Genomic DNA, 115,343 nt, shown 5'->3' on the forward strand with positions numbered 1-115,343 from the left:
GCAGGGCATGAGCCTGGTTATATTTATCGAGCTGAAACAGAACAATTTGAAGAGATTGACGTTCGTGGGCGTGTACTTGGAGTAAGTCAGAAGACTCGATATAATCAACAAGAGATACCTATTTATCTCGAAGATTTAATAATTATCTTTACTGATGGTGTAACTGAGGCACGAAATAGAGAAGGTGAATTTATCGATAAAGATAAATTGTTAAATTTAATACAAAAATATAAACATATGCATCCACAAGATATAGTTCAAATTATTTATGAAGGAATTTTAAAAGTTCAAAATCCTAGTAGAAAAGACGATATGACAATTTTAATTATAAAAAGAGTAAATTAATTTAAATAATTTAGATTAAAGTTTCAAGTCGTAGGGTATACATATTTTTGAACACAAATGTAGAAATGAAGCAGATTTGATAAAGACTAGGAGTGTATCGAATGAATCTTAATATAGAAACTGTAACTCATGACGATTATTATGAAGTTAAAGTTGGCGGAGAATTAGATGTATATACAGTGCCTGAATTAGAAGAGGTACTTGTACCAATGCGACAAGAAGGGACTCATGACATTCATGTTAATTTAGCTAACGTAAGTTACATGGACTCTACAGGATTAGGTTTATTTGTAGGAACGTTAAAAGCATTAAACCAAAATGATAAAGATTTATATATATTAGGTGTTTCTGATCGAATCAGTAGATTATTTGATATTACCGGTTTGAAAGATTTAATGCATGTTAATGAAGGAACGGAGGTTGAATAACATGCAATCAAGACAAGATTACATTGAAATGCGGTTACCAGCCTCTGCGGAATACGTAAGTTTAATACGTTTAACATTATCTGGTGTATTCTCAAGAGCTGGAGCATCTTATGACGATATTGAAGATTCTAAAATTGCTGTAAGTGAGGCAGTGACTAACGCTGTAAAACATGCTTATAAACAAAATACTGAAACCGGTATGATTAATTTATGTTTTGAGATATTTGATGATAAAATAAAAATAGTTATTTCAGATCAAGGTGAAAGTTTTGATTATGAAACAACTAAATCAAAATTAGGTCCTTACGACGATAACGAAAACATTGATTTTCTTCGCGAAGGCGGCTTAGGATTATTCCTTATTGAATCATTAATGGACGAAGTGAAGGTCTATAAAGAATCTGGTGTTACAATCAGTATGATTAAGTATATTAAAAAAGAGCAGGTGCGAAATAATGGCGAAAGAGTCGAAATCAGCTAATGATGTATCACCTGAACAAATTAACCAATGGATTAAAGAGCACCAAGAAAATGAAAATAGCCAAGCTCAAGATAAATTAGTTACGCATTACCGCAAACTAATAGAATCTTTAGCATATAAATATTCAAAAGGGCAATCACATCATGAAGATTTAGTTCAAGTTGGTATGGTTGGTTTAATAGGGGCCATCAATAGATTTGATTTGTCATTTGATCGAAAATTTGAAGCATTCCTAGTTCCAACCGTAATTGGTGAAATAAAAAGGTATTTAAGAGATAAAACATGGAGTGTTCATGTACCAAGACGTATTAAAGAAATTGGTCCAAGAATTAAAAAGATAAGTGACGAACTTACAAATGAGCTAGAGCGTTCACCATCCATCAGTGAAATTGCTCAACGACTTGAAGTTTCGGATGAAGAAGTCTTGGAAGCGATGGAGATGGGTCAAAGTTATAATGCGCTCAGTGTTGATCATTCTATTGAAGCAGATAAAGACGGATCAACTGTCACTCTATTAGATATTATGGGTCAACAAGATGATAATTATGATTTAACTGAAAAGAGAATGATTCTAGAACGTATTTTACCTATATTATCTGATAGAGAAAGACAAATTATTCAATGTACATTTATAGAAGGTTTAAGCCAAAAGGAAACAGGCGAACGTATTGGCTTAAGTCAAATGCATGTCTCTCGCTTGCAACGTACTGCAATCAAAAAGTTGCAAGAAGCAGCTAAACAATAAATATAAAAAGAAGTTCATTGACTGAGTTAATGAACTTCTTTTTATATGTTAGAATTTTTAACTTTAAAAAAGATTAAAGCATTCTAAATTATATCTAGGAAGAATCTAGTTAAAAAATTATGTTAAACTAGTGAAGAAATTTTTAAAGAAAAGCGTGGTAGAATAATGGACAAAAATTTAATTCAAACAATCGTTGAAAAGTATTCTTTTTCAGAGAAACAAATTAAATCAGTTCTTGAACTCTTAGAAGATAACAACACTGTGCCATTTATTGCAAGATATCGTAAAGAGGCAACTGGTGGTCTAGATGAAGTTGAAATTAAGCAAATTGATGATGAATATAGATATATGGAAAATCTTCAAAAAAGAAAAGATGAAGTGATACATAGTATTGAACAACAAGGCATGCTAACTGAAGACTTAAAAAAAGATATTATTAAACAGACAAAACTACAAAGAGTTGAAGATTTATACCGTCCTTATAAACAGAAAAAGAAAACACGTGCTACTGAAGCTAAAAGAAAAGGGTTGGAGCCTTTAGCAAAATGGTTACTTCAGAAGAATTTAGATAAGAATGTTGATGAAAAAGCACAAGAATTCATAAATGAAGAAGTTTCTACAGTAGAAGATGCTATTAAAGGGGCACAGGATATTATTGCTGAACAAGTTTCAGATGACCCTAAATATCGTTCAAGACTTTTAAAAGATATATATCATCAAGGTCAAATTGTGTCTGCTAAGAAGAAAAAAGCAGAAGATGAAAAAGAAATCTTCTCAATGTATTATGATTATTCTGAACCAGTAAAGCGTGTTGCAAATCATAGAATTTTAGCTATGAATCGTGGGGAGAAAGAAAAAGTATTAAACGTTAAAATAGAATTTGACACATCAAGAATTAAAAAAGACATTGAACGACAATTAATTCAAGTAAATAATGAAGCAAGTCCTTATATTGCAGAGGCTATTGAAGATAGTCTTAAACGATTAATTATGCCTTCGATTGAAAGAGAAGTTCGAGGAGATTTAACTCAGAAAGCAGAAACACATGCCATCGATGTTTTTAGTGAGAACTTAAGAAACTTACTTTTACAACCACCTATGAAAGGAAAACAAATTCTCGGTGTGGACCCGGCATTTAGAACGGGATGTAAGTTAGCAGTTATTAATCCTTTTGGAACGTTTATTGCTAAAAGCGTCATTTATCCTCATCCTCCAAAATCTAAAATCGAAGCTTCTGAAAAAGAACTGGTCAACATGATTAAAGATTATCAAATTGAATTACTAGCGATTGGAAATGGAACAGCTAGCCGTGAAACTGAACAATTTGTAGCAAATGTAATTAAAAAATATAAATTAGATGCTCAATTCATCATTGTCAATGAAGCGGGAGCCTCTGTGTATTCTGCTTCAGAAATTGCCAGACAAGAGTTTCCAGATTTTCAAGTTGAAGAACGAAGCGCTGTATCTATAGGTAGAAGAGTTCAAGATCCATTAAGCGAATTAGTTAAAATAGATCCAAAATCTATTGGGGTAGGTCAATATCAACATGATGTAAATCAAAAAGAATTAAGCAATGCGCTTACTTTCGTAGTTGAAACTGCAGTTAACCAAGTAGGCGTAGATGTAAATACAGCTTCAAAATCTTTACTTCAATATGTTTCAGGACTATCTTCAACTATTGCGCAAAATATTATTGATTATAGAGAAGAAAATGGACCTATTAAACATAATAAAGAAATTAGTAAAATTAAACGGTTGGGTTCTAAAACTTTTGAACAAAGTATAGGCTTTTTACGTATCGTTGATGGCTCAGAACCATTAGATAATACTGCGATTCACCCTGAGAGTTATGAAGTGACTTATGAAATATTAGAGCAACTAGGTTTAGGCGCTAATGATATAGGTACGGATCAATTAAAATCAACATTAAGTGATGTGAATATTGAAGGGCTTGCGAAACAATTGAATATTGGTGAACCCACTCTAGAAGATATTATCAAATCACTTATTGCGCCTAATAGAGATCCAAGAGATGAATTTGAGACACCAATCCTTAAATCTGATGTATTATCCATTGAAGATTTAAATGAAGGCATGAAATTAAATGGTACTGTTAGAAATGTAGTAGATTTTGGTGCATTTATTGATATAGGTGTTAAACAAGATGGATTAGTCCATGTTTCTAAACTTTCTAAGAAATTTGTAAAGAATCCTATGGATATTGTAAGTGTGGGAGATATCGTGGATGTTTGGATTCTGGATATCGATGAAAATAAAGGTAAAGTATCTTTAACGATGATTGATCCAAATGAATAATATTGAACTTCAAAGATTAACTGAAAACTTGGCCATCAAATACTTTGGAGTACCTTTCAAACATAAGGCTTATTTTAATCAACGATTACGTACTACAGGTGGAAGATATTTGTTAAAAAGCCACAATATAGAAATAAACCCTAAACAATTAAAGCATTTTGGAGAAGATGCAATAGCTCAAATAGTTAAACATGAACTTTGTCATTATTTTCTTCATCTTGCTGGTAAAGGGTATCAACACAGAGATACAGATTTCAAAGCTTTAAGCGCTAAAGTAGGCGCACCAAGGTTTTGCAATCCGACTGAAACATATGAAAGTCGAGCTAATTACAAATATCAATGTGTTAGTTGTAAAGCTAATTATTTACGTATTAAAAGAGTGAACACTCAAATAATGAGATGCGGGCATTGCGGTGGCAAACTTAAATTAGTTAAAGTTTTTGAAAAATAAAAAAATATAAATATATATTTAGTAAAAGGGTTGTTAAAAGCAGATGTTGTTTTCTAACAACCTTTTTTATAATTGATATAAATTTTGTTGTGAAAAACATTGACAATAATTATTACATGATATATTATAGGTATAGTTGTCTTAAAAAGGAAAGCAAAACAAACCTTTATTAACAATATTAATTTTAAGTTAATTTTGTGTTGACAAAATGTAACCGACAATTTACAATGGTTATTGTCTCGATAATTAAAAGTTTAATTATGCGTTTTGCCAGCGGTCGTGGCGGAATGGCAGACGCGCTAGGTTGAGGGCCTAGTGGGAGTTAATCCCGTGGAGGTTCAAGTCCTCTCGGCCGCACCAAATCATATATTTAATACTACATGCGGGTGTAGTTTAATGGCAAAACCTCAGCCTTCCAAGCTGATGTTGTGGGTTCGATTCCCATCACCCGCTCCATTTAATATTTATGAACATTGAAAACTGAATGACAATATGTCAACGTTAATTCCAATAAACGTAACGAAACGTTACAAACTATTTAGTATTTATGAGCTAATCAAACATCATAATTTTTTATGGAGAGTTTGATCCTGGCTCAGGATGAACGCTGGCGGCGTGCCTAATACATGCAAGTCGAGCGAACAGACGAGGAGCTTGCTCCTCTGACGTTAGCGGTGGACGGGTGAGTAACACGTGGATAACCTACCTATAAGACTGGGATAACTTCGGGAAACCGGAGCTAATACCGGATAACATGTTGAACCGCATGGTTCAACAGTGAAAGACGGTCTTGCTGTCACTTATAGATGGATCCGCGCCGCATTAGCTAGTTGGTAAGGTAACGGCTTACCAAGGCAACGATGCGTAGCCGACCTGAGAGGGTGATCGGCCACACTGGAACTGAGACACGGTCCAGACTCCTACGGGAGGCAGCAGTAGGGAATCTTCCGCAATGGGCGAAAGCCTGACGGAGCAACGCCGCGTGAGTGAAGAAGGTCTTCGGATCGTAAAACTCTGTTATTAGGGAAGAACAAATGTGTAAGTAACTATGCACGTCTTGACGGTACCTAATCAGAAAGCCACGGCTAACTACGTGCCAGCAGCCGCGGTAATACGTAGGTGGCAAGCGTTATCCGGAATTATTGGGCGTAAAGCGCGCGTAGGCGGTTTTTTAAGTCTGATGTGAAAGCCCACGGCTCAACCGTGGAGGGTCATTGGAAACTGGAAAACTTGAGTGCAGAAGAGGAAAGTGGAATTCCATGTGTAGCGGTGAAATGCGCAGAGATATGGAGGAACACCAGTGGCGAAGGCGACTTTCTGGTCTGTAACTGACGCTGATGTGCGAAAGCGTGGGGATCAAACAGGATTAGATACCCTGGTAGTCCACGCCGTAAACGATGAGTGCTAAGTGTTAGGGGGTTTCCGCCCCTTAGTGCTGCAGCTAACGCATTAAGCACTCCGCCTGGGGAGTACGACCGCAAGGTTGAAACTCAAAGGAATTGACGGGGACCCGCACAAGCGGTGGAGCATGTGGTTTAATTCGAAGCAACGCGAAGAACCTTACCAAATCTTGACATCCTCTGACCCCTCTAGAGATAGAGTTTTCCCCTTCGGGGGACAGAGTGACAGGTGGTGCATGGTTGTCGTCAGCTCGTGTCGTGAGATGTTGGGTTAAGTCCCGCAACGAGCGCAACCCTTAAGCTTAGTTGCCATCATTAAGTTGGGCACTCTAAGTTGACTGCCGGTGACAAACCGGAGGAAGGTGGGGATGACGTCAAATCATCATGCCCCTTATGATTTGGGCTACACACGTGCTACAATGGACAATACAAAGGGTAGCGAAACCGCGAGGTCAAGCAAATCCCATAAAGTTGTTCTCAGTTCGGATTGTAGTCTGCAACTCGACTACATGAAGCTGGAATCGCTAGTAATCGTAGATCAGCATGCTACGGTGAATACGTTCCCGGGTCTTGTACACACCGCCCGTCACACCACGAGAGTTTGTAACACCCGAAGCCGGTGGAGTAACCTTTTGGAGCTAGCCGTCGAAGGTGGGACAAATGATTGGGGTGAAGTCGTAACAAGGTAGCCGTATCGGAAGGTGCGGCTGGATCACCTCCTTTCTAAGGATATATTCGGAACATCTTCTTCGAAGATGAAAGGGATAACGTGACATATTGTATTCAGTTTTGAATGTTTATTAACATTCAAATTTGTACATTGAAAACTAGATAAGTAAGTAAATAGATTTTACCAAGCAAAACCGAGTGAATAGAGTTTTAAATAAGCTTGAATTCATAAAAATAATCGCTAGTGTTCGAAAGAACACTCACAAGATTAATAACGCGTTTCCTGGTGGAAACATAGATTAAGTTATTAAGGGCGCACGGTGGATGCCTTGGCACTAGAAGCCGAAGAAGGACGTTACTAACGACGATATGCTTTGGGTAGCTGTAAGTAAGCGTTGATCCAGAGATTTCCGAATGGGGGAACCCAACATGAGTTATGTCATGTTATCGACATGTGAATTCATAGCATGTCAGAAGGCAGACCCGGAGAACTGAAACATCTTAGTACCCGGAGGAAGAGAAAGAAAAATCGATTCCCTGAGTAGCGGCGAGCGAAACGGGAAGAGCCCAAACCAACAAGCTTGCTTGTTGGGGTTGTAGGACACTCTATACGGAGTTACAAAAGAACATGTTAGACGAATCATCTGGAAAGATGAATCAAAGAAGGTAATAATCCTGTAGTCGAAAACATATTCTCTCTTGAGTGGATCCTGAGTACGACGGAGCACGTGAAATTCCGTCGGAATCTAGGAGGACCATCTCCTAAGGCTAAATACTCTCTAGTGACCGATAGTGAACCAGTACCGTGAGGGAAAGGTGAAAAGTACCCCGGAAGGGGAGTGAAAGAGAACTTGAAACCGTGTGCTTACAAGTAGTCAGAGCCCGTTTATGGGTGATGGCGTGCCTTTTGTAGAATGAACCGGCGAGTTACGATCTGATGCAAGGTTAAGCAGCGAATGTGGAGCCGTAGCGAAAGCGAGTCTGAATAGGGCGTTGAGTATTTGGTCGTAGACCCGAAACCAGGTGATCTACCCTTGGTCAGGTTGAAGTTCAGGTAACACTGAATGGAGGACCGAACCGACTTACGTTGAAAAGTGAGCGGATGAACTGAGGGTAGCGGAGAAATTCCAATCGAACTTGGAGATAGCTGGTTCTCTCCGAAATAGCTTTAGGGCTAGCCTCAAGTGATGATTATTGGAGGTAGAGCACTGTTTGGACGAGGGGCCCCTCTCGGGTTACCGAATTCAGACAAACTCCGAATGCCAATCAATTTAACTTGGGAGTCAGAACATGGGTGATAAGGTCCGTGTTCGAAAGGGAAACAGCCCAGACCACCAGCTAAGGTCCCAAAATATATGTTAAGTGGAAAAGGATGTGGCGTTGCCCAGACAACTAGGATGTTGGCTTAGAAGCAGCCATCATTTAAAGAGTGCGTAATAGCTCACTAGTCGAGTGACACTGCGCCGAAAATGTACCGGGGCTAAACATATTACCGAAGCTGTGGATTGTCCTTCGGACAATGGTAGGAGAGCGTTCTAAGGGCGTTGAAGCATGATCGCAAGGACATGTGGAGCGCTTAGAAGTGAGAATGCCGGTGTGAGTAGCGAAAGACGGGTGAGAATCCCGTCCACCGATTGACTAAGGTTTCCAGAGGAAGGCTCGTCCGCTCTGGGTTAGTCGGGTCCTAAGCTGAGGCCGACAGGCGTAGGCGATGGATAACAGGTTGATATTCCTGTACCACCTAGTATCGTTTTAATCGATGGGGGGGGACGCAGTAGGATAGGCGAAGCGTGCTGTTGGAGTGCACGTCCAAGCAGTAAGGCTGAGTGTTAGGCAAATCCGGCACTCGTTAGGCTGAGCTGTGATGGGGAGAGGAAATTGTTTCCTCGAGTCGTTGATTTCACACTGCCGAGAAAAGCCTCTAGATAGATAACAGGTGCCCGTACCGCAAACCGACACAGGTAGTCAAGATGAGAATTCTAAGGTGAGCGAGCGAACTCTCGTTAAGGAACTCGGCAAAATGACCCCGTAACTTCGGGAGAAGGGGTGCTCTTTAGGGTTCACGCCCAGAAGAGCCGCAGTGAATAGGCCCAAGCGACTGTTTATCAAAAACACAGGTCTCTGCTAAACCGTAAGGTGATGTATAGGGGCTGACGCCTGCCCGGTGCTGGAAGGTTAAGAGGAGTGGTTAGCTTCTGCGAAGCCACGAATCGAAGCCCCAGTAAACGGCGGCCGTAACTATAACGGTCCTAAGGTAGCGAAATTCCTTGTCGGGTAAGTTCCGACCCGCACGAAAGGCGTAACGATTTGGGCACTGTCTCAACGAGAGACTCGGTGAAATCATAGTACCTGTGAAGATGCAGGTTACCCGCGACAGGACGGAAAGACCCCGTGGAGCTTTACTGTAGCCTGATATTGAAATTCGGCACAGCTTGTACAGGATAGGTAGGAGCCATTGAAACGTGAGCGCTAGCTTACGTGGAGGCGTTGGTGGGATACTACCCTAGCTGTGTTGGCTTTCTAACCCGCACCACTTATCGTGGTGGGAGACAGTGTCAGGCGGGCAGTTTGACTGGGGCGGTCGCCTCCTAAAAGGTAACGGAGGCGCTCAAAGGTTCCCTCAGAATGGTTGGAAATCATTCACAGAGTGTAAAGGCATAAGGGAGCTTGACTGCGAGACTTACAAGTCGAGCAGGGTCGAAAGACGGACTTAGTGATCCGGTGGTTCCGCATGGAAGGGCCATCGCTCAACGGATAAAAGCTACCCCGGGGATAACAGGCTTATCTCCCCCAAGAGTTCACATCGACGGGGAGGTTTGGCACCTCGATGTCGGCTCATCGCATCCTGGGGCTGTAGTCGGTCCCAAGGGTTGGGCTGTTCGCCCATTAAAGCGGTACGCGAGCTGGGTTCAGAACGTCGTGAGACAGTTCGGTCCCTATCCGTCGTGGGCGTAGGAAATTTGAGAGGAGCTGTCCTTAGTACGAGAGGACCGGGATGGACATACCTCTGGTGTACCAGTTGTCGTGCCAACGGCATAGCTGGGTAGCTATGTATGGACGGGATAAGTGCTGAAAGCATCTAAGCATGAAGCCCCCCTCAAGATGAGATTTCCCAACTTCGGTTATAAGATCCCTCGAAGATGACGAGGTTAATAGGTTCGAGGTGGAAGCGTGGTGACACGTGGAGCTGACGAATACTAATCGATCGAAGACTTAATCAATATTAAAATGTTTTGCGACGCAAAATCATTACTTACTATCTAGTTTTGAATGTATAACACATTCATTTGTCTGGTGACAATGGCAAGGAGGTCACACCTGTTCCCATGCCGAACACAGAAGTTAAGCTCCTTAGCGCCGATGGTAGTCGGACTTACGTTCCGCTAGAGTAGGACGTTGCCAGGCAAAACGAGAGACCGTAAGGTCTCTTTTTTTTATGCGAAAAATAAAGATATAGAAAATTATCAAGAGCCATAGCTATAGAAGAGAACTATACTCTGCGAAGAGAAAGCGTTTGAAGCTGATGAATTAAGGAAAGAACGCCACGAGTTTAGTCGAGCTAAACGAGTCAGAGAGAGACGAAAATGAAGAAAGATGCGAGCGCTTGTCTCGAAGCAGAGGAAGCACCTTAGCGCCGAAGGTAGCCGACTTACGTTCTAAAGTAAAATAAGTATTTTTAATACTTAATTTTACTTACTTAATGGTCAAAGCCATTAAGAACCAAAGAACCAATTGCCAGATAGTAATATACCGCAAGCTCTTTTTTATTTAAAAACTAATAGAAAACAGATGAAATTGGGTCATACGAAAAAGCTTGAAAATAATACTTACAATAGTAGGATTATTTTCAAGCTTTCATTGTAGCTTTTAAATTAATAAAGAATATAACATTTTATTTTCATTAATATAGATATTTGATGGATCAAATTGATTTACACGCTCTTTTAATTGAATGAGATCATTGTGATGTTTAAGTTGAATACCAATGATAACAGTACCTGTTGTTTGAGAGGACTTTTTAAGATATTCGAATTTAGTAATATCATCTTGAGGACCTAGTACATCATTAACAAACTCTCTTAAAGCCCCTGGTCTTTGAGGAAAATTAAGGATGAAGTAATGTTTCATCTCTTCAAATAATAATGAACGCTCTTCAATTTCTTTCATTCTATTAATATCATTATTACCACCGCTTACAACACATACAACAGTTTTACCTTTAATTTTTACTCTATAGTTTTCAAGAGCAGCTACACTTAAAGCGCCTGCGGGTTCAGCTACTATAGCTTGTTTAGAGTACATATCTAGTATAGTAGAACATACTGCTCCTTCATCTACTTGTACATAATCATCTACATTATGCTTGGCTATATCAAATGTAATATCTCCAACTCTGGCTACTGAAGCACCATCAACAAATTTATCAATGTGATCTAAAGTGATGACCCGTTTGTTTACGACTACAGATTCATACATACTGCAGGCGCCTGCAGGTTCAATACCAATAATTTGTGTGTTTGGGGAATAAGCCTTGAAATATGTGCTAATACCAGATATTAAACCTCCACCGCCTATAGCAGAAAATAAATAATCAAATTTTACTCCATCTGCTTCGGATTGTTCAATAATTTCTTTGGCAAGTGTTCCTTGCCCTGAAATTGTAAATACATTATTAAATGGATCAATAAAATTCATTTCATTTTCTTTAGTATAAGCTAAAGCTTCTTCTAAGCAATGATCAAATGTATCACCAGTTAGCACGACTTCAACATTATCGCTACCAAAAAATTGTACTTGGTTTATTTTCTGAAGAGGTGTAGTAACTGGCATAAAAATTACAGCTCTAAGATTTAATTTCTTAGCAGTGTATGCCACGCCTTGAGCATGGTTACCAGCACTAGCACAAGTGATACCTCGATTTTTAGCTTCTTCAGATAATACTGAAATAGCATTATATGCGCCTCTTAATTTGAAAGAACGAACCCACTGTAAGTCTTCTCTTTTTAAATATACTTTACAATCATATTTTTGAGAAAGATAGTGGTCAAGCTGTAATGGCGTTTCTTTCACGATATCTTTGAGGCGTAAAAAAGCTTCATCTATATCTTGTGTCGAAACGATTGTTTTAACTGTCATAATATTCCACACCCTTAAAATGTTTTTTCATATTTTTCTATTAGATCTTCATATTGTAAAGTAATGGCAATATCATCAAGTCCATTTACTAATTTATTCTTCCATGTTTCATCTATTTTAAATTCAAAAGTGTGTTCTGAAGATGATACGGTTTGCGAAGGTAGATCTATCGTAATTTCTTCAAATTGAGCCAGATGTTCTCGTGCTTCCTTATCAAGTGTAATAGGGAGCATTGCATTCTTCGTACAATTCATATAGAAGATATCACTAAAACTACCTGCGATAATAATATTAAAACCATAGTCTTTTAAAGGCCAAGCAGCATGTTCACGACTTGAACCACACCCAAAGTTGTCTCCCGTTATTAAAATAGAAGCATCTTTATATTCTGGCTTATTAGGGTTAAATTCTGGATTATCAGAACCATCAGGTAAATAACGCCATTCATCAAAGGCGAAGGGACCAAAGCCGGTTTTTGAAATACGTTTGAGATGAACTTTGGGTATAATTTGATCTGTATCTATATTGTCGTATAAAAGGGGAACAACTTTACCTGTGTAGGTTGTAATAGGTTGAATTTCCATCTATACGACCACCTTTATTACGTCTACAAATTTACCGTTAATAGCAGCAGCTACTGCCATAGCAGGAGATACAAGATGGGTTCGTGCACCTTTACCTTGACGTCCTTCGAAATTACGATTACTTGTGGAAGCACAGTGCACACCTTCAGGAACTTGATCGGGATTCATACCTAAACACATTGAACAACCTGGTTCTCTCCATTCAAAACCTGCTTCTTTAAAAATGACATCTAGACCTAGTGCTTCAGCTTCCTTCTTAACTGTTCTGGAGCCAGGCACTACAATAGCTGTGATATTAGGATGAACTTTATTACCTTTAACAATATGACTTGCTTCTACTAAATCAGAGAGTCTTGCATTCGTACATGAACCTAAGAATACATAGCCTAATTCAATATCTTCGGCTTTTTGACCTGGTTTGAGTCCCATGTAGTTATAGGCACGTTCATCATTAGAATCTTTAATTTCTGGCAAAGGAGAGCTAAAATTAACTCCCATTTCTGGATTTGTTCCCCATGTCACCTGAGGTTCTAAGTTTGAAACATCTAATTCAATAACTTTATCGAAGTACGCATCCTCATCGGAATATAAAGTTTGCCACCAATCAATAGATTGATCAAAATTAGTAGCGTAAGGACGACCTTTAACATATTCAAAAGTCGTCTTATCAGGTTGCATCATACCGTATTTTGCGCCTGCTTCAATTGCCATATTACAAATTGTCATTCGAGCTTCCATAGACAAACTCTTAATCGTTTCTCCTGTAAATTCAAGGGCATATCCTGTATCAAAATCAACGCCATATTGGTTAATTAAATAGAGTATTATATCCTTGGCATAAACGCCGGTAGGTAATTTACCATTTATATCGATTTTTAAATTCTTAGGTTTAGTTTGCCAAAGTGTTTGAGTAGCAAAGACATGTTCAACTTCACTTGTACCAATTCCAAATGCGATTGCACCAAAAGCACCATGTGTCGCGGTGTGAGAATCGCCACAAACAATTGTCTTTCCTGGTTGAGTTAAACCTGTTTCAGGTCCTACCATATGAACGATACCTTGTTCATCAGATCCCATATCAAAAATATGGACGCCAAAGTCTTTGGCATTCTTTTGTAGGGTAGTAATCTGTTTATTTGCTATTTCATCTTTTATGTTAAAAATGTCGATAGTCGGTACATTATGGTCTAAAGTAGCAAACGTGAGATCAGGTCTTCTTAATGAACGATTCTGAATTCTGAGTCCCTCAAAAGCTTGAGGAGGAGTAACTTCATGTATGAGATGTAGGTCTATATATAATAGTTGTGGTTCACCTTCATTCCCATGTAGAACATGTTTATTCCATACTTTATCGAATAGTGTTCGTCCCATAATACTTCTCCTCCCTTTCATAAATAATTATTCTTTAGTAGTTTAAATATTTCAGAAGTTTTGTGACTTCCACCTAAATCTGCTGTAGTATGGCCAGACTTAATGAGTTTAAATACATGTTTTTCAAGATCTATTGCAGCTTGTTCTTGATTTAGACTTTCTTTTAAACAAAGTGCCAAAGATAACACCATACCAAATGGATTAGCTTTATCTTGGTTAGCGATATCAGGTGCCGAGCCATGAATAGGCTCATATAATCGTGTCCCTTGTTCCCCAAAACTTGCGGAAGGGGATAAACCAAGTGAGCCTGGTATTACTGATGCTTCATCACTCAAAATGTCTCCAAATAAATTTTCGGTAACAATAACATCAAATTGAGTAGGGTGTGTGATTAAATGCATGCTACAGGCATCTACTAACAAGTGGTTGACTTCAACATCTGGATAATCCGCTTTAACTTCATTCACCACTTGACGCCAAAGTTTACTTGAAGATAATACATTTTCTTTATCAACGGATGTTAGTTTTTTTCTTCTATTTTGAGCTAAATTAAATGCAACTCTAACGATTCTCTCTATTTCTTCACGAGTATAAGTAAGTGAATCTAGAGCTGAATGATTATCATAGTGACTTGGTTCACCAAAATAAATACCGCTAGTTAGTTCTCTGACAATCACTAAATCAGTACCTTCAACTCGCTCTTGTTTTAATGGAGATAAATGACTGGTACCCTCACTTACAATGGTTGGACGTATATTTGCATATAAATTTAAAGCTTTTCTAAGTTTTAATAGCCCATGTTCTGGACGATTTTTAGGATTTGACCATTTGGGACCACCAATTGCACCAAGTAAAATGGCATCTGAAGATTTACATGCTTCTAATGTTTCATCAGTAAGAGGTGTACCATAGTTATCGATTGCCGCACCTCCAAAATGATGATGTTCTATTTGATACTGGAAGTCATATTTATGACTGATTAGTTCGAGAAGCTCTAATGTACCATTTATAATTTCTGGTCCTATACCATCGCCAGGTAAAGCTACGATTTTGTAAATCATGAATGAATACCTTCTTTCTTTTGTGTTTCAGAAATATATTTCGCATGAGCTTCTATATAGGCTTTACAAGAAGCCTGTAAAATATCATGATCAATTCCTATACCGTTGACTGGTGTACCTTCGATGATTAAACTAACGTGAACTTCTGCTTGCGCATCTGCACCTTCAGTGATTGAGTCAATCCTATAATCGATAAGTTCTGTCTTTCTTTGGAAAATACGATCAACAGCATTATATATAGATACGATTGAACCTGTTCCAATACTTGAATCTTGATAAGTTTTTCCATTTTTATCTTTAATCACGACCACAGCACTTTGTAGCCCTTTAGATACATATTGCAGTTGTAAATTTTCTAATTGATAAATCGCTCGTTGCTCATGCTCAGATCCTTGAATGATTGCATGGATGTCGCGATCAGAAACTGATTTTTTCTTATCAGCAACTTCTTTAAATTGTTTAAATAAGTTGATTTGATCCTCAGTGCTAATGTCATAGCCTAATGATTTTAGTTTCTCAGCAAAAGCATGCTTTCCAGACAATTTACCAAGAGGTAATTCAGTTGTACTTACTCCGACTAATTGAGGCGTCATAATTTCATATGTTTCACGATGTTTGAGTACACTATCTTGATGTATCCCCGATTCATGACTAAACGCATTTTGACCGACGATTGCTTTGTTTCTTGGAACTCGAATTCCTGCGTATCGTGATATGAGGTCTGATGTTTTCTTAGTTTCATCAAGTTTAATTTGGGATTCAATACCATAATGATCACGTCGAACATAAAGTGCTAATGCAACTTCTTCAAGCGCAGCATTACCCGCACGTTCACCAATTCCATTCACAGTACCTTCGATGCGTCGTGCACCACCTTCAATGGCTGCCAGACTATTAGATACAGCCATACCCAGGTCATCATGACAATGGGCACTGAAAACGATTGGTTGTTCAGAATGGATGGATTTGGTTAATGTTTTGAAAATTTGTTCATATTCTGTAGGATAACTGAATCCTACAGTATCTGGGATGTTAATAATGGTAGCGCCAGCATCAATAGCAGTTTGCACACAATCAATTAAGAACGGAATTTCGGTTCTAGTCGCATCTTCAGGGGAAAATTGTACTACTTCAAAAAATTGTTTAGCGTATGATACATGTTCTTTGATAGATGCTAATACTTCCTCTTGAGACATTTTTAATTTATGCTCTAAATGAATAGGGGATGTTGCAATAAACACATGTACTTGCGGTTTAGCAGCTAACTTTGTTGATTCATATACAGCGTCTATATCTGACTTTTTACATCTAGCTAAGCCACAAACTGCTGTAGTAGTTAATGCCTTTGCAATTGATTCAACTGATTTAAAACTTCCAGAGCTTGAAGCGGGGAATCCAGCTTCTATGACATCGACTCCCCATTTTTCTAATTGCTTAGCAATTTTCAATCTTTCGTCAAAGGTAAAGTTGACTCCCGGTGTTTGTTCTCCGTCTCTTAGTGTTGTATCAAAAATTTGAATATGGCTTTCCATTTTTAACATCTCCTTATTATTTTTGAATACTTTTAGCTTTAATAAATGGCATCATTTTTCTTAATTCACGACCAACTGCTTCGATTTCATGACCATGTTGTTGTTCACGTAATTGGTAAAATTCTTTAAAGCCATTTTCATTGTCTTTAACAAAACGATTAGCAAAGTTACCGTTTTGAATATCTTCTAATACAGTTTTCATGTTGTTTTTAACTTCTGGAGTGATAACACGTGGTCCAGATACATAATCACCAAATTCAGCTGTATTTGAAATAGAGTAGCGAACGGTTTCCATACTGCCTTCGTACATTAAATCAACGATTAATTTTATTTCATGTAATACTTCGAAGTATGCTAATTCTTTTTGATATCCAGCTTCTACTAAAGTTTCAAAACCACTTTGAATTAATTTATGGATACCCCCGCAAAGTACAGCTTGTTCACCGAATAAATCAGTTTCAGTTTCTTCTTTGAATGTAGTTTCAATAACACCAGCACGTGTTGCACCAATACCTTTGGCATAACTTAGTGCGATATCACGTGCATGACCTGAAGCATCTTGTTGTACACCGAATAATGCTGGTACAGCAGTACCTTCTACAAAGGTACGTCTTACTAAATGACTAGGACCTTTAGGTGCTACTAAGAATACATCTACATCAGCAGGGGGTTGAATAACTCCAAAGTGAATGTTAAATCCGTGCGCAAAAGCTAATGCATTGCCTGCTTCTAAGTTAGGTTCAATTTCATTTTTATATACATTACCTTGGATTTCATCTGGTAATAAAATCATTACTACATCTGCTTGTTTAGTAGCCTCATTCACTGGATAAACATCAAATCCATCTTCTTTAGCTCTATCGAAAGAATGACCAGGTCGAATACCAACGACTACATCATAACCATTGTCTTTTAAATTTTGAGCGTGTGCATGTCCTTGTGAACCGTAACCAATTACTGCAATTTTTTTACCTTGTAAAGCATCTTTTTCAACTGATTGATCATAATAAACTTTTGTCATAGTGAATTCCTCCAATTACTTCCTAAAAATTCTTAATTTTCAAAATATTTATGTTATAAAAATATGTAAGATGATAGTTATGTCTCAATCATCAATTTTTTTACATCGCTAGCGCATCAAACAATTTTTTAAACACTCGTAACACTTAATACATTGATTTGTTGTTCTAACTTTTTTAATACAATATTGAAAGCAGCTTAGTCTTCAATATGTACTTTCAGTTCTAGATTAGAAATACCTTTATTATCTGACCTCTTAACATGCAGCTCATCAATGTTACATTGTAATCGAACAAATGCACTTGTAATACGATGTAATGTACTCACTTGGTCGGCGACCACAAATTGAATTGTACGTTTCATTATAATCCCTCCATCTCGTGATTAGATTTACCACTAGGTACCATAGGATTGACAGGTTCTACAGGAGAGATGCGAACTTCAATTAACGCTGGACCATTATGATTGAAAGCTGCATCGATTTGTGATTCAAGTTTGTCCGATGAATCAATTAGATATCCATTGATACCATATGCTTCAGCCATTTTAATAAAATCAGGTTGATCATTAAATACTGAATGAGAGAAGCGCTGGTTAAAGAATTTGTCTTGCCATTGTTTAACCATACCTAACGTACCATTATTGATTAACACTATTTTCACGTTCAGGTTGTATTCAGGCAATAGCGCCATTTCTTGATTAGTCATTTGGAAACCACCATCTCCGACGAAGCATACGACAGTTTTATCAGGAGAAGCGAGTTGTGCACCAATCGCAGAAGGAATACCAAATCCCATCGTACCTAATCCGCCACTAGTTACCCATTGACCATGGTCTTTGAAAGGGTAGAACTGAGCAGCCCACATTTGATGTTGGCCTACATCAGTAGTGACGATTGCATCGCCATTTGTAATTTTTCCGATGTATTCAATTGACTTTTGAGGTTTACTAAATGTATCATCTTCATTTTTATCGTATTTGAATGGATGTTTTTGCTTATTCTGTTTACAATAATGAATCCATTCTTCATGATGAGCTGTTGTGACATTCTCAGAAGATAAAGCTTCTAAAACGAGTTTACAATCGGCAACAATACCTAAATCTGTTTGAATGACTTTATTGATTTCTGAAGGATCGATGTCTACGTGAACTATCTTAGCGTTTGGTGCAAATGCATCAGGTTTGCTAGCTAGTCGGTCATCAAAACGACTACCTAAATTAATGAGTAAATCACATTCAGTGAGTGCCATATTACTTGCATATGAACCATGCATGCCTCCCATTCCTAAGAACAGGGGATGTTCGTAAGGTATTGCACCAAGACCTAATAGTGTGGTTACGGTAGGGATTTGATATTTAGTGACAAATTCTGTTAATAATTGATTTGATTTAGAATGATTGATACCTGAACCTGCGAGAATAATAGGCTTTTTAGATTTACTAATATATGAAACTAATGTCTTAATGTCTATATCTTCTGGTTCACTTTTAACTTGATAATGAGGCAAATTGATTTCATTTGATAAACCAACGTTTGTTGATAAAATTCCCATGTCTTTCGGGAAATCAATGACGACAGGACCTTTTCTTCCTGAATTAGCTACATGAAATGCTTCATGAACTATTTTAGGAATATCTTCAACATTTTTAATTTGATAATTTTGTTTAGTAATTGGTGTTGTCATTGAAAGTAAATCTGCTTCTTGGAAGGCATCTTTTCCAATTCCTGGTGTTGCTACTTGACCTGTAAAAACGACTAAGGGTAATGAATCACTATGAGCATCTGTGATTCCAGTAATTGCATTTGTAGCTCCTGGGCCACTAGTGACAACAACTACACCAGTTTTACCTGAGACACGTGCATATCCTTCTGCGGCATGGGTTGCACCTTGTTCATGTCTTGCTAAGATATGCTTGATTTGTCCATCATAAAATGTGTCATAAAGTGGCAATACAGCACCGCCTGGGTAACCAAAAATAAAATCAACGTCCTCATGTTGTAAAGCTTCGAATAAAAGTTGAGAACCACTACGCATTTGATTAACAGTTTGTTGTTGAAGGTATTCTGGTTCTTGTGATTCAGAAACATTTAATGTATCAGTATTTTCTTTACTAATCGCGGTTACCGTTGTAAAAGAGGGGCTTTCTTTTTGATTAGACATCGTAATCATCTCCTAATTAAATAAGGTTTTCTGGAACTTGCATAATACCACCTGTATTAGCACTTGTGACTAAAGAGGTGTATCTAGCCAGATATCCTGTTTTTACTTTTGCTTTAAATGGTTGTAGCTCTTCACGTCTGCGATAAAGTTCTTCTTGTGGCTGGTCAACATCTAACTTTCTATTTGTTAAATCAATTGTAATTTCATCTCCATCTCTAATTAATCCGATAGGGCCACCAGATGCTGCTTCTGGGGAAATGTGTCCCACTGCAATACCTCTTGTAGCACCTGAAAATCTACCGTCAGTAATTAAAGCCACATCTTTTCCTAATCCTCGGCCAACAATAGAGGAAGTAGGAGCTAACATTTCAGGCATTCCTGGACCGCCTTTAGGACCTTCATAGCGAATAACTACAACATGACCTTCACGTACAGTATGATTGTCAATTGCTTCAACAGCTTCATCATGAGAGTTAAAACAAATAGCTTTCCCTTTAAAGACTTTAATAGAGGGATCTACACCACCTACTTTAATCACTGCACCTTTGGGAGCTATATTACCGAAAAGTACTGAAAGCCCACCTTCGTGATCATAGGGACTATCGAGAGGATGTATAACATCAAAGTTTGAAATTTCCTTTCCTTTATTATTTTCTTTTAATGTTTTACCAGTAACTGTAATCCTTTCTGGGTGTAACGTACCATCTTTTTTCATTAACTCATTGATAATAGCGGGAACACCACCAGCTTCATGTACATCGTGCATAGAGTAAGAAGAGCTAGGTGCGATTTTTGAAAGATAGGGTGTTCTTTTCGCAATTTCATTAATACGTTCTAAGTCATAATCAATGCCTGCTTCGTTTGCGATTGCTAATGTATGCAACACAGTATTAGTTGAGCCGCCCATTGCCATGTCTAATGCAAAAGCATCATCAATTGCCTCTCGTGTAACGATGTCTCTTGGTTTTATATCATTTTTAATATTATCTACTAATCGAAAAGCAGCTTGACGAATCATTTCACGACGTTGGTCACTAACTGCTAAAGCTGTTCCATTGTAAGGTAAGGCGAGTCCTAAAACCTCCATCAAACAGTTCATAGAATTTGCTGTGAACATACCAGCACATGAACCACAAGTAGGGCAGGCATTTTGCTCCATATCTAAAAATTCTTCTTTAGAAATAGACCCCTCTTTAAAAGCGCCGACTGCTTCAAACATTGAAGATAAAGTAAGTGCTTTACCGTGAGCAGATAGACCAGCTTTCATTGGGCCACCTGAACAAAAAATTGCAGGGACATTTGTACGTACCGCAGCGAGTATCATGCCCGGAGTGATTTTATCGCAGTTAGGAATATAAAACACACCATCGAACCAATGTGCATTAATTACTGTTTCAGCTGCATCTGCAATAATTTCTCTCGAAGGTAATGAATATCTCATTCCAATGTGTCCCATTGCGATGCCATCATCTACACCAATCGTATTAAATTCGAAAGGGATTGCACCCGCTTCACGAATAGCTTCTTTCGCGATATCAGCAAGTTCTCTTAAGTGAACATGTCCTGGTACGATATCGATATAAGAATTACAAATTGCCACAAAAGGCTTATTCATATCTGTAGGTTTTTGAAGAGCGCCCGTAGCATGTAAAAGACTTCTCGCTGGAGCTTGTTGATCTCCTTTTTTGATCATGTCGCTTCGCATATTTGATTCCCCCGTATAAGTATTAAGAACAATAAAAAACGTCCCAATATTTATTGGGACGTTTGAAAGTCCCATTCAACTAGAAATAGGACTTAAACATTTAGTAGTAATACTTACTAAAGTTCGAGTCCTTACGAGTATAATAAAATGATAATAACGTTTTGAGTTGTGGGTAGATAATGTGATGTATTATAAGTCATTTTATTATACTCCTTTCGTTGAATGGTAAAGTATTCTTAATAATTTGAATTGTCTTAAAATTTGATAAACTTAATTTACTACAAGTAAAATAGCGTGTCAATAAAAATATAGAATTTTCTAACAATTAATTTTAAATGTGTTTCTAGAATTTTCACAAAGAAATTTACACTAAAATTTGTTACAATAAATGAGTTAATAATGGACGAAACAATAACGTATCTTCGTAAATAGGAGAATGAATGTTGATTACTATACACAATTTAGATGAGATGAAACAATTTGCTAATGTTTTAGTGAAAAATCTAAAGCCAGGAGATTTAATTTTATTGAACGGCGATTTAGGTGCTGGTAAAACGACTTTAACACAGTTTATAGGAAAAGCTTTAGGTGTGAAACGAACTATTAATTCACCAACATTTAATATTATTAAATCTTATAAAGGGAATGAACTCAAACTTCATCATATGGATTGCTATCGTTTGGAAGACCATGAAGAAGATTTAGGATTTGAGGAATATTTCGAAGACCATGCTGTTACAGTCATTGAATGGAGTCAGTTTATTTCTGATTTATTACCTTATCAACATTTGACAATCAACATTAATGTTATAAATGAAAATGAACGTACAATAATGATTGAAGCACAAGGTGCACATTACGAAATGTTAAGGGAGGTTGTTATCAATGAATTATCTGCTCATTGATACATCTAATCAGCCGTTATCAGTTGCACTCATGCAGGATGAAAAAGTGTTAATTGAACAAACTACAAATATTAAACAAAATCATTCAGTTCAATTGATGCCTGAGACTCAAAAGTTATTTGAACAGTCTCAAGTTGATAAACAAGAAATCACAGACATAGTTGTTGCAGAAGGACCGGGTTCATACACAGGTTTAAGAATCGGTGTGACTGTGGCTAAAACGTTAGCTTACGCTTTACAAACTCGATTATATGGTGTGTCATCACTTAAAGCTCTTGCTGCAACTATTAAAGATGAGCATAGATTATTAGTACCTATCTTTGACGCAAGAAGAGAAGCGGTTTATACAGGTGTTTATCAATACGTTAATGGTGAATTAACTACAATCATTGAGGATGGATATTTATCAATTAATGATTTAAAAGATAAACTTCATGCGCTAAATCAAGAATATGTTTTTATTGGGTTTAATTTAGAAAATATAAAGCATTTATTAGATAGCGAAGTGATTGAAAGTTTACCTAAAGCTTCAGTTATGAAATCCTTAATTCAACAACCTGAAAATATCCATTCATTTACACCGAAGTATCATAAATTATCAGAGGCGGAAAGAAATTGGTTAGACCAACAGAAGAACAATTAAATATTAGGAAAATGAGTGTTGAAGATGTTCCTCAAGTCTTTGATATAGAGCGCGAAAGCTTCAATTATAGTTCATGGACGATTGATGCCTTTTATCATGAAATAGAACAGAATCAATTTGCAACATATTTTGTAATTGAATATGATGATAAAATTATTGGATATTTAGGTATGTGGATTGTTATAGATCAAGCTCAAATTACAACAGTCGCCATTAAAAAACAGTATAGAGGGTACGGACTAGGTCAATTATTACTTAAATATGTTAAAAATTACGCAAGTCATACCTGTGAAGTAATGAGTTTAGAAGTTCGTTTAGATAATGTAGTGGCGCAACATGTATATCAGAATTTAGGATTTGAATATGGTGGAAAAAGAAAAAATTATTATGGTGAAGGTGAGGATGCACTAGTGATGTGGGTGAATTTGAAATGACACAACAAACTTTAATTCTAGGGATGGAAACCAGTTGTGATGAAACAAGTGTAAGTGTGATTAGAAATGGTCAAGAAATACTTTCTAATACAGTATTAAGTCAAATTGATAGTCATAAACGATTTGGTGGAGTTGTTCCTGAAGTCGCAAGTAGACATCATGTTGAAGGTGTAACAGCTACGATTGAAGAGGCACTTGACTCAGCAAACGTCACTATGCACGAGATTGATGCTATTGCAGTAACACAAGGTCCAGGATTAATAGGTGCATTATTAATAGGAATTAATGCAGCAAAGGCACTCGCTTTTGCTTACGATAAACCTATCATTCCGGTTCACCATATTGCTGGGCATATTTACGCAAATCATCTAGAACAACCACTTACATTTCCACTAATTGCTTTAATCGTTTCAGGCGGACATACAGAGTTAGTTTATATGAAAGATCACCTTAACTTTGAAATTATTGGTGAGACCAGAGATGATGCAGTTGGTGAAGCTTACGATAAAGTGGCTCGTACGATAAACTTACCATATCCTGGCGGTCCTCAAATAGACCAGCTAGCCGTTAAAGGTCACGATGTTTATGATTTTCCAAGGGTTTGGCTTGAAAAGGATAGCTATGATTTTAGCTTCAGTGGATTAAAAAGTGCGGTTATTAATAAATTGCATAATTTAAGACAGAAAAATGAAGAAATTGTTGAAGAGAATGTTGCTACAAGTTTTCAAAATAGTGTCGTTGAAGTATTAACATATAAGGCTATCCATGCTTGTACATCTTATGGTGTTAAACGACTTATTGTGGCAGGTGGTGTAGCAAGTAATAAAGGATTGAGAGCAGCGCTCAAAGATGCTTGTAATAAAGAAAACATTACTTTAACTATACCAAGTCCATCCTTATGTACAGATAATGCTGCAATGATTGGTGCAGCTGGTCATTACTTATATCAAGCTGGATTACGTGGTGATTTAGCTATGAATGGTGAAAATAATATAGACATTGAAGATTTTACGATGACTAAATAAACAAAAGAGCACTATATAACGTATCAACTTAGCTAAGGATATGACGTTATATAGTGCTTTTTTATTGTATGAGGCTAGCAATTATTATCAAAAATTAACTTATTCATCTACTTGCCTTTGAGCACGTTGATAAATATCGTCTGGGAAATGAGTAATTCTAAGTAATTCAATCGCATTTCGAGTATTGGCTTTACCTGGTTTAATTTTGTAGTCAAAATAGATTTCATTCTTCTGAATAGACTCATTAAAATGATAATTATAGTAATCCTTTTCTAATAGGGTGGACAATTCAATATCATGTGTAGCAGCAACTACTTGATAGTTTGGCAATCCATTCAAATAGCTGAGTACTGATTCAGACGCTGCAATACGTTCTGTTGTATTCGTACCTTTAAAAATTTCATCAATGAAACAATAAATTTTAGTTTGTGTATCAATATTGAAAAGTCGTCTTATTGACTTTAATTCTGCCATAAAATAGCTATCTCCTGAGAGAACATCATCAGCATTAGCCATTGATGTAGACACATAACCCGGTTGATAGTTGAATGACTTAGCAGTAGCAGTATGAAGTGATTGCGCCATAATCACATTCAATGCGACAGCCTTCATAAATGTTGATTTACCAGATGCGTTAGAACCTGTTAGTAGAAGATTACTATCCAAGTTTAAATCATTAGGAACGGCCACTTCCTCATCTAATAATGGATGAATTAAACTTTGAAAATGCACACCCTCCATGTTTTCGTCAGCATGAGGTATACAATAATTAGTTAATGTGCGTCTATACATTGCTATAGCGTAATGATTATCAAGTGTACTAATATAGTCATAACATTCTTTGACTTCACTTTGATATTTAAAATAACTATGTTGAATGAGATGGAATAAAACATAATCTACCATAAACATCAATTTGATAAGCATAATCGTACTACCTACCACATCATTGGATTCTAATTGAGCAAGCAAGCCACTATAACGACTAGAATTCTTGAAATGATTGAAATTAATATTGATGTCAGGTGTTCCTTCTATTTTAGACAAAGCTTTACATTGTTTAATTACATTAGCAGTATAAAAGATTGATTTTAAATCCTGTTCGTAAGACTTCTTCAAATTCAATGAAAGTACGATATTTAAGAAAAAGCTTCCAATAAATAAAAAGACACCTACACCTGGAGAAATAAATATAGTTGAAAATGCAATTATTGGTAATAAAGGACAAAACATTAAAAGCGTATTCCTAGGAATTGGTGTTAACTGATCAGGGAATAATGGGTAAACTGTTTTGCCTATTTTAGAAAGTATATAAGATACATTTAATCGAAAAGCTTGATCCTCGCTATAACGTTTGATTAGTGATTGATTATCAATCGAGAACATTCCTCTTAATGAAGCGTATAATTTCATTTCTCCAATAGCGGTAAAATTAAAGTTTATCTTGTGAAATAGAGCTTCAATATTTAAATCAGACCAAGTTTTATCGTCTATAAGAGGATGTTTATCGATGTAATTATCCTTATATTCTTGATATTGAGCATCAAATCTTGAATTAGGTCTTATAAATGTTTCTAACTTAGCTTTTCTATCCCATAGCGTATTGATTTTAGCAATTGTTTTTCTTCTTTCAATAAATGAAACGGTAATATTTACAATCGCTATTAAAATAATAAATATAAGAACGATGAGTCCGAACGTTTGATTGTTAGTCATAAATGTCTCCTCAGTATAGTTATATTTAAATTATTTCATAAATAAATTTTAGACTCAAATCTTCATATTAAAAATGAGATGTCAATAGGGAACGTGCGTACTTATCAACAAAATGTGTGTAAACTGTGGATAAATACTGTTGAAAAGTGTGGATATTACCGTGTATAACTCGAATAATTTTTAGGAATAGTGTTAATTTACTTGTGGATAACTAGGATAACTGTGTGGATAGCTTTCAAATTAGCGATATAGAGTGTGAATAAAATTTGTGTAATAACATACTAAAAGACACTAAAAAGTAAGAAATTCTACCTTTTAGTGTCTCAATGATAAATGGATATTTATAATTTTTCTTGTAATTCTTCCCATTCTAACATAACTTGTTCTAATTTTTGTTCGGTATTATTTTTTTTCTCAGCTAATTCTGCAGCTTTAATAGGATCATTAAATACTTCTGGTTGAGTTAATTGTGTCTCAATATATGAAATATGAGTTTCAAATTCTTCTATCTTAGCTTCACATTGTTCGATTTGACGTTCGATTTTTCGTTGTTGACTCTTTTGTTGTTTTTGAGTTGAATATGATGAGGATGAAATAGTGGTATCATTATTATCTTTAGTTTTTGGAGAAGAATTGTTCAATTCTTCTTGAGCTTTTATTGCAGCAGCTTCTTCAGTTTTTTCAATATAGTATTGATAATCTCCGAGATACATTTGTCCACCCTCATGATTTAAATCAAATACTTTATTTGCAAGCTGATTAATAAAGTATCTATCGTGAGAAACAAATATAATGGTACCTTCAAAATGTTTTAAAGCTTGTTCTAACATTTCTTTAGAATCTATATCTAAGTGGTTAGTAGGTTCATCTAGTATCAGCACATTGTCTTTTTGTAACATTAATAAAGCTAATTGCAATCGGGCTTTTTCACCACCAGATAAATCATTTATGATCTTTTTAACATCTTCTTGTACAAATAAAAAACGACCTAGAACAGCACGCACATCTTTTTCATTCATATGAGAATACTGATCCCAAACGTAATCTAAAATTGTTTTATTTGATTTGAACTCAGCTTGTTTTTGATCATAATAACCAATTTGAAGATTAGCCCCAAAAGTAATTTCTCCAGCTAGTTTGTCTTGCTTATTGGCGATTGTTTTGATTAGAGTGGTTTTTCCCACTCCATTTGGTCCGATTACAGCAATATGGTCACCCTTAAACACTTCAATATTAATTGGTTGAGTAATGGGGGAATCATATCCAATTTTAAGATCACGAATATGCATGACATCATTACCTGTATTTCTTTCAAAGCCGAATTGTATATTGGCACTTCTCGCGTCAATCATCGGCTTGTCTATACGTTCCATTTTCTCTAAAGTTTTACGTCGACTTTTAGCCATGCCACTTGTTGAAGCTCTTGTAATATTCTTTTCTACGAAGTTTTCTAATTTTTGAATTTCTTCTTGTTGTTTTTCATACTCTTGCATACGTTTTTCATAATATTGGTCACGTTGTTCAATAAATTGTTCATAATTACCTACATAGCGTTTAACGTCTCCGAGAGCTACATCATAGATTTGAGTAACTATTTTATCTAAGAAGTATCTATCATGACTAATAATAACGATGGCGCCTTTAAAATATTTAAGATAATCTTCTAACCATTTTGTCGTTTCAAGATCTAAGTGGTTTGTTGGTTCATCTAGCAAGAGTAAATCAGGTTCATTTAATAACATTTGAGCGAGTGAAAGGCGTGTTTTTTGACCACCACTAAAATCATTAATAGGTTTATCAAAATCACTCTCAGTAAAATTAAGGCCATGAAGAACTGTTTTTATTTTACTTTCATATTGATAACCCTCGAGTTGTTCAAACCGGTTCGTTAATGACTCGTAACGTTCCATATGCTCTTGGTAAGTTTGTGTTTCGTATTCACTCGTATGTTGTGCCAACCAATCAGTTTCTTCTTTGATTAAGCTCTCCATATTTTTCAGATGTTCAAATGGTTTAGACATCTCTTCGAAGACTGTAGCCGTTGAGTTAAGTGTCATTTGTTGAGTAAGATAGCCCATTTTTAAATTTTTTATTTTTGATATATGACCGCTATCGTAACCTTCTACGCCGGCTATAATTTTCATTAATGTAGATTTACCTGCGCCGTTTCGACCAACGACACCTATTCTTTCACCCGTTTTAACTTCAAAGTCTACATTAGTAAAAATATCTTCACCATCGAACGATTTCGAGATGTCATTAAGTTGTAAAAGTATCATTCGATTCTCACCTTTCTAATTCTATTAAATAGTTATAGACTATATGTAATCAATAAGATTTAAAAAATTTTAATTTTATGTGAATTTTAAATAGTTAAGCATTATTTTTTAATAATAGGGTACATCTACCTCATAAGGTATGACGATTAAGCTATATGTTGACTCAATTATCTTTATTTTACAGCATTCGCGCATCACATGAAACTGAGATATTTATTTTTAAAATTCAATAATGTATAATATTTAAGTATTCATTGTAGGCAATTATTTGATTATTTAAACGCCTTACAACTTGCACGATAAAACGTTTGAATACATAAATATAATTCATTCAAACTTCAAGGGGGACACATTGGATGCCAGAAAATAATAAAATTCCTCGTGCTACATTAAAGCGTTTACCTTTATATTATAGATTTGTGAGTACATTAAAATCTAAGGGTATTGACCGTGTGAATTCTAAAGCAATTAGTGAAGCTTTACAAATAGATTCGGCAACGATTCGTCGTGATTTTTCTTATTTCGGTGAATTAGGCAAAAAAGGCTATGGTTATAACATTGATAGTATGCTTGAATTTTTCAAGTCTGAACTGAGTGAAAGTGATGAAATTAAAATTGCAATAGTAGGTGTAGGTAATCTAGGTCGTGCGTTACTTACTTACAACTTCTCAATACACGATGAGATGACAATTACAGAAGCTTTTGATATTAGAGAAGAATTGATTGGAGAACAAGTCGGCAAAGTCATAGTTAAAAATAGTAATGAAATAAAATCTACACTAGCAGCAGAAGAAATAGACGTAGTGATATTAACTACTCCTGAAAATGTAGCACAACAAGTTGCTGATCAACTAGTTGAAGCGGGTGTGAAAGGTATACTAAACTTTACGCCAAGCAGAGTTAAAACACCTCAAGACGTACAAGTTCACCACATTGATTTAGGAATTGAACTACAATCACTATTGTTCTTTATGAAGAACTATAGTAATAATAATTAACAACTTTTAGCATCCTATTTAGGATGCTTCTTTTTTATGAAAAATGATATAGTATACATAATCAAAAAATAGGGGGGGCAAGCCATAGTGAAACTTGAAGTAAATTGTACATTTAAAGCACATATACCGCAGATGGTAAACGTTCCTGGGAAACTCGTATTAAATGATAATATTTTACTATTCAAAGCTTATGGTAAAGAATATACACCATTTGATATCGAATTAGATATTAATAAAGTTGTGAGATATAAGCGTTCAAAGGGGCTATTAGGAAGTAAATTATTCATTCTTTATAACAATCATGAGTGGTATAAATTTAGTCATTTTTCAAAAGAAGATTTAAAATCATTAAGCAAAGCATTGAAAATACAATAAACTTAAATAAATATAATTGTAATTATTTAAATTAGAAAATCTAAAATACATACTATATGCGCATGCTTTCCAAGGAAATCGTTTCAGCCTGTAGGCTTCGACTGGCCCTGTTTCCTCGGGAGTCAGCGCATATATTTTTAAGCTTGTTGAAAACAAAGTAATTTATTCTGTTTGAGCTTTAATTTTTAAAAAAGTCAAAATTTATTAAGTTTGCAAAATTTGATTATTTCCAGTATAATACCTTAGTATTTATATCGGAAATAGGTGATTAAATGACATGGATGATAATTAGTGGACTTATTGTTGGGGCATTATTAGGGTTTGTAATGCAACGTACAAGATTCTGTCTAGCGGGCGGTTTCAGAGATATGTATGTCCAAAAAAGTAATAAAATGTTTTACGCATTGCTTGTAGCTATAACGGTTCAGAGTTTAGGACTACTAATATTTACAAGTTTAGGTATAGTTAAAGTCCCTGCTCATACATTTCCAGTAGTAGGGACTATCGTAGGTTCATTCATATTTGGCATAGGTATTGTCTTAGCTGGTGGCTGTGCCACTGGTATGTGGTATCGCGCGGGAGAAGGTTTAATTGGCAGTTGGGTGGCATTAATTTTATATGCTATAACTTCTGCAATTACTAAAACAGGTGTACTTCTCCCAGTTATGAATGCAATTAATAAACCCTTAAACGTGAACGCGAGTGTGAGTCAATCAACTGGAGTTCCTAACTGGGTACTTGTTTTAATTTTAGCAATAATTACAGTTACGTTAGTTGTGAGAACTTTACGTAAACCAAAAGTAATGGTGCCTAAATTAAAACAAAAGTATACAGGTATTCGACACTATTTGTTTGAAAGAAGATACCATTCATTTATAGCAGGTATTGCTGTAGGACTTATTGCTTTACTGGCTTGGCCTATGAGTGAATCAACAGGTCGACCATACGGACTTGGTATTACGACCCCATCTGCTAATTTGATTAACTTTCTAATATCAGGTAATACTAAGTTTATTGATTGGGGCGTTTTATTAGTGCTTGGTATCTTTATTGGTTCATACGTAGCTGCTAGAGGTTCTAAAGAATTTAAATGGAGACTTCCAGATAAGAAAACTATTCGTAACAGTGCTATAGGTGGTATATTGATGGGATTTGGTGCTTCTGTAGCTGGTGGATGTTCAATTGGTAATGGGTTAGTCGAAACAGCTACGATGAGCTGGCAAGGATGGTTAGGCTTAGCATCTATGATAGCAGGTGTATGGTTTATGAGTTATTTTATTTTTATTAAACCTATGAAAAAGTTACAACAAACATCTAGTCAAACATCTAAAAGTAAACAAGTAAGTCAACAAACCCAGACAACTTAAGGAGGGAAAGACAATGGTACATGAATTAGGTACAGTTGGTATGGTGTGTCCATTTCCGCTTATTGAGGCACAAAAGAAAATGGAAGAGTTAAATCAAGGTGATGAATTAAAAATAGACTTTGATTGTACGCAAGCAACAGAAGCCTTACCAAATTGGGCGGCTGAAAATGGCTATCCAGTAACTAATTATGAACAATTAGATGATGCTTCTTGGACTATAACTATTCAAAAAGCTTAAATATAAGTGAGTAACAAGCTAGTGATATTATACGATGTCGCTAGCTTTATTAATGCTTAATATATACTAATGGTTGATTTGAGATGTCACTTAATCTTACTCATGGTGTAATATTATCTTACCGATTTTTGCACTTCCCTCAAACACTTATTATGATGTTGCTAAAGGAAGTGGTAAGAATGAATATGGATGATACAATTTTCTTATTTCTATGTACATTATTAGTTTGGTTAATGACTCCAGGATTAAGTTTATTCTATGGGGGACTTATCCAATCTAAGAATGCATTAAATACAGTAATGCAAAGTATGGCTGCAATAGTTATCGTTACTTTTGCATGGATGATTATTGGTTTTTCTATTAGTTTTGATCAAGGTAATGATTGGTTAGGTGGTTTAAAATTTCTAGGTTTAAACCATGTTGGTTTTGCAATTTCTAAAACAATTAGCCCTCATATCCCTCTCGCACTCTTTATGTTATTTCAAATGATGTTTTGTACAATCGCAGTTTCTATTTTATCAGGCTCTATTGCTGAGAAAATGAGATTTATCCCATATCTTATTTTTGTTGGATTATGGGTCGTGCTCATTTATAGTCCTGTAGCTCACTGGGTTTGGGGTGGAGGATGGATTAGTAAGCTTGGTGCTATTGATTATGCCGGAGGTACAGTAGTACATATTACCTCAGGGGTGTCCGGTCTTATATTAGGTATAATGATAGGTGTAGGTAAGAAACAAGAGAAACACACGCCACATAATTTACTTATAACTCTCATAGGAGGTATTTTAGTTTGGTTGGGCTGGTACGGCTTTAACGTAGGTAGCGCGTTTACTTTCGATCAAATTGCAATGATTTCATTCGTTAACACTGTTATTGCTGCAAGTGCTGGGGCACTAGGATGGTTAATCTTAGAGTATGCCTTGAAAAAGACGACAAGTCTTTTAGGATTATTATCTGGAGCGCTATCTGGTCTCGTTGCTATCACTCCAGCAGCAGGTTATGTTAATTATTTAAGTGCCATGATTATCGCTATTATTGGTGGTCTCGGTTGCTACATCGTTATTAATTTAATTAAAGTGAAGTTACAATATAATGATGCTTTAGATGCCTTTGGTATCCATGGTGTAGGAGGAGTTTTAGGCGCAGTATTAACAGGAGTGTTCCAGTCTCATAAAGTGAATGATGCTATTGAAAATGGACTCATATACACTGGTGACTTTAAAGTGATTCTCATACAATTAACAGCGGCACTAGCAACTGTAGTATTTAGCGCAATAGTTACTTACATCATAGCTAGAATAATTAAATCATTTACACCTTTAGCAACTACAGAAGAAGATAAAACAGGTCTCGATGAAATTGTTCACGGTGAAAAGGCCTACTTCTATGGCGAGTTGAACAAATTCAATCGTCGGATGAAATTTTAAAATCATTTTCAAAAAATAAATTTAACTCACCTTACATATCAAATAAACTTTAGTAAATAAAAATGTGATTGATTTAATTATTTAAAGCGATTACATATGTGATAGAATAAGCTTAAGTTATTGAATATATGATAGGTGAGTTTTCTTATGAAAAATATTTCTGATATCGCCAAGCTAGCTGGTGTATCAAAAAGTACAGTTTCAAGGTTTCTAAATAATGGTTCCGTTAGTAATAAAACAAAAGAAAAGCTGACAAAAATTATAAAAGAGTATGACTATCAACCTAATCAATTTGCGCAGAGTTTAAGAGCAAGACGTACAAATTTGATTGGCGCAATTATCCCACGTATGGATTCATTTGCAGTTGATGAAACGATTAAAGGCGTCATTAATCAATGTCATTTACATAACTATCAACTTTTATTAAATTACACTGGATTAGAACTAGAGGCAGAACTTGCAGCACTAGAGACATTATCGAGGAGTAAAGTAGATGGGATTGTATTAATGGCTACAAATATTACTGAACAACATATTCAAATTATAGAAAAAATTGATGTGCCGGTTATTATAGTTGGACAAGAACATTCAAAATTACATAGTATATATCATGACGATTACCAAGCTGGATTTGAAATAGGTATGAGGATAGGTCAAAAGGGTCGACATCAAGTTACACTATTTAGCGTAAGTGAACGTGATATAGCTGTAGGTATCAAACGTAAAAAAGGATTAATAGACGCTTTAAAACAATATGGTATTGAGCCAATTATTTATGAAACTTCATTTAAATACGAAGAAGCTATGGTGGATGTTGAAAAGTATTTGTCGGATATCACAGAACTTGATGTAATAGTAGGTGCTACGGATTCAATTGCTTTGGCTATTCACAAGTATTGTGCGGACCATAAAGAAAATTTATCTCCTCATACAATATTTGGATTTGGTGGGGATCCAATGACACAAGTAGTGTCTCCAGTAATTGAAACAATTTGCTTTAATTATCAAGAAGCAGGAGAGCAAGCACTTAAAGAAATTAATCAATTATTAAATCATCAATCTACAGAACTTAAGATAAAAATTCCTGTCATTTTGTAAAAGATGAGGGATTTTTATTTTATAACTATGTGGAACCGATACCAATATAGTAGTTAAATTTATTAGGCTATTAACACTAGATAATCTATATATCTGTTAGGTATAATGGTTATCATTTTCAAAAATAAGTGCTTTTTAATCAAAAAATCTACAACGGAGTATTAAGCTCATATGTTAAAATAGTAAAGTTAAGACAAAGATTAATCAGTCGAGATTAGGAGTGAAAACATGGCAGAATGGACACGTGAAGCACGTTATCAACGCATAGAGGATGTTGATACGGAGACATTCAAAAAGTTAAAACAACAAGTCGATGCTTCTCCATATAGACAGACATATCATATTCAGCCTGAAACAGGATTGCTCAATGATCCAAACGGTCTAATTTATTATGACGGTCATTATTACATATCGCATCAATGGTTCCCTCTAGGAGCCGTACATGGTTTAAAATATTGGTTTAATTATAAAAGCGATGATTTAGTACATTTCAAAGCGCAAGGTCCTATATTAGAGCCTGATACTAAATATGATAGTCATGGAGTTTATAGTGGTAGTGCATTTGAATTTAATGGTCATCTTTATTACATGTATACCGGTAACCATAGAGATAATCATTGGAATCGTCTCTCAAGTCAAATGATTGCTCGTGTTAAAGAAGACGGATCGGTTGAAAAGTTTCCTAAACCGGTCATTCATGGTCAACCTAATGGCTATACAAGCCATTTTAGAGATCCTAAAGTGTTTGAAAAAGATGATAAATTATATGCAATTTTAGGAGCTCAAAATAACAATGAACAAGGTCGGTTACTCCTATATCAAAGTGAAGACGTTGTGAACTGGACATTCTTAGGTGAAATTCAGACAAAATTAAAACATTTTGGTTACATGTGGGAATGTCCTGATTATTTCGAATTAGATGGACAAGGTATTATATTATTTTGTCCACAAGGGATTGAAGCGGATGGAAACAAATATCATAATATTTATCAATCTGGATACATGATAGGTCACTTAAATATTGAAAATATGACATTTGATCATCAAGAATTTCAAGAATTAGACAGAGGATTTGATTTTTATGCACCGCAAACATTTGTAGATAAAGATGGAAAACGCATATTAATTGGTTGGATGGGGTTACCAGAAAGTGAATATCCAACAGATAGTGAAGGTTGGGCACATTGTTTAACAATTCCACGAGAACTTACTCTCGAAAACGGTAAGTTAAAACAACGACCGATAAAAGCTCTAGAAACATTAAGAACAAACAAAGAAACAGCGTTAGGTTATGCCAATAAATTTAATCGTAAATTGCATCCTTATGAAGGTAAACAATATGAAATGATCATTGATATTCTAGAAAATGATGCAACTGAGATTTATTTCGAGCTTAGAAGTTCTAAAAATGAGTCCACATTAATTATCTATAATCAACGTGAGAATTCGCTTACGTTAGATCGTTCAGAGAGTGGTCTACTTCCTACTAATGTAGATGGTACAACTCGTACAACTATTTTAGATACACCTTTAAGCCAATTACATATTTTTGTAGATACGTCCAGTATAGAAATATTCTGTAATAATGGTGAACGTGTATTAACATCCCGTATTTTTCCAAATGAAGCCTCTACGGGTATCAAGGCATCTACTGAGTCAGGACAAGTATATTTACAATTTACGAAATATGAATTAAAGGGATGATATTAAATGAGACGGTTGTTTGCAATAGGTGAAGCACTTATCGATTTTATACCACATGTTACAAATTCAGAACTTAAAGATGTAGAACAATTTAGCCGCCAAGTGGGCGGAGCACCTTGTAACGTAGCTGCAACTGTGAGTAAATTAGGTGGTCAATCCGAAATGGTCACACAATTAGGACAAGATGCATTTGGTGACATCATTGTTGAAACCATTGAACGTATCGGAGTAGGTGTAGACTATATTCAACGTACCAACAAAGCAAATACAGCACTAGCTTTTGTAAGTTTAAAAGAAGATGGGCAACGAGATTTTTCTTTTTATCGTAAGCCATCAGCTGATATGCTATATGACCCCTCATATATAGAAGATATAGAAGTTACTAATGAAGATATTTTACATTTCTGTTCAGTGGATTTAGTCGAAAGTGCGATGAAACAAGCACATTCAAAAATGATTGAGAAATTTGAGAAGGTTAATGGAACAATAGTATTTGATCCGAATGTACGCTTACCTTTATGGGAAGACCCTGAAGCATGTCGACAAGCAATTCTTGAATTTATTCCTAAAGCAAATGTAGTAAAAGTATCAGATGAAGAACTAGAATTTATTACAGGAATTAAAGATGAAACGAAAGCTATTCAATCATTATTTAAAGGTAACGTAGTTGTGGTTATTTATACTAAAGGTCCGAAAGGGGCACAAGCGTTCACTAAGAACAAATTTACAATAGAACATCAAGGTTACAAAGTTAAAGCTATAGACACAACAGGTGCAGGTGATGCCTTTATAGGTGCTGTCATTAGTCGTATTTTGACTTCAGACATGATTGATGTAGCACAATTATTTGAAAATGAAGGCAAAAGCATTCTTAAGTTTGGAAATAAAGTGGCAGCTTTAACGACAACAAGATATGGCGCCATTGAGAGTTTACCGACAATTGAAGAAGTTAATAAAGAGTATTAAAGACTTAAAGAAACCCAGCTTATGCACTGTAGAGTGTTCAGTAAGCTGGGTCTTTTAAAGTGTGTTAGATTTTTTTAACATTACGCACAGACGCGAAACAATTTTCACCATTTTTGAAATAAACAATACGCTCTTTAGAATCTATAGATTCAATATTATGTCTATTCACCACAAAGCTGTTATGACATCTAAAGAAACGTTCATCAAGTTGAGCTAACTCTTTAAGATTGCCGTAAAATTCTATTTGACGGTTATCTAAGTGTGCGATTAATCTGTGAGACTTAGTTGAAGATTCGAAGAACATGATATCATCATATTGAACATATACAGAGTTACTGCCACGCTTTAATTCAATTGTTTCGACATTACTTTCTTTAGATAGCAACTTAAGACGTGTATGAGCTGTTTCAAGACAGTCAATAATTCTTGTTTTTAATTCTGAAGGATCATCTTTGAAAATGAAGTCCATAGCAGCTACTTTATAAACAAATGTTAAATATGTAAGTTCGCTGTGACTTGTAACAAAAATAATGTTGCCGACTGGATCATGTTTACGAATTTTACTACCAAGTTTAATACCGTTCATGTCAGCTTCTAATTGAATATCCAAGAAATAACAACCAATGTCATTCATTTCTTTTGATTGCTCAAGCACTTCATAAGGATCATCAGTTGCGAGAGCTAGTTCCATAGGTTTTTCTTCAATCATGATGTAATTCTTGATAATTGAAACCATATTTTCTCTTTGTCTAGGATCGTCTTCGCAAACGAATATCTTCATCTATATTTCACATCCTTATGCTTCTGTATTAATAATTTCTACTTTTTGAACGAAATATCCATTCTCGATAACAGTGTCTAATAAGACATTTTCATTTTGGTCAGTCAGTTCTTTAAGCGTAGATAAGCCTAGACCTCTGTTATCGCCTTTAGTTGAAAAGCCTTCTTCAAATAATTCATGTATTTTAGGGGTATCATCGCTACATTTATTCATCACAATGAATGTAACAGATTCTTCATTGTTAATAAAAGCAATTTGAATAAGTGCATCATCAAGAGCTTCTGAAGCTTCAATGGCATTATCCAAGATAATCCCTGAAATACGGCTAAACTCAATAGTATTCATTTCAATTTTATCTATTTCGTCGGGAACCTCTATACTAATCGGTATTGCTTTCTCTTGAGCTTGAAGAATTTTAGTAGTAATTAAACCTTTAATTTCTCTAACTTTAAGATTTTCAATTCCATTTAATTTAATAGATCGCGTTTTCATATTATCCTTCATAGGAACAATTTGTTCATTGAAATACTTTTTAAGACCTTGCATATCATCTTCCCGAATAAACTCTGAAAGCGTAGAAAGAATGTTGACATAATCATGACGGAACTTACGCATTTCATTATTAATACTCTCGATACGCAGCGTATATTCATAGTATGTTTCAATTTCTTCGAGATTACGTTTATATTTCATTTCGCGTAGAGTAAATGTTGACATTATCAGAATCACAACACTTAAAAATACGATAAGAGCTACTAACAAGATAGCATATAAACTAAGACTATCACTAGCACTCATATCTGTTTGTGAGATTATGTAAAAGAAAACGAATGATAATAATAAAACAATAGTTATTATAGTAATGTATTTTTTATTAAGCGATAAGTACGACTGAGTGAGCTTATTAAATAAGAATTTTAATAAATAAGCCAATATAAAAGCAATACAAACAAAAGCTACAAAATGTATTATTAGTGATATAGTATCATTATTTATGACTCTTCTAGTGTATAAAAATAACGTTACTGATAAATAGTTAGTAAAATACAAAACTAAATTACTCATTAAAACTGCCAAAAATGAATATAATTTAATTTTCTTATAGAAGAATAAAAATAGTATGATGACAATAACAGGTAAGATTTTATTACCAAAATAATTAAACATAATAACAGAAAGGATTATTATTCCAAAAGTGAATAAATAATCCTTAAAGTTAAATTTGATATCTAAAATAATTTTAATAATAAGAAATAATAATAATGTTTGCACACCAGCAAATGGAATATAGTTTAAAGCATCCATTACATACACACTTTCTAATCATTATTCATAAAGCTTAGATAATTCTTCTGGAACTTCAGGTTCGTCATAATAAAGTTGACAAGGGTTAGCACCAGCTACGAATCCGATAAATTCAAATATTACAGTGAAAAATTTAAAAATTAGATTAAACAAGCTATTCATAATCATATATCCTCCTTAGGGAAAAAAATAGGTAATAACGTAACTGATTCTAGAGTTATGCCGAATAAAATTAATTTATTTATAGGCTCTAGTGTTACCAAAGATATAACTGTAAAAATACTATAAAAAATAATAGAGAGTATTCTTTTTCGATTAATCAATCGTTTAGGTATAGGTTGTTTTCTTGTAGCTGCTGGAGCATATTTACATATAAACAAAAAACCAAATAATGCCAATAGTAATAAAAACCAATAGGGAATACTTGATTTTATTATTAAAACAGGGAAAATAATAAAAAATATTATATTTTGTATATGGCACATTAAAGATGATTTTGCATGTGCTCCATGTGCATTACTTCTTATTATAAAATAACTTAAATGACTTATTAGTGTGTATATAAGTGTATGGAATACTAGAGTTAAACCATAAACAACAATAGTCTTTTCAATATTTGAAGCGACTACTTGCATACCTAAACGAACTTTCAAAAATTGTATACGATTAAGGTTATTCCTACGTTGTAAATAGTTAGCAAATTCATCAATTTTTCTATCTATTATTTTCACTCGCCTACTACTCTCCTCATAATACATTATACAATTTTGCGCAACTCATTTTAAATATTATGCCTAAGTGTTAAATAATTATACCTAACTGTTATTTTTAATTCCTAAGTGATATTTTATCATAAAAAGGAATACACTTAAGTACAATTTTTGACGAGTTAAGGAATATTCGTACTATTATGTAAAAACCATGTTTTAATAGACTCATATCACAGAGATGTGATGGAAAGATAGTTGAAAAATTTGCTTAATCTTAATTGAATGATTCTTCCCAAATCATTCAAATCCATTATTTAGTTGGAAGGAGTGAAGTGTAATGGCTGCAGATATCGTATCTACAATCGGTGATTTCATTAAATGGATCATTGAAACAGTTAAAAAATTCAAAAAATAAGTTTTGAATTCTTTCATTGTAACTTTGTTTTCTTCGTATAGTATGACTAAGTAATGGGTTGTTAAGCCATCCCAACTTAATAACCCAAAGTTAATAGCAAGTGAGCAACATTTGCTATAAAGCTGTAGTTTCCTTGGACTCAGTGTTACGTATTATTCTTAGCTACCTTTAATTAGGTAATTATTTCTAGCATGTAAGCTATCGTAAACAACATTCAATTTATCATTAATAAAATAGATAAATTCACTAAAATTTTTTCATAATTAATAACATCCCCAAAAAATAGATTGAAAAAATAACTGTAAAAACATTCCCTTAATAATAAGTTATCAAAGCCGTGAGTCCCTCCCAAGCTCACGGCTTAATTTTTTATTTATATAGAGTAGGTTTTAAGTTTTTAAATACTGGAATAGACTCTCTTTGTTGATCAACTAATTTTAAATCTATATTAGTAGTAAGTACTCCTTCATCACTGCATAATTCTTGAACTATTTCTCCATTAGGATTTATTACGGTCGAATAGCCAGCATATTCTGTGTTTCCATCATTACCGCAACCATTTGTTGCAACGACATACATATCATTTTCAATAGCTCTTGCTTTAAGTAGTGATAACCAATGATTTAGCCTAGCGCTAGGCCATTGTGCAACGTAAAATGCGATTTTAGCACCGTTTTTAGCCGGATATCTTAACAATTCAGGAAATCGTAAATCATAGCAAATGATTTGTGTCGCTAGGGTGCCGTCTGATAACTGAAAAGGTTCAGGTACTTTATCTCCATCTTTTAGAAACTCTGGTTCTCTAAGCATCGGCACAAGGTGGACTTTATCGTACTCATTGATTAATTCGCCATCTTTATTCACTGAAAATGCTGTATTAAATACATTGTTGTCTTTAATATTTGATACAGAGCCTGCAACAATATCAACATTGTATTGCTTAGCAAGTTGAGTTATAAGTGAAAAACTTCTATTTAAATTAGTATCTGCTTTATCTTTTAATTCCTCTAAAGCGTATCCATTATTCCACATTTCAGGTAAAACAACGACATCAGTATCTTCATTTAAGTATTCTTTAAACCATTTTTGGATTTTGTATTCGTTCTTATTAGTGTTTCCATAAATTACATGAAATTGAAAAAGTTGAATTTTCATCTTCGTCACTCCCTATTACGAGTTATTTATAAGATACTAAAGTTATGTATTAAACGCAAAAAAGCGCCTGTGTAATACATACACAGACGCAGTTAAGTCATTCACTTTTTAATAATAAAGCGATCTTCTAAAGGTTTGATTTCTTTTTCATTAGCATTCTCACGTACATCACCGAAAGGCATTTGAGCGATTAATTTCCAAGTATTTGGAATATCAAATTGACTAGCAGTAGATTCATCTACAATAGGATTGTAATGTTGTAAAGATGCACCAATACCCTTAGTAGCTAATGCAGTCCAAATTGCGTATTGATGCATTGCGTTAGCTTGATTAGACCATATTTCAAAGTTTTCATAGAAATTAGGCATTTTTTCTTGTAATGCATTAATAACACTTTGATCTTCATAATAAAGAATTGTGCCATGTGAATGTTTAAAATTATCAATTTTTTGACGGGTAGGTTCAAAGTCTCTGTCAGGTCCCATAGTTTCTTTTAAAATAGATTTCGAATTTTCCCAGAATTGTTCATTTTTGTCATTTAAAAGTAAAACAATTCTTGTTGATTGAGAATTGAATGCAGAAGGTACGTGTTTGACAGCATGTGCGATTAATTCTTCTAGTTCTTCGTCACTAATTGATATTGTTTTTTCTAAATTATAAATAGTTCTTCTAGTTTCAATAGCTTCGTTAAATGATTGTTCATTTTCATTATTATTAAAAATACCCATATTTAAGTACTCCTTTGTTTTAGATTTCTACATACTATAATAATTATACTTTGGAGAGTGTACAAATAATTACTATGAAATTTCAATAAGATTAATATTCATTTTCAAAAGTCTTATTTAAATGCAAAAATCTAATATTTTATATATACTAAAGATGATAAAAGAACTAAAAGAGGAGGTGACTGACTTATGAATAATAATAAAATCAAGCATTCGTTTGTATTAACAGGTTTTGCATTTATGTTAAGTACATCTTTATTTGATAATCATGCGCATGCAGCAGATGATAATACAAAGCCCATTTCTTCGAGTGCTAATACGAATCAAATAGAATCTGAAAATCAGACTTCAAGTGATGATAATTCAATAAGTCAACAACCTCAATCCAATGAAAATGAAGTAAATCCACTCGCGACTTCTGAAAATGAGCAGTCTGATTCGAATTCAATAAATGATTTAAATTCTGATACTGATACTGACTCAGACAGCGATTCTGACGCAGACAGTGACTCGGACTCAGCTAGCGATTCTGACGTAGCTAGTGATTCTGACGCAGACAGTGATTCAGACAGCGATTCTGACGCAGATAGCGAGGCAGATTTAGATAGTGATTCAGACTCAGAGAGTGATTCAGACTCAGACAGCGACTCAGATTCAGGCAGTGATTTAGATTCAGACAGCGATTCTGACTCAGATAGTGACTCAGATTCAGACAGCGATTCTGGTTCAGACAGTGACTCAGATTCAGGCAGTGATTTAGATTCAGACAGCGATTCTGACTCAGATAGTGACTCAGATTCAGACAGCGATTCTGGTTCAGACAGTGACTCTGGTTCAGATAGCGATTCAGATTCGGACAGTGATTCAGATTCAGACAGTGATTCTGGTTCAGACAGCGACTCAGATTCAGACAGTGACTCTGGTTCAGACAGCGACTCAGATTCAGACAGTGACTCTGGTTCAGATAGCGATTCAGATTCGGACAGCGATTCTGACTCAGGCAGTGACTCAGGTTCCGGACATGATCACACATCTGATCACGGACACGATCATACGTCTGATGGTGGTAGTGATGGCCATTCACATTCGGGTAGTGGACATTCTGGCTCCCATAGTCATAACCACGGCAACTCAAATGGACACGGGTCTGGGGATAACTATCCTTCTGATGGAAATGATAATAGTAGTTCAAGTGGTCATAATAATGGCAACGAGAATGATCATTCACATCAAAGTGGTTCACATCACCCATCTAATTCAAATAATAACGGGCAACCTTCGAGTAACCATACGGAAGGTAGCTCATCAAATGCAAATCATCATGCTAGCGATGGCGATCATTCTTCGTCAATACATCCTCAGGATAGTAATGATGGAATTTTACTAAATCCTAATAGAGGTAGTCATGATAATGAAAATAGTAGCAATAGTGGGGCTCCATTAAAAAGAAATTCTAATGATGACAATGACTTGAATTACTCACAATCTAACCATCAAAAGCCTAACTATGATAGAAATCAATTTATTTGGAATAGATCGGGTTCAGTTGTAAATCATAATAATTCTCAAAACACCAGTAAAGGTGAGCAAAGTCAAGATTCTGAAAAAAATTCATTATTAGATAGATTTAGAAGTTTAGCTAGCGGTGCCTATAAATACAATCCATTTTTAATTAATCAAGTAAGAAATCTAGATACTGAAAATGGTGAAATTACTGATAGTGATATTTATAGTTTATTTAAAAAACAAAATTTTAGTGGAAATGAATATTTAGATTCTTTACAAAAAGGTTCAAATTATTTCAGATTTCAATATTTCAATCCATTAAACGCAAGTAAATATTATGAAAACTTAGATGAACAAGTATTGGCTTTAATTACTGGTGAAATTGGCTCCATGCCTGACTTGAAGAAACCTAACGATAAAGAGAAAGGTAGTCGTAGTGCTTTTAAAAATCATAGTGCAGATGAAATCACTACAAATGATAATGAACAATCTGAAGATTACAACAAAAATAAGAAATTAGATCGTGCGCTTATCACTTTAGGCAGTGCTATTGTTTCAATATTTGCAGGAGTCGTAGGTATGTTCATTTATAATAGAAGAAAAAATAAACAATAATAAAGAAAGCATCTAATCATGTATACTTCGCAACATTTTACATGATTAGATGCTATTTTAGTTTAATATAAGTTGTAGAATAAAGTTGGCATGTTCATTAGCTTTTTTTATAGCGTCTGCGCCAAAAAGTTGCATAAGTACGACTGTACCATTTTGTAACATGTGAATACCTATTGGTACAGCAATTCTTTTAGTATATACATAAGCAAGTGAAAAGATCATGCCCATACCAAAATACATAGGGATAAATTTTATATCATTGTGTGCAAGAGCAAAGACAAGTGAACTTACAATTGAAGCAATCAAAAAGCTAACGATGCGATTGCCTTTAATTGCATTATATAATTCACCAAAGAACACCTTTCTGAAGACAAATTCTTCTAAAATAGGACCTACTATAGATATTAAAATAATAAAAATAGGCATTTTTTTAGCGATTGCTATTATACGTTCAGTGTTTGGACTTGTCTGTTGACTACCCATGATTGTAAAGTAAATCAAACTAATAATAACTTGATAAACCATAACAAGACAAAAGCCTAATAGTGCCCAAGGAATGATGTATCTCTTGGGTTCCTTCTTACCAGCTTCCAGTGTAGTGGGATTTTTAACTTTTAAATTTATTAAAATTATTATAATTGCGGCTAATATAAAAAGAGAAACTTGCGTGAATATCATGAATTTAGCAGTTTCAATTTTAGACATATGACCAAGCAAATGACTTCTAAGTATAAAACCAGGTAGCATTTGAGCCAAGCCATAGGCGAGTACCGTTAATAAGGACACCCAAAGTCTTCTCATAACTTACCTCCATCTATTTCTGAGTATAGTTTATTTTATCGTAAATAATATAGATGTACAAAATTTATTCGCTAACCTTTTCACTTGAATTATTGACCAAATTTGATTAATATAAAAATAGCTTAGCACTCTATTAATTAAAGTGCTAAATCACATGTGAATGAAGGAGGAACAATCATGCTTAAACCATTAGGAAATCGTGTGATTATTGAAAAGAAAGAGCAAGAACAAACAACTAAAAGCGGTATTGTTTTAACGGATAGCGCTAAAGAAAAATCAAATGAAGGTGTAATCATCGCTGTAGGACCAGGACGCCTACTAGACAATGGTTCACGAGTTGCTCCTGAAGTAAGTGAAGGCGACACTATTGTTTTCCAACAATATGCTGGAACAGAAGTTAAACGTGGTGACGATACTTACTTAATTTTAAATGAAGAAGATATTTTAGCAGTAATTCATTAATTATAAAAAATATATTAAACAGATAGAACATCTATGTAAGAAATCTTAATAAATGGAGGTCATTCCAAGTATGGCAAAAGATTTAAAATTCTCAGAAGATGCACGTCAAGCAATGCTAAGAGGTGTAGATAAATTAGCAAATGCTGTAAAAGTAACAATTGGTCCAAAAGGACGTAATGTTGTCTTAGATAAAGAATATACAACACCATTAATTACAAATGATGGGGTTACAATTGCCAAAGAAATCGAGTTAGAAGACCTTTATGAAAACATGGGGGCAAAACTTGTTCAAGAAGTTGCAAACAAAACAAATGAAATTGCTGGTGACGGTACTACGACTGCAACAGTTTTAGCGCAATCAATGATTCAAGAAGGTCTTAAAAACGTAACAAGTGGCGCGAATCCAGTTGGTTTAAGACAAGGTATTGATAAAGCCGTTAAAATAGCTGTAGAAGCTTTACATGATATCTCTCAAAAAGTTGAAAATAAAAATGAAATTGCGCAAGTAGGTGCTATTTCAGCTGCTGACGAAGAAATTGGCCAATACATCTCTGAAGCAATGGATAAAGTCGGTAATGATGGGGTTATTACTATTGAAGAATCAAACGGTTTCAATACAGAACTTGAAGTCGTTGAAGGTATGCAGTTTGATCGTGGTTATCAATCACCTTATATGGTAACTGATTCAGATAAAATGATTGCTGAACTTGAACGCCCATATATTCTCGTTACAGATAAGAAAATTTCATCATTCCAAGATATTTTACCTTTATTAGAACAAGTAGTTCAATCTAGTCGACCAATTTTAATTGTGGCTGATGAGGTAGAAGGCGACGCTCTAACTAATATTGTTTTAAACCGTATGCGTGGTACATTTACAGCTGTTGCTGTTAAAGCTCCTGGTTTTGGTGATCGTCGTAAAGCAATGTTAGAAGACTTAGCTATCCTTACAGGTGCTCAAGTGATTACAGATGATTTAGGATTAGAATTAAAAGATGCATCAATCGATATGCTTGGTACAGCTAATAAAGTAGAAGTCACTAAAGATAATACAACTATTGTAGATGGTGACGGTGATGAAAATAATATCGACGCTCGTGTAAGTCAAATTAAAGCACAAATCGAAGAAACTGACTCTGATTTCGATAGAGAAAAATTACAAGAGCGATTAGCTAAATTAGCTGGCGGTGTAGCAGTCATCAAAGTAGGTGCTGCAAGCGAAACTGAATTAAAAGAACGTAAACTTCGAATAGAAGATGCTTTAAACTCTACACGTGCCGCAGTCGAAGAAGGTATTGTTGCCGGCGGTGGTACTGCCTTAGTTAATATTTATAAAAAGGTAAGCGAAATTGAAGCAGAAGGCGATGTTGAAACAGGAGTAAATATTGTGCTTAAGGCATTACAAGCTCCAGTACGTCAAATTGCAGAAAATGCTGGTTTAGAAGGTTCAATTATAGTTGAACGATTGAAAAATGCAGATGCAGGTGTTGGATTTAACGCAGCGACGAATGAATGGGTAAATATGCTTGAAGAAGGTATTGTAGACCCAACTAAAGTAACTCGTTCAGCACTTCAACACGCAGCAAGCGTAGCAGCAATGTTCTTAACAACTGAAGCAGTAGTAGCTACTATTCCTGAAAAAGAAAATAATGAACAACCAAGTATGGGCGGTATGCCGGGAATGATGTAAAAACGCCTATAAACGTTTATTCAAAGGCGTTCAACAATTTATCGTGACATAATAATGACATAAAAATCCAGAAAATAAAAAATGCCGTTTGATTCAGCTGAACTAAACGGACATTTAAAATAACTCTTTTGAGACGCTTTCCATGAGTTGACTAAACTTGTGGGAAGCGTCTTTTTTATATGAGTTGGTAATTTTTGCGTAGATGTTCATTGTGGTATTTATATCTTTGTGGCGTAATCGTTCTTGTATTTCTTTGATATGTACACCTGCTTCAATCAGTAACGCACAATGTGTATGACGGAACGAATGTGTACTGATTTGTTTATTGGTTATATTTGTCTTTTTCATAATTGCTTTAATCCATGTAGACAGTTTTTTAATCACAAGAGGATAGCCATTCACATCAGTAAACACAAAATTATTATCTACATATAATTCATTTTTCCAAGCGTCCTGGACATTTACCTTATAATCTTTGAGTAATTGAATCACGTGGGGATCTACTGATATTTTACCGATTGAGCTTTCAGTTTTAGGTGTAAGTATCTGATAATGCTTTTTATTATTATTTGGATTGTAATAAGTCTTAGTAATGCTAATCGTGTTGTTCTCAAAGTCTATATCAGACCATTTTAACGCTAACAACTCGCCTACACGCATGCCAGTATATGCCAATGTGGTAAATACTTCAAAGCTATTTTGTGGTGAATGGTGATACTTAGCAATCTTTAAAAATTGTAGTAATTCATCTTTTTCAAGAAACTTTTGTTTGATTTCGTTTCCTTCTAATTCCTCAACTGTGACTTGCTTTTTAGGTCGTTTAATACCCTCACTAGGTAATGTTTTTATTAATTTTATATCATGAGCATATTTAAAAATCATATTTGTAGAGGCGACAATACTATCAACATAATTTTTACTATACTGAGCGCTCATATCGTCTACAAAGCGTTGATAATCATGTTTCTTGATATTTTGTATTGGTTTAGTATCAAAGCGCTCTATGGCATGCTGTATGGCTTTCTCACGCGCTCTGACACTACTTACTTTTACATCATTAGCATACTGCTTAAGCCAGTCATCAGCTACTTGTTTGAATGTGCTAGAAGATGGGGCGATATAGTCACCATTTCTTAATTGACGCTCAATCATTTCAGCTTGATGTTTAGCATCTGATTTACGTTTAAAGCCAGTCTTAGATATGTATTCGTATTTGCCAGTGTCTACGTTTTTACCAAGTGAAATGCGATAACGCCAGTTATTTTTAGCGATTTGGTCATAGCTTGCCACATGAACACCTACTTATTCATTTTAAAGTTATTTACCTTTTTACTTTTGTCGTATTTTGTTTCAAAAATACTTTCGATTATTGTTTTAATCATCTTTTTATCATCTTCATTTAATTTGCTATAAGTTAATTCATCTATACTATCAGTATGGATTTTATTTTTGTCAGTAAAAAATTTATTTCCATAAAACACATGATAATCATTTTGTGATAATAACCACTCTAAATCAAAATATGGTTTGTCTAATTCCTTAATTTTCTCATCATGATTGACAGGATAAGCGATGCAATTATTATCTAAATTATCTAATTTTATACCGATTGAATTTTCATGTTTAATAATATTTTCTAGAAATTCTTCAACGTACTCCCTGTATTCTTTCTTCAAAAGTGAATAATCAAGTTTCTTCTGATTTGCAAAGACTTTAAGTATTTCATTTTCAGGTAATGGTGGATCTAGTTTTTGAAATTCATTTAAATAACAAATGTTTTGAAATAGTTTACTTTTCGAAGGTATTCTCTCATTTTTTTCTATTTGATTTAAATAACTTTTTGATAAACCAATGGTATAAGAAAATTCCTCAAGCGTCATTTTTAAGTCTTTTCTTAATTCTTTATAATAATCTCCAACTTTTTTCATGTTATCACCTCAATTTAATAATAGCATTTTGCGTATTTGCAAAACAATAATTTTTGCATTTTTTTTAAAAAACTATTGCAATATATTCAGAAAGGTGTTTATAATTAGTTGTGTAAATAATATTTACGCAAATACGCAAACTTTAAATGTATGCAAAAGGGAGGCTTTAAAATGTCTATATTGATTAATAATACGTCTTTTAAAAAAGCGATGTTTTTAAAGGGATATAATTTATCAGATTTATCTAAAGAATTAGGAATAGGAATATCTTATTTAAGTGCAATTGCAAATGGAAAAAAGATTCCTAGTCCAAAACTAGCAAAAAATATAGCTAATGTCTTAGACGTTGAAATTAAAGATTTATTTTACTTTGAAGAAAAGGAGGCACAATAAATGTTCGATATTAATATTGATGAACAAGAAGCACGTGAGTTGTTAGAGCAAGCAATTAATCAACGTGTCGATGAACTAGCTAGGGAAAAGTTCTTTATGACTTATAAGGAATTATCTGAGTACCTAAATTTAAGTAAACCAACGATTGAAGAATTGCTAATTAATAATGGTATGAAGTATTACATGGTAGGTAGCACATACCGATTTAAGAAATCAGATGTTGATGCGTTTATGAATCAACTCACATCACACATGGATATATACAACAATGATTTAAAACAAATTAATGTTAAGAAATTGATGGAGGTGCAAAATGGTTAAATTCACATTACAACTATTATTAATCAGTTTAACAACTTTATTAGCTAGTGCATTTATAGCATTTCATGTAGGTCTTGCTATTTATTTATTAGGTAGCGTAATTGCACTATTAAATTATGAAAAAGTGGAGGTTCAACCAGATGAACAATAAACAAAAATTAAACAAACAAATTAAATTCAGAGAGGAAAATGAAACAATGAATAAATTAAATAACAAAGATTATAAAAATATTGAAGACAAATTGAATTACGATCATATCGTAAATGGCAAAAAGCACATTAAAAAAATGAGCAAACTATTACAAAAACGTCGTAATAAAGATATTTCAATTATTAAAAAAATGTATCCTTATTTAAATAATAATGAGATTTTAGAAATCACTAATGATTATCAAGAATACAAAAATCTTGTTCAAGCTACTGAAACTTTTACAGATTTCCCTATCATTTACGAAGATTCTAATATTAGTAAGTTCTTAACTAAAGACGATATTGAAGAATTAAAATTAGCTGTTGAAGAAATGCTAGTTTTTGTTGAAAGATTGGAGGAGTAGTAAATGAAAAAATTAAAATATCAAATTCACGAAATCAAAGATGAAGTAGTAAGTGCAGATTTAACTTCTAAACTCAGCGCACTCAGAAACTTAGTAGCAGATGAAATGGAACGTGCTGAGAAATATAAGAAAATGCTAGTTGCGTCTAACGATCAAGTAGCAACATATACTGCAAATGAAAGCATTCAAAATCATTTTGTTTGTCTTGCAGTTATCAATTCAATCTTTACTGATGTGAGTTCAATGATTGGACAAGTGGAACATCATTACAACAATGCAATGGAAGAATTAAAAAGAGCGTCATCTGATATGAATAGTTTGGCGACTAAATCAGATAACGCATAACTAGTACATTTTGAAAACCAAATGCACAGGAATAATATAACATTTCTGTGCTAATTCTTAAAATACAAAAATGAAAGGCTGATTAAATGGACGAAGTTTCTTTATATAAAAAACATTATCAATTCCATTCTAAATTAGATAATGTTGATACACCTAATTTATCTCGTATAAAAGAAATTAGTAAAAGAATTTACTTTGCTGCAATTACAACAGAAAAACAAATTTTTAATAATAAAGGAAGTGTTTATCACTGTAAAAAAGATGATTTTGTAGGTGATTACATTAATAACCTTACTTTAGATTATACCATAAAACCTAGAGAAATAGGTGCAGTCTATGGAACTATCTCTGTTAAAACAACAGTAGAGAACGGTGAGGAGAATAAAGAGGCACATTTTAAGCCTAGTAAAACAAATAGCTATGCAAAGTTCATTATTGATCTAATTACTGAAAAAGTCATCTACTCAAAAGAGTTGGATAGCTTTATCAAATTAAATAGCAATCAATATGAAATTATAGATAATACTAATTTTTCATTAGAGTATCCAGTAGACAATAAGTATCATATTAATGATTTTCTTGATGTAATGCTAGAGGTTTACAAAGAATATTTCATTAATGATTATCAATATAATATCTATCCTTACGCTATTGCAGGTAATGATTGGATATACAATTGCAGAGAATTAGAATTTGTAGATAAGAAAATTAATAGTAACGATTACTATATCATTAAATATGATGTAGATAAGAAGAATATAAACACTAACCTAGCACAACAATTCTTTGACCTAGTAAGTGACAATGAACGCAGTAAGAATAATTTAATGTTGGTACATGCTTATACTATGTATCGAAAAATGAAACTTATTCAAGCTGAAAAATGGTTCTTAATCAAAGACTTCGGCAGATCTGGTAAAGGTTTATTTATGGAAACTTTTGAGAAACTTCTAAAAGTTAACAAAGTTAATTTTGAAAGTTTATTATCATCTGGCTTTGAGGCTGCAAATGAATGGCTTAACTTTTATGGTGCAGATATTGCTCATGCAAATGAAACAGGCGAAATTAATAAAAGTATGATGAGGATATTACGCAAAATAGCTACTGGTGAGAATATTTCAGGGCGTGGCATACAACGAAATAACGTTAAGTTTAAAAATAATGCAGTATTAATTTTAGATACTAATGAAAGTGTTGATACTGGTGAAATTACAGCTAATAGAACACGTACAGTTAAGATTGCATTTAAGGATAGACCGAAGAACGAAACTGATGAAGAACGTTATAAAGTATTTAAACCATTTTGGGACTTTGTTAAGCCTAACGGGGAAAACTCAGTCAATGCGTCAGTATCATTTTTAATATTAAGTCTTGAGTATCTTAAACAAATAGGCAGAGAATTTAAGTTTAATAGTGTAACGCTTAAAAACTATTACACCGAAGATGAATTAACCGATACTCAAATTCTTATGCTCAAAGTATTATCTAAACAAGATTTTATTTTTTCAGGTGATGAAATACTACAAAAAACTATCGAAGAAGATTATAAAAGTCTAAGATATAAAAAAGCTAAAGAAGATATGAAAAAAATAGGAGTAGCTATCAATAAGCAGGAATGGATAGAGGGACAAAATACTAAAGTTCATAAAGTGAAAAATCAAGAATTATTTAATATGGCTTTGGCTTTGATTGAAACTTAGGATAGTCTAACTCTTACTAACTCTTGTACTAACTCTTGAAACATTGAAATTTCAACTACTAACTCTTATAACTCTTATTTTACTTAGCGTATTTTGATTATATATAAATAAATGCAAGTGTAGAACAAAATTAAAGTTATAAGGGTTAGTGTTCTATTGGAGGTATTCTCATGAAAATGTACAATGCAGCAAAGTATCTACTTAATAAAGATGTGCAAGTTGTACCTTTAAACGATAATAAAAAGCCAACAGTATCATTTAAAAATGTAACTATTGATGATGATTTTATAGATAATCACTTTTTAGCATATGCAAAGACAAATGTATTAGGTGTTCTTACTCGTGGTTTATGGTGTATCGACATTGATATTAATCACGTAAATGGTGAAAGTGGCTTTGATAGTTTGAAAGACATTCCTTACTATGATGAGTTTGTTTCTAATGCACAAAATACGCTAGTGCAGACAACAGCAAGTGGGGGAAAGCATGTAATATTTAAAAAACGTGATGGCGTTGAATACGCTCAAAAAATAGGATATTTACCATCAGTAGACATTAAAGCACATGATAATAACTATTTTGTATTAGCTGGAAGTAAAACAGCTAAAGGACTATACACAAGTAATAAGAAAAAAGTAATCGCTTATGATGGTGAATTTGAAGATCGTATATTTTCAAAACGTGGAAATTACCTACAACAGACTATGGAAAAGTTCTCAGTAAAAAGTGTATTGCCTAATCACAATTTCAATTATTTACAACATACTGGTAAAGGTGGACTAGGTAAAGAGGCATACAATCGTGTAATCAATGGTGAAAGCGTAGAACGTAATAATGATGTATATAAGGCTATTAGTTATGCATTACAATGTAACGTGGATATAGAGCCTCTAAAAGTAATTATTGGTGATGTTAAAGCAAATGGTGATGAATTTACTTTAGAAGAGTGGGAGGCCTCATATAACAGTGCAAGAAACTCATTACGAATTTAATATAGATGACGAATTAAGAAAACTAGGTTTATTAGTTGGAATATCTGAAGAAATATATTATTGCTCAATTAGTCGCATATCAACATTGTATCTTGAAAACTTTGGGACTAAGTGGATAGCATGGCGTGAAACTTACGACTTTAAGAATGATAAAAGAGTATCATATAGAACAATAGCAGATGGTAGTTTTGAATTAGTAGCTGCAAGAACTAAAAACTATTTAAATTACATTAAAAGAAAGCAGGGAATAAAATGAACGTTGAAATTATAGCAAATGAATTTGAAACTAGAGCAGCAACATTATTAAGATATTTTACTGGTTTATGTGAAAGTAGTTATAAAGTACCTTTTGCATTTAGGATTTATAATGATCCTTTCAACACTGTGTATCTAGTAAGTAAAGGTAAAATGTATGCTCATGTACTGATAAAAAATTGTGAAGTGAGAAAATCTTTTGAGATAGCCTCAGAAAAGCATACTGAGAAACTAATAGAGAGCATTGAGGGGTATTATACTGGATATGAAATACCAGATGGCACACATGACACTATAAGCGATATGATGGCTAGTTTCATGTTTGATAATGATTATTTCATGTATGGCCTAGAAACATTTGCAGAAAGTAATAATAGCGACATGTTCGATTATATGAGTAGAGATTTCAATATAGATGAGCTTGAGGGTGTTCAGTCTAGTAATGCTGATGTTATAGGGAATATGGAAACGTTGTACCAGTTAGCTACTGGCATTAATGAGCCAGCACCAGAATTAGTTGAGGGACTGAAGTTAGTAACTGAATTTGTCCAAGATGAGAAAGCTACACAAGACGATTACAAAGCGTTAGAGCGTAAGTTGAATGAGCTGAAAGAATCATACTACAGTGTGAGTAAGTAATTAAATAAGGGGTCACATGTGTTGTGTGGCTCCTATATATAGCTAATAAATGTTAATTGTTGTAGAAATACACTAGGGTGTGCGAGTTTGCGAAAACGAACATTAGTTCTTTTTGTGGCATTTCTATATATAACTAAAAAAGTGTTTTTCAAGGCTTTTATTACAATGTTTTGACGTATGTTAATAGTAAGTTAAATAAATTCGAATAACGAACATTAGTTTGCGTTTTCGTGTAAATTTAGTATAATTAAGGTATAAAGTAATTGAATAAGTGAGGTGAAACAGATGCAAAAAATGATAGAAAAAGAAAAGACGTACAACTTACCCGATGAACACCGCCAAGTACTCAATGTGATAAGAAATACGTCTAAGAAATATATTACTAAAACCAATATTTTAAATCAATTAGGTATGACAGTTAATCGTACAAACGAAAGATGGTTGCGCTTAACTATCAATAGTTTAATACTGAACTATCATTACCCAATCGGATATAACTACAGTAAGACACACAGAGGCTATTACATGATTGAGAATGAGTTTGATAGACGTAATGCTATCAATAGTATTCAACGTCAAATAGAGGGTAGCCAAGCACGTATTGATGCTATAGAAGAAATGGAAATCTAAAAGGGTGTAGTAATTTGGAATTAGTACAAAGATTTGCAGTTAAGAACCTAAAGACAAAATATAATGCTACATACCTAAAGCAAGCATTTGATGAATGGGAACAACGAATAGAAGATATGTACGCACTGCACTATCCGAGAATGTTTATTGATCCATACACTATGCAGTTGTCCTATGAGTCGAATCACATAGAAGATTTAGCATTATCTATTATTGAAGAATGAGATAAGCTGCACAAATATAAACATCATTCAAAGAATGATTTAAAACAATTTCATAAATTATTATCTCAATATTCTGATGATGAACAACGACAAATTAAAAGGTATCAAAAAGATAGTATTTTGATTGATGATGAATTATTAAATCGAATTAGTAATGACATTTTGCAATTAGTGAATTCAACTAAAGATAACAAACGTCAATCCATGCAAGAAGAAATCAAATTGGAAAAAGAAAAGCGTAAGATAGACGGTAAAGCTCGTAAGCAACGTATTAAAGAACGTTTGAAACAAGAGAGGCAACAAAAACAAATGCAATTAGTATAAGGAGAAGTGAAAATGAAAACAGAAGCATATTTTGAAGAATACAACCAGTTTATTACTAATCAACGTAAAGCAATTAATGAATTAGAACAACAACGTAATGATTTACAAGCTAAAATTAAATCAGATAAAGAGGAATATAAGCAGTTAGTAGCGAATGGTGAAGACGATAAGGCAGATGAACTATATCAAACTACTGACGCCGATGAAAGGCAATTAAAAGCTATTAGCAAGCGTCTTGCTACTAAACAAGAAGTATTTGATGAAACTAGAAAAGAAAAAGCAATTGAATTGATTAAACATCAAGCAGATTTACCTCATTTGTACAAAAAGGACAAAGAACGTATATTAGCAAAATTTGAGCCAATCGTTGAGGAATATAACAAAATTGCAAATGAAATTTCAAAATTAAACGATGAATATGAAATAGAATTTGATAGATTTGTTCGAGTTTATGACAAAGAAAACTTTGAAAAGGATGAAGAAGTAAGAGCAGAAATTAGAAACTATTTCAGTCCTAATAGATATTCAAATTATGTAGGTGGAGATGTACTACCATTCATTAATATAAAAAATAAAATGCAATTAAGAGGTGATAAATAATGGCTAGAAAATATAATTTAGATAAGGTTAGCAATTATATTTTAACAGAAACAACGTTATCGGCAGACGAATGTCAAAAATTATTAGATGTAGTAGAACAACAAATTTCTCAAAATATTCAACAGCTAAGAAAAGATGAACTATCCAAAAAATCACAAAGAGAGAAAAGTCTTAAGAGAATGGCCGAAGAAAATCGCATAGTTAAATAAATATCTTGCCTATCCTTAGTGGTAGGCACTATTTATATTAAGGAGTGAGTATATGGACAAATTAACACCTAAGCAAGAGCGTTTTGTAAATGAATATATAAGAACATTAAATATTACTCAAAGCGCTATAAAAGCTGGCTATTCACCTAAAACTGCACACGTTACAGGGTGTCGCTTGTTAAAGAAGAAACATATTAATGATTATATCCAAGAGCAAAAGAAAAAAGTTATTGACGAAAGTGTATTAAGTGCTAATGAGCTATTGCATTTATTAACCAATTCAGCAGTCGGTGATGAAACTGAAACTAAGGAAGTTGTTGTCAAACGTGGTGAATATAAAGAGAATCCACAAAATGGCAAAGTACAGTTAGTTTATAATGAACATGTTGAACTGATAGAGGTGCCAATTAAGCCTAGTGACCGTTTACGTGCTAGAGATATGTTGGGTAAGTATCATAAGTTATTTACTGATAAGAAAGAGTTAGCTACGGACACACCAATTTTAATTAATATAGGTGAATGGCCGGAAGATGAGGAAGAAGAAAAACGAAAAGCACTAGATGAAATACATGAACAACACCCTAATAGAACAATGATTATTAATGATATTCCAGAAGAGGACTGATAACCGTGTGTTCTAAAGTAGAACAGATTGATGTAAACGATATGTTTAATAGAGCTATGAGCATTAGAGAAAATACTGTTATTACTTATACTAATCTAATGACAGATAAGGAAATAGAGATCTGGAACTCACTAAATGCAGCAGAGCGAGGAGGCATTATACTATCCTTTAATTTAATGTTAGTGAAGAATGGTGTAGATAGAAGAATAGTGCCATCTATAATGTTAAATGATGATAGGATATTTATTTATTCAAATGTATAGCGTCAGGCCTTAATAGGTTTGACGTTTTTATGTATATATATTAATACTAGGTACTAAAAGACGCTGAGAGAACTATTATATTGCATTGAAATTAAACAAAATGATATGTGTATATGTGATCGTCAAATTTAAATACTAAGGGCAAAAAAGGGCATAATTTTGATGGTAAGGGCAAATTAAATAGTTAGCACACGGACAAGTTAAATATCTCATTTTAAACGTCACTTACCAGTGGCGTTTTTTAACGCTGAGAAACGACCTGTGTTGCAGTGGGTAATTAATTTATGTGACTATGTATGTAAAGTACTTAAAAGAGGCTGAATTATATGATAAGAATAAAAAAGTGGTTTTTATTTATTTTAATAGCAATAATGTTATTAGTTTTTTACATTATTGTCGCTAAACTAAAGGGAATAGAATACAAAGATAAAATAACGCTATGTATTTCATTCACTGGTTTATTTGCTACATTTTTAGGGGCTTATTTAGGTGCTAAAATTTCTTCGGATAATGCAAGGAAAATGCAAAAAGAACAACTTGAAATTCAAAATTTAGAGAAAAATATTGGAAACAATTATGAATACTTAGTGGAATTTGAAAAATTAATTAGAGATTTTTCTACGTATAATTTTAAAGGTTTTGGAACATATCTTATATATTTTTTATTTGTCAAAAAATTTGAATTTTATAATAATTTAGTATATATGAATAGGCAACTAATTGCATATAACTCATTTAAATCAAATATTGTAAATAAAAATTTATATGGTACTAATATTTCTTTATTGGTAAATAGAGAAACTAGAAAGTTTTCAACTAATTTTGAGTTGTTATATTCTCTGTTTATGGATTGTAATAATTATGCATTAACATTAATAAAAAGAAACTATGATGATATTAAATTTGAGAATATTACGGATTTTTTCTTTTTATACTATAATGGAGATCGGTGTATTTTTAGAATGGAATTTAATAATGGTAAAAGTAAGGATATAGATATTATGAGCATTGATAAAAAGGGTTTTAAAATTTATTATTATATTTTCAAATTTTATAGTATACAAAGAAAAATGTATAAAGAAAATAAAAAGCTGAAGTATAGAACTCCTTACCAGCTTTTAAATTATATAAATAGTTTGTATCAGTAATATACAACTATATAAACTAAATATTGATATGAAGTGGATTATAGGACTTTAACGCTCATAAAAAGAGATAGAATACTACTCTAATATAAGGCAATACTTTATTATGCACTCTTTCAATTTATCTTATTAAAATTATTTATACATGTATACAATCATTCATAACTGATAAGTTAAATAGCTCATTCTAAAAATTATATTTGTGTATAGGCATTTTTAACGCTGAGAAACATCCTATGATGCATTGAGGTATTAATTTGTGCAACTATGTGTTTAAAGCTACTGATATACGTCTAATAATAATCATAATAAACATCAATTTATGCAACATTTTAGGAGTTTTAAAAAGTGTATGAAGTAAGGTGTATCAAGTGTTTGAAGTGGATTGATTAATTTCAAAATTTGCATTAAGAATATACTACATAACAATATCAAAACTAAATGTAGTAATTATGTAAATAAGATTGCAAGGCTCAATATTGAGCTTTGTAAATGATTATTATTGAAATATTAAATTTAAGGGCAGAAAAAGGGCGTAATTTTGAAATAAAGGGCAAGAGTATGAATGTGATTTTTAGTGTATATGCTTATAAATACTGATATAAAGAACTTTTGAAAGTTTGTGATGTTGTATAAAACAAACATTACGATTGATATGGAATAGTTGCTATAGAAGTGAGTTAGTCATTCGTCAGTTCATACTAATTAAAACATTTAGTATAATATTAAACGAGCATATGTGGGTTGTTGCTAATGAGTTATAGGCACCGTGTCACAGAATGGCAGTAGATTAATATTATACGAATACACATGTTTACTTTTTATTATTAAAATCGCGTTTTAAATCAATAACAGTTTATACTTTGATATTGCAGTTAAGTGACTATTAACTTTGTTAAAACTGTAAAAATATAGGATGAAAATTTATTGAAATTCAAGCTATCCTATAGACTTTTAAATTAGAAAGGTTAATAATTATTATATAAAGATGATTATTCTCCTCCGGAAAATCATCTTTATAAACCAATCATTTCACGTCTGTCATTCATGCATAGCTAAATGTTTAAAATGACCCTATCAAATCAAATTATTAGAGGTGAAAGCAATGAGCGACTTCGTACAATTCGCTGAAAAAGTAATTAATTTTTTACGTAGCATCTTAGTCAATGGTGAACCAAACAATTAATGAAAAATGACCACTCCTAAATTGGAGTGGTTTTTAAGTATAAAACATTTACTCTTAGATCATTTGACTTTCGCAACTATTTTAATAAATAGTGAACAATTTTAAAACACAGTACAAATCACTAGACAATTCTTGTATACAGATTAACAATTAGTTTGTAAGAGTTGTTCACCTCTTATTATATTTTTCACATAGGTTCTCCGAAACTTACTGACAAATTTTAAGATTTGTGCTACACCACAATTGGTTTAGCTTCTTGTTATTGCGATATATGTAGTATTTGATAAACTTGAACTTTTTTGTCAATATTTTTTGGAACTTCATTTACAAAAGAATATTTTACAGCTTTCCACTTATCAGGGTTATATATTATTGACTGTGCTAATATATTATCAAATGAATAGAATTTGTTTTCAATATCATGATTTTTTAATGAAGAGGAAGGACTTATATTAATATATTCCTCAAGAACGTACTTACTATTACATACATCATCTGTGATATTTACTAAATAAGTGACGCCAATATTAATTGAATGCCAACCAAAAGATGAAATAATATTATCAAAATATCCATCAAATATAAATTTTGTCATACCTTTAGAATTTCTCCATAAGTATAAAGGTGAGTAACTTTTAGTTATATTATCTTCATCGCTAATTAAATAAGCTTTAATAATTAAATCTTCAAAACCATCAGTTTTAAATCCGTTTTCGCGAACTCTTTTTTTTATAATTTCCATATCATAGTCACTAGGTAACTTAACTTCATATTGCATTGCATACATATTAAAAATACCTCCTTATTTATTTAATAATAAACTAACACGTAAAAATTATTAGTCATATTACTAAATTATGATATAGTTATCACAAAAACTGATAGGTGATTAGAGTGAATTTTAACGATTTAAAAATATTCAATGTCGTATATGAAGAACAGTCTATTAATAAAGCTTCTATAAGACTACGATATGCTCAATCTAATATATCTCAAAGAATTTCCCAAATTGAAAAAGATTTGGGGGCGAATTTATTAGTAAGAAGTAACAAAGGAGTTTTCCCTAATAAGGAAGGTGAGTATTTTTATAAATATAGCAAAAAAGTATTAATGGATACTGCTAAGATGAAAAAAGTGATTCAGTTGCATGCTAAAACTAAACTATATTCAGAGTTTATTTTTAATTATATGATCGAAACTAATGAATTATCAATGGAAAATGAAAATATTAAATTAGCTACAACTGGAAATCTAAAATATGAAATTGAATTTAATGATTTTGATAGTGTCATATCATTTAATAAAATTAACAAATTACAATATAAGTTGGAATATACCAAAGTGATTAAGTTAATGTTATTTGGTGCTAATGATAATAGTGATATGCCAATGTTTGTGAACAGTGACAAACAATGTCCAATTAGGCTCTTGTCATTAGATGTCAAAGAAAAATCACGTGAAATTATAGAGATTGATTCCTTAGCAGCTATTATTAATCTTATACAATCTGGCAAAGGAATTGCTTTATTGCCTATAGTAATTGGGAAAAATAGAGGGTTAACAAATCTATCATTAAAATCTTATGATTTGAAGTATTATAAATATATTAAGGCATAATAATGTTTACATAAAATTTCGTGTAAATTGTATTATAATTAACATTTAGTAATCCTATTAATAAATAAAGACGGTGGGAGAAGCATTTTGTAGCATTAAGTGGAATGGTCTTACAATACATCACTTTTTTGAAGTTGAAATAGTTCATATCTATTGAAGTGAGCCTCTATTTGTACTTATGCTGTTATTGTGTTAAGGGGAATATTTGTAGACTTATTTGCACTTAACAGTGTATTTGAATAATACAGACTAAAAATACTGGCTGCTAATATATAGTGTAATTGCTCTTATTATGGCTAGTGTAGCTATATATTTATTTTATTTCAAATAATCATATTAAAAAATTATTAATTCAACTATAGAGAGGGATCTAATTGTATAAATACAAAGTTTATAATAATCTAACTACATCACCATCAAAGATTGAAAATTGTAATAATAAAAGTATAGTTGGTTTTGTGAAGAAAAGTTATTCTAATCTTATTAAACGAGTTATTAATTTTATAGGTGATGGTAAATTCTACAATTGCTTTGAAGTATATGATGAATATAATAAACTTATTTTTCAATCTCAACAAATTAATCAACTTAAGCATAAAAACTATTACGTGAAATACCTGAGCAATACTAGTAAAACCTTTTCTATTAAACTAATTGATGAAAGCAAAATAACAATTTTTGAAAAAGCTACATTTTCATTTTTTAATAAGGAATTTGAAATTCAAAACATTGTAGGTGATTGGGCGTATATTATTGATAAGGATCAAGGGAAGAAAATAGCTAGATCTAAAAATCCTATAACAGAACCAGTTTCGGTTTATTTTGAACTATTAGATGAAAGTTATAAAGAAAATGAAATACTATTTTTAGGGATTTTACATACATACTTATATGGTGGTTAGTTATAAGTGGAAATATTTAAGGGCAAAAAAAGGGCATAATTTTGATGATAATGGCAAGTGCATGAACAGTAGTATAATCAGACTTATTCTTTGCCCCAAATTACTTTTGTTTTTCAATTTTAACATTTCATCGTTAGCTATATATCGTATTTTGATATACTATTCGAATGACATAATTATGACATAACAGAATAAAAAAGCTAAAAATAATAGGGTTATTCAAAGTTCTAAATGTTGATATTATAGTCTTTTCACTCTCTATTTATATCTATTTTATACGACACTTAATGCCGGGAATGATGTAATTACATCATTCTGGTTGTTAATTTTACTCCTTTTAGAGTTTTTTTACTCTGAAAGGAGTTTTTTGTATCTATTATTTTCGGTTATTATTGTAATTAGAGTATTTTAGTTTATAAAAATATATTATAATAAATTTAACTATAATATGAGGAGAATTGCTGTATTTAAGTATCGAAATTTAAGCTTTTAAACTTAAATACTCAATTAATGAATCATAAATGCTATTGTTAAAAATTTTGGGAGGATATGACAACTATGAAAAACAACAAACCTAGAGATTTAAAACAATTTCCATCTTTACCAAGTAAAAAATATTTTAGTTATGGAACAGCGAGCGCTTTGACTTTAGCTTTATATCTATTTGCGGGTAATGGTTCCGCACAAGCTGAAGATAATAATGCGACTAATAGCAATACATCACCTAAAACTATTCAAACTGAAAGCGATAAAACTAATACCACAACTGCTAATAATGTTACTCATAAATCAACTAAAAATTTGAATGATTATATTGATGGAACTCCAAACGAAGATCCTGACGAAGAGGAAGACAGTGGCACATATGAAGTTCCTATTTTATACGTTACAGTATGGTTGGATGATCAAGGCAATATCATTAAAGATGCAGTTGAAGATAATAAGACTCCTGCCTCTGAGAGAGTGCCAGTGAAAATTCCAGGATACCAACATTTTAGAACTTCAGTTTCTGATGGTATAACTAAATTTATTTATAGAAAAGTAAATTCATCGCAAACAGCAAACTCTGCTACAAGTAGTTCACCAAAAAAAGATGAAAGTAACTCATCAGAAGTAAATTCATCAAAACCAACAACTCAAAAAGATCCGGAACAACCAACACAAGCAGAACCGACAAAACCACCGACTCAGAAAGACCCAGAACAACCGAAAAAAGCAGAACCAACAAAGCCACCGACTCAGAAAGATCCAGCTATTACAAATGAAAAGCAGAAAGATGATCAAAATATAGTAAACGATAAACCAAGCTTAAACGTTACAGTATGGTTGGATGACAAAGGTAATATTATTAAAGATGCAGTAGAAGATGATAAAACATCTAAAAATCAAAGAGGTGTAATTCAAATAAGCGGTTATAAATATATTAAAACAGTAACCGAAGATGGTATCACTAAACATATCTATAAAAAAGTTGAACTTAAACAAGAAAAGAAAACATCAGAAGTTACTAAAGTCAAAAACAATATCACAAAACGTATGGAAGACAATAAAGAAAAAACATCTCAAAATCAAAAAAATTCTGAGAAAGAATTACCTGAAACAGGGGTGAAAGAACAGTCATTTAATCCAGCATTATTAATGTTATTAGCTGGTTTAGGATTAATAGGAATCTTTAGAAATAAAATTAAAGAATAAAATTAGAAAAAGAGTGTGGCGTAAAACCCGCACTCTTTATTTTATGCACAAATAGTAAATTTTTTAAAATAAACAATTGCGCAAAATATAGAATGGTGGTATATTTTAGAGAAATATATTTTATCATTAATAAAATAAGGATTATATATTATTAAGTCAATTTAAATTCATTATATTTAAGGAGAAAAAATGATGGAAAACAAAAGAATCAACAACTTAGATAAAAAAATCACACGTTTTTCTATTAGAAAGTATCAAGGTTTCGGAGCAGCTAGTGTAGCAATAATAGGTTTTATGATGATGTCCAACTTCAATGATGCAAAGGCAGATAGTATTGATCAAAATGATAAGACTATTAATCAAAAAGTTAATGATATTACTAGTCCTCAATTCAATATCGAAAATGAAAAATCTTTAAATGATGAACTAACTAATCACCAAGATGTTGGAAATAAAATTTCGAATAATGATACTAATTCTCAAAATGCAATCAATACTAGTCAGCTTGAAAAACTTTTCAATCAATACAAATCTATAGACTTAAGTAATAAAACAAATGATTCTGTAGAATTGTTTCGAACTGATTTACAAGAAGCTGAATCTATTTTAAATCATCCTCAAAGTCAACAACAAGTCGATGATTATTATCACAAGTTTTTAAATAGTGCTAGTAAATTACATAATAAAGAATCTTTACTTCCAAAGCGCCAATCTAATGTTGTTCAATCACAACATTTAACTATTAATAATAATGTTTCAAATCATTCGCATATTAGATACAAAAGGGATACATCATCATTTAGAAGTGCTCCTGAAAATAACGTATCTAATGATCCATTGAGTACAAATGAAATTAATCCAGCAATTCAAAATGGAAACTTTAGCCAAGTATCTGGTGGAACATTACCATCAAGGTCAAACAGATTAACTGTAGTTACGAATGTGGATAATTGGAATAGTTACTCTACTGAGCCTAATCCTGAATATCCTATGTTTTATACACCGAGTGCGGTAGACTATGCCAGTTTTATGAGTAATGGGAACGCTCCATATGGGGTTGTACTTGCAAGAACAACTAATGGTCGTGATAGAAGTGTTAATGATCCGAAAGTAGCAGGCATTTATCAAGATATAGATGTGATACCTGGGTCGGAATTAAATGTCAATTTTATATCTACAAGTCCAGCATTTTCAGACGGTGCGGCAGGTGCTAAATTAAAAATCAGTAATGTTGATCAGAGTCGCGTGCTTTTTGATAGTCGTTTGAATGGAATGGGGCAGTTTCCTACTGGTAAATTATCTGCGATGGTTAACATACCGAACGATATGAATCGAGTTAGAATTTCTTTTTTACCAGTATCATCAACTGGTCGTATTAGTGTCCAGCGTTCTTCAAGAGAACATGGATTTGGTGATAATTCATCCTATTATCATGGTGGATCTGTAAGTGATGTAAGAATTAATAGTGGATCTTATATTAAATCTAACGTGACTCAAGGGGAATATACTACACAACCTAATAGTCCTAGCGATAATTTTGCACGTGCAACAATTAATTTATCTGTTGAAAATAAAGGTCACAATCAATCAAGGGACACTTACTATGAAGTTATATTACCAGCAAACTCAAAACTTATTTCAAGTAATGGCGTAAGTGCTAACTTAGATACTAATAGTAATAAATTAAGAATATGGATAAGTAACTTAAACCCTGGAGATAGAAAAGATGTCTCATATACAGTAGATTTTGAAGCTACGAGACCTAAAGTGATTAATTTAAATGGACATATAACTTATAAAACAAATGCAACATTTAGAGGTAGTGATTCACAAAGAACCGGAGATGATACTGTACATTTACAAGCAGTTACCATTTTAATGAATAAAACTGACTTACAAAGTAAAGTAAATGAAGTTGATAACTATTTACATGATTAGAATGAGGCTGATTTTACTGCAGATTCATGGCGTGCGCTTCAAGATAAATTAACCGAAGCTAGAAATATTATAAATGAGCAGCAAAATAATGTCGCTATAGAGAATCAAGTCTCACAAGAAAATATCAATAATGTTACTAATTCTTTAGATACATTGAAAAATAGTCTCAAATATAGTGCACCAAATAAACCAATTATTGAAATAAATCATGTGATTCCAAATTTAACTATAACACCAGCTAATAAAGCAGATAAGTTAAACATTACATATCAGAATACTTCTAATGAAAGTACATCGATTATTGCAAATAAAATTAATGATAATTGGTCACTTAATAGTAATGTTGATGGTATTACTATTGAACCACAATCCGGTTTAGTAACAATTAATTACCAAGTAGTTTATCCAGAGAGCGTAGTTGTAGCGAATGATACAACTGTTAACAGTGACACAAGTGAGGAAAGTAGAGAAAATATGCCACGTAAAGAGGCAACGCCTGAAGCGCCAGATATAGAAGCGAATGAGGAACACGTTAATGTCGAAGTAACACCTAAAGGTGAAGCATCAAAAGTAGAAATAATTTATATAAATCCAGAAAACGAACCAGCCTCGATTAATGCTATTAAAAATGGAGAAACTTGGACATTAGATAAACAAGTGTCACATATTAATATAGATGGTCATACTGGAAAAGTAACAGTTGGTTATCAAGCAGTCCAAGCAGAAAGTGAAATAGTAGCAACAGAAACAAAAGGTAATAGTGACTCAAGTTCTGAAAGCAAATTAAAAATGCCACGTAAAGAAGTGACACCGGAAGCACCAGATGTCGAAGCAAGTGAAGAGCAAGTCAATGTTGAAGTAACACCTAAAGATGACTCGACAAAGTTAATTATTAATTACACAGATACCAACGGACAATCTAGTTCGATTATCGCAAGTAAAAATGGAGGAGTATGGTCACTGGATAAACAAGTGTCTCATGTTGAGTTAGATGATCAAACAGGTAAAATCACAATTGGCTACCAAGCAGTCCAAGCAGAAAGTGAAGTAGCAACAACAGAAACAAAAGGTAATAGTGACTCAAGTTCTGAAAGCAAATTAAAAATGCCACGAAAAGAAGCTACGCCGGAAGCACCTGATATTAAAGCAAGTGAAGAGCACGTTAATGTTGAAATAACACCAAAAGGTGAATCGACAAATTTAGAAGTAAAATATACAGATACAAATGGCCAACCAAGTTCGATTATCGCAAGTAAAAATGGAGGAATATGGTCGCTAAACAAAGAGGTTCCACATATTGAACTAGACGAAACTAACGGAAAAGTAACGATTGGTTATCAAGCAGTCCAAGCAGAAAGTGAAGTTATAGCGACCGAAACAAAGGGCAATAGTAATCCAAGTACGGAAAGTAAAGTGACTATGCCACGAAAAGAAGCTACTCCAGAAGCACCAGATGTCGAAGCAAGTGAAGAGCAAGTCAATGTTGAAGTAACACCTAAAGATGACTCGACAAAGTTAATTATTAATTACACAGATACCAACGGACAATCTAGTTCGATTATCGCTAGTAAAAACGGAGGAGTATGGTCACTAGATAAACAAGTGCCGCATATTGAATTAGACGAAACTAACGGAAAAGTAACAATTGGCTATCAAGCAGTTCAAGCAGAAAGTGAAATTATTGCAACAGAAACAAAAGGTAACAGTAATTCTAGTACGGAAAGTAAAGTGACTATGCCACGAAAAGAGACAACACCAGAAGCACCAACTATTGAAGCGGATGAAGAACATGCCAATGTCGAGGTAACACCTAAAGATGAAGTGACAAAACTAGTTATCAATTATACAAATCAAGAAGGTCAAACTGATTCAATCATCGCAAATAAGAATGATGGAACTTGGTCTCTCAATAAAAAAGTGTCTCATGTTGAGTTAGATAATCAAACAAGTAAAATCACAATTGGCTACCAAGCAGTCCAAGCAGAAAGTGAAATAGTAACAACAGAAATTAAAGGTAATAGTGATCCTAGCATAGAAAGTAAAGTGAATATGCCGCGCAAGGAAGTCGCACCAGACGGACCTACGTTAACATCAGATTATGACAATGTGAGTGTGAGTATTTCACCTTCAAATAAGTCAGATAAAATGACTATCAAATATTTAGATGTTAATGATCAAATCGCTACAGCTATAGCCACTAAGACAAATCAAAACTGGTCATTGAATAATGATATTTTAGGTTTCTCAATTAACTCTCAAACAGGAAAAGTGACAATTAGTCATGTAGCGGTGCAACCAGAAAGTGATATTATTGCTACTGAATCAGGTGGTAACAGTGATGATAGTATTGCCAAACATATAATTATGCCAGCTAAAGAAACTAAACCTGAACCACCAGTAGTACAGTCTAATATAAATGTACCAAATGTCGAAATTATACCTCATCATGATGTTACTAAATTAGATATTCACTATACTGATATAGAAGGTCAACCAGCTATTATTACAGCTACTAAAGTTGGTAAGTTATGGAATATCAATAAAAATATTTCAAATATAGAACTTGATGAAAGCACCGGGAAAGTAACAATTGGCTATCAAACCGTACAAGCAGCAAGCGAAGTTGAAGCAACAGAAACAAAAGGTAATAGTGACGCAAGCGCAAAAAGTAAAGTGACTATGCCACGTAAAGAGGCAACACCTGATGCTCCAACTATCGAAGCAAGTGAGGAGCAAGTTAATGTCGAAGTAACACCAAAAGATGAATCAACAAAGTTAGTGATTAATTATACTAATCCAGAAGGCCAAACTGATTCAATCATCGCAAGCAAAAATGGGGAGACATGGTCGTTAAACAAAGAAGTGCCTTACATTCAATTAAATGAAACTACTGGAAAAGTAACCATCGGCTATAAGGCAGTACGAGCAGAAAGCGAAGTTGTTGCGACTGAGACAAAAGGCAATAGTGACACAAGTGTTGAAAATAAAATAAACATGCCACGTAAAGAAGTAATGCCAGATTCTCCTGTAATTGAAGCAGATGAAGAACATGCAAATGTCGAAGTAACACCGAAAGATGAATCAACAAAGTTAGTGATCAATTATACAAATCCAGAAGGTCAAACTGATTCAATCATCGCAAGCAAAAATGGGGAGACATGGTCGTTAAACAAAGGAGTGCCTTACATTCAATTAAATGAAACTACTGGAAAAGTAACCATCGGCTATCAGGCAGTACAATCAGCAAGCGAAGTTGAAGCAACAGAAACAAAAGGTAACAGTGACGCAAGCGCAAAAAGTAAAGTGACTATACCACGAAAAGGGGCAACACCGGATACTCCGACTATCGAAGCAAGTGAGGAGCAAGTTAATGTCGAAGTTACTCCAAAAGATGAAGCAACGAAATTAGTGATTAATTATACAAATCCAGAAGGTCAATCTGATTCAATTATCGCAAGCAAAAATGGGGAGATATGGTCATTAAACAAAGAAGTGCCAAACATTCAATTAAATGAAACTACTGGAAAAGTCAAAATCGGCTATCAAGCAGTGCTAGCAGGGAGTGAAATTTCAGCTACTGAGACAAAAGGCAACAGTGATGCCAGTATGGAAAGTAAAGTAAACATGCCAATAAAAGTACCAACGCCAGACGCACCGATTATTGAGAAGTACGTAAGTGATGCAAGCGTAGGTATATCACCTAAGGGTGAAGTAACACAATTGATCATAAAATATATCACTCCAGAAGGCAAAGTTGATTCAATAATCGCAAGTAAAAATGAAGAGACATGGTCATTAAACAAAGAAGTGCCACATATTCAATTAGATAAAGCTACCGGAAAAGTAATAATTGGTTATCAAGTAGTACAAGCTGGTAGTGAAGTAATAGCGATAGCAACACAAGGTAATAGTGATGCAAGTACAGAAAGCAATGTGAATATGCCAATAAAAGAAGTTACACCGAATGCACCAGCTGTCGAAGCAAGTGAATCGCACGTCTATGTCGAAGTAACACCAAAAGATGAATCAACGAAATTAGTTATCAATTATACAAATCCAGAAGGTCAAACTGATTCAATTATCGCAAGCAAAAATGGGGAGACATGGTCATTAAATAAAGAGGTGCCACATATTCAATTAGATAAAGCTACTGGAAAAGTCAAAATCGGCTATCAAGCTGTACAAGCAGAAAGTGAAATAGTAGCGACTGAGACAAAAGGTAATAGTGACACAAGCACAAAAAGCAAAATAATTATGCCACGCAAAGAAGCAACGCCAGATGCGCCTATTGTCGAGAAAGATGAAAGAGATGTAAATGTGAGCATAGTACCAAGCGGCTTATCTACAAAATTGGAAATAAATTATTTAAATCCAAAAGGGCAATCTGAAAAAATCCTCGTAAATAAAAATGGTCATATATGGAGCTTAAGTAAAGAGATAACGGGCATCACTTTAGAACCGACTACTGGTAAGGTAACTATAGATTATCAAGTTGTTTATCCTGAAAGTAAAATTACTGCGAGTGGACTTAAGGGTAATAGTGATTATAGTAAATTAAATAGTGTGATTATGCCACGTAAAGAAAAAGCACCTGAACCTCCAATTGTAACTATAAATGAAGAAGAAGCGACAGTTATTATAAAGCCTAAAACTGAAGCAACTAAAGTTAAAATTAATTTTAAAAATAAAAAAGGTAAAATGACTTACATTAATATTTATAAAAATGGTTCAGAATGGTCTACAGATCAAGTTATAAAAGGTATTATTTTAAATTCTCACACAGGGGAAATTAAAATAACTAATCTAGCAATTGAAGAACGTAGTGAAATAGTTGCCAGAGAATATAAAGGCAATAGTGATGCAAGTGTAGCAATCATTATTAAAGTGCCTTCAAAAGTTACAAATAGAGAAGTTTATAAAATTAAAACATCTAAAGTGAAATTGAATGATGGAAGTAATGAAATTAAGCATATCGAAAAGGACAAACTCAAAGAATTACCGCATACGGGAGAAAATAATCAAACAAATAAAACATTATTATCTAGTATTCTTATTCTTGGTTTGATGTTATTACGTAAATCACGTAAAAAAGAGATTTAAAAAAGAAGAGTTGCTCTAAATTATTTAAGAGAGCAACTCTTCTCTTTTTATTTTAGATCATCAATAGCTTTAGCGATAGATTCAAAAACGTGAGGAATATCGTCTTTTTCCACGCAACTAAAGGCAATACGAATATCTGTGTTATTTAGGGCGATAATACCTATTGAATATTTATCAATTAAATGTTTACGCAATGCTTCAGGATCAACATGATTAACTTTTAATGCCATAAAGTAACCTGAATTAAAATCATACGCTTTCCAATAATCCACGTATTTCTTATCATAAACAACTTCTTTAGTAACTTCGTATCGATCTTTTAATGTTTGAATATTTTCTTCAATTTCTCTATCAAATTGTTTATTATTTTTCAGAACATGCTTGATAGCACTTTGAGATGGTAACGGACCACTTGAAATATTACTTCTAATTAAACCTTTAACTTTTGCTTCAAGTACATTTTTAGTTGTTTCATCTTTAGTACCAAAAGTCATAAAACCTACACGGAATCCCCAAGCAAAAAATTCTTTAGTAGCTCCATCTAAGCGTACAGGTAAAATATTATTAGAATTCACTTTTGATAAAGCTGTGAAAATAGACTGTGTATAAACATCCTCATAGAATAAACCATAGTATGCATCATCTACAACGGCGATCACTTTTGTTCCTTTATTAGCAAGTGCTTCAATAGCTGCAACAATAGTTTTAACTTCTTCAGCTTTAGGTGTGTAACCAGTTGGATTATTAGGATAATTTAGAATCATGATTACTTTATCTTTATTAAAGTTTTCTAAAGTTTCCACTAGTGAATCAGTAGTGTAATGGCCTTCTTCATTGAAAATAGGATACGTTTCAATGTTGGCTTGGTGGCGTGTGTTGAACACAAGTTTATAGTTGCCCCAGTTGTGTGTTGGTAATAAAATAGTATCATTTGCATCTACGAATAAGTCTGCAACTAATGATAATCCATGAGTTAGAGCATTTGTCACGATTGGTCGACTTATCACTTCTTTTGATAAATCAGGATTTTCATTTAGCATTTTAATTTGCCATAAATCACGTAAGTCTTCGATACCTTGGGGAGGGGCATATGGGAAAATTTCATCTGGAGTTAAATCATTAAACATATTATTTAATGAACCAGCATACATTTTACCTTTATCATTTGTTGCCATACCAATAGTGGCGTTATATTTTGTGCTTTTGGCATCCGCTGATTGAGATAAAATACCTTTAGGGTAGAATATTTCTTTACCTAAGTTAGATAACATTTCATATACTTTTGGATGGGCTTGTTGTAATTCATTATTTAAATTTTCGGCTAAAGGGCTTGTCATTTTCTAACCTCTCTTCAATAAAGTGTATATATATATATTATCTTTAATTTGATTAAAGATAAAGTATTGATGATTTGGATTGAGTAAAAATTTTATACTTAACAGAGAACATATGTTCTGTAATTTGTGTTAGAATATGTTTAGGTCATCAAATTATATGACACTAATCAATTTTGGGAGGTGTAGTATAATGACGTGGTGGCAAGATGGTTTAATTACATTGATTACAGGTGGCGTACTTGTTGTCTTTAGAATTTGGTTAGAAATTAAATGGAAAGACAAGTAGATGACCGAACACAAAAAACCCCAAGTCTGCTGGTACCAGACCTGGGGTTGTGTAGTATAATTCGTGGATACAAGTTTATTGTAACATTGTACTAAATTGACCGCAATCAATATTTAATCGTGATAACTCAAAATTTTTATATCGTGTTTTATCTAATTGAAAGATTAAAACTAATTACTATTTTTATGCATAGTGTTATTTGATATACTTTTAATGTGTTGAGGTGAATAATATGAAGCACTTAACTAAAATATTTGTTGGATTAGCGATTGTACTATTTGTAGTAGGTTATTATCTTCAAGCTACAGGTCATGAATCGCAAGGGATTAAATTGCTACTTGCTGCAATAATGTTTATGATTTGTGCTTTTATCGATAGAAGTAATAAACGGAGAAAAAAATAGTGTACTTTATTTAAGACTTAAGAGAAGTGTATTGCTCTCTTAAGTCTTTTTGTATATATTGTTTATACTCAATATTCTGTTCTCATATAAGATTTTCAACAGAATTTAGTATATATACTTTACAAATCTGTATATATTGTATATATTATGTATATACAGAAGAAAAGGGGGACATCGATGAAATTAATTTTGAAAAACAACAGTGAATATCCCATTTATGAACAAATTAAGCAACAAATTAAAGAAAATATTTTAAAAGGTTATGTTGCTCCTGGCGAACACCTTCCATCAATGCGTGAGTTAGCTAAAGATTTACAAGTGAGTTTAATTACTACAAAACGAGCTTATGAAGATTTAGAAAAGGATGGATTTGTGACTACGATAAGAGGTAAAGGTACCTTTGTGAAGGAACAAGATAACTCAATTCTTAAAGAGAAACAGTTCTTTGTTATTGAAAATTTGGCTAAAACAATGTCGAAAGAAGCAAAAACAATTGGGATGCCTTTAGAAGAATTGACTGAAATATTGTCTTTAATTTATGAGGAGGAAGACTGATGAATGCGATTGAGCTTAAGAATGTAAGTTATCAGACAAAAGATTTTCAGTTGAAAGATATCTCCTTTAAAGTTCCTAAAGGCTTTGTTACTGGTTTTATAGGTGGGAATGGTGCTGGTAAAACTACAGTTATACGTTTAATTATGGATTTAATTCAATCTAAAAATGGTCAAATTTCTGTATTTAATGAACAAATGAAGGATAGTGCTGTAGAAATAAAAAATAAAATAGGTTTTGTTTATTCTGAAACTTATTTTAATGATAAATGGTCAATTAAAAAGTTAGAGAATATCGTCGCCCCGTTTTATAACAATTGGGATCATAAAATATTTATGAATTATCTTCAATTTTTTCAATTGCCATATAAGAAGAAAATTAAAACTTTCTCAACAGGTATGAAAATGAAATTATCATTAGCTATAGCATTTAGTCATCATGCTGAGTTATTCATCCTAGATGAACCAACATCTGGACTAGATCCTTTAGTTAGAAATGAACTACTTGAGATTATTCAACAAGAATTAATTGATGAAGACAAAACTGTTTTCATATCTACACATATCATATCTGACTTAGAAAAAATTGCGGACTATATAGTTTATTTACGTGACGGGCAAATTATTTTTAATGAATCACGTGACGCATTATCTGAAAAATATAAAGTTATTAGCGGTTCCAATGAAGATTTAGATATAGAGTTGGAGGAATTGTTAATTTACAAAGAAGTTAGAAAAACAGGCTACATAGGCCTAACTGAGCACTACCAAACATTTAAAGAATTATTTGGGAATAAGGTAGAAATTAAAAATCCATCAATCGAAGAACTAATGATTTATTTAGAAAAGAATAAAAATCAACTGGATTTCAAATATCATCAACGAAATGAGAAACTTATATGAAACAATTATTAATTAGAAATCTTATACTTCGACAATGGACACTTTTGATTTATGGTTTATTACTCATTTTCTTTCCATTTTATCATTTAATAGACAAACAACATTTACCTTATCTTGTGATTTCAGGACCTATGGGTATTATATTAACAATCATATGTTTAGTTGATGCCGGACATCTGTTTAGAATCAATCGCAGATTAGGTGGATCACAGTCATACTTATTCTTTGGTAGTCTGCCTGTTTCAAGGAAAGATTTATTAAATGCAAATTACATCAGTTGCATAGTTTTAACAATTATAGGTGCAATAATCATAAGTCTATATGGCTATGAAACAAGTTCAATAAAGACAGATTCCATAACTTTTTCAACAACTTATTCTTTTATTATAGCGAACTTCTTTTCAATTCCTATCGCTTTCAATAAAAGTACGGAACAGAAAAATAAAGATGTGCCTTATTTAGCATATGTTTTTGGAGTTATCATAGTATTACCATTTTTCTTATCTGCTTTATTTATCTTGATTAACTTCTTAGTTCATAAAGATAGTCATATTCCGGTTGTTTATTCATACTTTTTAAATTACGGTTTATTGATTATTAGCATGATTAGTTTAATTGTGAATTATATGATTCAAATTAGAAAGATAAAAAATTAACCACTTAAGGGGGTCTATCATGAAATTAGAACATATCACTAAAAAATATGGTCAAAATACAGTCATTGACGATATAAATTTTGATTTTGGAAATAGTCAAATTGTTGGTCTTATAGGTAAAAACGGTGTTGGTAAAACAACTTTAATGAAAGTTATGAATGGTAATATTATTAATTATCAAGGGAAAGTTGATTTATCCAAAGATGAAAACGTAGGTTATTTAATCGAACATCCTAAACTTTATGACAATAAGTCAGGTTTATATAATCTGAAATTGTTTGCGCAAGTTTTAGGAAAAGGCTTTGATAAAGAGTACTCAGATCACATTATAGATGCTTTTGGTATGAGACCTTATATTAAGAAAAAAGTAAAAAAATATTCTATGGGTATGAAACAAAAATTAGCTATTGCGGTTTCTCTTATGAATAAACCAAAATATTTAATTTTGGATGAGCCTACAAATGGTATGGATCCAGATGGATCAATTGATGTTTTAAAAACTATCCAATCTTTAGTTAAACAATTAGAGATGAAAATATTAATTTCAAGTCACAAATTAGAAGATATTGAACTTATTTGTGATAGAGCTGTCTTCCTTAGAGATGGTAACTTTGTTCAAGATGTGAACATGAAAGACGGGGGACCTGAAGATAGTACAATCATTACGATTGAACATGATGATTTCAATAAAACTTTAGAATATCTAACAACACATTTCAAAGTGCAACAATCACAAAAAGATGCTGGTGAGATTATTATAAAAGCTCAAAGAGACTATAAACCACTACTAAAATCCTTGTCTGAACAAGGTGTTTATCCGAAGTATATTGAAACGCGTAAAAGCTCTCTACGTGATACTTACTTTAATATTAATCAAAGAGGTGATAAATAATGAGAAGTTTACAACTAGTTAAGTTTGATTTAATTAGTATTATTAAAAGTCCTTTAACGTATCTTGCATTAATACTAGTTATAGGCATGACAGTCTTCCAAGCAAGTATGCAAGCAGCATATAGTAAGTCTCATGAAGTGAATAATGAAATGGTTTTCGTACTGGCTAACTGGTTATTATTATTCGCTGGATTATTATTTATCATTAAAACTATCACTAGAGATTATTCTCAAGGTACAATCCAATTATATATGAGTAAGGTAAGTAGTCGTATTGGATATATTATTGCTAAAACAATTTCAATGATATTAATTTCTTTCTTATTTACTTTACTTCAATATCTTGTAATTATTATTATTCAAGCATCTACAAAAGGGTCAAATGTTGATGGAGATAAATTCTTAAATAATATATGGTTTTACCTTATATTTTTCTTATTCTTTGGATTATTCTTATTATTACTAACGTTAATTATTGAAAAGCCAGCAGTAATCTTTACTTTAGGTATTTTCTTATTACTTATCGTACCATTTGTGCAACCTTTAATAGGTTTAATACCAAATATCGGTGACGATATTCAAAAATCATTTAAATACATTCCATTTACTTATCTCACTGAAAAAATGACTGAGGAAATCAAATTCTCACATTGGCAATGGTTTATTTCAATTGCTTCTATAGTAGTATTATTTGTAGCTAACATTTTATATGCTGCTAAAAGAGATATTTAAGTTTAAAATACTGAGGCGTATAGCCTCAGTATTTATTTATATAAAAGCTGATTAATTATGGAGTTATAAACGTTTTTCCAAAATGAAGAATCTGTTTTAAATCTATTCGAAATAATTAAGTGGGTTTCTTTAACTTTATCATCATACTGTGGATGATCTTTATCTGGTAACTTATCGTTTCTCAAATCAACAACAAATTTTTGAACTTCCTTAGCTCTTGGTCCCCAAACAGTTATTTGTTCAAAATCATTATTCATAAAAACAAAAATAGGAATCGATCTAGACTTACCGTTAGTAAGATACTGATCAATCAAACGTGTGTCGTCATCTCTATGAAATACTCTAACTTCTAAATTTAATTCTTCGCTAACACGTTTTAGTATTGGAAGGTTCATCATAGCATCACCACACCAATCTTCGGTGATAACTAATACCTTTGAGTAGCTTGCATGTTTTAGCTTTGTAATACGGTCATCTTCTTCGGGTAATTTAAAGGATTTGTATATTGATAATAAATTATTTCTATTATCTTTCATTTGGTCAATGTACGCTTCTAATGGCTGACTTTTATTAAAATAAGTTTGTAAATTAGTCATAGAAATAACCTCCTTAATTATTTAGAATATTATAACAATTTTTTAACTTTAAAGATATTAAATTAACTTAATCGTAATTTAATTATAAATGTGACTAAGTTGTTAGATGAAACTCCAAAATTCATATGCTATATTTAATAGAACAAGAGTGAAAGTGGTGACTCAATTGCGTATACAAAACAGATGGGTGATTTCAACCCTTTTTTTGATTGGAGCAATTATTCTACTTTTTGGGATTATGTACTATAGAAGTATTAAAACAGTAGATTTATCCAATTATACTGTGAATGATATAGGTTTAAATGATCATTTTAACCAAAAAGGATATATTATTAATAAAAAAATTAAGCTAGATCGATTTAAATTTTATAATGATGAAAAGCATAAAGATTTAACTGTTAAAGTGAAGAACAAAAAGCAGACTGTTAAAGGAATTGTCTTAATTAAGGATAAAAGTGTTAAAACAAATTTCGGAGTTAGAATAGGTGACTCTATAGATGATGCTATTGACGAGTTAGGAGATAGTTACAAAAGACATATGGTTGGTAAGCATTATAAATCAATTACATATACTGACCGTCAGAATAAAATGAAACTTAATATATTATATAAAGATGATATAGTAAAAAGAATAGAGTTTTTCAGTAAGTGATAAACCTTAATAGATATTCTTTAATTCAAATTCAGGAAGAGTGACGATAAATGGATAAAATTACTTTTTTAAATGAATTAGAATTAGCTTTGGATGATCTTCCTAGACGTGAAAAAGATAATAAAATGTACGAATATGAAAACTTATTCTATGAAGAAGAGTTAAAAGGTAAAACTGAAGAACAAATAGTAAATAAGTTGAAAGACCCATATGATATAGCAAAAGAGATTAAAGCTAAAAGTGCAATTAGTTATGCAAAATCAAAACCAACAATTCAAAATATTACTAGAGCTGTTATAGCTTCTTTAAGTCTAGGTATACTCTCATTATTTATTATATTAATACCAGTAGTAATTATTGCATTTCTAATTATACTTTTAATGTTTATAGCATTCTGTTTATTATTCTCTCCATTAATCCTTATAAGTTATTCGATAATTAATGGATTTTATAATTCACTGAGTAATATATTTTTCTCTATCTCTTTAACAGGTTTAGGAATTATTTTTATTGTTTTAACATTGAAAATTACTGAATTGGTACATAAATTAATATTGAAATATTTATTATGGTACATTAAAACAGTTAAAGGAAGCGTTAAAAAATGAGGAAGCTTTTCATTAGCGGTTTAATTATATTTGCAATTTTCTTTATTGGTGGAACAATTACTTGGTTTGCTTTTGATAAAGCTAAATATGAAAAGCAAAACTATAATAAGACTTTTGATAATCATTTCAATCAGTTGTCTTTAAGTACGATAGGTTCTGAAATAAACATTGTTAAAGGTAAGAAATTTAAAGTGGATTACCAAGGGGATAACGATGTATACGTCTCTAAGAAAGGTAAAATGCTTAAAGTTACTGAGAAACGTGCGACCAATAGAGGGTATGGATTAAACTTTAATCCTTTCCACCATAATAAGAAAAAACTTACTATTACTGTACCAAATGAACAATTAAAAGAACTGAGCGCTAAATCAGTAATAGGTGACATTCATTTAAGAAATATTAATGCCTCAACTGCCACAATTATAAATAACCGTTACTTTTCAATAGAACATTCGAATCTAAAAGATTTAAATGTAGATGAATCAAATAATATAGCTTATATATGTAATTCATCAGTTAAAAATGGAAATGTTAAAATCGGGAAAGGCAAATTAACAATTAGTCGTAGTGATTTTAAAGATTCAATCTTCTTGTTAAATGAAGGAGATATTAATATGAATAAAATGAAACCTTCAAATGATATTAAAGCTTCAACTAAAAAAGGAGATATAAATTATAATTTTGAATCTAAGCCTAAAGACACACTACTTAAGTTACATCCTGGACGTGGTGAAAAAGTAGTTAATAACAATAATTTTAAAGATGGAAAAGTAGGTAAGAGTAAAAATATTTTGGAATTTTATACTGTGGATGGAGATATTTCCATTAATTAGATATCTCGTATCTCTCTTTAAATACTTTATTATTAACCCATAAATGAGTAATTACATGATACTCATTTATGGGTTTTTATATATTGATTTTTTAAGCGAATTCTAAATTTTACATTATTAATGATTAGTAGAAATACAACTTACTCTACTATTTAATATGTGGCAAATGTCAAATCTGTATCAATTTTTCCGTTGAGATGTTTAATGGTTATATTATCATTTTTAAGCCATTGATAGAAGTTTATTTTAATCGGAGAACTATTCTCTCCAAGTCCAATCCAAGTTGTTAATGTTTGTGGCTCATAAAGCGATGTGTGAATTGTTCCAGACCAACTCTTAAATAATTTACTATAAATATTATATTGAGGATCATTAAACAACTTAAAAGCATCTTCTTTGCTTAAATTACTACTTGTGCTATCAATTACTCTTTCCAAACGTTCTTTAGATTCTTTAGTGTAGTTACGATTCTCATGTGTTAATAATTCAAAGTGATTGGTACATATAGGTTCGTATCTTATGTCTATAGAACGAGGTGTTACTTCAACAATGGCATAGTTAAGTTTCTTATCCATTAATATGTAACTAAAAGAACTTCTATGAGGAATTTCTTTTAAAAGTTGTATAGCCTCTTCGACGTTTTTACAATATTCAAGTATAAGTCTGCCTATCATATAACAAACAAAGCCGTTTGCTGGTTTTTTACGATGCATAAAATTATAAGCCATTGATAAACCATACTCATTCATACCGTCCATTCTGCCAGTTACTCTAGAAGTGGGGCCTATTTGTGCTAAACCACTATCATTTGGTTGGTATAGCAAATATCTACCATCGTAAGTAGAAGGATGATAATCGTAATTACGTAGTAAATAGTCTTTACCCTTAAAAACTGTACAACCACTATCTTTTAAATCAGTAAAACGATAATGGCCAAAATTTAATATAATTTGTTTAGTAGGGAGATTTAATACATCTTGCATACCTATAAGCTCGTCCCAAATTTTTGGAGCATATATTTGGAAAATGTTATACGTTTCTCTGACATCGATATCAAATCTCGGATTTCTTTTTTTCCATTCTTTTTCACGATTATTCAGTAGAGGAGTTCTTTGTAACCATTTGGCTGTTTCGACTCCTAAGTCATAATGAGAACCACGAAAGGTCATGATATCAGATTGAACATTTTGCATGTTAGTCATCCTTTCATTTCAAATGTTTACTTTAATGTAATCGTAAATTAACTTAATGTTAATTGAATTACCTTGGATGAAATATTACAATCGAATTGTATTTAATGAGGGAATTTTTTTAATCTTATGGGAGTGATATCTATGATTTCAGATAGTTGTAGAGCAATTGCTGATTCTGTTAAGTCATGGTGGTTAAGTTAATAATTTTTTATAAGGGTTATGATTGATTTTGGAATTTCATTTTTAACTTTAGTTAAGTGTTTAAATTAATCTTTAATTGACATATTACCATAAATTTAAATTTAGTTGAGAATGAGTAATTTTTGAAACGGGTATTTATTTATTGATAAAGATAAGTATGCTATCATAGTGAATTGTAGATATGCATATTAATTTTAGAGGTGAAAAGTAATGTGGAACTTTATTAAAGGTTTATTTAAATTTGTATTTAGCTTATTAGCTATTACTACAGTTGTAGTAGGCGTAGGTGTAGTTGCCTTTGCTTATATCTTCAAAAAAGATTTCGAAGATATTGAAAGAAAAACTAAAGAAATTGTTTCAGATATTGAAAATAATAATTAATTAGTCTAATATTTTAGTACTAATTTAAGATAATTGTTGGCATTAGCTTGAAAAAGCTAGTGCCAACTTTTTTTATGAGAAAGTAATATCAATAATATCTAAAATAGGAACTTTCTGATGATAGGTAGTACCTGGCTTTATCCCCTCAATTTCAAGATTTAATGAATCAATACGATGTATATTGAGATTAACAAAATTAATATAACCTTCTTCGTAATATTTTATATTAACAGGTTGAGACTTTTGTAATGCTTCGTGCAAGCGGATATTTAATTGAGCTAATTGATCATCTGAAAGTACTGGTCTATCTATTTTATTTTGATCAATCATATATTGATGGATAGTTTCGAATTGTTCGGGTAACGTTGCAAACGGAGCCCATTTAACCATGCCACGACCCGACGGAATGTTGCGATCTAACATTTCACGCGGAATATTTCGATAATCCGTTTCATTCTTTATATCCGTCATCTTTAAATCACCTCGTTCGATATAATTCTATTATACGAACACTTGTTCTATTTTGCAACATAAAATTGCTGGCTATATTTTTGAGTTTTAAAGCCAGCGTGAGAGTAAATTTAATTTTAAAAAATAATTAGAGTAAAATAGAGTCCTAGTAACGTTATAAATAGTACAGGAATAGTAATCACTATACCTGTTTTGAAATATGTTTCCCACGATATTTTTACGCCTTTTTGAGTTAATACATGAAGCCACAATAAAGTTGCTAAAGATCCAATAGGTGTAATTTTAGGACCTAAATCAGAACCAATAACATTTGCATAAATCATGCCATTTTTAATTATTCCATTAGAGTTAGACTGGGCAATAGCAATTGCATCTATTAAAACAGTAGGCAAGTTATTAATTATAGATGAGAGAAAGGCTGCAATAAATCCCATACCCATAATGCTACTAAATAGCCCATGGCTTGAAATAGAATTCAAAATATTTCCTAATACTAATGTTATACCTACATTTTTTAATCCATATACTACAAGATACATTCCAATTGAAAATATAACTATATTCCATGGAGCTTCTATTAAAACTTCTTTAGTATTAACTGCTTTAGAACGACTCGCTAAAAGTAAGAATACAAAAGCAATAATTAATGCTATAAAAGCCACGGGAATTTTAATAAACTCACTCGTTAAGTAACCCAATAATAAAATAATAAGAATAATCCAAGATGCTTTGAAAAGCTTTTTATCTCTTATCACTGATTGAGGCGTAGCTAAATTTCTAATATCCGTTCTTTTAGGAAGGGATCGTTTAAAATAAAGCCAAAGAACAAAATTACTTGCTAAAAATGAAAATAAATTTGGAATTATCATTCTTAGAGCATATTGAATAAATGTAATGTTAAAGTAGTCTGCAGAAACAATATTGACTAAATTACTTACAGTAAGCGGTAGGGAGGTAGTATCGGCTATAAATCCACTTGCTATAATAAATGGGAATATTGTTTTTTTATCAAAACCTAAACTTCTTACCATAGCTAATACTATTGGTGTAAGAATAAGTGCAGCACCATCATTGGCAAACAAAGCAGCAACTAAAGCACCTAAAGTCATTATAAAAATAAACATTCTAAATCCATGGCCTTTTGAGGCAATAATCATATGTAAAGCGGCCCATTCAAAAAAGCCGATACGATCTAAAATCAATGATATTAAAATAATAGCAACGAAAGTTAATGTTGCATTCCAAACTATATTTGTAACTGTAACAATATCAGTTAGAGATACGACGCCTGAAACAATAGCTAAAAGTGCACCAACTATAGCAGTAATACCTATATTTAATCCTTTTGGTTGCCAAATAACGAAAATTAAAGTTATAACGAAAATAGTAATAGCTATAAAAGTCATAAATGATTCACTCAACTTTCTTTATGTAAGAGTAAATAGATTAAAAATTTAATGAACATACTATAGAATATCAATTTCCCTATATTTTATCTATAGTGGTAAGTGCAAAAGTTTTAATTGTAAATCGCTGACACTTATAGTTAAAATTAAACCAATAATAAAACTTACGGAGGGATTAATATGACAATTGGATATATTGGCTCTTATACAAAGCAAAATGGTAAAGGCATTTACCGTTTTGAATTAGAGGATTTAAAAGGCACAATAAAAGAAGTTCAAACAGGTTATGAAATAGTAGCTTCTACATATTTGACAAGAAATGAAAACTATTTATATGCCATTACTAAAGAAAATGAAAATTGTGGTGTAGCGAGCTTTAAAATAACGCAAGATGGTGGTTTAGAACTAATTAATAAATGTTTAGCATCTAAAAATGGAACAGGATGTTATATACAAATTTCTAGTGATAATAATTATTTATTCGAAGCTGTTTATGGTGCTGGGATTGCACGCATCTATAAGGTGAACAAAAATACTGGAGAAATTGAAAAACTTATTGAGGAACTTGAACACGAATATCCTACAGGTCCACATGAAAGACAGGAATCACCGCATGTCCATTTTTTAAATGAAACACCAGATAAAAAATATGTAGTAGCAGCAGATTTAGGCTCAGATAGAATTGTCACATATACATATGGTGACGAAGGTTTAAAAGAATATGCTGTTTCACAATTTAAAGAGGCGGATGGCACTAGACATATTACATTCAGTAAAGATGGTAAATATGCGTATGTAGTTCATGAATTATCTAATTATGTAAGTGTAACAGAATATCACGATGGAGAATTCAAAGAAATAGAAAGACATCTTACAATTCCACAAGATTTTAAAGGAGAATCAAAATTAGCTGCGGTAAGATTATCTCATGATCAAAAACATTTATATGTAAGTAATAGAGGTCATGATAGCATAGCTATTTATGAAGTCGAAAATAATGGAAAATCATTAAAATTGGTGGATATTCAACCTACTGAAGATGAATTTCCTCGAGATTTTAATATCACGCCTGATGATAAGTATATAGTATGTGCACACCAAGAAGGCGAGTCTAAAGTAACTGTGTTTAAAAGAGATAGTATTACAGGAAAACTTGAAATGATTGATGACCAAGAAAACGCACCAGAAGGGGTCTGCGTTTTATTTTAAATAAATAGGCTCCATATGTAACTAATGAGCGGAAAATCCTAAAAGTTAAATAAAGTTTTATCTTTCAGAATTGCGTTCATACCCAATTACATATGGAGCATTTTATAGTTAGTATTTTAATTTTTAAAAAAGGCTTTGATGTATTTGAATTTGCCTTTATAAGGTGGAAAGTAGATACTTGATTCTAAACGTGTAGATTTAAATGTATATGATTTCATATGACTAAAAGTATCAAAAGAATATTTACCATGATATTGACCGATACCTGAAGCACCAATACCACCAAATGGTAAATTAGGATTTGCTAAATGCATCAGTGTATCATTTATAGCACCACCACCGAATGACAACTCTTCAATAACGCGTTGAGTTGAATTTTCATCCTCACTAAAAAGATATAAACTCAAAGGTTTAGATTTACTTTGAATAATTTGAACTGCCTCATCAAAATCATCATAAGTAATAATTGGTAAGATGGGCCCGAAAATCTCCTCCTGCATGATTTGATCTTGTAGATTAACATTGTCTATTATTGTAGGCTCTATATATAAATCTTCTTCAAAGCTGTTACCACCGAAAATAATTTTACTTTTGTGAGTTTCTAATAGTTCATTTAAGCGATTAAAATGTTTTTTGTTAACAATTCTTCCAAAATCAGGGCTTTCTTTAATGTTTTCTCCATAAAATTCAGTAATTGTTTGTCTTAGAGCTTTAATAAAATCATTTTTAACTTTACGATTTATTAGAATATAATCAGGTGCTACACATGTTTGTCCTGCATTCGTAAATTTTCCGAAACTAATTCTTTCGCTAGCGACTTTTAAATTTGCAGTTTGGTCAATAATTACTGGAGATTTACCGCCTAACTCTAAAGTAACGGGTACTAGATTTCTGGCAGCAGATTCATAGACGATTTGACCAACTTTTTCACTTCCAGTGAAGAACATATAATCGAATGGTAAATTGATTAAGGTTTGTGTTTCCTCAATTCCCCCTTTAATAACAGAAATATAATTCTCTTCGAATGTATCTTGAATTATATCTTCAATTACTTCTGTTACGTTAGGGGTAAGTTCAGAAGGTTTAACAATGGCAGTATTACCGGCAGCTATAGCCCCAATCAAAGGTTCGAAAACAAGTTGTACAGGATAATTAAAGGGACCAATTATTAAAACAGTACCGTAGGGTTCATTTTTTATATAACTTTTAGTTGGAAATAAATAAAGAGGTGTTTCGACTTGTTTCGTTTTAGCCCAATTTTTTAGTTCTTTTCTAGCAAGTTTAATACTTTTTAATAATATACCAATTTCTGTAGCATAAGCTTCTACTTTACTTTTTCCTAAATCTTTTTTGAGCGCTTCTAGTAAAGCTTGTTCATGATTTTTAATACTTTTACTTAAAGCTTTTAATTGATGTTTTCTAAACTTTAAATCTTTAGTTTTGTGTGTATTGAAAAATTGCTTGTTAATATTAAATTGTTGTTCAATGTCGTTCATTTTAAAGTTTTACCTCCCTGGATTTTTTTGTTATTAAAAGAGGTCTATGTAATCACATAAATATTTAATTTGTAAAACAATAAGACACTTAACAAATTTATACCCCAAAAAAGCACTATTAATGTTATTTCATATATTAAAAAAGGGAGCATTTTAAAATGCTCCCAATAAATTCATTTATGTGAATTCAAATTTTTAAGATAATACTTCAGTAATTTGAGGTACTACTTGTTTCTTACGAGAAACTACGCCAGATAAGAAGGCCATTCCATCATCTAATTGAACGTTAAATGCTTCTCCTACTTTATCTTTTTCAGCACCCACAACTAAAATTTTAGAATCACTGTTAATAATATCAGTTACAACGAGTACGAATAAGTCATATTTTTCGTTTGCGCTTATTTCTAACATTACTTTTTCTAATTCATCTTTACGGTTTAGTACTTCGTCAATATCTACAGTATTGACTTGAGCGATGCGAGTTACATAGTCGCCCATAGTGAATGATTTAGCATCCATGCCTAACAATGTTTCGGCAGATTTATCAGTTGTAGAAGCGCCAGCTTTTAGCATATCTAAACCATAACTATCTAAATCAACATTAGCAATTTCTTTCAATGCTTGCGCTGCATTAACATCTTCTTCAGTACATGTAGGTGATTTAAATAATAAGCTATCTGAAATTATAGCTGAGATCATTAAACCGGCAATTTCAGGTTTAATTTCAAATCCACGCTCTTTATACATTTTGTACAAGATAGTAGCAGTACATCCCACTGGTTCAGCTCTATAATAAAGTGGAGAAGCTGTTTCGAAATTTGCGATACGGTGGTGATCAATGACATGTCTAACTGATGCGTCAGCAATTGAATCAGCACTTTGTTGGAATTCATTATGATCGACTAAAATAACATCTTCATTATTTAAGTCTTCAGATAATAATTCTGGAGCTTCTACTTTAAAGTAATCTAAAGCGTATTGTGTCTCAGCACTAACTTCACCTAAACGATAAGCTTTTGCTTCAGAGTTACCAGTTTGTTGTTCAAAATCAGCCATGATAATAGCTGAAGAAATTGCATCTGTATCTGGATTTTTATGCCCAAATATATAAGTTTTTGTCATTTTCAATATCTCCTTATTCTTTTATATTTAATCATATTTTAGCATGATTTTAGTTCAATCTTCTACCTTAGCACCTAGTGAGTTTTGGAAATGCGATAGTGCCCAAACATGTCCTTCTTGGTTAAAGGATGCTACACCTTTACTTGGAATTGTGATGTTATAACCTAAGTTATATGCTGAAACTGCTGTATGTAGAACACATATATCGGTGCAAACACCTACAATTTCCACGTTTTTAATATCTCGTTCTCTCAATAAACTATCTAAAGGTGTACCATAAAACGAATCGTACCTAGTTTTATCCAAATAATGGACTTGTGAATTATACTTGTGTTTCTCATATATTGCCCCAATTTTCCCATATAAACTACGGCCGTTTGTACCATAAATGTTATGAGGTGGAAAAAGTTGTGTTTCAGGGTGGAACTGGTCGTTCTCATAATGAACATCCATAGTAAAAAAGATATCCTCTTGTTGGTCAAGATAGGTTTCAATTCGACTTAAAATATAATCTTCTATTGCTTGACCAGGCTTCCCACATGTAAGTTTCCCATTATCCGCAATAAAATCAACAGAATAATCCACTATTATTAGTGCATTTTTATTCATTAAAACATCCTCCCTCAAATGTGTTTAAAAAGCACTATATTGGTATATTTATATATAAATAAGACTTTTCGGTATGTATTTATTCTAAAATTATTTTTTAAAATAAATACTATATCATTAATGAAATATAACTTTAGTATATAGAGTTCAGTTTAAGCATACAATCATTATTTTTAAATAAAACGGGGGAATTACCATATGTTCATTAATGCCAAGGAATTTGGTTTAACAGGTGAAAATAAATACAAAGACACAAGAGCGATTCAACAGGCATTAAATTATGCCAAAAATGGTGAACACACTGTTTTTATCCCAAAAGGTACATATCATATTAGAAAGGCTTTGGTTATTTACGATTCTACAACGTTACTACTTGATGATGAGGCAGTTCTCTTGCGAGTAGGGAAAGATGCATTGTTAAAAAATGGTAAGCCTTATATTTTTTATCATAATTATTCAGGAAATAGTCATATTTACATAAAAGGTGGCATATTCGATATGAATGGTGGTGACTATCCTTTTAATAATACTGCCATGAGTATTGGTCATGCTGAAGATATTCAGCTTATCGGCGTAACTTTTAAAAATATAGTGGGCGGACATGCATTAGATGCCTGTGGTTTAAATGGCTTACATATTACAGATTGTTCATTTGAGGGTTTTCTTGATATTGATGGAGACCGTTCATTTTCAGAAGCAATTCAATTAGACATTCAAGTGCCCGGCGCATTTCCTAAATTTGGTACAACTGATGGTACGATTACTAAAAATGTAGTTATTGAAAATTGTTATTTCGGTAATTCTGATCACCCGAAAATGAAAGCGTGGAATCGCGCGATAGGGTCGCATGCGAGTGGCTATAATAGATTTTATGACAATATTCATATTAGAAATAATGTATTTGACCAATTAAATGAATTTGCTTTAACGCCTCTAAAGTCTAAGAATACATTTATTTCAAAAAATGAATTTAAATCGTGTAATGGTGGTATACGATTTCTTGGGGTGAAAGATGGTAAAAATGCAGCAGACCCGCAAACAGGACAAGTTATGGGGACGCAAGCTGGGGAAAATTTCAACGTGATTGGTAATACCTTTACAGGAAAAATGGAGAGAGATGCAATTCATATAAGAAGTTATAATAATGTAAAACATGAACAAATATTTATAGCAGGCAATCATTTCGATGATTCAACTCAAACCTTGCATTTAGAAGATATTAAAGATTTAACCTTGAATCAGGAAGAAACATTTTTGAAAATTGATAAAATCAATGTCGAATAACTATACAAATATTGCCATTAATGAACTTTAACGCATTTTTTAAATTGAATAAATTTAAGTATAAAACCGCTAAATAACTTTCATTTAGCGGTTGAATTTATATATATATGAATTTCTAAAATTTTTTATTAAATGAACCTATTAAATTTACTGAGAAATCTAACGTTTTTAAAATAGTAATTACCTTATTAACATCATTGGTCACAGGTGTATCTGCTTGCACGAAGAAGCGGTACATTCCTAATTGAGTTTTTAAAGGTCGTGATTCAATCCACGAAAGGTTGATATTAAATAATGCAAAGGTATTTAATACACTTGCTAACAAACCAGGTTTATCATACTGAGGGGTAATTAAAAACATGGTTGTATTAGTATTATCTTCAAAGTGTGTGTGATTTTTGACAATTAAAAAGCGTGTGACATTATGCGGATAATCCTGAATATGTACATCAAGTGGTTGATACCCATAAGTTTCGCCACTACCTAAAGGCGCAATAGCACCTATACCTTTTTCTATTTTATCTAAACTTTGAATTGTGCTATCAGTATAATCATATTGAAAATGATGTTGCTGTATATAATTGGTTGTTTGACTGATAGCAGGTGCAATTGAATACACTTTTTTTATGTCTTGTAGACGATCAGAATGATAACCATACAAAGCAAAATCGATATCTAAATGAATTTCACCATGTGCATAAATTTTTTGTTCAGCTAATGCGTCCGCTACGATGTTAATAGTCCCTTCAATAGAATTCTCTATAGGCACTATACCAATTGAGTTATTGTCACATGATACTGCCTTTATCACTTCGTGAAGATTTGACTTAGCTGAGTAATTGATATCATTTTCTAATATAAATTTTTGTGAAGCGAGATAAGAGAAAGTTCCCTTAGGTCCTAAATAATATAATCGCATGTTCCACCCCTATAATTTTAATGAAAAGGGCACTTCATAGGTTCATTCTTTTTATAGTAGAAATTAGTTGATCGCATCGTATTATCATAACCATGATGATAGTTGGATGTTAGCGTAGGTGATAAAGGTGGCGCTAACCATGACCATTTACCAGTAACATGTCTATCGTGCTTATGTTCATTTCGTTCAAACATTTCAAACTGCTTTGAGGCAGTCAAATGATCGACAATAGAAACGCCCTCAGCTTTAAAGGAATGATATACTGCATAGTTTAATTCTAAAAGTGCTCGATCCTTATTAAATGAATTATTTTTAAGTGTATCAAATTCGAAGGCTTCTGCAACTTTTTCTAAAAGATTATAGCGATAACTATCTAAGAAATTACGTACACCTATTTCAGTTACCATATACCATCCGTTAAATGGTGCGGTAGGATAAATGATTCCGCCAATTTTTAAATCCATATTAGAAATGATTGGCACTGCATACCATTTTAAATTTAAATGCGCTAATTTCGGATACTGGTCGTGAGATATGGGGACTTCTTTAATAAGGTGTTTAGGATATTCATGATATTTCATTGTCCCATTAGGCATTTGATATATCAAAGGTAATATATCGAAATCTGTTCTTTTACTACTCCATCCCAAATGTTGAGCTAATCGTGTCACTTTTTTCTCAGATGGATCTCCTGCGTCATCATAGCCGGCATAACGAATAAGCTGACTGTTATATATTTTAGGGCAATCATTTGGAGAATAAATTGTAATGAGTGGCTGGATTTTACCATTATTAGTGGCTTTGTTTATATGATGGTGAATTGTATCAATGAATTCTTCTTCATTTTTAACATGTCGTGCATCTTCCACATTTAGGGATTCCCAAAATAGTCTGCCAATACAGCGATTAGAATTTCTCCATGCTATTTTTGCTCCATATGCCAATTCTTCATAAGTATGGGTGTAGCTTCCGGTTTCTTTAATTTCTTCTTTTATTTCATTAAGTCTTTTCTTTGTTTCACTTGAGTTATAATTTAATTCATTATACATGGTTTGAATAAATGATGTAGCTTCATCTAATAACATTTAAAACACCTCATTCGTATTATAATCGAGGTTATAAAAATACTCAGTTAAAATATTCAATTGTCATGAATTTGTCGTTTAGAGTTTTATGACAAATAAAATTTGTTCTTTTATAATATTCTGACTACAAAGGTAAGTCGTTTACTTTCATGATATGAATTATGATAAACTAGTCGTAAATGACTCGGTTGATTGGAGAGATTTTTGTGTACCAATTTAAAGATGACAGCTTAATGCTACAAAATGACTTATATCAAATTAATATGGCGGAAAGCTATTGGAATGACGGCATTCACGAAAGAACTGCTATTTTTGATTTATATTTTAGAAGCATGCCTTTCAACAGTGGATATGCAGTTTTTAATGGTTTGAAACGTGTAATTGACTTTATAGAGAATTTTGGTTTTTCTGATAATGACATAGAATATTTAAAAACGATCGGTTACAAGGATGATTTTCTAAGTTATCTAAAGAATTTAAAATTCACAGGTAATATTCGTTCAATGCAAGAGGGAGAATTATGTTTTGGTAATGAGCCATTAATTAGAGTTGAAGCGCCTTTAATTCAAGCTCAGCTAATTGAAACAATTTTATTAAATATAATTAATTTCCATACACTTATAGCTACTAAGGCTAGTAGAATTAGACAAATCGCTCTCAATGATACATTAATGGAATTTGGAACTAGGAGAGGGCAAGAAATTGATGCCGCCGTATGGGGAGCTCGCGCCGCTTTTATTGGTGGATTTGACTCAACAAGTAATGTAAGAGCAGGTAAGTTATTTGATATACCAGTATCAGGTACGCATGCGCATGCATTAGTTCAAACATATGGAGATGAGTATACAGCATTTAAAAAATATGCTGAACGACATAAAAATTGCGTCTTTTTAGTAGATACTTTTCATACATTAAAATCAGGTGTACCTACAGCAATAAAAGTTGCTAAAGAGTTGGGAGATACTATCAACTTTATAGGAATTAGATTAGATTCAGGTGATATTGCTTACTTATCTAAAGAAGCAAGACGTATGTTAGATGAAGCTGGATTCACGGAAGCTAAAATTATTGCTTCAAATGATTTAGATGAGCAAACAATAACTAGTTTAAAAGCACAAGGAGCTAAAGTAGACGCATGGGGAGTTGGGACAAAATTAATTACTGGTTATGACCAACCCGCACTCGGTGCAGTGTACAAACTAGTAGCAATTGAAACTGAAGATGGTACTTTTAGTGACAGAATTAAACTCTCTAATAATGCTGAAAAAGTAACAACACCTGGTAAGAAAAATGTCTATCGCATTATTAATAAAAAGACTGGAAAAGCTGAAGGTGACTATATTACGCTTGAAGGAGAAGATCCATCAACTGAACAACCTCTTAAATTATTCCACCCAGTACATACGTATAAAATGAAATTTATTAAATCATTTGAAGCAAAAGATTTACATCATACCATCTTTGAAGCGGGTAAGCTTGTATATCAACTTCCAAGCGAACGTGAAGCTCAGGCATATTTAACAGAAAGTTTAGGTACACTTTGGGAAGAAAATAAGCGTTACTTAAACCCTCAAGAATATCCTGTAGATTTAAGTGCGAAATGTTGGGAAAATAAACATAAACGTATTTTTGAAGTAGCAGAACGTGTTAAAGAGATGGAGGAAGATCATGAGTAAATTACAAGATATTGTTGTTAAAGAAATGAAAGTAAAACAACAGATTGATAGTGAAAAGGAATTTGATGAAATAAAACATTTTATTAAATCTTATGTTCAATCTCATTCTTTTATAAAATCGCTAGTACTTGGAATTTCTGGGGGACAAGATTCTACATTAACAGGAAAAATCGTACAATTAGCTGTAAATGAATTACGAGCAGAAGGACGTGAATGTAAGTTTATAGCAGTAAAATTACCGTACGGTGTTCAGAAGGATGCTGATGAGGTAGAAGATGCACTGCAATTTATAGAGCCTGATGAAATCGTTACAGTTAATATTAAACCTGCAGTCGATCAAAGTGTCCAATCCCTTAAGGAAGCAGGTATCGAATTAACAGATTTTCAAAGAGGAAATGAAAAAGCTCGTGAACGTATGAAAGTTCAATTTTCGATTGCTTCAAATCAAAGTGGTATAGTGGTTGGAACTGACCATTCTGCTGAGAACATTACAGGATTCTATACTAAGTATGGTGATGGCGCAGCTGATATTGCTCCAATTTTCGGTTTAGATAAAAGACAAGGTAAACAATTATTGAAGTATTTAAATGCACCTAAACATTTATATGAAAAAGTACCAACTGCAGATTTAGAAGATGATAAACCACAATTACCTGACGAGGAAGCGCTTGGTGTTACTTACGATCAAATAGATGATTATCTTGAAGGGAAAGATATACCCGCTGAAGCACGTGAAACTATTGAGAAACATTATGTAAGAAATGCCCATAAACGTGAACTTGCATATACAAGATATACTTGGCCTAAAAACTAAAATTTAAAATGAAAAATTATTCTTAGTGACAAATTAATATATGACTGATAAAATGATTTGGATTTATAGTTAGAAAAGAGGAATAATATGTCAGCAATCGCTCATAATCCATGGCTAATGGTTTTGGCCATATTTGTAATCAATGTCTGTTATGTCACATTCCTGACAATGAGAACCATATTAACATTGAAAGGCTATCGTTATATTGCTGCTGTGGTAAGTTTCCTTGAAGTGCTTGTATATGTTGTAGGTTTAGGATTGGTTATGTCTAGTTTAGATCAAATCCAAAATATTTTTGCATATGCATTAGGCTTCTCAGTTGGAATTATCGTAGGTATGAAGATAGAAGAGAAATTAGCGTTAGGTTATACTGTAGTCAATGTTACTTCATCAGAGTATGAATTAGATTTACCTAATGAATTAAGAAATTTAGGTTATGGTGTAACTCACTATGAAGCATTCGGTCGTGATGGTAGTCGAATGGTCATGCAAATTTTAACACCACGTAAATATGAATTTAAGCTTATGGATACAATTAAAAATCTTGACCCCAAAGCCTTTATCATTGCTTATGAACCGAGGAATATACATGGCGGATTCTGGGTTAAAGGGGTACGCAGACGTAAACTTAAAGCATACGAGCCAGAGCATTTAGATGTTGTAGTAGAACATGAAGAATTAGAAAGTGCGAAGACGAATGAGCAAAAAGTTTAAAGTCGAAGATAATGAGACCATTGCTGATTGCTTAGCTCGTATGCGTGAAGAAGGTTTTATGCCAACTCGTAGAATGGAAAAACCAGTCTATAAAGAAAATAAAGATGGAAGTATTGAAGTGCTTAAACAGGACATTATTTTTGTGGGTAAACCTATAGATTAACTTCATTATCAGATTACATTAGTGGTGCTTTTTAAATTTTTGAGTAGGATAGATAGTTACTTGTTGAAAGTAAGAGATCTATTCTACTCATTTTTTATAGTTAATTGAGTTTCTAAAGTAATTACAATAAAATATGAATATAAGGAAAAAACATTTATACATTTAGCTATAGTTTTGTTAAACTATAAGCAACAAGTTAAATACGAACTTTTTTTAAAAAAATGAGTTTAATGTACAGTTTTTAAATCTGCAATAATACATACGATTGGAGTTATTAAAGAATGATTGAACGTTATTCAAGAGAAGAAATGTCTAATATTTGGACAGATCAAAATCGCTATGAAGCATGGTTAGAAGTAGAAATACTAGCATGTGAAGCATGGAGTGAATTAGGCTATATTCCTAAGGAAGATGTCAAAAAGATTCGTGAAAATGCTAAAGTTGATGTAGATCGCGCAAAAGAAATTGAACAAGAAACACGTCATGACGTTGTAGCTTTTACAAGACAAGTGTCCGAAACGCTTGGCGAAGAAAGAAAATGGGTTCATTATGGTCTTACTTCGACAGATGTTGTAGATACCGCATTAAGCTATGTTGTTAAACAAGCAAATGAAATCATTGAGAAAGATTTAGAAAGATTTATTGAAGTATTAGCTGAAAAGGCTAAGAATTATAAATATACATTAATGATGGGGCGTACACATGGTGTTCATGCTGAACCTACTACGTTTGGTGTGAAGATGGCACTTTGGTATACAGAAATGAAACGTAATTTTAAACGCTTTAAAGAAGTACGTAAAGAGATTGAAGTAGGTAAAATGAGTGGTGCAGTAGGTACATTTGCCAACATTCCTCCAGAAATTGAGGCGTATGTTTGTAAGCACTTAGGAATTGATACTGCGCCAGTTTCTACTCAAACATTACAAAGAGATCGACATGCATACTACATTGCTACTCTAGCGTTAATTGCTACTTCATTAGAAAAATTTGCAGTAGAAATTCGTAACCTACAGAAAACAGAGACACGTGAAGTAGAAGAAGCTTTCGCTAAGGGACAAAAGGGGTCATCAGCAATGCCTCATAAACGTAATCCTATTGGTTCTGAAAATATTACTGGTATTTCACGAGTGATTCGTGGATATATTACAACAGCTTATGAAAACATACCATTGTGGCATGAAAGAGATATCTCTCATTCATCTGCAGAACGAATCATGTTACCAGATGTAACGATTGCTTTAGATTATGCATTGAACCGATTCACTAATATCGTAGATAGACTTACAGTATTTGAAGATAATATGAGAAGTAATATTGATAAGACATTTGGTTTAATTTTCTCACAACGTGTATTATTGGCTTTAATCAATAAGGGTATGGTGAGAGAAGAAGCTTATGATAAAGTTCAACCGAAAGCTATGGAATCTTGGGAAACTAAAACGCCATTTAGAGAATTAATTGAACAAGATGAAACTATCACAAATGTTTTATCTACAGAAGAATTGGACGAGTGTTTCAACCCTAAACATCATCTTAATCAAGTTGATACGATTTTTGAGCGTGCTGGATTAGAATAAAAGTGATAAACTATATGTGATAAATACGACTAAAATCCTATACTTTTTTCATTGATTCTACTACACTTTAACTAATTAGTACGTTAAAATGATAAAATAAAAAATGTATAGGGGTTGTTTGAGATGCAAATTGAAAAATTACGTGGGCAAGCATTGGATGAATTATTTGATGCGATCCTAGCGCTAGAAAATAGAGAAGAGTGCTATCAGTTTTTCGATGATTTATGCACTGTGAATGAAATACAGTCGCTATCTCAGAGACTTCAAGTTGCTAAAATGATTAAACAGGGTTATACGTATGCAACTATTGAAGACGAATCTGGTGCATCAACTGCAACGATTTCTAGAGTTAAACGTTCATTACAATGGGGTAATGATGCGTATACCATGATTTTAGATAGACTCAATATTGAAACAAAGTCATAAAAGTATTTGAATTACTTAGTTAATAATCAAAGTTTTTAACTTTTGTGTCACATATATTTAGGCTTCAAGAAGTGTTCATCCACTTTTTGAAGCTTTTTTATTTATACATTAATAAAAGGGATTAAAACATTTTGCAACTTACTTAAGGTATAAGTATTAAACTTCTTAAAATTTATTATTAGTGACTTCAAAATCATAAAAATTTATCTGAAATAATGTATTATTATCATATTTACTCTTTAGAACTTAATACTTAAAAATGCTATAATTTAGGGTATGTTAAATAAAGGAGTTTCAGAAAATGTATGACATAACAAAATGGAAACACATATTTAAATTAGATCCAGCCAAGTCAATTTCTGATGATGATTTAGAAGCAATATGTATGTCTAATACAGATGCAATTATGATTGGTGGTACAGATAATGTAACCGAGGATAATGTCATTCATTTAATGAGCAGGGTGAGACGTTATCCGTTACCACTAGCATTAGAGGTTTCCAATGTTGAAAGTGTAATGCCTGGATTTGATTTTTATTTTATTCCAACTGTGATGAATAGCAATGATACAACATATCATAATGGTATTTTACTAGAGGCCCTAAAACAATATGGTCATGTTATAAACTTTGAGGAAGTAATATTTGAAGGGTACTTAGTACTTAATTCAGATAGCAAAGTTGCTCGCAAAACTGGAGCTCATACGGAACTAAATATTGAGGATGTTGAGGCATATGCGCAGATGGCTAATGAACTCTATCATTTCCCAGTTATGTACTTAGAATATAGTGGTGCATATGGTGACATTGATAAAGTAAAAGCCGTATCTCATATGCTTACAGAAACTCAACTTTTCTATGGTGGAGGTATCTCAAATTTAGGTCAAGCTCAAGAAATGGCTGATATTGCAGATACGATTATTGTAGGAAATATTATATATACTGATATTAAAAAAGCGCTAAAAACTGTAAAAATAAAGGAGTCTAATTAATGAATTCGCTAGTAAAGAATATGAATACAGAACAAAGTGAAGCTGTAAGAACAACTGAAGGACCATTACTTATTATGGCAGGCGCGGGGTCGGGGAAAACACGCGTATTAACACATCGTATTGCTTATTTATTAGATGAAAAAGATGTGTCTCCTTACAATATTTTAGCGATTACTTTTACAAATAAAGCTGCTAAAGAAATGAAAGAACGTGTTGAACAACTAGTCGGAGAAGAGGCTCAGGTTATTTGGATGTCTACATTCCATTCTATGTGCGTGAGAATTTTAAGAAGAGATGCAGATAGAATTGGTATAGAACGCAATTTCACTATCATTGATCCAACTGACCAAAAATCTGTTATTAAAGATGTTTTAAAAAATGAAAACATCGATAGCAAACGTTTTGAACCAAGAATGTTCATCGGTGCAATAAGTAATCTGAAGAATGAATTAAAAACACCGGATGATGCTCAAAAAGAGGCAAATGACTTTCACTCTCAAATGGTTGCAACAGTCTACAAAGGTTATCAAAGACAATTATCACGTAATGAAGCATTAGACTTTGATGATTTAATAATGACTACAATCAATCTCTTTGAACGCGTTCCAGATGCGCTTGAATATTATCAAAATAAATTTCAATATATCCATGTTGATGAATACCAAGATACAAACAAAGCGCAGTACACTTTAGTAAAATTGCTTGCTAATAAATTTAAAAATCTTTGCGTTGTTGGTGACTCAGATCAATCAATTTATGGTTGGCGTGGTGCAGATATACAAAATATTTTATCTTTCGAAGAAGATTATCCTGAAGCGAAGACCATTTTCCTAGAGCAAAATTATCGTTCTACTAAAAATATTCTAAATGCAGCAAATGAAGTAATTAAAAATAATTCTGAACGTAAACCTAAGGGATTATGGACTGCTAATACCGGTGGAGATAAAATTCAATATTATGAAGCGATGACAGAACGTGATGAAGCTGAGTATGTTGTGAAAGAAATTATGAAACATCAGAGAAATGGTAAGAAGTATAGCGACATGGCAATCCTTTATAGAACTAATGCACAATCACGTGTATTAGAGGAAACTTTCATGAAATCGAACATTCCATACACTATGGTTGGAGGCCAAAAGTTCTATGACCGTAAAGAAATTAAAGACTTATTAAGCTATTTACGCGTAATCGCAAATAGTAACGATGATATTAGTTTACAACGAATTATCAATGTTCCTAAAAGAGGAATTGGACCTTCTTCAGTGGAGAAGATACAAACCTATGCAGTTCAAAGTAATATAAGTATGTTCGATGCATTGGGGGAAGTGGACTTTATTGGTCTCTCTAAAAAGGTTACGCAGGAGTGCATCAATTTTTACGAAACAATAACTCATTTAATTAAAGAACAAGAATTCCTTGAAATAAGTGAGATTGTAGAGGAAGTATTACAAAAATCTGGTTATCGAGACATGTTAGAAAGAGAACAGACACTCGAATCACGTAGTCGTTTAGAAAACTTAGATGAATTCATGTCTGTACCTAAAGATTATGAGGAGAATACACCTTTAGAAGAACAATCATTGATTAACTTTTTAACTGACTTATCACTTGTGGCTGATATAGATGAAGCAGATACACAAACTGGCGTAACGATGATGACTATGCACTCTGCGAAAGGTCTAGAATTTCCTATAGTCTTTATTATGGGTATGGAAGAATCACTCTTCCCTCATATTCGAGCTATTAAAGCAGATGATGATCATGAAATGGAAGAAGAACGTCGAATTTGTTATGTGGCAATTACACGTGCTGAGGAACTGTTATATATTACGAATGCTACGACAAGAATGTTATTCGGACGTTCACAATCTAACATGCCTTCTAGATTTTTAAAGGAAATTCCAGAAGAACTACTTGAAAGTCATACAGGAAATAAACGTCAAACCATCCAACAACCTAAAGCTAAACCACAACAGAAAAGAGGGTTTAGCAGACGTACAACTTCATCTAAGAAACAAGTTTCATCTTCAGAATGGAAAGTGGGAGATAAGGTGACACATAAAGCTTGGGGTGAAGGAATGGTCAGCAATGTAAATGAGAAAAACGGTTCAGTAGAATTAGATATAATATTTAAATCTGAAGGACCTAAACGTTTACTTGTTCAATTTGCGCCAATAGAGAAGAAGGAGGACTAATAAGGGGATGGAAGATTTACAATCTCGTGTAAATGAACTACATGACTTATTAAATCAATATAGCTATGAATATTATGTACAGGATAATCCATCTGTGCCTGATAGTGAGTATGATAAATTATTACATGAACTTATAGATATTGAAGAGAAGCATCCTGAATATAAGACTGCTGATTCACCTACTGTACGTGTTGGTGGAGAGGCGCAGTCCTCATTTGAAAAGGTAAACCATGATACACCAATGTTAAGTTTAGGAAATGCGTTTAATGAAGAAGATTTAAGAAAGTTCGACCAGCGTATCAGAGACAATATTGGTAAGGTCGAGTATATGTGTGAACTTAAAATCGATGGATTAGCAGTTTCACTCAAATATCAAAATGGAAGATTCGTACAAGGATTGACACGAGGTGATGGCACTACTGGAGAGGATATTACTGAGAATTTAAGGACTATCCACGCTATTCCTTTGAAGATTAAGGAACCACTTAATTTCGAGGTACGTGGTGAAGCGTATATGCCTAGACGATCATTTATGAATTTAAATGCAGAGAAAGAAGAGAATGGTGAACAGCCTTTCGCAAATCCAAGAAATGCTGCAGCAGGGTCTTTAAGACAGCTTGACTCTAAACTTGCAGCCAAAAGAAAGTTAAGTGTCTTCTTATACAGCGTAAATGATTTAACTGATTTTGATGCAACGACTCAAAGTGAGGCATTGCAAGGACTTGATGACTTAGGTTTTAAAACAAATCAAGAAAGAGAACGTGTAGCTGATATTGATGGCGTTCTTGATTATATTGATAAATGGACGGAGAAAAGAGAGTCTCTATCATACGATATTGACGGTATCGTTATAAAAATAAATGATTTAGACCAACAAGAAGAAATGGGTTATACGCAGAAATCGCCAAGATGGGCAATTGCTTATAAGTTTCCAGCTGAAGAAGTTGTTTCAAAATTATTAGATATTGAGCTAAGCATTGGGAGAACTGGTGTAGTGACTCCAACAGCTATTCTTGAACCGGTTAGAGTTGCAGGCACAACTGTATCTCGAGCGTCTTTACATAATGAGGACCTTATACATGAAAGAGATATACGAATCGGTGATAGTGTAGTAGTCAAAAAGGCTGGCGACATCATTCCTGAAGTAGTCAAAAGTATATTAGATAGAAGACCAAAAGATGCTGAGACATATCATATGCCAACACATTGCCCAAGTTGCGATCATGAGTTGGTTAGAATAGAGGGTGAAGTTGCACTACGTTGTATCAACCCTAAATGCCAAGCGCAACTCATTGAAGGGCTTATACATTTTGTCTCAAGACAAGCAATGAACATTGATGGACTTGGAACGAAGATTATTCAACAATTATATGAAAATGAGTTAATCAAGGATGTAGCAGATATCTTTTATCTTAAAGAAGAAGACTTGCTTCCATTAGAACGTATGGGTAGTAAAAAAGTTGAGAATTTATTAGCTGCTATCGAGAAAGCTAAAGACAACTCACTTGAACATTTATTATTTGGTTTAGGTATCAGACATTTAGGTGTTAAAGCTAGTCAAGTTTTAGCAGAAAAATATGAAACGATGGATCGCTTATTAGATGTAACTGAGGAAGAACTCGTAGCGATCCACGATATAGGCGATAAACTGGCTCAATCTGTTGTTACTTATTTAGAGAATGAAGATATTCGTGCTTTAATTCAAAAATTAAAAGACAAAAATGTTAATATGAATTATAAAGGTATAAAAACTTCAGAAATTGAGGGTCACCCTGAATTTAATGGTAAAACTATCGTATTAACTGGTAAACTGGAACAAATGACTAGAAGTGAAGCGACACAATGGTTAGAAATGCAAGGGGCTAAAGTAACAAATAGTGTAACTAAAAGTACAGATATTGTTATAGCCGGTGCTGATGCAGGTTCTAAACTTGCTAAAGCTGAAAAGTTTGGTAAAGAAATTTGGACTGAAGATGAATTTGCTAAAAAACAAAAAGAATCAAATAATTAGAGGAGTACGTCGATGAAGCGAACAATAATTTTACTCATTTCGACAATATTTTTATTAGCTGCATGTAATAATAATCAAAAAGATAATCAATCTGATAAAGATCAAAGTGGAAGTAAGGATAGTCAAAATACGAACCAAGTAAAACAAATTGCTACGGATAAAAATGTTCAAGGAGATAATTATAGAACAATTTTACCTTTTAAAGAGAGCCAAGCTAGAGGCCTTTTACAAGATAACATGGCAAATAGTTATAACGGTGAAGATTTTGAAAGTGGATTATTGACTCTCAGTAAAGAAGTATTTCCTACAAATAAATATCTTTATCAAGATGGACAGTATTTGGATAAGAAAACAATTAATGCCTATCTAAATCCTAAATACACAAAAAAAGAAATAGATAAGATGAGTGAGAAAGAAAAGAAAAGTAAGAAAGCGAATGAAAACCTGGGTCTTAATCCATCACATAATGGTGAGACAGATGAAGAAAAAATAGCTGAGCAATCACCAGCTTATCTTTCAAATATATTAGAACAAGATTTTTACGGTAATAATGACTCTAAAGCTAAAAATATTAAAGGTATGACAATCGGACTAGCTATGAATAGTGTCTATTATTATCAAAAGGAAAAAGATGGCGAAACATATAGTAAAAAATTAGATGATAAAGAAATTGAAAAACAAGGTAAACAAATGGCAAGTGAAATGTTATCTCGCTTACGTGAAAATAGCGATTTAAAAGATATACCTATTCACTTTGCAATTTACAAACAATCAGGCCAAGATTCTATTACACCAGGTGAATTTATTGCTGGTGCAACTGCAGACGATGGTAAAACAAAAATTAATGAATGGGATACTATCAAAGAAAAATCAGCCTTGCTACCTTCTTCAACAGCAGAGGATTATAATGAGACATTAAATAATAATTTCAAACAATTTAATGATAATTTACAATCTTACTTCTCTAACTTTACTCAAGCGGTAGGTAAAGTGAAATTCGTTAATAAGAAACCAAAACAATTAACGGTTGATTTACCAATTGACTATTATGGACAAGCTGAAACTATTGGTATTACTCAATATGTTACAGAGCAAGCTGAAAAATATTTTGATAATATTGATGAGTATGAAATTCGCATCAAAGATGGTAATACACCTCGTGCATTAATAAGCAAATCGAAAGATGTTAAAGAACCACAAGTTCACATCTACCATAACTAATATATTTATAGGCGCCTTCGACTAAAATGTATAATCAAGTCGAGGGCGCCTATTTTAATGCTTAAATTTAGAAATTATTCTCGGACGATTTGCTTCACTTTATTTAAATCATTTTCTACGAAAGCACCAGGCTTTTTAGTTAATTTACTTACAAAATAAGTAACCAATACACTGATGATAAAACCTGGAATAATTTCGTACATCCCAAATAATTCATTAATAGAGGCAAGTGGTTTAATCCATGCTATCCATATGATAACTACTAGAGCACCTGCAATCATACCACTTACAGCTCCAGCACGTGTAAGATCTTTCCAATATAGTGAAAATAAAACTAGTGGACTAAATGCAGCTCCAAAACCAGCCCAAGCATTACCTACAAGATTGAGAATGGTATCATTTGGATGCCAAGCAATTGCTATTGCAACAATGGCTACAATAAGTACTGACAGACGGCCCACCATTACAAACTCTTTTTGATGAGATGCAGCTTTATCTTCACCACGTACAAGTTTATAAAAATCTTCAGTTAAAGAACTAGATGTTACTAATAATTGAGAAGAAATAGTACTCATAATTGCAGCCAAAATAGCAGCTAACAGGAAGCCGCCAACAAGAGGATGAAATAAAACTTGACTCATAACAATGAATAATGTTTCTGGATCTTCTAATTTGATGTGACTTTCGGAAATAAATGCGATACCGGTTAAACCAACTCCCACTGCACCGAGTAAACCTATTGCCATCCAACTAATGCCTAACCGTCTTGCTTTAGGTAGTAATTTATGAGATTTAATAGACATGAAACGTACTATAATATGTGGCTGTCCAAAGTAGCCCAGTCCCCAAGAAAATAAAGATATGATACCTATTACTGTTGTACCTCTAAATAAATCTAAATTTGTTGGTTTCATTTGTGCCACTTCATAAAAAGTGTCCCATCCATTTAATTTTAAAATGGCCACAACTGGAACCATTACCATTGCAATAAGCATAATCACGCCTTGGAAAAAGTCAGTAATTGAGACAGCTAGATATCCTCCGAAGAAAGTATAGAAGATAACGATGACTGCTACTAAAATCAAACCGAAATGGTAATTAAGACCAAAAGCACTTTCGAATAATTTTCCACCTGAGACAAATCCAGAGTGCGTATATAAAGTAAAGAAAACCACAATGATTAATCCAGAAATAATTTTAATAATATTTTGTTTATCATTTAATCTATTCTTGAAGAAATCAGGTAAGGTGATGGCATCCCCAGCAATTTCTGTATAAACTCGTAATCTAGGAGCGACAACGAAGTAGTTAATATAAGCACCAAGTGTTAAACCTATTGTTATCCATATGGCAGAAAGACCCGTGCTATAAACAGAGCCTGGAAGTCCCATAATCATCCAACCGCTCATATCTGAAGCACCTGCTGATAGCGCTGTGATATACGGACCTATACTTCGTCCTCCTAGCATAAATTCACTTAAGTTACCTGTGGCCTGTTTGTAGCCATAAAAGCCGATAATAAGTAGGATAATAAAATAAGTTGCAATCATGATGTACGTTTGCCAATTCGCATCGACTTGGTTACTGAGTGTAGAACCTAATGTCAGCATAAGAAACACTCCCTTTATTTAGTTTTCAAATGAGTTATGTGTAATATTATACATTACAATGAAATGTTCAGAAAAGTAAAAATTAAACATTAATAAAAATAATAGCCTTAATGACAGTGTAGTAAGCGCTTACTTTAAGATACGAATTTAATTAGCGATTGTATAGTAATGTATAATCTTAAAACTTAAAAAATAGGAATAGCATTTATGATTTTATTTTAGATTGCACTTTTGTAAATAAGTAAATTAATATATGGAGTTTATAAAGACTGATATATCAAGCCTTTATTTTATGTGGTATCATCATAAAAACTTAGATTTTTATAACGAAATTTGATACAATTTGATGATGAATGAGTATTAAGGAGGCTTTTATTTAATGACTAAAGTTACACGTGAAGAAGTTGAACATATTGCTAATTTAGCTAGACTTCAAATTTCTTCTGAAGAAACAGAAGAAATGGCTAATACCTTAGAAAGTATTTTAGATTTTGCGAAACAAAATGATAGTACGGATACTGAAGGTGTTGAGCCAACTTATCACGTATTAGATTTACAAAACGTGTTACGTGACGATAAAGCAATCGAGGGCATTCCTCAAGAATTAGCATTGAAAAATGCAAAAGAAACAGAAGATGGACAATTTAAAGTGCCATCCATCATGAATGGGGAGGACGCTTAAGATGAGTATTCGTTATGAATCTGTTGAAAAATTAACAGAAATGATTAAGAACAAAGAAATTAAACCTTCTGAAGTGGTTAAAGATATTTATGCAGCTATTGAAGAGACAGACCCAACTATTAAATCTTTCTTAGCATTAGATAAAGAGAATGCTATTAAAAAAGCAGAAGAACTAGATAATTTACAAGCAAAAGATCAAATGGATGGTAAATTATTCGGTATTCCAATGGGAATCAAAGATAATATTATTACCAAAGATGTAGAAACAACATGTGCTAGTAAAATGCTTGAAGGATTTGTACCAATTTACGAATCTACTGTAATGAATAAATTACATGATGAAAATGCTGTGCTTATTGGTAAATTAAATATGGACGAGTTTGCAATGGGGGGTTCAACTGAAACATCTTACTTCAAGAAAACGTTAAACCCATTCGATCATACAGCAGTACCTGGAGGTTCTTCTGGTGGCTCAGCAGCAGCTGTTGCAGCAGGTTTAGTACCATTCAGTCTTGGTTCTGATACAGGAGGATCAATTAGACAACCGGCAGCTTATTGTGGTGTTGTAGGCATGAAACCTACATATGGACGTGTATCACGATTCGGTCTTGTGGCTTTCGCTTCTTCTTTAGATCAAATCGGACCTATTACACGTAATGTTAAAGATAACGCAATTGTACTTGAAACAATTTCAGGTGTTGATGCAAATGATTCTACTAGCGCGCCTGTAGAAGATGTTGATTTTACTTCAGATATTGGTAAAGACATTAAAGGCCTCAAAGTAGCTCTACCTAAAGAATATTTAGGTGAAGGTGTAAGTGAAGAAGTTAAAGCATCTGTTAAAGAGGCTGTAGAAACATTAAAATCTTTAGGTGCTGAAGTAGGGGAAGTATCATTACCTAATACTAAATATGGTATTCCTTCTTATTATGTCATTGCATCATCAGAAGCATCTGCGAACTTAGCACGTTTTGATGGTATCCGTTATGGCTATCACTCAAAAGAAGCGCAATCTTTAGAAGAGTTATACAAAATGTCTAGATCTGAAGGGTTTGGAGCTGAAGTTAAACGCCGTATCTTCTTAGGAACTTTCGCATTAAGTTCAGGTTACTATGATGCTTACTATAAAAAGTCTCAAAAAGTAAGAACATTAATTAAAAATGATTTCGATAAAGTATTTGAAACGTATGATGTAGTGGTAGGACCAACTGCGCCAACAACTGCATTTAATTTAGGCGAAGAAATTGATGATCCATTAACAATGTATGCAAATGACTTATTAACAACACCAGTTAACTTAGCTGGTTTACCTGGTATTTCTGTTCCTTGCGGACAATCTAACGGACGACCAATTGGTTTACAATTTATTGGTAAACCTTTCGATGAAAAGACGTTATATCGTGTAGCTTATCAATATGAAACACAATACAACTTACATGACGCATACGAAAATTTATAAGGAGTGGAAACCATGCATTTTGAAACAGTTATAGGACTTGAAGTTCACGTTGAGTTAAAAACAGACTCTAAAATGTTCTCTCCATCACCAGCACATTTTGGAGCTGAACCTAACTCAAATACAAATGTTATCGACTTAGCATATCCAGGTGTATTACCAGTTGTAAATAGACGTGCAGTAGATTGGGCCATGAGAGCTTCAATGGCTTTAAATATGGATATTGCTACAAATTCTAAATTTGACCGTAAAAACTATTTCTATCCTGATAATCCAAAGGCATACCAAATTTCTCAATTTGATGAACCTATCGGTGAAAATGGATACATTGATATTGAAGTAGATGGAGAAACTAAACGTATTGGTATTACTCGTCTTCACATGGAAGAAGATGCGGGTAAATCAACACATAAAGATGGTTATTCTTTAGTTGACTTGAACCGTCAAGGGACACCTCTAATTGAAATTGTCTCTGAACCTGATATCCGCTCACCGCAAGAGGCGTATGCTTATTTAGAAAAGTTACGTTCAATTATTCAATATACAGGTGTTTCTGATTGTAAAATGGAAGAAGGTTCACTACGTTGTGATGCCAACATCTCATTACGTCCTTATGGACAAAAAGAATTTGGTACTAAAACCGAATTGAAAAACCTTAACTCATTTAACTATGTAAGAAAAGGTTTAGAATACGAAGAAAAACGCCAAGAAGAAGAATTACTTAACGGTGGAGAAATTGGACAAGAAACACGCCGCTTTGATGAATCAACTGGTAAAACTATTTTAATGCGTGTTAAAGAAGGTTCTGATGATTACCGTTATTTCCCAGAACCAGACATTGTACCTTTATATGTAGATGAAGACTGGAAAGAACGTGTTCGTCAAACGATTCCTGAATTGCCAGATGAGCGTAAAGCTAAATACGTTAATGATTTAGGTTTACCTGAATATGACGCACATGTCTTAACACTTACTAAAGAAATGTCTGATTTCTTCGAAGGTGCTATTGAGCACGGTGCTGATGTTAAGTTAACGTCTAACTGGTTAATGGGTGGCGTAAATGAATATTTAAATAAAAATCAAGTCGAATTACAAGATACTCAATTAACTCCTGAAAATCTTGCAGGAATGATCAAATTGATTGAAGACGGTACAATGAGTAGTAAAATTGCTAAAAAAGTCTTCCCAGAACTTGCAGAAAATGGTGGAGATGCTAAACAAATTATGGAAGATAAGGGTTTAGTACAAATTTCAGATGAAGCAACATTACTAAAATTTGTTAATGAAGCGTTAGATAATAATCCTCAATCTGTAGAAGATTATAAAAACGGTAAAGGCAAAGCTATGGGCTTCTTAGTTGGACAAATTATGAAAGCTTCAAAAGGCCAAGCTAACCCTCAAAAAGTTAATGGTCTATTAAAACAAGAATTAGATAAACGCTAATTGTCATATATCAATTTTAAATGCTTCTATTACGTGACAAAAACATGTGATAGAAGCTTTTTTAGGTTAAATAGATTTTAATCATTGAATTTGACGCTAAAATTTTTGAAAATGATATCATTTTTTGCTTTTTTAAAATTAATATTGTCGATAAGTTGAGAGAATTAGTAATAAATACTTTTAACTGATGTTTAAATCATTTAATATAATGTATGAGTATATGAAGTCGAGGGATTAACTATGAGAAAACGTGCAAGAATTATATATAACCCGACATCAGGGAAAGAACTATTTAAACGCGTATTACCAGATGTATTAATTAAGTTAGAGAAAGCTGGCTATGAAACAAGTGCATTTGCGACTGAGAAAGCTGGTGACGCAACGGTAGAAGCAGAGAGAGCATTAAGTAGCCATTATGATTTACTAATTGTTGCGGGTGGTGATGGCACACTAAATGAAGTAGTCAACGGCATTGCTGAGCAACCTAATCGTCCTAAATTAGGAATTATACCTATGGGTACTGTCAATGACTTCGGACGTGCATTACATTTACCAAATGATATTATAGGTGCTGTTGATATTATCATTGATGGCCATACTACTAAAGTGGATATCGGTAAGATGAATAATCGATACTTTATTAATTTGGCAGCAGGAGGTAGACTCACTCAAGTATCATACGAGACGCCAAGTAAACTTAAATCTATAGTTGGACCATTTGCATATTACATCAAAGGGTTTGAAATGTTACCACAAATGAAAGCTGTAGATATTCGTATAGAATATGATGATAAGGTATTTCAAGGGGAAGCACTACTGTTCTTACTTGGTTTAACGAATTCTATGGCTGGTTTTGAAAAGTTAGTACCCGATGCTAAATTAGACGATGGATATTTCACTTTAATTATTGTGGAAAAAGCAAATTTAGCTGAATTAGGACATATCATGACTTTAGCTTCTCGTGGTGAACATACGAAACATCCAAAAGTAATATACGAAAAAGCTAAATCAATTAATATTTCATCGTATACCGAAATGCAGCTTAATGTTGATGGCGAATATGGAGGAAAATTACCAGCAAATTTCTTAAATTTAGAACGTCATATTGAAGTATTTACGCCTAAAGATGTCTTTAATGAAGAATTATTAGATAATGGTTCTACACCTGATATAACCACTGAAAAGCAATAAACCATTACTGAGCAATCCAGAATATAAATTAAAAGGTTAGGAGACCCAAAAATTGATATCCTAACCTTTTTGTATGCGGGGGAAATATTTTGAATACATTAAAAAAGAATGAGGTGCGTACTGGAAAAGTGATCGATCTAACGCATGAAGGGCATGGCGTTGTAAAAATTGATCGTTATCCAGTATTTGTGCCAAATGCTCTAATAGATGAAAAGATAGAATACAAATTAATTAAGGTGAAAAAGAATTTTGCGATTGGTAAACTTCTTGAAGTAAAAAGTAAAAGTAAAGATAGAGTTGAGCCACCTTGTGTATATTATTACAAATGTGGTGGTTGTCAGTTACAACACATGACTTACCAAGCTCAACTAGATATGAAGAAGGAACAAGTTGTTAATCTATTTCATCGTAAAGGACCATTCGAAGATACACCAATACAGCCTACTGTTGGAATGGAACAACCATGGAGATATCGGAATAAATCTCAAATTCCAGTAGGGAAAGATAAAGAAAATAAAGCGATCACGGGTTTCTATAGGCAACGAAGTCACGACATTATAGATATGGATAGTTGTTTAATTCAAGATGAGCAACACCAAAAGATTATGAATCATGTAAAACAATGGCTTAATGAACTAAACATTAGTATTTATAATGAAAAAAATCAAAGTGGTTTAATGAGACACTTAGTTGTTAGAACAGGGTATCATACTGACGAGATGATGGTTATTTTCGTCACTAATGGTAAGAAATTTAAAAATGCAGATGTATTAGTTCAAAAACTCATCTCAGCATATCCAAATGTAACAAGTATTAAACAGAATATTAACGATACACATTCAAATGTAATTATGGGACGTCAGTCAGTGACTTTATATGGTAAAGATAAAATAGTTGATCAGTTAAGTGAGGTTACTTTTAATATCTCAGATCAATCTTTCTATCAAATTAATTCTGCCCAAACTGAAAAACTCTACCAACAAGCGATTGATTATGCGCAATTAACAGGAGAGGAAATTGTATTAGATACGTATTGTGGTATTGGTACAATTGGTTTATATATGGCGCCACAAGCCAAGCATGTCTATGGCGTGGAAGTAGTACCATCTGCTATTAAAGACGCAGAGGAGAATGCGACTAAAAACCAATTAAATAATACGACTTTTGAATGTGGGAAAGCTGAAGATGTTATTTTAGAATGGAAAGCACAAGGAATACGACCTGACGTAGTCATGGTTGATCCACCAAGAAAAGGTTGCGATGAGACGTTTGTTAAAACGTTGCTCAAATTAAATCCAAAACGCATTGTATATATTTCTTGTAATCCATCTACTCAACAAAGAGATGCGCAATTATTAGCAAATAATTATCATTTAGTTGAAATAACACCAGTTGATATGTTCCCGCAAACGACACATATTGAAACTGTAGCACTATTTGAACGTAAAAAGAATTGAAAATCACATTAATAGAATTCAATTAATTGCAAATATGTACTGAATGTTAAGGTAATATTACAAGCAACTTACTTTCTTGAAAAGAGTCTTTTTTAACCAAATTAAAAGTTGTATACTATGGTTGAAAAATAGCGAATTGGAGGGTTGGTTGTGCATAAAATAGATTTATCACAGAATAAATTTCAACTTCAGAGATTTATTTTATTGCAAATTGTATTTGGATTATTCGTCATATTATTTACTTATAAATGGGCTTATAAAGTGACCCATGTCATCGAGCAAAATTTAGTGATGAACCTTATCTATGGATTCATTGGTTTTATCATATTATGGATTGTGCATGAACTTATTCATCGAATACTATTTATAGTATTTTCTAAAGGTGAAAAACCTTTAATAAAATATAATAAACGCTCCATTATCATGCAATTCTCCAATACATGTTTTAATAGATGGCAATTTGTTACGATTATGTTAGCTCCACTTGTAATTATCAGTCTGACATTACTTTTACTTATTCAAATGTATTCTTACTCATCACTTATTTTCATGTTTAGTATACATATGAGTTATTGTATAGTTGATGTATTTTTAGTTGCACTTGCGTTAACTAGTAAATTTAAATATATTCAAAAATATGACGAAGGCTTATATTTATACCAGAATAAACCAACCCAAGCGAATCATGAATAATAGATGAACCACTTGTTCGAATAGCGAAACAGGTGGTTTTTATTATTTAAAATAACTTAAAAAGTGATTGTTTTATAATGTGCACAATGCATGTAAATTATCTATTTAAAGCGTATAATAGTATAAAGCTATTTAAAGATGGAAAGTGGGGTGAGACTTTGGCAGAGAGAAGAATTATTCACATTGATATGGATTATTTCTTTGCGCAGGTGGAAATGCGAGATAATCCTCGACTTAAAGGCAAACCAGTCATAGTAGGAGGTAAAGCAAGTCATCGTGGTGTAGTATCAACTGCATCTTATGAAGCGAGAAAATATGGTGTGCACTCAGCTATGCCAATGTCTCAAGCTCATAAACTTTGCCCAAATGGATATTACGTCACAAGTCGTTTCGGTGCTTATAGAGAGGTTTCACATCAAATTATGGAAATCTTTCGAAGTTACACTGAAATTGTTGAACCTATGTCACTAGATGAAGCTTATTTAGATATCACACATCTTGTTCGACCAGATATGCCAGCGTCTAGAATTGCAAACTATATTCGACGTGATATTTTTGAACAAACGCAACTTACTGCTTCAGCTGGCGTATCATATAATAAATTTTTAGCTAAATTAGCAAGTGGAATGAATAAACCTAATGGCATGACTGTTATAGATTATCAAAATGTACATGAGATATTGATGAATTTAGATATAGGAGAATTTCCTGGTGTTGGGAAAGCTTCAAAGAAAGTCATGCATGATAATGGAATATTCACAGGGCAAGATTTATACGACAAAGATGAATTTGAATTAATTCGCTTATTCGGGAAAAGAGGTCGCGGTTTATATAATAAAGCTAGAGGTATCGATAATAACGAAGTGAAAGCTACTCGAGTACGCAAATCAGTAGGAACTGAGCGTACTTTTTCAACTGATGTAAACGACGACGATGAAATTTTAAGGAAAGTATGGGAACTTTCTGGCAAAACTGCGGAAAGGTTAAATAAATTACAGAAATCCGGTAAAACAGTAACAGTCAAAATTAAAACCTTTAAATATGAAACGTTATCAAAACAAACAAGTTTAAGAGATTCTGTTCAATCAGAAAATGACATTTATAATATCGCGTATACACTTTATAGTGATTTAAAAGATCCTGATGTACCTATTCGTCTTATAGGCGTAACAGTAGGAAATTTAGAGCAATCAAGTTATCGAAATATGACAATATATGATTTTATATAAAAATAGGCTGATGTTCACTTAGTAATAGTTAACAATCAGCCCTTATCTTTCAGATTCTTACCGTAAATTGAAAGCATACTTGGTAAATCATCATAGTGTTTAAGTAACCTAAATGTTATCATTGCACACGCTTTTGCATCATTAAGAGCGTCATGATGACCGTGAAAATCTAATTGATAATGATTCATTAAATGTTTAAGCCCATACCGGTAAGCGTCTATTGTTCGTTTGGCTAATTGGTATGAACAGAAATAAGTCATCGATGGTGTTTCAATATTTAAGCTTTTTAAACTTTGATGTAAAACATTCATATCAAAAGCAGCATTGTGTGCGACAACTGGTAATTCATTAATGAATTGGAGCATATATGGGTAGACATATTCGAAACTTGGTGCATCTTCCACATCCTCAGGTCTAATACCATGAACATTAATATTTGTTTCAGTAAAATAATCAAATGGGTTAACGAGCGTGTAGAATGATTCAGTAATTTGATTATTGATGACTTTCACCATACCAACAGAACAAATACTTGTACGCTTACCATTTGCAGTTTCAAAGTCTAACGCTACAAAAGCATTATCAGCCATTAATATTTTCCTTCCTGTATCATTTTTAATTACTTTAAATTCTTTAATTATATATTTTATAACACTTCTTATTATATGCCTAGTAAAGAGTTTGCAACTTGCTTTACTTTATAAGATTAAATGTAAAATTTAAGTTAGAAATTGCCGATTTACGGGTGATTTATTAAAAGTCTGTATATAAAAATAAGTCCAATCATGCATTTTAATTCATAACATGATTGGACTTTAATGATGAGTTAAATGACTAAGCTTTATATCAAAAACACAATATCTTAATAAAATAAAGACATGATTTAAGTTCTATTCTTCGTCAAATGAGCGATTAGCAAGTTCTTTCTCATATAAGTATAATGTATTGCAATCATCACCAATACGAGTTAAATAATCAATGTGAGTTTCGAATGTTGATTCTTCTTCAACTTGTTCATCTAAGAACCAATTTAAGAATGAAATAGTAGCATAATCTTTATCTTTATGCGCTAATTCAGATAAGTTATAGAAACGTTTAGTAACATCTCTTTCTTGATCTAAACCGTCTTTGAATGTCTCTAAAATAGAAGAAAATTCTACTTTAGGAGCTTTTATTGTATCAAAAACTGCATGTTCACCACGGTCGTTAATATAATCATAGATTTTTTTACCGTGGAATCGTTCTTCTTTAGCTTGTTCAATGTAGAAGTTAGCGAAACCTTCATAAGATTCTTTATCACAATAAGCTGCCATAGCCATATAAGCATGAGCAGAGAAATATTCGTGGTTCATTTGTTCATTTAATGCTTCAAGTAATTCTTTACTTAACATCTCATTCACCTCTTATAAAAATTGAATTAATTAATTACATATATGAGTATAACAAACCTTTTCTCAATAGTAAATAATAATTATTCTAATCTAGAGATAACCATTCTCATTTACAGATTATAATAATTTTAATCTGTAGCGAGGATATTCTTTTCGAATTGAGAATCTTTTTTGTTATACCCTTTACATGTTATAATTATGCGAGTGGAATTATGAGGAGGAAACGCATGAGACAATGGACTGCAACTCACATGGCTAAGTTAGCTCGTAAGGCAAGTAGAGCTGTTGGTAAAAAGGGAACAGACTTGCCAGGGCAAATTGCAAGACGTGTGGATCAAAATATATTAAGAAAATTGTCTGAACAAGTAGATGATATTGTATTTATTAGTGGTACAAATGGTAAGACAACAACATCTAACTTAATAGGGCATACTTTAAAAGAAAATCAAATTAAAATTATTCATAATAATGAAGGTGCAAATATGGCTGCAGGAATTACTTCTGCATTCATTATGCAAATCTCAAAAGAGACTAAAATTGCTATCATCGAGATTGATGAAGGCTCCATCCCTCGAGTTCTTAAAGAGGTTACACCATCAATGATGGTATTTACCAACTTTTTCAGAGATCAAATGGATAGATTTGGTGAAATAGATATTATGGTAAATAATATTGCTAAATCAATTAGTAATAAAGGGATTAAGCTATTATTAAACGCTGATGATCCATTCGTAAGTCGTTTGAAAATTGCAAGTGATTCTCTTGTGTATTATGGTATGAAAGCACATGCACATGAATTTGAACAAAGTACCATGAATGAAAGTAAATATTGTCCAAACTGTGGTCGATTATTACAGTATGATTATATTCATTACAATCAAATTGGTCATTATCATTGTGAATGTGGATTTAAACGTGAAGAACCTACATACGAAGTTTCAAATTTTGAAGTTTCACCATTTATTAATATGACGATTAATGATTTTACTTTTAATATGAAAATTGCAGGAGATTTCAATGCATTTAACGCATTAGCAGCATATTCAGTATTAAGAGAATTGGGACTTAATGATGAATCAATTCAAAAAGGTTTTGAAACATATACTTCTGATAATGGACGTATGCAATATTTTTCAAAAGGGAACAAAGAAGCAATGATAAATCTTGCAAAGAACCCTGCAGGAATGAATGCTAGCTTATCAGTTGGTGAACAGCTAGAAGGTAAAAAAGTTTATGTTATTAGCTTGAACGACAATGCTGCGGATGGCCGTGATACATCATGGATTTATGATGCAGACTTTGAAAAGTTAAGCAATCAAGATATTGAAGCTATCATTGTTACTGGCACACGTGCTGAAGAACTCCAATTGCGATTGAAACTTGCTGAAGTGGATGTTCCTATTATTGTCGAAAATGACATCTACAAAGCTACGGCTAAAACAATGGATTATACATCATTTACGGTAGCTATTCCTAACTATACTTCTTTAGCGCCGATGTTAGAGCAATTAAATCGCTCATTTGAAGGAGGTCAGTCGTAAATGAATGAATTAACGGTATATCATTTTATGTCTGATAAATTAAATTTATACAGTGACATTGGTAATATCATTGCATTAAAACAACGTGCTAAAAAGAGAAATATCAAACTTAATGTTAAAGAAATTAATGAAACAGACGGTGTAACATTCGACAATTGTGATATCTTCTTCATTGGTGGGGGGAGTGATAGAGAACAAGCTCTAGCTACTAAAGAACTAAGTAAAATTAAGAGTTCACTTAAAGAAGCAATTGAAGATGGAATGCCTGGTCTTACAATTTGTGGTGGTTACCAATTCTTAGGTACGAAGTATATCACCCCAGATGGTACTGAACTTGAAGGATTAGGGGTGCTTGATTTTTATACCGAGTCTCGAACTGATCGTTTAACAGGTGATATCGTGATAGAAAGTGATACATTTGGAACCATCGTTGGTTTTGAAAATCATGGCGGTAGAACATATCATAACTTTGGTACACTTGGAAATGTTACACACGGTTATGGTAATAATGATACAGATCTAAAAGAGGGAATCCATTATAAAAATCTATTAGGTTCTTATTTACATGGTCCTATATTACCTAAAAACCATGAAATGACAGATTATTTACTTGAGAAGGCTTGTGAACGAAAAGGCATACCATTTGAACCAAAAGAATTAGACAATACTGAAGAAGAAGCAGCTAAACAAGTATTAATCAATCG

General features: G+C 32.7%; 107 protein-coding genes, 2 tRNA genes, 3 rRNA genes and 2 pseudogenes (2 of these 114 cut by a window edge). 80 read left to right on the forward strand and 34 right to left on the reverse strand.

Annotation, left to right across the window (positions count from 1 at the left end):
* The 11 genes and pseudogenes from V6C74_RS04045 to rrf form a co-directional block, all read left to right on the forward strand.
* Positions 1–345 (forward strand): annotated as a pseudogene (locus V6C74_RS04045) (SpoIIE family protein phosphatase); it begins 657 nt to the left of the window's first position.
* A 101-nt stretch (positions 346–446) separates the two neighbouring features.
* Positions 447–773: an anti-sigma factor antagonist gene (locus V6C74_RS04050; RefSeq protein ID WP_002435753.1), complete on the forward strand. Its 327-nt coding sequence runs from the start codon at positions 447–449 to the stop codon at positions 771–773.
* A gap of 1 nt (position 774) precedes the next feature.
* Entirely contained in the window at positions 775–1,254 is a 480-nt protein-coding gene (gene rsbW / locus V6C74_RS04055) for an anti-sigma B factor RsbW (RefSeq protein ID WP_002435518.1), read from the forward strand.
* Positions 1,229–1,999, forward strand: coding sequence for an RNA polymerase sigma factor SigB (gene sigB / locus V6C74_RS04060; protein ID WP_002435824.1), 771 nt, complete (start codon positions 1,229–1,231; stop codon positions 1,997–1,999). The genes rsbW and sigB overlap by 26 nt, the downstream gene beginning before the upstream one ends.
* A gap of 165 nt (positions 2,000–2,164) precedes the next feature.
* A complete protein-coding gene (locus V6C74_RS04065; RefSeq protein WP_002453684.1) occupies positions 2,165–4,315 on the forward strand; it encodes a Tex family protein in 2,151 nt (716 codons plus the stop codon).
* Positions 4,308–4,766 (forward strand): SprT family protein, encoded by a 459-nt coding sequence (locus tag V6C74_RS04070; RefSeq protein WP_016898671.1) that lies wholly within the window; start codon positions 4,308–4,310, stop codon positions 4,764–4,766. Before V6C74_RS04065 ends, V6C74_RS04070 begins: the two co-directional genes overlap by 8 nt.
* 273 nt (positions 4,767–5,039) lie before the next feature.
* Positions 5,040–5,126: transfer RNA gene (locus V6C74_RS04075), tRNA-Leu, on the forward strand.
* A 22-nt stretch (positions 5,127–5,148) separates the two neighbouring features.
* A tRNA-Gly gene (locus V6C74_RS04080) sits at positions 5,149–5,222 on the forward strand.
* 116 nt (positions 5,223–5,338) lie between these two features.
* Positions 5,339–6,889, forward strand: a 16S ribosomal RNA gene (locus tag V6C74_RS04085).
* Between the two features lie 243 nt (positions 6,890–7,132).
* Positions 7,133–10,056: ribosomal RNA gene (locus V6C74_RS04090) — 23S ribosomal RNA — on the forward strand.
* A gap of 69 nt (positions 10,057–10,125) precedes the next feature.
* Positions 10,126–10,240, forward strand: a 5S ribosomal RNA gene (gene rrf, locus V6C74_RS04095).
* Together the 16S, 23S and 5S rRNA genes with 2 tRNA genes alongside form the textbook arrangement of a ribosomal RNA operon.
* A 462-nt stretch (positions 10,241–10,702) precedes the next feature.
* Here the strand turns inward: rrf and ilvA are convergent.
* From ilvA to ilvD, 9 genes and pseudogenes are all read right to left on the reverse strand, one after another.
* Positions 10,703–11,971, reverse strand: a complete 1,269-nt coding sequence (ilvA, locus tag V6C74_RS04100; protein ID WP_002453681.1) for a threonine ammonia-lyase IlvA — start codon at positions 11,969–11,971, stop codon at positions 10,703–10,705.
* Positions 11,972–11,985: 14 nt separating this feature from the next.
* Entirely contained in the window at positions 11,986–12,555 is a 570-nt protein-coding gene (gene leuD, locus V6C74_RS04105) for a 3-isopropylmalate dehydratase small subunit (protein ID WP_002453680.1), read from the reverse strand.
* On the reverse strand, positions 12,556–13,926 hold the full coding sequence (leuC, locus tag V6C74_RS04110; protein ID WP_002453679.1) for a 3-isopropylmalate dehydratase large subunit: 1,371 nt from the start codon (positions 13,924–13,926) through the stop codon (positions 12,556–12,558). It lies immediately after the preceding gene.
* Between the two features lie 17 nt (positions 13,927–13,943).
* Positions 13,944–14,987, reverse strand: coding sequence for a 3-isopropylmalate dehydrogenase (leuB, locus tag V6C74_RS04115; RefSeq protein WP_103175510.1), 1,044 nt, complete (start codon positions 14,985–14,987; stop codon positions 13,944–13,946).
* Positions 14,984–16,519, reverse strand: coding sequence for a 2-isopropylmalate synthase (locus V6C74_RS04120; RefSeq protein ID WP_016898676.1), 1,536 nt, complete (start codon positions 16,517–16,519; stop codon positions 14,984–14,986). The genes leuB and V6C74_RS04120 overlap by 4 nt, the downstream gene beginning before the upstream one ends.
* Positions 16,520–16,535: 16 nt before the next feature.
* Positions 16,536–17,540 (reverse strand): ketol-acid reductoisomerase, encoded by a 1,005-nt coding sequence (gene ilvC / locus V6C74_RS04125; RefSeq protein WP_002453676.1) that lies wholly within the window; start codon positions 17,538–17,540, stop codon positions 16,536–16,538.
* Between the two features lie 200 nt (positions 17,541–17,740).
* Positions 17,741–17,902: pseudogene (locus tag V6C74_RS04130) on the reverse strand (acetolactate synthase); the annotation flags it as partial.
* On the reverse strand, positions 17,902–19,701 hold the full coding sequence (gene ilvB, locus V6C74_RS04135) for a biosynthetic-type acetolactate synthase large subunit (RefSeq protein ID WP_002453674.1): 1,800 nt from the start codon (positions 19,699–19,701) through the stop codon (positions 17,902–17,904). The gene ilvB and the pseudogene V6C74_RS04130, both read right to left, overlap by 1 nt.
* Before the next feature lie 16 nt (positions 19,702–19,717).
* Positions 19,718–21,406: a dihydroxy-acid dehydratase gene (gene ilvD / locus V6C74_RS04140; protein ID WP_016898677.1), complete on the reverse strand. Its 1,689-nt coding sequence runs from the start codon at positions 21,404–21,406 to the stop codon at positions 19,718–19,720.
* Positions 21,407–21,849: 443 nt separating this feature from the next.
* Between ilvD and tsaE the strand changes: the two genes are divergently transcribed.
* The 4 genes from tsaE to tsaD are packed head-to-tail and all read left to right on the forward strand — an operon-like array spanning position 21,850 to position 24,413.
* Positions 21,850–22,311 carry a tRNA (adenosine(37)-N6)-threonylcarbamoyltransferase complex ATPase subunit type 1 TsaE gene (gene tsaE, locus V6C74_RS04145; protein WP_016898678.1) on the forward strand — a complete coding sequence of 154 codons (462 nt, stop codon included), beginning with the start codon at positions 21,850–21,852 and terminating at the stop codon, positions 22,309–22,311.
* Positions 22,292–22,954, forward strand: a complete 663-nt coding sequence (tsaB, locus tag V6C74_RS04150) for a tRNA (adenosine(37)-N6)-threonylcarbamoyltransferase complex dimerization subunit type 1 TsaB (protein ID WP_002453671.1) — start codon at positions 22,292–22,294, stop codon at positions 22,952–22,954. Before tsaE ends, tsaB begins: the two co-directional genes overlap by 20 nt.
* On the forward strand, positions 22,927–23,388 hold the full coding sequence (gene rimI, locus V6C74_RS04155; RefSeq protein WP_002453670.1) for a ribosomal protein S18-alanine N-acetyltransferase: 462 nt from the start codon (positions 22,927–22,929) through the stop codon (positions 23,386–23,388). Before tsaB ends, rimI begins: the two co-directional genes overlap by 28 nt.
* Entirely contained in the window at positions 23,385–24,413 is a 1,029-nt protein-coding gene (gene tsaD / locus V6C74_RS04160; protein ID WP_002453669.1) for a tRNA (adenosine(37)-N6)-threonylcarbamoyltransferase complex transferase subunit TsaD, read from the forward strand. The genes rimI and tsaD overlap by 4 nt, the downstream gene beginning before the upstream one ends.
* Positions 24,414–24,512: 99 nt before the next feature.
* On the opposite strand, the gene V6C74_RS04165 is transcribed toward tsaD, so the two are convergent.
* Together V6C74_RS04165 and abc-f are read right to left on the reverse strand one after the other, a co-directional pair.
* Positions 24,513–26,129, reverse strand: coding sequence for a hypothetical protein (locus V6C74_RS04165; protein ID WP_002453668.1), 1,617 nt, complete (start codon positions 26,127–26,129; stop codon positions 24,513–24,515).
* Positions 26,130–26,470: 341 nt separating this feature from the next.
* Positions 26,471–28,408, reverse strand: a complete 1,938-nt coding sequence (gene abc-f, locus V6C74_RS04170; RefSeq protein ID WP_016898680.1) for a ribosomal protection-like ABC-F family protein — start codon at positions 28,406–28,408, stop codon at positions 26,471–26,473.
* Positions 28,409–28,764: 356 nt separating this feature from the next.
* Here abc-f and V6C74_RS04175 point away from each other — a divergent pair, with 356 nt between their 5' ends.
* From V6C74_RS04175 to V6C74_RS04210, 8 genes are all read left to right on the forward strand, one after another.
* The gene (locus V6C74_RS04175; RefSeq protein WP_002453666.1) at positions 28,765–29,406 is read left to right on the forward strand and encodes a redox-sensing transcriptional repressor Rex; all 642 of its coding nucleotides are present in this window, start codon (positions 28,765–28,767) and stop codon (positions 29,404–29,406) included.
* An 87-nt stretch (positions 29,407–29,493) separates the two neighbouring features.
* Positions 29,494–29,781 carry a hypothetical protein gene (locus tag V6C74_RS04180; RefSeq protein WP_016898681.1) on the forward strand — a complete coding sequence of 96 codons (288 nt, stop codon included), beginning with the start codon at positions 29,494–29,496 and terminating at the stop codon, positions 29,779–29,781.
* A 272-nt stretch (positions 29,782–30,053) separates the two neighbouring features.
* Positions 30,054–31,148 (forward strand): YeeE/YedE family protein, encoded by a 1,095-nt coding sequence (locus V6C74_RS04185; protein ID WP_016898682.1) that lies wholly within the window; start codon positions 30,054–30,056, stop codon positions 31,146–31,148.
* Positions 31,149–31,161: 13 nt separating this feature from the next.
* Complete coding sequence (locus V6C74_RS04190) at positions 31,162–31,386, forward strand: sulfurtransferase TusA family protein (protein ID WP_002453663.1); 225 nt, start codon at positions 31,162–31,164, stop codon at positions 31,384–31,386.
* 179 nt (positions 31,387–31,565) lie between these two features.
* Complete coding sequence (locus V6C74_RS04195; RefSeq protein WP_103175509.1) at positions 31,566–32,813, forward strand: ammonium transporter; 1,248 nt, start codon at positions 31,566–31,568, stop codon at positions 32,811–32,813.
* Between the two features lie 147 nt (positions 32,814–32,960).
* Positions 32,961–33,911: a LacI family DNA-binding transcriptional regulator gene (locus tag V6C74_RS04200; RefSeq protein ID WP_002453661.1), complete on the forward strand. Its 951-nt coding sequence runs from the start codon at positions 32,961–32,963 to the stop codon at positions 33,909–33,911.
* Between the two features lie 228 nt (positions 33,912–34,139).
* Positions 34,140–35,615 carry a sucrose-6-phosphate hydrolase gene (locus V6C74_RS04205; protein WP_002453660.1) on the forward strand — a complete coding sequence of 492 codons (1,476 nt, stop codon included), beginning with the start codon at positions 34,140–34,142 and terminating at the stop codon, positions 35,613–35,615.
* Between the two features lie 6 nt (positions 35,616–35,621).
* Positions 35,622–36,581, forward strand: a complete 960-nt coding sequence (locus V6C74_RS04210; RefSeq protein WP_002453659.1) for a carbohydrate kinase — start codon at positions 35,622–35,624, stop codon at positions 36,579–36,581.
* Between the two features lie 64 nt (positions 36,582–36,645).
* Here V6C74_RS04210 and agrA read toward each other — a convergent pair whose 3' ends face one another.
* Genes agrA through V6C74_RS04230 form a run of 4 tightly spaced genes read right to left on the reverse strand, consistent with a single transcriptional unit; the run spans position 36,646 to position 39,398 of the window.
* The gene (gene agrA / locus V6C74_RS04215; RefSeq protein ID WP_002453658.1) at positions 36,646–37,362 is read right to left on the reverse strand and encodes a quorum-sensing response regulator AgrA; all 717 of its coding nucleotides are present in this window, start codon (positions 37,360–37,362) and stop codon (positions 36,646–36,648) included.
* A 15-nt stretch (positions 37,363–37,377) separates the two neighbouring features.
* Positions 37,378–38,667 carry a quorum-sensing sensor histidine kinase AgrC gene (gene agrC, locus V6C74_RS04220; protein WP_002453657.1) on the reverse strand — a complete coding sequence of 430 codons (1,290 nt, stop codon included), beginning with the start codon at positions 38,665–38,667 and terminating at the stop codon, positions 37,378–37,380.
* A gap of 21 nt (positions 38,668–38,688) precedes the next feature.
* A complete protein-coding gene (agrD, locus tag V6C74_RS04225) occupies positions 38,689–38,829 on the reverse strand; it encodes a cyclic lactone autoinducer peptide AgrD (RefSeq protein ID WP_029625762.1) in 141 nt (46 codons plus the stop codon).
* 2 nt (positions 38,830–38,831) lie between these two features.
* Positions 38,832–39,398 (reverse strand): accessory gene regulator AgrB, encoded by a 567-nt coding sequence (locus V6C74_RS04230; RefSeq protein ID WP_002453656.1) that lies wholly within the window; start codon positions 39,396–39,398, stop codon positions 38,832–38,834.
* 316 nt (positions 39,399–39,714) lie between these two features.
* On the opposite strand from V6C74_RS04230, the gene V6C74_RS04235 reads away from it, so the two are divergent.
* On the forward strand, positions 39,715–39,792 hold the full coding sequence (locus V6C74_RS04235; protein ID WP_100209060.1) for a delta-lysin family phenol-soluble modulin: 78 nt from the start codon (positions 39,715–39,717) through the stop codon (positions 39,790–39,792).
* A gap of 369 nt (positions 39,793–40,161) precedes the next feature.
* Here the strand turns inward: V6C74_RS04235 and V6C74_RS04240 are convergent, their stop codons facing one another.
* Together V6C74_RS04240 and V6C74_RS04245 are read right to left on the reverse strand one after the other, a co-directional pair.
* A complete protein-coding gene (locus tag V6C74_RS04240; protein ID WP_002453655.1) occupies positions 40,162–40,947 on the reverse strand; it encodes a carbon-nitrogen family hydrolase in 786 nt (261 codons plus the stop codon).
* A gap of 101 nt (positions 40,948–41,048) precedes the next feature.
* On the reverse strand, positions 41,049–41,675 hold the full coding sequence (locus tag V6C74_RS04245; protein WP_002453654.1) for a nitroreductase family protein: 627 nt from the start codon (positions 41,673–41,675) through the stop codon (positions 41,049–41,051).
* Between the two features lie 189 nt (positions 41,676–41,864).
* On the opposite strand from V6C74_RS04245, the gene V6C74_RS04250 reads away from it, so the two are divergent.
* On the forward strand, positions 41,865–43,796 hold the full coding sequence (locus V6C74_RS04250; RefSeq protein ID WP_103175508.1) for an SdrH family protein: 1,932 nt from the start codon (positions 41,865–41,867) through the stop codon (positions 43,794–43,796).
* 57 nt (positions 43,797–43,853) lie between these two features.
* On the opposite strand, the gene mroQ is transcribed toward V6C74_RS04250, so the two are convergent.
* Positions 43,854–44,597 (reverse strand): intramembrane glutamic endopeptidase MroQ, encoded by a 744-nt coding sequence (mroQ, locus tag V6C74_RS04255; RefSeq protein ID WP_002453651.1) that lies wholly within the window; start codon positions 44,595–44,597, stop codon positions 43,854–43,856.
* Positions 44,598–44,774: 177 nt separating this feature from the next.
* Here mroQ and groES point away from each other — a divergent pair, with 177 nt between their 5' ends.
* Both groES and groL read left to right on the forward strand, forming a co-directional pair.
* On the forward strand, positions 44,775–45,059 hold the full coding sequence (groES, locus tag V6C74_RS04260; protein WP_002453650.1) for a co-chaperone GroES: 285 nt from the start codon (positions 44,775–44,777) through the stop codon (positions 45,057–45,059).
* Positions 45,060–45,129: 70 nt separating this feature from the next.
* A complete protein-coding gene (gene groL, locus V6C74_RS04265; RefSeq protein ID WP_016898685.1) occupies positions 45,130–46,749 on the forward strand; it encodes a chaperonin GroEL in 1,620 nt (539 codons plus the stop codon).
* Positions 46,750–46,863: 114 nt separating this feature from the next.
* Here groL and V6C74_RS04270 read toward each other — a convergent pair whose 3' ends face one another.
* A complete protein-coding gene (locus V6C74_RS04270) occupies positions 46,864–48,039 on the reverse strand; it encodes a site-specific integrase (protein WP_049390892.1) in 1,176 nt (391 codons plus the stop codon).
* An 8-nt stretch (positions 48,040–48,047) separates the two neighbouring features.
* Positions 48,048–48,677 (reverse strand): helix-turn-helix domain-containing protein, encoded by a 630-nt coding sequence (locus tag V6C74_RS04275; protein WP_049390893.1) that lies wholly within the window; start codon positions 48,675–48,677, stop codon positions 48,048–48,050.
* Between the two features lie 171 nt (positions 48,678–48,848).
* Here V6C74_RS04275 and V6C74_RS04280 point away from each other — a divergent pair, with 171 nt between their 5' ends.
* The 16 genes from V6C74_RS04280 to V6C74_RS04355 all read left to right on the forward strand — a co-directional run bounded on the left by V6C74_RS04280 (position 48,849) and on the right by V6C74_RS04355 (position 57,899).
* A complete protein-coding gene (locus V6C74_RS04280; protein WP_049390894.1) occupies positions 48,849–49,070 on the forward strand; it encodes a helix-turn-helix transcriptional regulator in 222 nt (73 codons plus the stop codon).
* Positions 49,071–49,391 (forward strand): helix-turn-helix domain-containing protein, encoded by a 321-nt coding sequence (locus V6C74_RS04285; RefSeq protein ID WP_049390895.1) that lies wholly within the window; start codon positions 49,071–49,073, stop codon positions 49,389–49,391.
* Positions 49,384–49,542 (forward strand): hypothetical protein, encoded by a 159-nt coding sequence (locus tag V6C74_RS04290; RefSeq protein WP_165353538.1) that lies wholly within the window; start codon positions 49,384–49,386, stop codon positions 49,540–49,542. Before V6C74_RS04285 ends, V6C74_RS04290 begins: the two co-directional genes overlap by 8 nt.
* Positions 49,532–49,945 carry a hypothetical protein gene (locus V6C74_RS04295; protein ID WP_049390896.1) on the forward strand — a complete coding sequence of 138 codons (414 nt, stop codon included), beginning with the start codon at positions 49,532–49,534 and terminating at the stop codon, positions 49,943–49,945. Before V6C74_RS04290 ends, V6C74_RS04295 begins: the two co-directional genes overlap by 11 nt.
* Before the next feature lie 3 nt (positions 49,946–49,948).
* Positions 49,949–50,290 (forward strand): hypothetical protein, encoded by a 342-nt coding sequence (locus V6C74_RS04300; protein WP_049390897.1) that lies wholly within the window; start codon positions 49,949–49,951, stop codon positions 50,288–50,290.
* A gap of 86 nt (positions 50,291–50,376) precedes the next feature.
* Positions 50,377–51,990, forward strand: a complete 1,614-nt coding sequence (locus V6C74_RS04305) for a hypothetical protein (protein WP_049390898.1) — start codon at positions 50,377–50,379, stop codon at positions 51,988–51,990.
* Positions 51,991–52,160: 170 nt separating this feature from the next.
* A complete protein-coding gene (locus V6C74_RS04310) occupies positions 52,161–52,982 on the forward strand; it encodes a bifunctional DNA primase/polymerase (RefSeq protein WP_049390899.1) in 822 nt (273 codons plus the stop codon).
* Positions 52,957–53,238: a hypothetical protein gene (locus V6C74_RS04315; protein ID WP_049390900.1), complete on the forward strand. Its 282-nt coding sequence runs from the start codon at positions 52,957–52,959 to the stop codon at positions 53,236–53,238. The genes V6C74_RS04310 and V6C74_RS04315 overlap by 26 nt, the downstream gene beginning before the upstream one ends.
* A complete protein-coding gene (locus tag V6C74_RS04320; protein ID WP_049390901.1) occupies positions 53,235–53,876 on the forward strand; it encodes a pathogenicity island protein in 642 nt (213 codons plus the stop codon). Before V6C74_RS04315 ends, V6C74_RS04320 begins: the two co-directional genes overlap by 4 nt.
* 285 nt (positions 53,877–54,161) lie before the next feature.
* Positions 54,162–54,506, forward strand: a complete 345-nt coding sequence (locus V6C74_RS04325; protein ID WP_049390902.1) for a hypothetical protein — start codon at positions 54,162–54,164, stop codon at positions 54,504–54,506.
* 14 nt (positions 54,507–54,520) lie between these two features.
* The gene (locus V6C74_RS04330) at positions 54,521–54,730 is read left to right on the forward strand and encodes a hypothetical protein (protein WP_229717011.1); all 210 of its coding nucleotides are present in this window, start codon (positions 54,521–54,523) and stop codon (positions 54,728–54,730) included.
* Between the two features lie 120 nt (positions 54,731–54,850).
* Complete coding sequence (locus V6C74_RS04335; RefSeq protein WP_237631699.1) at positions 54,851–55,054, forward strand: hypothetical protein; 204 nt, start codon at positions 54,851–54,853, stop codon at positions 55,052–55,054.
* A 12-nt stretch (positions 55,055–55,066) separates the two neighbouring features.
* Positions 55,067–55,654, forward strand: a complete 588-nt coding sequence (locus V6C74_RS04340; protein ID WP_049390903.1) for a hypothetical protein — start codon at positions 55,067–55,069, stop codon at positions 55,652–55,654.
* Positions 55,654–55,863 (forward strand): hypothetical protein, encoded by a 210-nt coding sequence (locus V6C74_RS04345; protein ID WP_049390904.1) that lies wholly within the window; start codon positions 55,654–55,656, stop codon positions 55,861–55,863. The genes V6C74_RS04340 and V6C74_RS04345 overlap by 1 nt, the downstream gene beginning before the upstream one ends.
* Positions 55,864–55,915: 52 nt before the next feature.
* A complete protein-coding gene (locus V6C74_RS04350) occupies positions 55,916–56,488 on the forward strand; it encodes a terminase small subunit (RefSeq protein WP_049390905.1) in 573 nt (190 codons plus the stop codon).
* A 589-nt stretch (positions 56,489–57,077) separates the two neighbouring features.
* Positions 57,078–57,899 carry a hypothetical protein gene (locus V6C74_RS04355; protein ID WP_049390906.1) on the forward strand — a complete coding sequence of 274 codons (822 nt, stop codon included), beginning with the start codon at positions 57,078–57,080 and terminating at the stop codon, positions 57,897–57,899.
* A gap of 1,442 nt (positions 57,900–59,341) precedes the next feature.
* On the opposite strand, the gene V6C74_RS04360 is transcribed toward V6C74_RS04355, so the two are convergent.
* The gene (locus tag V6C74_RS04360) at positions 59,342–59,869 is read right to left on the reverse strand and encodes a DUF4865 family protein (protein WP_049390909.1); all 528 of its coding nucleotides are present in this window, start codon (positions 59,867–59,869) and stop codon (positions 59,342–59,344) included.
* 107 nt (positions 59,870–59,976) lie between these two features.
* Between V6C74_RS04360 and V6C74_RS04365 the strand changes: the two genes are divergently transcribed.
* From V6C74_RS04365 to V6C74_RS04385, 5 genes are all read left to right on the forward strand, one after another.
* The gene (locus V6C74_RS04365) at positions 59,977–60,699 is read left to right on the forward strand and encodes a LysR family transcriptional regulator (protein ID WP_002467947.1); all 723 of its coding nucleotides are present in this window, start codon (positions 59,977–59,979) and stop codon (positions 60,697–60,699) included.
* A gap of 374 nt (positions 60,700–61,073) precedes the next feature.
* Positions 61,074–61,601 carry a hypothetical protein gene (locus tag V6C74_RS04370; RefSeq protein WP_103175507.1) on the forward strand — a complete coding sequence of 176 codons (528 nt, stop codon included), beginning with the start codon at positions 61,074–61,076 and terminating at the stop codon, positions 61,599–61,601.
* A gap of 558 nt (positions 61,602–62,159) precedes the next feature.
* A complete protein-coding gene (locus V6C74_RS04375) occupies positions 62,160–63,296 on the forward strand; it encodes an LPXTG cell wall anchor domain-containing protein (protein ID WP_039973946.1) in 1,137 nt (378 codons plus the stop codon).
* A gap of 192 nt (positions 63,297–63,488) precedes the next feature.
* Positions 63,489–65,234 carry a SasC/FmtB family protein gene (locus tag V6C74_RS04380; protein WP_016898687.1) on the forward strand — a complete coding sequence of 582 codons (1,746 nt, stop codon included), beginning with the start codon at positions 63,489–63,491 and terminating at the stop codon, positions 65,232–65,234.
* A gap of 210 nt (positions 65,235–65,444) precedes the next feature.
* On the forward strand, positions 65,445–70,334 hold the full coding sequence (locus tag V6C74_RS04385) for an LPXTG cell wall anchor domain-containing protein (RefSeq protein ID WP_142382070.1): 4,890 nt from the start codon (positions 65,445–65,447) through the stop codon (positions 70,332–70,334).
* 47 nt (positions 70,335–70,381) lie between these two features.
* Here V6C74_RS04385 and V6C74_RS04390 read toward each other — a convergent pair whose 3' ends face one another.
* Positions 70,382–71,671, reverse strand: a complete 1,290-nt coding sequence (locus V6C74_RS04390) for an aminotransferase class I/II-fold pyridoxal phosphate-dependent enzyme (RefSeq protein WP_002453646.1) — start codon at positions 71,669–71,671, stop codon at positions 70,382–70,384.
* A 190-nt stretch (positions 71,672–71,861) separates the two neighbouring features.
* Here V6C74_RS04390 and V6C74_RS04395 point away from each other — a divergent pair, with 190 nt between their 5' ends.
* From V6C74_RS04395 to pmtD, 7 genes are all read left to right on the forward strand, one after another.
* A complete protein-coding gene (locus V6C74_RS04395) occupies positions 71,862–71,957 on the forward strand; it encodes a hypothetical protein (protein WP_016898690.1) in 96 nt (31 codons plus the stop codon).
* Positions 71,958–72,189: 232 nt separating this feature from the next.
* Positions 72,190–72,360 (forward strand): hypothetical protein, encoded by a 171-nt coding sequence (locus V6C74_RS04400; RefSeq protein WP_002453645.1) that lies wholly within the window; start codon positions 72,190–72,192, stop codon positions 72,358–72,360.
* A 177-nt stretch (positions 72,361–72,537) separates the two neighbouring features.
* On the forward strand, positions 72,538–72,915 hold the full coding sequence (locus V6C74_RS04405; protein WP_002453644.1) for a GntR family transcriptional regulator: 378 nt from the start codon (positions 72,538–72,540) through the stop codon (positions 72,913–72,915).
* Positions 72,915–73,814, forward strand: a complete 900-nt coding sequence (locus tag V6C74_RS04410) for an ABC transporter ATP-binding protein (RefSeq protein WP_002453643.1) — start codon at positions 72,915–72,917, stop codon at positions 73,812–73,814. Before V6C74_RS04405 ends, V6C74_RS04410 begins: the two co-directional genes overlap by 1 nt.
* Positions 73,811–74,470, forward strand: coding sequence for an ABC-2 transporter permease (locus tag V6C74_RS04415; protein WP_016898691.1), 660 nt, complete (start codon positions 73,811–73,813; stop codon positions 74,468–74,470). Before V6C74_RS04410 ends, V6C74_RS04415 begins: the two co-directional genes overlap by 4 nt.
* A 19-nt stretch (positions 74,471–74,489) precedes the next feature.
* A complete protein-coding gene (pmtC, locus tag V6C74_RS04420) occupies positions 74,490–75,362 on the forward strand; it encodes a phenol-soluble modulin export ABC transporter ATP-binding protein PmtC (protein ID WP_002453641.1) in 873 nt (290 codons plus the stop codon).
* The gene (pmtD, locus tag V6C74_RS04425; RefSeq protein ID WP_002453640.1) at positions 75,362–76,093 is read left to right on the forward strand and encodes a phenol-soluble modulin export ABC transporter permease subunit PmtD; all 732 of its coding nucleotides are present in this window, start codon (positions 75,362–75,364) and stop codon (positions 76,091–76,093) included. Before pmtC ends, pmtD begins: the two co-directional genes overlap by 1 nt.
* Positions 76,094–76,125: 32 nt before the next feature.
* Here the strand turns inward: pmtD and V6C74_RS04430 are convergent, their stop codons facing one another.
* Positions 76,126–76,689 carry a thioredoxin family protein gene (locus tag V6C74_RS04430; protein ID WP_002453639.1) on the reverse strand — a complete coding sequence of 188 codons (564 nt, stop codon included), beginning with the start codon at positions 76,687–76,689 and terminating at the stop codon, positions 76,126–76,128.
* A 166-nt stretch (positions 76,690–76,855) separates the two neighbouring features.
* On the opposite strand from V6C74_RS04430, the gene V6C74_RS04435 reads away from it, so the two are divergent.
* From V6C74_RS04435 to V6C74_RS04445, 3 genes are read left to right on the forward strand one after another with little or no spacing between them, the layout of a single operon-like run.
* Positions 76,856–77,341 (forward strand): hypothetical protein, encoded by a 486-nt coding sequence (locus tag V6C74_RS04435; protein WP_002453638.1) that lies wholly within the window; start codon positions 76,856–76,858, stop codon positions 77,339–77,341.
* Positions 77,342–77,391: 50 nt separating this feature from the next.
* Positions 77,392–77,949: a DUF1700 domain-containing protein gene (locus tag V6C74_RS04440; protein ID WP_002453637.1), complete on the forward strand. Its 558-nt coding sequence runs from the start codon at positions 77,392–77,394 to the stop codon at positions 77,947–77,949.
* Positions 77,946–78,782 (forward strand): DUF4097 family beta strand repeat-containing protein, encoded by an 837-nt coding sequence (locus V6C74_RS04445; RefSeq protein WP_002453636.1) that lies wholly within the window; start codon positions 77,946–77,948, stop codon positions 78,780–78,782. The genes V6C74_RS04440 and V6C74_RS04445 overlap by 4 nt, the downstream gene beginning before the upstream one ends.
* 152 nt (positions 78,783–78,934) lie before the next feature.
* Here V6C74_RS04445 and V6C74_RS04450 read toward each other — a convergent pair whose 3' ends face one another.
* A complete protein-coding gene (locus tag V6C74_RS04450; RefSeq protein WP_002453635.1) occupies positions 78,935–79,975 on the reverse strand; it encodes a C45 family autoproteolytic acyltransferase/hydolase in 1,041 nt (346 codons plus the stop codon).
* Positions 79,976–80,386: 411 nt separating this feature from the next.
* On the opposite strand from V6C74_RS04450, the gene V6C74_RS04455 reads away from it, so the two are divergent.
* Positions 80,387–80,557 (forward strand): hypothetical protein, encoded by a 171-nt coding sequence (locus tag V6C74_RS04455; protein WP_002435939.1) that lies wholly within the window; start codon positions 80,387–80,389, stop codon positions 80,555–80,557.
* 72 nt (positions 80,558–80,629) lie between these two features.
* Here V6C74_RS04455 and V6C74_RS04460 read toward each other — a convergent pair whose 3' ends face one another.
* Both V6C74_RS04460 and arsB read right to left on the reverse strand, forming a co-directional pair.
* Entirely contained in the window at positions 80,630–81,028 is a 399-nt protein-coding gene (locus V6C74_RS04460; protein WP_002453634.1) for a YolD-like family protein, read from the reverse strand.
* Between the two features lie 116 nt (positions 81,029–81,144).
* The gene (arsB, locus tag V6C74_RS04465; RefSeq protein ID WP_016898694.1) at positions 81,145–82,434 is read right to left on the reverse strand and encodes an arsenite efflux transporter membrane subunit ArsB; all 1,290 of its coding nucleotides are present in this window, start codon (positions 82,432–82,434) and stop codon (positions 81,145–81,147) included.
* Between the two features lie 180 nt (positions 82,435–82,614).
* Between arsB and V6C74_RS04470 the strand changes: the two genes are divergently transcribed.
* The gene (locus tag V6C74_RS04470; protein ID WP_002453632.1) at positions 82,615–83,643 is read left to right on the forward strand and encodes a lactonase family protein; all 1,029 of its coding nucleotides are present in this window, start codon (positions 82,615–82,617) and stop codon (positions 83,641–83,643) included.
* 116 nt (positions 83,644–83,759) lie between these two features.
* Here the strand turns inward: V6C74_RS04470 and V6C74_RS04475 are convergent, their stop codons facing one another.
* From V6C74_RS04475 to V6C74_RS04485, 3 genes are all read right to left on the reverse strand, one after another.
* Positions 83,760–85,139 (reverse strand): aldehyde dehydrogenase, encoded by a 1,380-nt coding sequence (locus V6C74_RS04475; RefSeq protein ID WP_016898695.1) that lies wholly within the window; start codon positions 85,137–85,139, stop codon positions 83,760–83,762.
* A 195-nt stretch (positions 85,140–85,334) separates the two neighbouring features.
* Positions 85,335–86,261: a manganese-dependent inorganic pyrophosphatase gene (locus tag V6C74_RS04480; RefSeq protein WP_002453630.1), complete on the reverse strand. Its 927-nt coding sequence runs from the start codon at positions 86,259–86,261 to the stop codon at positions 85,335–85,337.
* A 54-nt stretch (positions 86,262–86,315) separates the two neighbouring features.
* Complete coding sequence (locus tag V6C74_RS04485) at positions 86,316–86,870, reverse strand: cysteine hydrolase family protein (RefSeq protein ID WP_002453629.1); 555 nt, start codon at positions 86,868–86,870, stop codon at positions 86,316–86,318.
* A 198-nt stretch (positions 86,871–87,068) separates the two neighbouring features.
* Between V6C74_RS04485 and V6C74_RS04490 the strand changes: the two genes are divergently transcribed.
* Positions 87,069–88,154 (forward strand): glycosyl hydrolase family 28-related protein, encoded by a 1,086-nt coding sequence (locus V6C74_RS04490; protein WP_049390714.1) that lies wholly within the window; start codon positions 87,069–87,071, stop codon positions 88,152–88,154.
* A 115-nt stretch (positions 88,155–88,269) separates the two neighbouring features.
* On the opposite strand, the gene V6C74_RS04495 is transcribed toward V6C74_RS04490, so the two are convergent.
* Together V6C74_RS04495 and V6C74_RS04500 are read right to left on the reverse strand one after the other, a co-directional pair.
* The gene (locus tag V6C74_RS04495; RefSeq protein ID WP_002453627.1) at positions 88,270–89,073 is read right to left on the reverse strand and encodes a prephenate dehydratase domain-containing protein; all 804 of its coding nucleotides are present in this window, start codon (positions 89,071–89,073) and stop codon (positions 88,270–88,272) included.
* A 17-nt stretch (positions 89,074–89,090) separates the two neighbouring features.
* Complete coding sequence (locus tag V6C74_RS04500; protein ID WP_002453626.1) at positions 89,091–90,158, reverse strand: nitric oxide synthase oxygenase; 1,068 nt, start codon at positions 90,156–90,158, stop codon at positions 89,091–89,093.
* Positions 90,159–90,364: 206 nt separating this feature from the next.
* On the opposite strand from V6C74_RS04500, the gene V6C74_RS04505 reads away from it, so the two are divergent.
* The 10 genes from V6C74_RS04505 to V6C74_RS04550 all read left to right on the forward strand — a co-directional run bounded on the left by V6C74_RS04505 (position 90,365) and on the right by V6C74_RS04550 (position 101,946).
* Positions 90,365–91,834 (forward strand): nicotinate phosphoribosyltransferase, encoded by a 1,470-nt coding sequence (locus V6C74_RS04505; RefSeq protein ID WP_016898698.1) that lies wholly within the window; start codon positions 90,365–90,367, stop codon positions 91,832–91,834.
* Positions 91,827–92,648: an ammonia-dependent NAD(+) synthetase gene (gene nadE, locus V6C74_RS04510; RefSeq protein ID WP_002453624.1), complete on the forward strand. Its 822-nt coding sequence runs from the start codon at positions 91,827–91,829 to the stop codon at positions 92,646–92,648. The genes V6C74_RS04505 and nadE overlap by 8 nt, the downstream gene beginning before the upstream one ends.
* Before the next feature lie 87 nt (positions 92,649–92,735).
* Complete coding sequence (locus tag V6C74_RS04515; protein ID WP_002453623.1) at positions 92,736–93,362, forward strand: DUF2179 domain-containing protein; 627 nt, start codon at positions 92,736–92,738, stop codon at positions 93,360–93,362.
* Positions 93,346–93,525 (forward strand): NETI motif-containing protein, encoded by a 180-nt coding sequence (locus V6C74_RS04520; protein ID WP_016898699.1) that lies wholly within the window; start codon positions 93,346–93,348, stop codon positions 93,523–93,525. The genes V6C74_RS04515 and V6C74_RS04520 overlap by 17 nt, the downstream gene beginning before the upstream one ends.
* Positions 93,526–93,806: 281 nt before the next feature.
* Entirely contained in the window at positions 93,807–95,102 is a 1,296-nt protein-coding gene (gene purB / locus V6C74_RS04525; protein WP_002453621.1) for an adenylosuccinate lyase, read from the forward strand.
* Positions 95,103–95,225: 123 nt separating this feature from the next.
* Positions 95,226–95,528 (forward strand): YerC/YecD family TrpR-related protein, encoded by a 303-nt coding sequence (locus V6C74_RS04530; RefSeq protein ID WP_002435940.1) that lies wholly within the window; start codon positions 95,226–95,228, stop codon positions 95,526–95,528.
* Between the two features lie 301 nt (positions 95,529–95,829).
* Positions 95,830–96,519, forward strand: coding sequence for a heptaprenylglyceryl phosphate synthase (locus V6C74_RS04535; protein WP_002453620.1), 690 nt, complete (start codon positions 95,830–95,832; stop codon positions 96,517–96,519).
* On the forward strand, positions 96,519–98,714 hold the full coding sequence (pcrA, locus tag V6C74_RS04540; RefSeq protein WP_016898700.1) for a DNA helicase PcrA: 2,196 nt from the start codon (positions 96,519–96,521) through the stop codon (positions 98,712–98,714). Before V6C74_RS04535 ends, pcrA begins: the two co-directional genes overlap by 1 nt.
* A gap of 7 nt (positions 98,715–98,721) precedes the next feature.
* Positions 98,722–100,725 (forward strand): NAD-dependent DNA ligase LigA, encoded by a 2,004-nt coding sequence (ligA, locus tag V6C74_RS04545; RefSeq protein WP_016898701.1) that lies wholly within the window; start codon positions 98,722–98,724, stop codon positions 100,723–100,725.
* A gap of 12 nt (positions 100,726–100,737) precedes the next feature.
* Positions 100,738–101,946: a CamS family sex pheromone protein gene (locus V6C74_RS04550; RefSeq protein ID WP_002453617.1), complete on the forward strand. Its 1,209-nt coding sequence runs from the start codon at positions 100,738–100,740 to the stop codon at positions 101,944–101,946.
* A gap of 74 nt (positions 101,947–102,020) precedes the next feature.
* Here the strand turns inward: V6C74_RS04550 and putP are convergent, their stop codons facing one another.
* A complete protein-coding gene (putP, locus tag V6C74_RS04555) occupies positions 102,021–103,556 on the reverse strand; it encodes a sodium/proline symporter PutP (RefSeq protein ID WP_002453616.1) in 1,536 nt (511 codons plus the stop codon).
* 379 nt (positions 103,557–103,935) lie between these two features.
* Here putP and gatC point away from each other — a divergent pair, with 379 nt between their 5' ends.
* From gatC to dinB, 7 genes are all read left to right on the forward strand, one after another.
* Positions 103,936–104,238 carry an Asp-tRNA(Asn)/Glu-tRNA(Gln) amidotransferase subunit GatC gene (gene gatC, locus V6C74_RS04560; RefSeq protein ID WP_002453615.1) on the forward strand — a complete coding sequence of 101 codons (303 nt, stop codon included), beginning with the start codon at positions 103,936–103,938 and terminating at the stop codon, positions 104,236–104,238.
* Between the two features lies 1 nt (position 104,239).
* On the forward strand, positions 104,240–105,697 hold the full coding sequence (gene gatA, locus V6C74_RS04565) for an Asp-tRNA(Asn)/Glu-tRNA(Gln) amidotransferase subunit GatA (protein ID WP_002453614.1): 1,458 nt from the start codon (positions 104,240–104,242) through the stop codon (positions 105,695–105,697).
* 12 nt (positions 105,698–105,709) lie between these two features.
* Positions 105,710–107,137 (forward strand): Asp-tRNA(Asn)/Glu-tRNA(Gln) amidotransferase subunit GatB, encoded by a 1,428-nt coding sequence (gene gatB / locus V6C74_RS04570; RefSeq protein ID WP_002453613.1) that lies wholly within the window; start codon positions 105,710–105,712, stop codon positions 107,135–107,137.
* 240 nt (positions 107,138–107,377) lie between these two features.
* The gene (locus tag V6C74_RS04575) at positions 107,378–108,328 is read left to right on the forward strand and encodes a diacylglycerol kinase (RefSeq protein ID WP_002453612.1); all 951 of its coding nucleotides are present in this window, start codon (positions 107,378–107,380) and stop codon (positions 108,326–108,328) included.
* Between the two features lie 89 nt (positions 108,329–108,417).
* Positions 108,418–109,785 carry a 23S rRNA (uracil(1939)-C(5))-methyltransferase RlmD gene (rlmD, locus tag V6C74_RS04580; RefSeq protein WP_002453611.1) on the forward strand — a complete coding sequence of 456 codons (1,368 nt, stop codon included), beginning with the start codon at positions 108,418–108,420 and terminating at the stop codon, positions 109,783–109,785.
* Between the two features lie 150 nt (positions 109,786–109,935).
* On the forward strand, positions 109,936–110,478 hold the full coding sequence (locus tag V6C74_RS04585) for a DUF3267 domain-containing protein (protein WP_002453610.1): 543 nt from the start codon (positions 109,936–109,938) through the stop codon (positions 110,476–110,478).
* A gap of 158 nt (positions 110,479–110,636) precedes the next feature.
* Entirely contained in the window at positions 110,637–111,707 is a 1,071-nt protein-coding gene (gene dinB, locus V6C74_RS04590; RefSeq protein ID WP_002453609.1) for a DNA polymerase IV, read from the forward strand.
* Between the two features lie 35 nt (positions 111,708–111,742).
* On the opposite strand, the gene V6C74_RS04595 is transcribed toward dinB, so the two are convergent.
* Together V6C74_RS04595 and ftnA are read right to left on the reverse strand one after the other, a co-directional pair.
* Positions 111,743–112,297: a 3'-5' exonuclease gene (locus V6C74_RS04595; protein ID WP_002453608.1), complete on the reverse strand. Its 555-nt coding sequence runs from the start codon at positions 112,295–112,297 to the stop codon at positions 111,743–111,745.
* 300 nt (positions 112,298–112,597) lie between these two features.
* Complete coding sequence (ftnA, locus tag V6C74_RS04600; RefSeq protein ID WP_002453607.1) at positions 112,598–113,098, reverse strand: H-type ferritin FtnA; 501 nt, start codon at positions 113,096–113,098, stop codon at positions 112,598–112,600.
* Between the two features lie 227 nt (positions 113,099–113,325).
* On the opposite strand from ftnA, the gene V6C74_RS04605 reads away from it, so the two are divergent.
* On the forward strand, positions 113,326–114,639 hold the full coding sequence (locus V6C74_RS04605; protein ID WP_002453606.1) for a Mur ligase family protein: 1,314 nt from the start codon (positions 113,326–113,328) through the stop codon (positions 114,637–114,639).
* Positions 114,640–115,343 carry the 5' portion of a type 1 glutamine amidotransferase gene (locus V6C74_RS04610; RefSeq protein WP_002453605.1) on the forward strand. The gene runs 22 nt beyond the window's last position, so only the first 704 of its 726 coding nucleotides appear in the window; it begins with the start codon at positions 114,640–114,642; the stop codon falls past the right edge of the window.

The organism is Staphylococcus capitis subsp. capitis, from assembly GCF_040739495.1.
Taxonomy (GTDB): Bacteria; Bacillota; Bacilli; order Staphylococcales; family Staphylococcaceae; genus Staphylococcus; species Staphylococcus capitis.

Coding starts and splice junctions, on each gene's coding strand:
- tsaB (WP_002453671.1), top strand. CDS start 22,292: ATGAATTATCTGCTCATTGATACATCTAATCAGCCGTTATCAGTTGCA.
- V6C74_RS04190 (WP_002453663.1), top strand. CDS start 31,162: ATGGTACATGAATTAGGTACAGTTGGTATGGTGTGTCCATTTCCGCTT.
- V6C74_RS04165 (WP_002453668.1), bottom strand. CDS start 26,129: ATGACTAACAATCAAACGTTCGGACTCATCGTTCTTATATTTATTATT.
- V6C74_RS04290 (WP_165353538.1), top strand. CDS start 49,384: ATGGTTAAATTCACATTACAACTATTATTAATCAGTTTAACAACTTTA.
- V6C74_RS04430 (WP_002453639.1), bottom strand. CDS start 76,689: ATGACTAATTTACAAACTTATTTTAATAAAAGTCAGCCATTAGAAGCG.
- V6C74_RS04400 (WP_002453645.1), top strand. CDS start 72,190: ATGAAGCACTTAACTAAAATATTTGTTGGATTAGCGATTGTACTATTT.
- V6C74_RS04310 (WP_049390899.1), top strand. CDS start 52,161: ATGAAAATGTACAATGCAGCAAAGTATCTACTTAATAAAGATGTGCAA.
- sigB (WP_002435824.1), top strand. CDS start 1,229: ATGGCGAAAGAGTCGAAATCAGCTAATGATGTATCACCTGAACAAATT.
- leuD (WP_002453680.1), bottom strand. CDS start 12,555: ATGGAAATTCAACCTATTACAACCTACACAGGTAAAGTTGTTCCCCTT.
- V6C74_RS04450 (WP_002453635.1), bottom strand. CDS start 79,975: ATGCAAAATGTTCAATCTGATATCATGACCTTTCGTGGTTCTCATTAT.
- V6C74_RS04240 (WP_002453655.1), bottom strand. CDS start 40,947: ATGAAAATTCAACTTTTTCAATTTCATGTAATTTATGGAAACACTAAT.
- V6C74_RS04475 (WP_016898695.1), bottom strand. CDS start 85,139: ATGAACGACATTGAACAACAATTTAATATTAACAAGCAATTTTTCAAT.
- abc-f (WP_016898680.1), bottom strand. CDS start 28,408: ATGATACTTTTACAACTTAATGACATCTCGAAATCGTTCGATGGTGAA.
- ilvA (WP_002453681.1), bottom strand. CDS start 11,971: ATGACAGTTAAAACAATCGTTTCGACACAAGATATAGATGAAGCTTTT.
- gatA (WP_002453614.1), top strand. CDS start 104,240: ATGAGTATTCGTTATGAATCTGTTGAAAAATTAACAGAAATGATTAAG.
- pcrA (WP_016898700.1), top strand. CDS start 96,519: ATGAATTCGCTAGTAAAGAATATGAATACAGAACAAAGTGAAGCTGTA.
- V6C74_RS04520 (WP_016898699.1), top strand. CDS start 93,346: ATGAGCAAAAAGTTTAAAGTCGAAGATAATGAGACCATTGCTGATTGC.
- V6C74_RS04575 (WP_002453612.1), top strand. CDS start 107,378: ATGAGAAAACGTGCAAGAATTATATATAACCCGACATCAGGGAAAGAA.
- leuB (WP_103175510.1), bottom strand. CDS start 14,987: ATGATTTACAAAATCGTAGCTTTACCTGGCGATGGTATAGGACCAGAA.
- V6C74_RS04535 (WP_002453620.1), top strand. CDS start 95,830: ATGTATGACATAACAAAATGGAAACACATATTTAAATTAGATCCAGCC.
- V6C74_RS04320 (WP_049390901.1), top strand. CDS start 53,235: ATGAACGTTGAAATTATAGCAAATGAATTTGAAACTAGAGCAGCAACA.
- V6C74_RS04285 (WP_049390895.1), top strand. CDS start 49,071: ATGTTCGATATTAATATTGATGAACAAGAAGCACGTGAGTTGTTAGAG.
- groL (WP_016898685.1), top strand. CDS start 45,130: ATGGCAAAAGATTTAAAATTCTCAGAAGATGCACGTCAAGCAATGCTA.
- V6C74_RS04480 (WP_002453630.1), bottom strand. CDS start 86,261: ATGACAAAAACTTATATATTTGGGCATAAAAATCCAGATACAGATGCA.
- V6C74_RS04595 (WP_002453608.1), bottom strand. CDS start 112,297: ATGGCTGATAATGCTTTTGTAGCGTTAGACTTTGAAACTGCAAATGGT.
- groES (WP_002453650.1), top strand. CDS start 44,775: ATGCTTAAACCATTAGGAAATCGTGTGATTATTGAAAAGAAAGAGCAA.
- V6C74_RS04415 (WP_016898691.1), top strand. CDS start 73,811: ATGAAACAATTATTAATTAGAAATCTTATACTTCGACAATGGACACTT.
- V6C74_RS04280 (WP_049390894.1), top strand. CDS start 48,849: ATGTCTATATTGATTAATAATACGTCTTTTAAAAAAGCGATGTTTTTA.
- mroQ (WP_002453651.1), bottom strand. CDS start 44,597: ATGAGAAGACTTTGGGTGTCCTTATTAACGGTACTCGCCTATGGCTTG.
- V6C74_RS04275 (WP_049390893.1), bottom strand. CDS start 48,677: ATGAAAAAAGTTGGAGATTATTATAAAGAATTAAGAAAAGACTTAAAA.
- leuC (WP_002453679.1), bottom strand. CDS start 13,926: ATGGGACGAACACTATTCGATAAAGTATGGAATAAACATGTTCTACAT.
- arsB (WP_016898694.1), bottom strand. CDS start 82,434: ATGACTTTTATAGCTATTACTATTTTCGTTATAACTTTAATTTTCGTT.
- pmtC (WP_002453641.1), top strand. CDS start 74,490: ATGAAATTAGAACATATCACTAAAAAATATGGTCAAAATACAGTCATT.
- V6C74_RS04495 (WP_002453627.1), bottom strand. CDS start 89,073: ATGCGATTATATTATTTAGGACCTAAGGGAACTTTCTCTTATCTCGCT.
- V6C74_RS04200 (WP_002453661.1), top strand. CDS start 32,961: ATGAAAAATATTTCTGATATCGCCAAGCTAGCTGGTGTATCAAAAAGT.
- agrA (WP_002453658.1), bottom strand. CDS start 37,362: ATGAAGATATTCGTTTGCGAAGACGATCCTAGACAAAGAGAAAATATG.
- V6C74_RS04350 (WP_049390905.1), top strand. CDS start 55,916: ATGGACAAATTAACACCTAAGCAAGAGCGTTTTGTAAATGAATATATA.
- V6C74_RS04380 (WP_016898687.1), top strand. CDS start 63,489: ATGGAAAACAAAAGAATCAACAACTTAGATAAAAAAATCACACGTTTT.
- V6C74_RS04460 (WP_002453634.1), bottom strand. CDS start 81,028: ATGACGGATATAAAGAATGAAACGGATTATCGAAATATTCCGCGTGAA.
- V6C74_RS04340 (WP_049390903.1), top strand. CDS start 55,067: ATGAAAACAGAAGCATATTTTGAAGAATACAACCAGTTTATTACTAAT.
- gatC (WP_002453615.1), top strand. CDS start 103,936: ATGACTAAAGTTACACGTGAAGAAGTTGAACATATTGCTAATTTAGCT.
- V6C74_RS04235 (WP_100209060.1), top strand. CDS start 39,715: ATGGCTGCAGATATCGTATCTACAATCGGTGATTTCATTAAATGGATC.
- V6C74_RS04070 (WP_016898671.1), top strand. CDS start 4,308: ATGAATAATATTGAACTTCAAAGATTAACTGAAAACTTGGCCATCAAA.
- V6C74_RS04355 (WP_049390906.1), top strand. CDS start 57,078: ATGATAAGAATAAAAAAGTGGTTTTTATTTATTTTAATAGCAATAATG.
- V6C74_RS04305 (WP_049390898.1), top strand. CDS start 50,377: ATGGACGAAGTTTCTTTATATAAAAAACATTATCAATTCCATTCTAAA.
- ftnA (WP_002453607.1), bottom strand. CDS start 113,098: ATGTTAAGTAAAGAATTACTTGAAGCATTAAATGAACAAATGAACCAC.
- putP (WP_002453616.1), bottom strand. CDS start 103,556: ATGCTGACATTAGGTTCTACACTCAGTAACCAAGTCGATGCGAATTGG.
- pmtD (WP_002453640.1), top strand. CDS start 75,362: ATGAGAAGTTTACAACTAGTTAAGTTTGATTTAATTAGTATTATTAAA.
- V6C74_RS04120 (WP_016898676.1), bottom strand. CDS start 16,519: ATGGAAAGCCATATTCAAATTTTTGATACAACACTAAGAGACGGAGAA.
- V6C74_RS04550 (WP_002453617.1), top strand. CDS start 100,738: ATGAAGCGAACAATAATTTTACTCATTTCGACAATATTTTTATTAGCT.
- agrD (WP_029625762.1), bottom strand. CDS start 38,829: ATGAATAGCTTGTTTAATCTAATTTTTAAATTTTTCACTGTAATATTT.
- V6C74_RS04445 (WP_002453636.1), top strand. CDS start 77,946: ATGAGGAAGCTTTTCATTAGCGGTTTAATTATATTTGCAATTTTCTTT.
- V6C74_RS04515 (WP_002453623.1), top strand. CDS start 92,736: ATGTCAGCAATCGCTCATAATCCATGGCTAATGGTTTTGGCCATATTT.
- ilvC (WP_002453676.1), bottom strand. CDS start 17,540: ATGACAAAAGTTTATTATGATCAATCAGTTGAAAAAGATGCTTTACAA.
- V6C74_RS04295 (WP_049390896.1), top strand. CDS start 49,532: ATGAACAATAAACAAAAATTAAACAAACAAATTAAATTCAGAGAGGAA.
- V6C74_RS04210 (WP_002453659.1), top strand. CDS start 35,622: ATGAGACGGTTGTTTGCAATAGGTGAAGCACTTATCGATTTTATACCA.
- V6C74_RS04245 (WP_002453654.1), bottom strand. CDS start 41,675: ATGGGTATTTTTAATAATAATGAAAATGAACAATCATTTAACGAAGCT.
- V6C74_RS04325 (WP_049390902.1), top strand. CDS start 54,162: ATGCAAAAAATGATAGAAAAAGAAAAGACGTACAACTTACCCGATGAA.
- V6C74_RS04205 (WP_002453660.1), top strand. CDS start 34,140: ATGGCAGAATGGACACGTGAAGCACGTTATCAACGCATAGAGGATGTT.
- V6C74_RS04250 (WP_103175508.1), top strand. CDS start 41,865: ATGAATAATAATAAAATCAAGCATTCGTTTGTATTAACAGGTTTTGCA.
- rsbW (WP_002435518.1), top strand. CDS start 775: ATGCAATCAAGACAAGATTACATTGAAATGCGGTTACCAGCCTCTGCG.
- V6C74_RS04470 (WP_002453632.1), top strand. CDS start 82,615: ATGACAATTGGATATATTGGCTCTTATACAAAGCAAAATGGTAAAGGC.
- purB (WP_002453621.1), top strand. CDS start 93,807: ATGATTGAACGTTATTCAAGAGAAGAAATGTCTAATATTTGGACAGAT.
- V6C74_RS04530 (WP_002435940.1), top strand. CDS start 95,226: ATGCAAATTGAAAAATTACGTGGGCAAGCATTGGATGAATTATTTGAT.
- V6C74_RS04410 (WP_002453643.1), top strand. CDS start 72,915: ATGAATGCGATTGAGCTTAAGAATGTAAGTTATCAGACAAAAGATTTT.
- agrC (WP_002453657.1), bottom strand. CDS start 38,667: ATGGATGCTTTAAACTATATTCCATTTGCTGGTGTGCAAACATTATTA.
- V6C74_RS04455 (WP_002435939.1), top strand. CDS start 80,387: ATGTGGAACTTTATTAAAGGTTTATTTAAATTTGTATTTAGCTTATTA.
- V6C74_RS04185 (WP_016898682.1), top strand. CDS start 30,054: ATGACATGGATGATAATTAGTGGACTTATTGTTGGGGCATTATTAGGG.
- V6C74_RS04175 (WP_002453666.1), top strand. CDS start 28,765: ATGCCAGAAAATAATAAAATTCCTCGTGCTACATTAAAGCGTTTACCT.
- V6C74_RS04050 (WP_002435753.1), top strand. CDS start 447: ATGAATCTTAATATAGAAACTGTAACTCATGACGATTATTATGAAGTT.
- V6C74_RS04195 (WP_103175509.1), top strand. CDS start 31,566: ATGAATATGGATGATACAATTTTCTTATTTCTATGTACATTATTAGTT.
- ilvD (WP_016898677.1), bottom strand. CDS start 21,406: ATGCGAAGCGACATGATCAAAAAAGGAGATCAACAAGCTCCAGCGAGA.
- ilvB (WP_002453674.1), bottom strand. CDS start 19,701: ATGTCTAATCAAAAAGAAAGCCCCTCTTTTACAACGGTAACCGCGATT.
- V6C74_RS04440 (WP_002453637.1), top strand. CDS start 77,392: ATGGATAAAATTACTTTTTTAAATGAATTAGAATTAGCTTTGGATGAT.
- V6C74_RS04345 (WP_049390904.1), top strand. CDS start 55,654: ATGGCTAGAAAATATAATTTAGATAAGGTTAGCAATTATATTTTAACA.
- V6C74_RS04485 (WP_002453629.1), bottom strand. CDS start 86,870: ATGAATAAAAATGCACTAATAATAGTGGATTATTCTGTTGATTTTATT.
- V6C74_RS04300 (WP_049390897.1), top strand. CDS start 49,949: ATGAAAAAATTAAAATATCAAATTCACGAAATCAAAGATGAAGTAGTA.
- V6C74_RS04390 (WP_002453646.1), bottom strand. CDS start 71,671: ATGACAAGCCCTTTAGCCGAAAATTTAAATAATGAATTACAACAAGCC.
- V6C74_RS04405 (WP_002453644.1), top strand. CDS start 72,538: ATGAAATTAATTTTGAAAAACAACAGTGAATATCCCATTTATGAACAA.
- V6C74_RS04375 (WP_039973946.1), top strand. CDS start 62,160: ATGAAAAACAACAAACCTAGAGATTTAAAACAATTTCCATCTTTACCA.
- V6C74_RS04490 (WP_049390714.1), top strand. CDS start 87,069: ATGTTCATTAATGCCAAGGAATTTGGTTTAACAGGTGAAAATAAATAC.
- V6C74_RS04605 (WP_002453606.1), top strand. CDS start 113,326: ATGAGACAATGGACTGCAACTCACATGGCTAAGTTAGCTCGTAAGGCA.
- V6C74_RS04500 (WP_002453626.1), bottom strand. CDS start 90,158: ATGTTATTAGATGAAGCTACATCATTTATTCAAACCATGTATAATGAA.
- gatB (WP_002453613.1), top strand. CDS start 105,710: ATGCATTTTGAAACAGTTATAGGACTTGAAGTTCACGTTGAGTTAAAA.
- tsaD (WP_002453669.1), top strand. CDS start 23,385: ATGACACAACAAACTTTAATTCTAGGGATGGAAACCAGTTGTGATGAA.
- nadE (WP_002453624.1), top strand. CDS start 91,827: ATGAGTAAATTACAAGATATTGTTGTTAAAGAAATGAAAGTAAAACAA.
- V6C74_RS04395 (WP_016898690.1), top strand. CDS start 71,862: ATGACGTGGTGGCAAGATGGTTTAATTACATTGATTACAGGTGGCGTA.
- V6C74_RS04360 (WP_049390909.1), bottom strand. CDS start 59,869: ATGTATGCAATGCAATATGAAGTTAAGTTACCTAGTGACTATGATATG.
- V6C74_RS04065 (WP_002453684.1), top strand. CDS start 2,165: ATGGACAAAAATTTAATTCAAACAATCGTTGAAAAGTATTCTTTTTCA.
- ligA (WP_016898701.1), top strand. CDS start 98,722: ATGGAAGATTTACAATCTCGTGTAAATGAACTACATGACTTATTAAAT.